This window comes from Hydrocarboniphaga sp. FW305-C-57 (assembly GCF_058783045.1).
The window spans coordinates 1-115,343 of record NZ_JBYSYG010000013.1 but is presented as its reverse complement, the minus strand read 5'-3'; the positions used below and the strand labels follow the sequence as shown (position 1 = coordinate 115,343).

The window sequence follows — 115,343 nt, the reverse complement described above, 5'->3', positions numbered from 1 at the left end:
GGCAGCAGCACGCTGGTGGTCGGCGCGCCGGGCACCGGCAAGTCGTCGCTCGCCGCGTTCTACGCCTGCGCCGCCGCGCAGAACGGCGAGAACGCCGCGCTCTTCATCTTCGACGAGAGCGTCAAGACCTTCATGACCCGAAGCAAGGGAATGGGGCTGGACCTGCAAACCCACGTCACCGCCGGCAGTCTCGTGCTCCAGCAGATCGACCCGGCCGAAATGTCGCCCGGCGAGTTCATCCACCGGCTTCGCCACGAAGTCGAGGCACGTCACGCCAGCGTGATCGTCATCGACAGCCTGAACGGCTATCTGAACGCGATGCCCGGCGAGCGCTTCCTGGTGATCCAGCTGCACGAGCTGCTGACCTATCTCGGCCACGCCGGCGTCGCCACCATCCTGATCGGGGCGCACCAGGGCCTGATCGGCAGCCAGATGAATTCGCCGATCGATGCCAGCTATCTCGCCGACACCGTGGTGCTGATGCGCTACTACGAGATCCGCGGCGAGGTTCGCCAGGCGGTTTCGGTGATGAAGAAACGAAGCGGCGCGCACGAGCGTTCGATCCGCGATTTCCGCCTGGGCGCCGATGGCGTTCACGTCGGTCCGCCGCTGCGCAATTACCGGGGCATTCTGACCGGCGTGCCGGTCGAACAGCCCGCGCAGGACGAGGCGCCCAGGTGAACCGAGGTTCCGGCGCGTGGGACGACGAGCGGCTGCTGCTGCTCGTTCCGACCAGCCGCGACGCGCAGCTCAGCGGCGAGATTCTCGGACGCGCCGGAGTGGCCTGCAGCATCTGCCCCAGCCTCGACGCGCTGCCGGCCGAACTCGATCGCAACGTCGCCTCGCTGCTGATCGCCGAAGAAATCTTCGCCCGCGATCATCGGGGCCTGCTGGCGTCCTGGCTCGCGCGGCAGGAACCCTGGTCCGATCTGCCGATCATCATGCTCGCGCGTCCCGGAGCGGATTCCGAAACCCTCATGCGCGCCGTCGACCAGCTTTCCAACGTCACGGTCATCGATCGTCCGACGCGCATCGCGACGCTCGTGAGCGTGGCGCGCTCGGCCATTCGCGCGCGCAGGCGCCAGTGCCAGCTTCGCGAGCATCTGATCCTGCGCGAACGCACCGAGATCCAGCTCCGCGAAAGCGTCGAGGAAGTGCGGACCTTGCTCGATACCCTGCCGATCGGGGTGATCATGACCTCCGACACCGAGACGCGCGACATCACCGGAAACGCGCGCGCCCATACCCTGCTGCGTGTGCGGACCGGCGAGAAGTTCGACGGTCGCGTGCGCATCTTCGAAGGCGACACCGAAATTCCGCTCGAGAATCATCCGCTGGCGCGCGCGGCGCGCGGAGAGAACGTGGTCGCCGACCACGTCGATCTGCGCATCGACGACACCGTGATCCATGCGATGGTGTGGGCGACGCCGCTGCGCAATCTGCAGGGCGAGCCGCGCGGCGCGCTGGCCGCCATCCTCGACCTGACCGAGCAGCGGCGCGCCGAAATGGCGCTGCGCGAATCGGATCGCCGCAAGGACGAGTTCCTCGCCATCCTGGCGCACGAGCTGCGCAACCCGCTCGCGCCGGTGCGCACCGCGCTCGACATTCTCAAGCGCGAAACCGAGCCGTCGATGCGGCAGAGCCTGCACGAGATCATCGAGCGGCAGGTCGAAACCATGGTGCGCCTGGTTAACGACCTGCTGGACGTTTCGCGCATCGCCCGCGGCACCACCGATCTCGACGAGCAGATCGTCGACCTCCGGCAGATCGTCCTCAGCGCGATCGAGATCAGCCAGCCCCTGATCGTGGCCGGTCGGCACCGGCTGACCACCGACCTGCCGCCGCATCCGGTCCGCATGCGGGCCGACCCGATGCGCCTCGCGCAGGTGTTCGCCAACCTGCTCAACAACGCCGCCAAGTACACGCCGGTCGCGGGCGAGATCGCGATCCGCGTCGATATCCCGGACCAGCAGGCACGCATCGTGATCGAGGACGACGGCATCGGCATCGCCCAGGAGATGCTGACCGAGGTCTTCGACATGTTCAGGCAGATTCGCGAGGGCGGGCAGAAGCCGTCGAGCGGGCTCGGCATCGGCCTGACCCTCGTCAAGCGGCTGGTCGAGCAGCACCAGGGCTCGGTGGTCGCCGAGAGCGACGGCATCGGGCTCGGCAGCCGCTTCATCGTTCGCCTGCCGCTGATGGAGACCGATGCTCCCGCCCAGACGTTTCCGCAGTCGGAGTCGGCGTTCTCACTGCGCGGCCTGCGCGTGCTGGTGGCTGATGACAACGAGGACGCGGCGACGGTGCTGAGCCAGTTGATCCGGATGCTCGGCGGCGTCTGCAGCGTGGTGAACGACGGTGACGAGGTGCTCGATGCGTTACGCGCCGGCAAGCCGGCCGTCGCCATTCTCGACATCGGCATGCCTCATCTGGACGGATACGAGGTCGCGCGGCAGATCCGTGCACTGCCCGAGTTCGACGATGTCGTGCTCGTGGCCCTGACGGGCTGGGGCCAGGAGGAAGACAAGCACCGCTCGCGCGAGGCGGGCTTCGACTTCCACTTGGTCAAGCCGGCCGCCTACGACGAGCTCAAGGCGGTGCTGGCGCCGCGGCTTCCGGAGGCCTAGCGCCCGAACCGTACGAGCCTCTCGCTCCAGCATGAGTCCGAGTCGATGCGTCATCATGGTGGCCTTCCCGAACGATGAGAAGCCTCCGATGCCTCAGGACACCATGGCCCGCGTCCACCTGGATCGCTACCGGACCTTGTTCGAGCTCATGGACACCGGCTTCTGCGTCATCGAGTTCATCGATGGGCCCTACGGGCCGCTGAGCGACTACATCCACATCGAGGCCAATGCGGCCTACGCGCTGCATGCGGGCATTCCGAACGTGGTCGGGCAGAAGGTGCGCGAGATGGTGCCGGCCGAGGCCGCCGGCTGGGTCGAGCTCTACGGCAGCGTGCTCAGGACCGGCCAGTCGATCCGCTTCGAGCGCGAACTCGTGGCCACCGGACGCTATCTGTCGGTGTCGTCGTTCCGTATCGGGCCCGAGAGCCAGCGGCTGGTCGCCGTGCTGTTCCAGGACGTGACCGAGCGCCGGCGTGCCGAGCTGGCGCTCAAGGAGCTCAACGACACGCTCGAGGCGCGCGTCGCTTCGGCGCTCGCCGAGCGCCGGCTGCTCGCCGACATCGTCGAAAGCACCAATGCCTTCATCCAGGTGGTGGACCCGAACTACCGGCTCATCGCGATCAACACCGCGTCCGCGCGCGAGTTCGAGCGTGTGTTCGGCGTCTGGCCGCAGGCCGGCGACAACCTGCTCGAGCTGCTCGCCGGCGAGCCCGAAAGCCAGTCGCTGCTGCGCACCACCTGGTCGCGCGCGCTGGCCGGCGAGGAGTTCGTCGAGGTGCTCGAACTCGGCGCCGAAGGCGGCGAACATCGTCACTACGAGCTGCGCTACAACGTGCTGCGGGATTCGAACGGCGAGCAGATCGGGGCGTATCAGTTCGCCTACGACGTGACCGAGCGCCTGCAGGAGCAGCAACGCCTGCGCATGGCCGAAGAAGCGCTGCGCCAGGCGCAGAAGATGGAAGCGGTCGGCCAGCTCACCGGCGGCATCGCGCACGATTTCAACAATCTGCTGGCCGGCATTTCGGGCGCCTTCGAGATGATCTCGATGCGGCTCTCGCAAGGGCGCACGGGCGACATCGAGAAGTACATCACCGCGGGACAGGGCGCGGCGCGCCGGGCCGCCGCGCTCACGCATCGCCTGCTCGCGTTCTCGCGCAGGCAGACGCTCACGCCCAAGCCGATCGTGATCAACCGGCTGATGTCCGATCTGGTCGAGCTCGTCCGCAGAACCGTCGGCCCATCGATCAAGGTCGAGACGATCGCCGCGGCCGGCCTCTGGCCGACGATGGTCGATGCCAACCAGCTCGAGAACGCCCTGCTGAATCTCTGCATCAACGCGCGCGACGCGATGCCGGACGGCGGCACCATCACGATCGAAACCGCGAACAAGTGGCTCGACCAGCGCACCGCGAGCGAACGCGGGCTCGAGCCCGGCCAGTACGTGACGACCTGCGTGAGCGATACCGGCGTCGGTATCGAGAAATCGATGCTCGATCGCGTGTTCGACCCGTTCTTCACGACCAAGCCGATCGGCGAAGGCACCGGCCTGGGCCTGTCGATGGTCTACGGCTTCGCGCGCCAGTCCAACGGCCACGTTCGCATCTACTCCGAAGTCGGCCAGGGCACGATGGTCTGCATCTACCTGCCGCGCCATCTCGGGCCGGAAGCCGTCAACGAGCCCGATGCCCCTGCGCATGCCGCGCAGACCGGCCAGGGCGAAACCATTCTGGTCATCGACGACGAGCCGTCGATCCGCATGCTGATCGTCGAGGCGCTCGGCGAACTCGGCTATCGCTGCGCCGAAGCCGCCGACGGCCCATCCGGCCTCGAGATCCTGAAGACCAGCCTGCACATCGATCTGCTGATCACCGATGTCGGTCTGCCGGGCGGGCTCAACGGCCGGCAGGTGGCCGAAGCGGCGCGCGAGTTCAAGCCTGGTCTCAAGGTGCTGTTCATCACCGGTTACGCGGAGAACGCGGTGCTCAACCACGGGCACATCGCCTACGGCACCGAGGTCATGACCAAGCCGTTCTCGCTCAACGACCTGAGCGCCCGCATAGAACGCATGTTGAACAGCGGGAGGCCGGGCGGCGAGCGGCGCTGAGCAGGCGCAAGCGGTAGCGCACTACAATCCGGGCTCCTCACGAAATGCATGGATCGATGCCCCCGTTCGTTGTCGCTGCGCTGTATCACTTCGCCGCCGTTCCGGATTTCGCCGCGCTGCGCGAGCCCTTGCACGAAGTCTGCTCGCGAGCCGGCATTCGCGGCAGCCTGCTGCTGGCATCCGAAGGCATCAACGGCACCATCGCCGGCACGCGAGAAGGCATCGATGCGGTGCTGGCGCATCTGCGCGCAGACGCGCGCTTCGCCGCGCTCGAGCACAAGGAATCGCTGGCCGCCGAGCTGCCGTTCGGCCGGCTCAAGATCAAGCTCAAGAACGAGATCGTGACGATGGGCGTGCCGGGCATCGATCCCGCCAGGATCGTCGGCACCTACGTCGAGCCGCAGCAATGGAACGCGCTGCTCGCGAACCCGGACGTGCTCGTCATCGACACGCGCAACGACTACGAGGTGAAGGTCGGCAGCTTCGAGAACGCGGTGTCGCCGCGCACGCAGAGCTTTCGCGAATTCCCGGCTTACGTCGAACGCGAACTGCGCGGACAGGAGCAGCGGCCGATCGCGATGTTCTGCACCGGCGGCATCCGCTGCGAGAAGGCCACCGCATACCTGCGCGAGCAAGGCTTCGAACAGGTCTATCACCTGCGAGGCGGCATCCTCAGATATCTCGAGCAGGTTCCCGAAGCCGACAGCCTCTGGAACGGCGAGTGCTACGTGTTCGACGAACGCGTGGCCGTCGGCCACGGCCTGAAGCCCGGTATCACGCGGCGCTGCGAGGCCTGCGGCGATCCGCTGTCGATCGAGGAGCAGGCCTCGGCGGATTTCGTGCCCGGCGTGCATTGCCCGAACTGCGTCGGCGAGCTGACGCCCGAGCGTCGCGCGATGCTCGAAATGCGCCGCGCCCAGCGTGGCGCGGGCTGAGCGCCGCTCATAAAAAACATGCGCTTTCGATCCCGAGGTCTGCTCGCAGCGCTGTGCGCCCTGATCGCCGCCGGATGCGCGACCGAGCAGCACAGCACCGAGCCGGCGATCAGCCCGACGCAGGCCCGCGCGCTGATCGCGCGCGCCCTGCCGTCGGCGGCGGCGGCGGATCGCGAGGGCTGGACCACCGACATCTACGCCGCTTTCGCCGCGATGGAGCTGCAGCCGAGCGCGCAGAATGTCTGCAGCGTGATCGCGGTGACCGAGCAGGAATCGAGTTTCCAGGCCGATCCGAAGGTCGCCAACCTGCCGGCGATCGCCTGGAAGCAGATCGACGAGCAGGCCGCGCAGCACGGCATTCCGAAAACCGTGGTGCGCACGGCGCTGAAGCTGCAGTCGTCCACCGGCAAGAGCTACGCGGCGCGCATCGACGCGGCACGCACCGAGCGCGACTTGAGCGAAATCTTCGACGAGCTGATCGCGCGCGTTCCGCTCGGCCGGAGCTTCTTCGCCGACCGCAATCCGGTGCGTACGGGCGGACCGATGCAGGTCGCCATCGCCTATGCGCAGTCGCATGCCGAGCAGCGTCCCTATCCGTATGTGATCGATGAGAACGGCGGCGTGCGACGCGAGGTGTTCACGCGCCGCGGCGGCCTCTACTTCGGCATCGCGCACCTGCTCGACTATCCGGCGAACTACGACCGCCCGCTGTATCGCTTCGCCGACTACAACGCCGGCCACTACGCGAGCCGCAATGCGGCGTTCCAGAGCGCGCTGACGCTCGTCTCGGGCATTCCGCTCGATCTCGACGGCGATCTGGTGCTGCCGAATTCGAGCGAGCCCGGCGCCACCGAGCGCGCAGCGCGCGTGCTCGGCAAGCGGCTCGACTTGAGCGACAGCGCAATCCGTCGCGACCTCGAAAAGGGGGACGGCGCAGACTTCGAACGCAGCCGGCTCTACGAGCGCGTGTTCGAGCTCGCGGATCGGCTCGAAGGCAAACCCGCGCCGCGCGCGGTGCTGCCGCAGATCCGGCTCAAGAGCCCCAAGATCACGCGCAAGCTGACCACCGCCTGGTTCGCCGGGCGCGTGCAGGAACGCTACGAACGCTGCCTGGTTCGCGCCGCGGGCCGCTGAGCGCGAGCCCGCGACGTGCGTGCATCGAGCCTTACGACTTCGGCTTGACGAACTTCAGGGTCATGCGATCGGATTCGCCGATCGCCAGGTATTTCCCGCGATCCTGATCGCCGAGCTTGAGCGTCGGCGGCAGCGTCCAGACGCCGTCGGGATAATCCTTGGTGTCCTTGGCGTTGTCGTTGACCTTGGAGCTGGCCACGAACTCGAAGCCCGCGAGCTTGGCGAGCTGCTTGACGTAGGCCTCGCTGACGTAGCCGCTCTTCTTCATCTCCTCGAGCGTTTCGCCGGGCTTGCCGCGATGCTCGACGACGCCGAGCGTTCCGCCCGGCTTGAGTGCGGCGTAGAAGCTCTTGAACGCCGCGAGCTCGGTTTCGCGCGAGATCCAGTTGTGGACGTTGCGGAACGTCACCACCAGATCGGCGCTGCCCGCAGGCGCCACTTCGGTACGCAGCGGCGGCTGGAATTCGGTGATCGTCGGCTTGCCGTAGCGCGACGGATTCGCGCTGAATTTCGCGCTCAGCGCCGCGACCGATTTCTTCGCGCCTTCCGACGAATCCGGCAGCGTCGTCGCCGGACCGGCCGCGTAGTAATGACCGCGCTCGGCCAGGTACGGAGCGAGGATTTCGGTGTACCAGCCGCCGCCGGGCGAAATCTCGACGACGGTCCAGTCCGGCTTGATTCCGAAGAACGTCAGCGTCTCGGCCGGATGCCGATAACGGTCGCGCGCGCGATCGGCCTCGGGACGCTCCTGGCTGGCGATCGCCGCCTTGAGCTTGGGATCGACCGGGCTGGCCTCGCCCTTGGCTTGCGCGGCGGTGGCGGTCAGCAACAGCAGCGCGGCGAGCGGCAGATGCAGTTTTCTTGTTTTCATGAGTTCGATGTCTGCGGGAGAAAATGGATCGGAGGGCTCGGAGCTTAACAGCCGTCTGTTCGATGTCTGCCTGAACATTTCGTTAGCCTCGGTAAACCGAGAAAAAACTAACGAACGATAGCTTGTTATTTATGAAAGAATCACTTTAGAATCCATCCACGCCAACCTAACGAGTGTTAGTTTGAACGAGATCAACACCAATCGCCGCCTGGCTGCCATGACCACGCTGCTGCCGCCCGGCATGACGCCGGAGGGCTCGCGCGGCCTGATCCTGAGCGAGGCGCTGCGGCTGTTCGCGGAACATGGCTACGGCGGCGCGTCGATCCGCGACATTGCCCAGCAGGTCGGCATCAAGGGCGCCTCGGTCTACTCGCACTACCCGTCCAAGGCGCACGTGCTGGCCGAGTTGCTGCGCATCGGCCACGAAGAACATTTCCGCCGCATACGCGCCGCCTTGCTGGCGGCCAGCCCGGAGCCGACGCAGCAGCTGATCGCGGTCATGCGTGCACACGTTCTCGCGCATGCCGAATATCCGATGCTCGCCGTCGTCGCGAGCGCCGAGATGCACGCGCTGCCGGCCGAATTCGCCGCGCCGATACTCGAAGTGCGCCGCAACTCGGAGATGCAGTTGCTCGACGTGATCCGCCGCGGCACCGAACTCGGCGTGTTCGACGTGCCCGACGCCGAACTCGCGCTCGCCGCGATAGCCGCCATGGGCGTGCGCGTGGCGCACTGGTATGCGCCCGACAACAAGAGGACACCGGAGCAGATCGCCGATGTCTTCGCGCAGTTCGCGTGCCGCCTCGTCGGAGTGGCGGTGTAAGCGCAAGGCGCGGGTTCTAGCGGTTCATCACCGGCGGCGACAGACCGCTGGAGTAGCTGTACGTGCGTAACAAACGAGGAGAAGGAAATGCGCTGCCATTCGAGCGCGATGCGGCCGGCTGCCCTGTGCACGGCCATCGCCATGCCCGCCGTCATGCTGTACCCGGCCTCGCCGGCCATCGGACAGACCCAAGCCCCGGATGATGCCTCAGTGAATGCGGGATCATTTCAGACCCTTGCGGTCGGCGAACAGGGCCCGGGTTCGAACGAGGCTCCGCTGGCGCGAGCGCAGGACCGGCCGTTCCAGATCGAGGAAGTGATCGTCACCGCGACCAAGCGTGAGCAGAGCATTCGCGAGATTCCGGCCTCGATCACCGCGTACTCGGGCGAGAAGCTCGAGAGCTCGGGCAAGCTCGCTCTCAACGACTTCATCCAGGAGACGCCGGGCGTCACCGCCGCACAGGCCGCGCCGGGCTATACGCGACTGACCTTCCGCGGCATTTCGACAGATACCAATCCCTACGCGGGCAACGCCCAGCCGGTCGGCATCTTCATCGGCGATACGCCGTTCACCGATCCGTACATCGCCAACATCGTTCCGGACCTGAGCGCCTTCGATCTGGCCGACGTCGAAGTGCTCAAGGGCCCGCAAGGCACGCTGTTCGGCGGCTCCGCATTGTCGGGCGCGGTGCGCTATCAGCTGCAGGAACCGGTGTTGCGCGAATGGCAATTCCGTGGCTTCACGCAGCTCGCGCAGCCCAAGGGCGGCAGCAGCGCATTCACCTACGGCGTCGCGGGCAATGCGCCGATCGGCGATGAGCTCGCGATCCGCCTGAACTACGTGAGCCGCGAATACTCCGGCACCGTCGACGACTTGCGCTACGACAAGAAGAACGTCGATCGCTCCGACGGCGACGGCCTGCGCGCGCAACTGCTCTGGCAGCCCGGCGCCTGGAAGATCAAGCTCACGCATCTGACGCAGGATTTTTCGGGCGACAACCTGCTGCAGGCCGTCGATTCCCCACGCGGCCCACGCGAGACCGATCGCGCGGTGCTCGCGATGCCGTCGAGGAACGAATTCGGTCTCGACAGCCTGGAAGTCAGCTACGACTTCGACAGCGTGCGCGTGGTCTCGCTGACCTCGCACGTCGATCGCGATGCGGTGTTCACGAGCGACGTCACGACCTCGCTGATCGGCACTCCACCGCCTGGCTATCCGCAAACCGCGGCCGTGCTGTCGAAGGTCACCAACAATTCGAAGAGCACCTCGCAGGAATTTCGCCTGCAGTCGACCGGCGGCGGTGATTTCAACTGGCTCGTCGGCGCGTACTTCTTCGACTACGACGGCTACTTCAACATCCTCATCGACACGCCGCTCAACCAGAGCCTGCTCGGCCCCGGCAGCCTGCTCGGCAGCAATCCGCTGCTCAGCGCGCTGTTCGGCGCCCTGGGCGTGCCGAACCTCGGTTCGCTGACATCCCTGCTCGACGGCACCTCGGACGCCAAGTCGCAGGAGCGCGCGCTGTTCGCCGATGTGTCCTACGAGCTGTTCGACGGCCTGACCGTGTCCGCTGGCGGTCGCTTCTACGAAACCGAGGTCAAGGGCGGTTTCGTCGGCTCGGGCCTGCTGATCACCGGCAACCAGAACGACGGTCTCGGCAGCAACACCGTCGCCAAGCTCGACGAGCGCGGCTTCAACCCGAAGCTGTCGGCGACGTATCGCTTCGATCGCGACTTCTCGATTTATGCATCGGCAGCGAAGGGCTTCCGCTTCGGCGGCCTGCAGGCCTTGCCATCGACGCCGACCAACGGCGTGCCGCCAACCTACAAATCCGACACGCTGTGGAATTACGAGATCGGTCTGCGCAGCGACTGGCTCGATCGCACGCTGCGCGCGGACCTGACGGGTTTCTACATTCGCTACAGCAACCCGATCATCACGCAGCAGACGCAAGGCATTCCGATCAACTACAACACCAATGTCTCGGCCGCGATCAGCCGTGGTGTCGAAGCCAGCCTGTTGTGGAACACGCCGATCCGCGGACTCACCGCCTCGCTCTCCGGCGGTTACACCGACGCCCACATCACCGAAAGCTTCACCGCGGCCAATGGCGATGTCGTCGAACCCGGCGCGCGCATGCCCGGTTCGGCGAAGTTCCAATACAGCTCGTCGCTGCAATACCTGCACGCCTGGGATCAGTTCACGCTCGCGCCGAACGTGAGCTACACCTACGTCGGAAAGGGCTACAGCAACATCACGCACGACGTCGAGATCAACGATCTCGGCACGCTCAACGCGGGCCTCGTGCTCGGAGCGGAAAACATTCCGGGCAAGCCCAAGCTCGCCTTCAACATGATCAACCTTCTCGACACCACGCGGCCCGTGGCGGGCTCGTCCGGCACTGCAATCGTCACGCGCCAGCAGCAAACCATTTACCTGCTCAATCCGCCGCGCACGCTGACCGTGCGCCTGGGCCTGGAGTTCTGACATGGCGATCGTCCCAGCCACCGAGTCGATGCGGCGCTACGCACAGGCGCATCCCGATCATCCCGCGCTCACCATCGACGGCGAAACGCTCACGCGCGCCGAACTCGAGAATCGTACGAATCGGCTCGCACGCGCATTCGAGCAACGCGGCGTGCGCGAAGGCAGCTTCGTCACGATCGCGCTGCCCAACACCATCGCCTTCGTCGAAAGCGTGATCGCCGCCTTGAAGCTCGGCGCGACGCCGCAGCCGGTGTCGAGCCGCCTGCCGAAAGCGGAGCTGTCCGCGATCGTCGAACTCGCCTCGCCTGCGCTGATCGTCGGCGCCGAACCTGCGGATTTTCCGGGGCGTGCGGTGATCGAAGCGGGTTTCGTCGCATCATCCGAGCTGTCCGAAGAACCCTTGCCGATCAAGACCGCGAAGCACTGGAAGGCACCGACCTCCGGCGGCAGCACCGGGCGTCCGAAGCTGATCGTCGCCACCGCCGCGGCCGAACTCGACGAGCACGCGCCGCCGTATGCGATGCCGCTGCTGCTGCCGCGCGAAGGCGCGGTGCTGGTTCCGGGCCCGCTGTATCACAACGCACCGTTCACCACCTGCCTGCAAGCGCTGTTCCGCGGCAATCACGTCGTCGTCATGCGCCGCTTCGATCCGCTGCAGACGCTCGTGCTGATCGAACGCCATCGCATCGACGCGGTGCTGTTCGTGCCGACGATGATGTCGCGCATCTACAAGCTCGACGAAGCCGAGCGCGAGGCCCACGACCTGTCGTCCCTGAAGGTCGTCTATCACATGGCCTCGCATTGTCCGGACTGGCTCAAGTCCGCGTGGATCGAATGGCTTGGCGCCGAACGCATCTTCGAACTTTATGGCGGCACCGAGATGCAGGCGCTGACCATCATTCGTGGCGACGAATGGCTGCAGCGTCGCGGCTCGGTCGGTCGCTGCGTCCACGGCCAGATCAGGATCGTCGACGAGAACGGCAAGGAACTCGGCAGCGACGAAATCGGCGAAGTGGTCATGCGCTCGGCGCCCGGTGCGCCGCCGAGCTACTTCTACATCGGCGCCGAGCCCAAGCGCATCTGCGATTGGGACAGCCTCGGCGACATCGGCCGCCTCGATGCCGACGGCTATCTGTACCTCGCCGATCGTCGCACCGACCTGATCCTGCGCGGCGGGGCGAACATCTATCCGGCCGAGGTCGAAGCCGCGATCGACGAGCATCCGGCCGTGCATTCGAGCGCGGTCATCGGCCTGCCCGACGACGATCTCGGCCAGCGCATCCACGCGATCGTGCATGCGCGCGCAGCCCTGAGCGGCGAGGTATTGAAAGCGCATCTCGCCAGCCGGCTCGTGAACTACAAGATTCCAGCCTCGTTCGAATTCTCGAGCGAGCCCTTGCGCGGAGACGACGGCAAGGTTCGCCGCTCCGCATTGCGCGCCGAGCGCATGCCCCGTTGAGCGCTCACCACACAGGATCACAACCGATGTCTCATCCGATCAGGAACAAGGCGACACGACAAACCACGAGCGCCTCGACGATCGAGCGCTCCACCCGCCTGGGCCGCATTCGCGGCATCGATCGCCTGGGCGTCGAAACCTATCGCGGCGTCCGCTACGCCGAGCCGGCGCAGCGCTTTCGCGCCGCCGTGCTCGCGAGCCAGCCCTGGCAGGATGTCTACGACGCCACCACCTGCAAGGCGGTCGCGGTGCAGCCTCCGATCTCGGTCGCAGTCTATGGGCCAGCGCCCGATGCGGCTTACGCGGAAGATTGCCTGCTGCTCAACATCCACACGCCCAAGGCGCCGGCTTCCGAAGCGCGGCCGGTGATCGTGTTCATCCATGGCGGCAGCTTCACCACCGGCAGCGCGCATTGCTACGACGGCACCGCGCTCGCGATCGGCGCTGACGCAGTGGTGGTCTGCATCAATTATCGGCTCGGGCTGTTCGCGGCTTTCGATCTCGACTGGCTCGGCACCGGGCGCGACGGGCAAGGCCAGCTCTGGCTCGGCGATCAGATCACCGCGCTGCGATGGGTGCGCGACAACATCGCGGACTATGGTGGCGACCCGAGCCGCGTGACCGTGATCGGCGAATCCGCGGGCGCCGTTTCGGTCGCCGCGCTGTGCGCCGCTCCGCAGGCCGAAGGGCTCGTGCATCGTGCCGTTGCCTGCAGCACCGGCTACATGGTGCTGGAGCCTTCGCGCGATGTGGTCGCAGCCGTCGCCAAGTCGCGCGGCAAGACGCGTGCGCAGGCGATCGAATACCTGAAAACCGCCACCACCGCCGAGCTCTCGGCCTTGCAGAAACGCAGCAAGATGCTGTCTCCGCTGCCGGTGGCCGGCACCCCTCTGTTGCCCGGCAGCATGGAACAACTCATCGAAGCCCGGGGCCGCAAGGCAGTTCCGCTGATCGCCGGCTACGCGACGCATGAAGGCCTGTCGATGGAGTTGATGCTCAAGGTCGCCAGCGGCTATCCGCAGCCCGTCGTCGCGGTCATCGCCCACATCGTCGCGCGGCTTGTCGCCATGCATGGAGCCAAGAGCAAGGCGAACGTCAAACGCTACCTGCGGCTGCTCAGGAAAGTCTCGGGCGGAATCGGCTTCGGCAGGGCTTTCAGCGATCTGATCTGGACCGACGGCTTTCGCCGCGGAGCCGTCGACTATGCCGAGATGACGACACGCGCCGGCAGCCGGGCCTGGGTCTATGCGATGGACATCCCGATGCGCTTCGCGGGCCGCACCATCCCCTCGAGCCACGGCATCGACGTGGCGCTGACCTTCAACCCCGGCGACGATCCCGAGGCCACCGTGCCGATGTTCGCCGATCACCCGAACGCGAGGCCGCTCGCCCGGCGCTGGGTGGCGATGCTCGGGCACTTCGCGCGTCATGGCGAGCCCGGCGATGCGCTCGGCGAATGGCCCGCGTACGAACCCCTGCGCCGCGCCTCGCTGTGGGTTTCGGGCGACGGCTGCAAGGTCGAGCACGATCTCGAAGCCCGGTATCGGCGCGAAGTGTGGGAGCGCTTGCCGGCGCCGGCGAAGGCGTCCTGACCGACCCCGCGCTCGCGAGAACACCATGAGCACTGCCAACCCCGCTGCGCACGCAAACCTGAGCTTCCCGACCAAGCTCTCGTACGGCTTCGGCTCCATCGCATTCGGCATCAAGGACCACGGCTTCAACACGCTGCTGATGCTGTATTACAACCAGGTGATCGGCCTGCCCGCTTCATGGGTCGGGCTGGCGATCATGCTGGCGATGCTCGTCGACGCGGTGGCCGATCCGCTGATCGGGCATTGGTCGGACGGCGTCAAATCGGCCTGGGGACGGCGGCATCCGTTCATGTACGCCTCGGCGATTCCGGTCGCGGTGGCCTACTTTCTGCTGTGGATGCCGCCAGCGGGCAGCAACGAACTGCTGTTCGCCCACCTGCTGATCGTCTCGATCATCGTCCGCACTGCGATCAGCTGCTACGAAATTCCATCCGCCGCCTTGCTGTCGGAGTTCTCGAGCAGCTACGAAGAGCGCACCAGCCTGTCGACGTTCCGGACGCTGTTCTTCGCGATCGGAACCGTAGTCACGGCGGTGCTGGTGTTCAAGGTCCTGCTGGTGCCGACACTCGAGTATCCGGCCGGACAGCTGAACCCCGCGGGTTACCTGCGCTATGCGAGCGTGGCGGCGGTGGTGATGGCCCTCGCGATCCTGATCTCCACGGCTGGCACGCATCACCGCATTCCGTCCTTGCGTACCCTTTCGATCGAACGCGGCGATGGCGGCAGCCTGCTCTCCGGGCTGCGGGTGCTGGTGACCGATCGGACCTATGTGAGCGTGTTGCTCTGCGTGTTCCTGTTCGCCGTCGCCACCGGCGTGACGACGACACTCGGCGTCTACATTTCGACTTATTTCTGGCGCCTGAGCGCCGACGACATCGGCACGGTGGCGGGCGGAGCCGGCGGCGGACTGTTCCTGGCCTTGATCGTCCTGCACTTCGCGAGACGCTTCAGCAAGAAGCGTGTCGCCGTGAGCTTGTATTCGGTCGCCCTGCTGGCCGGCGCACTGCCGGTCCTGCTCGGCCTGGCGGCCCTGATGCCGCAAAACGCCAAGGCCTTGCTGCCCTTTCTCACCGCGAGCTACCTGCTCATGACCACCGGCGTGCTCGCCGCACTGGTCGTGAGCCAATCCATGGTGGCCGACGTCGCCGATCACATCGAACTCAAAACCGGCCGCCGCATGGAGGGCCTAATGTTCGCGGCCATGATCATGACGAGCAAGGCGGTATCCGGCGTCGGCGTGTTCCTGTCGGGCGCGATCCTGTCGGTGATCGGGTTCCCCGAGAAAGCCGATCCGGCGACCGTCGATCCCTCGGTGGTGGCTCAGCTCGCGCAGATCTACGTCGGCTGCATAGTGGTCTTCGTGATCCTCGCGCTGATCGCGCTGAGCTTTTATCCGATCACGCGCGAGATCCACGAAAAGACCCTGCGTCAGCTGGCGGAAAGAACGAAGGCCACGCCATGAACAGCATCGCGCCGCTACCGGCATCCTTCATCTGGGGCGTTTCCGCGTCGGGCTACCAGAGCGAAGGCGGCAACGTCGATTCAAACTGGGATCGCTACAACGCCGAGACGCCCAAGCAGGATCGTTACGGACTTTCGGTGGACTTTCGCCATCGCTACCGCGAAGACATCGCGCTCGCCAAGCAGCTCGGCGTCGATACCTTTCGCATCGGCATCAACTGGGCCCGCGTCGAGCCTCGACCGGGCGAATTCGACGAAGCCGAGCTCGCCTACTACGACGACGTGCTGCGCACGATGCTGGAGCTCGGCATCCAGCCGCTGATCACGCTCGATCACTTCGTCTACCCTGGCTGGATCGATCGCCAGGGCGGCTGGACGAATCCGAAGACGCCGGACGACTTCATCCGCTACTGCGAACTCATCGTGCGCCGCTATCACCGCCAGGTTCGCCTCTGGCTCACGTTCAACGAAGCCGGCTTCTTCGTCATGATCGAGAAGAAGTATCGCAGGCTCGATCGCCGCGGCGTGCGTGCGATGAGCGATCACCTGATCGCAGCGCATCGCAGCGTCTACGATCTGATTCATGCGCAGCGAGCGGATGCGATGGTGTCTTCGAACGTGGTTTGCTGCGGCGAAGGCCTGATCTCCTGGTTTCTTCAGCGCCACACCGACAGGCTGTTCCTCGACGGCGTGCTCGACAAGCTCGATTGCATCGCCATCGACTACTACTATCGTGGCGTGACTCCGGCTTTGCTCAAGGGCCGCATGTGGGAGTGCGATCCCGCGCCCGACGGGCTTTACCGCGCGCTCAAGCGATACGCGAAAAAATATCCGCAGCTGCCGATCCTGATCGCCGAGAACGGCATGCCGACCTTGAACGCCCAGCCTCGCGCGGACGGCATCACGCGTAGCGAGGCGCTCGAGGACTGCGTCTACTGGACCCAGCGCGCGCATGCCGATGGCGTGGCCGTGATCGGCTACCTGTACTGGAGCCTGACCGATAACTTCGAATGGGGCAGCTACGGCCCGCGCTTCGGCCTCTACACCGTCGATGTGCTCACCGACCCGACGCTCGCGCGTGTGCCGACCGATGCGGTGGAAACTTACCGGAGCATCATCCGCGAGCGCGGCGTGTCCGCATCGCACAAGCCAAGGCGCTAGGGGCCGCCATGTCCGCCCACCTTCCGGCATTGCGCACACACGAGGGGCTGCGCACGCATCTGGCCCGGATCATCGGCTTCTACCATCCACGCTGCATCGATCCGACCGGAGGCTACTTCGGATTCTTCTGTGAGGACGGAACCGTACATGACGACCGGACCCGGCATCTGATCGGCACCACCCGGGCGATCATCAACTACGCCTGCGGCGCCTTGGAATTCGGCCACACCGAATACCTGGCAGCGATACGGCATGGCATCGCGTTTCTACGCAGCGTGCATCGCAGGCCGCACGGCGGCTACGCCTGGATCGTGCGCGACAAGACGGTCGCGGATGCGACGAATCACGGCTACGGCCTAGCTTTCGTCCTGCTCGCCTACGCCAGGGCCCTGCAGGCCGGTGCGAGCGAAGTTCGCAAGCACCTCGACGAAACCTGGGCCCTGCTCGAGCGACGCTTGTGGGAACCGCAGCACGGCCTTTATGCGGACGAAGCGAGCGCGGACTGGACCGTCTCCGACTACCGCGGGCAGAACACCAACATGCATCTGTGCGAGGCGCTCATCGCCGCGTTCGAAGCCACCGGAGATGCCCGGTTCCTGCATCGCGCGGGCCTGCTCGCGGACAACATGGTGAATCGCCAGGCCGCGCAGTGCGGCGGACAGATCTGGGAGCACTATCGCCGTGATTGGACGATCGACTGGGATTACAACCGGAACGATCGCAGCAACATCTTCCGCCCCTGGGGCCTCCAGCCCGGACATCAGGTCGAGTGGGCCAAGCTGCTCGTCCAGCTCGATCGGCACGCGCCGGAACCCTGGCGACTGCAGCGCGCCCGCGAGCTGTTCTCGGTCGCGACCGAATCGGGCTGGGACGCGCGTCACGGCGGCATGATCTACGGCTACGGACCCGACGGCGCGCCCTACGACGGCGACAAATACGGATGGGTGCAGATCGAGACGATGGCCGCCGCCGCGCTGCTCCACGAACGCACCGGCGACGAGCGATACGCCGCATGGCAAGCAAAGCTCGCCGATTATTGCGAGCGCGTCTTCGTCGATGCGCGCACGCAATGCTGGTATCGGCTTCGCAAGCCCGACAACAGTGTCTGGCCCGAGGCGGCGCCGTTTTCGTGCCTGTCCGAATACCACACGTTCAGCGCCTGCCACGACATCCTGCGCTCCATCGAGCGACAGCGGCGCTGCTTCCGGAACCGCATCAGCGCGGCGTCGCCTCAGGCCCCGTCGACGAACATCAGCGTCGGGTCTTCGAGCAGGGCCTTCACACGCTGGATGAAGCTCGCGGCGTCGAAGCCGTCGACGATGCGATGATCGAAGCTCGACGACAGGTTCATGATCGATCGCACCACGATCTGGCCGTCGATCACCACCGGCTTCTGCGCGATCTTGTTGACGCCGATGATCGCCACTTCGGGCGCGTTGATGACCGGCGTGGTGACGATGCCGCCGAGCGCGCCGAGGCTCGTGATCGTCAGCGTCGAGCCGGACAGCTCCGCGCGCGTGGCCTTGCCCGCACGTGCCGCTTCGGCGAGCCGGCGCAGCTCCGAAGCGCGCTGCCACAGCGTCAGGCGCTGCGCATCCTTCATGACCGGCACCACGAGCCCCGCCGGCGTCTGCGTGGCGATGCCCGCATGCAGCGCGCGATAGCGCGAGACCACGCCGGCCTCGTCGTCGTAGGTCGCGTTGATCATCGGGAACTCGGCGATCGCCTTGCTCAGCGCCTGGATCAGCAGCGGCAGCAGCGTGAGCTTCGGACGATCCGGATACTTCGCGTTGAGCCGTGCGCGCATCGCTTCGAGCTCGGTGACGTCCACTTCCTCGACGTAGGCGAAATGCGGAATGCGCTGCTTGGCCCGCTGCATCGCCTCGGCGATCTTGCGGCGCAGGCCGATGACCTTGACCTGTTCGATCGCGTCGTCGCCCTGCACCGCCGGCTGCGCCGAAACGGCGGGCTCGCGCACGACTTCGGCCACGGCCGGCGTCGCTGCGGCGAGCAGGCCGGCGTGGCGATCGAGATCGTCGCGCAGCACGCGGCCCGACGGACCGCTGGCCTTGACCTCGCGCAGATCGATGCCGCGCTCGCGCGCGAGCTTGCGCACCGACGGCGCGGCCGGAACCGGAGTCGAGTCCGCAACCCCATCCGGAACCGACCGGGGCGAAGCCGGCTCGCCAGCGACGGCTCGGGCCGCGACCTCGTTCGCGCTCGAATCGGTAGCGGCGGGTTTCGTCTCGTCGACTTCGATCGCCGAATCGAGCTGTATCGTCACGAGCCGGCCACCGACGGCGATCTTGTCGCCGGCCGCGCCGTGCAGCTCGATGACCTTGCCGGTCACCGGCGACGGAATCTCCACCGCCGCCTTGTCGGTGAGCATGTCGACCAGCGGCTGGTCTTCGCTGATCTGGTCGCCGACTTCGACGCGCCAGGTGGCGATCTCGGATTCGGCGATGCCTTCGCCGATGTCCGGCAGCTTGAATACGTACGCACCCATCAGACCGGCTCCATCAGGTTCTTCAATGCCTGGGCTACGCGCTGCGGCCCCGGAAAATATTCCCACTCGAAGGCATGCGGATACGGCGTGTCCCAGCCCGCGACACGCTCGATCGGCGCTTCGAGATGCCAGAAGCAATGCTCCTGCACGAGCGCCGACAGCTCGGCGCCGAAGCCGCTCGTGCGCGTCGCCTCGTGCACGATCGCGCAGCGGCCGGTGCGCTTGACGGACTCGACGATGGTGTCGATGTCGAGCGGAATCAGCGTGCGCAGGTCGATCACTTCGGCATCGATGCCGCTGGCTTCGACGGCCGCCAGACAGACGTGCACCATGGTGCCGTAGGTGACGATGGTGGCTTCCTTGCCCGCACGCACGACCGCGGCCTTGCCGAGCGGAATCGAGTAGTAGCCATCGGGCACTTCGCTCGCCGCATGCTGGGCCCAGGGCGTCAGCGGCTTGTCGTGATGTCCATCGAACGGGCCGTTGTAGATGCGCTTGGGCTCGAAGAACACCACCGGGTCGTCGTCCTCGATCGCGGCGATCAGCAGGCCCTTGGCGTCGTAGGGATTCGACGGCATGACGGTCTTGATGCCGCAAACGTGCGTGAAGATGCTTTCGGGACTCTGGCTGTGCGTCTGCCCGCCGAAGATGCCGCCGCCGCAAGGCGCGCGCACGGTCAGCGGCGCCCAGTAGTCGCCGCCCGATCGATAGCGCAGGCGCGCGGCTTCGGACACCAGCTGGTCGAAGGCTGGATAGATGTAATCGGCGAACTGGATTTCAGTGACCGGACGCAGGCCATAGGCGCCCATGCCGACCGCGGTGCCGATGATGCCGCCTTCGGCGATCGGCGTATCGAAGACGCGCGTCCTGCCGTACTTCTTCTGCAGGTTCGCGGTCGCGCGGAATACGCCGCCGAAGTAACCCACGTCTTCGCCGAACACCACCACGTTGTCGTCACGGCCGAGCATGACGTCCATCGCCGAGTTGAGCGCCTGGATCATGTTCATCGAGCTCATCTGGGGCTCCTGCGCAGCTGCTCGCGCTGACGTTGCAGATGCACGGGCATCTCCTTGAAGACATCTTCGAAGATCGTTTCGGCGTCGTGGCGGCTGCCGAGCGTGCCCTTGCTTTCAGCCTCGCGCAGTGCACGCTTCACCTCGTCGTCGCAGGCGGTGGCGAGCGCCTCGTGACGCGCCTCGCTCCACTGCCCGGTCTCGATCAGATGCCGCTCGAGGCGCTCGATCGGATCGCCGAGCGGCCAGCAGCTCGCTTCATCCTTGGGGCGATATGCCGAAGGATCGTCGCTGGTCGAATGCGCGGCCGCGCGATACGTATAGAGCTCGATCAGGGTCGGGCCGAGATTGGAGCGTGCGCGCTCGGCGGCCCAGCGCGTCACCGCGTAGACGGCGAGGAAATCGTTGCCGTCGACGCGCAGGCCCGGCATGCCGTAGCCGATCGCGCGCGCAGCAAACGTCGCGCGATCGCCGCCCGCGATGCCCTGGAACGACGAGATCGCCCACTGGTTGTTGACGACGTTGAGCACCACCGGCGCCTGGTACACCGACGAGAACGTCATCGCGTAATGGAAGTCGGCCTCGGCCGTGGTGCCATCGCCGATCCAGCTCGCGGCGATGCGCGTGTCGCCCTTGATCGCCGACGCCATCGCCCAGCCCACGGCCTGCGGAAACTGGGTTCCGAGATTGCCCGAGATCGAGAACATGCCGTTCTCGCGCGACGAATACATGATGGGCATCTGCCGCCCTTTCAGGCGATCGCCCTCGTTGTTGAAGACCTGGCACATCATCTCGACGAGCGAGCAGCCGCGCTTGATGTAGAGACCCTGCTGGCGATAGCTCGGAAAGCACATGTCGCGTCCATCGAGCGCCATCGCAGCGGCAATGGCGATGGCCTCTTCGCCGGTGGACTTGATGTAGAACGAGGTCTTGCCCTGGCGCTGCGTCTTCACCATGCGCTCGTCGTAGGCGCGCGTGAGCATCATGTAGCGCAGGCCTTCGCGCAGTTCATCGGCCGACAGCTGCGGGTTCCAGTCGCTGCCCGCATGGCCCTCGTCGTCGAGCACGCGTATCAGGCCGTTGGCGTAGGCACCGAGTTCCGCGGCGGACGCATCGATCGCCGGACGCCGCAGCGCACCGACTTTCGGAACCTGGATCAAGGCGAAGTCCGGCGCGTCGCCCGGACGCGCCTTGGGCTCCGGAACGTGCAGGCGCAGTGGGGAGCTTCCCATGATCAGGCAGCCTTACGGAGCGCGGATTTGATGGGCAGGCCCAGGCGTTCGCGCGCGAGCGCGTCGGCGATGAGATTGGTCGGAACGCGCGCGCTGGCCGAACGCTCGAACAGCTCCGACAGGCTGTGCTCGATGCCCGCGACGCGATCGTCCACCAGCGCATCGTCGCCGGGCTGCAGATAGCCCAGGCCGGCCGCGATGATGCCGCCCGCGTTGATGACGTAATCCGGTGCGTAGAGGATGCCGGCGTCGAACAGCCGGCGGCCGTCGTCGTCGCTGCGCAGCTGGTTGTTCGCCGCGCCCGCGACGATGGGCACGCACAGGCGCGAAATCGTGTCGGCCGTGAGCACTCCGCCGAGCGCGCACGGAGCGAACACATCGGCCTTCTGGCTCAGGATGCTGTCGACATCGACCGCCACGGCGCCGAAGCGCTCGCAGACGCTCTGGACCACGGCCGCGTTGAGATCGGCCACGATGAGCCTGGCGCCCGCGCGGTGCAGCAGCGAGCACAGATGCCGGCCGACGTTGCCGAGACCCTGCACGGCGACGGTCAGGCCCGTGAGCTCGCGCTTGCCGAGGCGCGCCTTCACGGCCGCGCGTATGCCCAGGAACACGCCGAGCGCAGTCTTCGGAGACGGGTCGCCGCTGACACCGTCACGCGGCAGGCCACCGACGTAGCGCGTGCGTCGCGAGACGCTGACCATGTCCCGCTCGCTGACGCCGACATCCTCTGCCGTCACGTAGCGACCGCCGAGGCGCTCGACCACCTCGCCGAAGGCTTCGAACATCGCTTCGTTCGTCGGCGTGTTCGGCTCGCGCATGATCACCGCCTTGCCGCCACCGAGCGGCAGGCCGGCGATCGCGTTCTTGTAGCTCATACCGCGCGACAGCCGCAGCACGTCGGTCAGCGCGGCGCTGGCGTCGGCGTATTGCCAGACGCGGCAACCGCCCATCGCGGGCCCGAGCGCGGTCGAATGAATGGCGACGAAGCCGCGCAGGCCGCTGCGCTCGTCGTTGAATGCGCTGACGGCTTCGTGGCCGTCGAATCCTTCGTTGTCGAACATCGCCGTCCCCTCCAAAGTGTGGGAACAATGTATTCTCGGATTGGGGGAATGGCGGTCCTATTTTGGGCGCTTATAGCCTCCTTTTCGGTTTTAAGTTCCCATCAAAGGCCAATAATGGAAACACTGGACCAGCCCCTCGACGCCCTGGACCTGCGCATCCTCGAGATCCTGCAAAAGGACGTGACGACCTCGCATGAAGTCATTGCCAAGACGCTGTCGTCGTCGAAGACGGTGATCTGGCGGCGCATCCAGCGCCTGCTCGGCAGCGGCATCATTCGCGAGCGCGTGGCTGTGCTCGATCACCGCAAGCTCGGCTATTCGGTGATGGTGTTCGCGCACGTGAAGATGGCGCGCCACGGCAAGGACGCGCTGCCCGACTTCATCAAGGCGATCAAGACGTTTCCACAGGTACTCGAATGCCACACGCTGATGGGTCAGGTGGACTTTCTGCTCAAGATCGTGGTGCCCTCGCTCGAGGCCTACGAGAACTTCGTCTGGCGCAAGCTCTCGCAGATCGAAGGCGTGCAGGAAGTGCACTCGTCGATCTCGATGAGCCAGGGCGTCAACACCACGCGGCTGCCACTGTCGCCTTCGCTGCTCGCCGAGCCGGCGCGCAAGCCGGTTTCGTGACGGCGTGATTCACGGCCTCGCCATGCGCGCCCGCCCAGCGGGTAGCCGCTGACGTAGACCGGGAACGGTACCGATCGAGCCCGTTCTCAGGGCTTCACCGCGAGCAGGTTGCACGGCGCCTGGTCGAGCAGGGCTTCGGCCGTGGTGCCCATGATCAGGCGGTCGATGAAGTTGTGGCGAACCGAGCCGATCACGATGACGTCGCTATGCCGCTGACGGGCGAAATCGCTGATGACTCGCACCGGCGTGCCACGCAGGAAGTGACGGCGATCGGCCGGAACGCTGTGCGCATCGGCGATCGCGGCGAAGTTCCGCTGGTGCACCGGCAGCAGGATGCGTTCGAGCTCGCCGATGGAACCGACACCGGCGCCGTTCGGATCGATGAGCTGCTGCGGTCCCGAGAAGGCGTGGATCAGGTGCAGCTCCGCATCGCACGGAATCGCCAGCCGCAGCGCCTCCTGGATCACGCGATCGTTGAGATCGCCGGCCTTGTGCTCGTAGCTCGCATCGACGGCGGCGACGATGCGGCGCGGCAGCGCATGGCCCAGCGAGTTCACGAGCATCAGCGGCACCGCGCATTGACGCAGCAGCTGCCAGTCGAGCGGCGTCAGCAGCACGCGCTGCAAGGCGCCTTCGAGATGCACGTCCTTGACGACGAGGTCGGCCTGCTGGTCGGCGGCGACGTCCAGGATGTCGTCCGCGCCCGGGCGCGCCCACACCACCTGGCTCGTGACGACCACACCGCCGGCCTCCTCGATCGTGGCGGCCTCGACACGCAACCAGTGCTCGCGTTCGAGCGTCCACATCCTGCGCGCCTCGGCCGCGGCATCGCGGTCGATCAAGGCGGCACCGGCGATGACGCTGTTGCGGTCGAACAGCACGATGTGCAGCGCGGCGCCGCAGGCACGCGCGAGCCAGACCGCGCGCTCGAAGGCTGGCGTGCGTTTCATCGCCGCATCGGCGATCAGCAGGATCTTGCGGTACTGGCTCATGGCGTGGCTTCCTTTGTCGAGATGCCATCAGCTTGACCGGGCCAGCTCGCGCCGGCCTTGACGCGCGTCAAGGCCGGCCATGCGCCTGAAGCGGAACATGGGCAACGCGAGCAAACATCACGCAAAGGAGCGACGACATGCACACAGCGGAATTGCAGCGGGGCTTGCTGCCGTTCGCCACCGCGGTTCTGCTGCTCGCGGGCGCCTCGACCCTGTACGTCGATGCGAGCCCCGAGGTCGTGGTCCGCTCGACGCAGACCGAGAACCGGCTCGGAAAGCTGATGAGCGCCGCCGACCGCGAGCGCATCGACGAGGCCTTCGAAGGCGGCCCGGGCCGCCATACCGTCCGCTGGAGCAACAGCAGCCGGAACGTCGACTACACGATGATCCTCGCGCCGGTGTTCAAGACCGCCCGCGGCCCCTGCCGGGAGTTCGAGATCGAGGCGAAGGCGGACGGTCAGCGCACACACGCAAGCGGCACCGCCTGCGAGAAGCACGACGGCTGGCGCATCGTCGAGTGATGCATCCCTAGTCGATCGGCCGCACGCGAAAGTTCCTGCCTTTGATCTTGCCCTCGCGCAGCCGCTTGAGCGCGACGGTCGCGAGCTTCTTGTCGATGGCGACGTAGGTGCGCGTATCGAAACTGCTGATCTTGCCGACCGCCTCGGCCGGCAGGCCCGCATCGCCGGTCAGTGCGCCGAGCAGATCGCCGGGCCGCAGCTTGTCGCGTCGACCGCCGTCGATGCAGATCGTCACGCGCGTGGCCGGCACCGGTTTGTCGGTGACCTTGGCGGGCACCGCGAGCTTGCGCGTCTCGATGCGCTTGCCGAGCTTGGCTTCGATGGCGGTGACGCGCGCATGTTCGCGATGCGAGAACAGATGCAGGGCCAGGCCGCTGCGCCCGGCCCGTCCGGTGCGGCCGACGCGATGCACGTGCGCGTCCGGATCGGCCGGCAGCTCGTAGCTGATCACTGCGGCGAGGTTCGGAATGTCGAGCCCGCGCGCCGCGATGTCGGTGGCGACGAGCACGCGCGCGCTGCCGTTGGTGAAGCGCACGAGCACTTCGTCGCGATCGCGCTGATCGATGTCGCCATGCAGCGCGAGCACCGCATAGCCGCGCTTGGCGAGCTGCTGCTCCACCGTCTGCGCATCACCGCGCGTGTGGCAGAACACGAGTGCCGATTCGGGCTGGCGCGAACTCAGCAGCTGCGCGAGCGCATCGACACGGCGCAGTGGATCGACCTCGTAGAACTGCTGCTCGATCTGCGCCGCGCTGGTGGCGTTGTCGACGCTGATGCTGAGCGGATCGCGCTGGATGCGCGCGCTCAGGGCGCGCACCGAATCGTTGTAGGTGGCCGAGAAGAACAGCGTCTGCCGCTGCGGCGGCGTGTGCTTGACGATGGCCTGGCTCGCGGCTTCGAAATCGCCGTCGAGCATGCGATCGGCCTCGTCGAGCACGAGTACGCGCAGGCCGGAAAGATCGAGCGAACCCTGCTCCAGATGTTCGAGCACGCGGCCGGCCATGCCGACGATGATCTGCGGCGCATGCTGCAGCGAGGCAAGCTGCGGGCGCTGCGAGATGCCGCCGTTGAGCTGGCTGAGCTTGACGTTCGGCAGGCAGCGCGCGAGCCGGCGTATCTCCTTGGCGATCTGGTCCGCAAGTTCGCGCGTCGGGCACAGCACCAGCGCCTGCACCTGTTCGAGCGCCGGGTCGATGCGCGACAGCAGGCCGAGGCCATACGCGGCGGTCTTGCCGCTGCCCGTGCGCGCCTGCCCGATCACGTCGCGGCCCTGCAGGATCGACGGCAGGCTCTGCGCCTGGATCGGCGTCATCTGGGTGAAGCTCAGCGACTCGAGCGCCTGCAGCAGCTCGGGCTTGAGCGCGAGGCTGGCAAAAGCCGCGTTCTGCGGGCTGGGCTGTTCGGCGGAGGACTCGGAGGTGGTCACGTGCAAGGAGGGAAGCGACAAGGCCGCGCAGGGTAACCCGCGCGGGCCGGTGTGTCGCATTTCCCGCCGTCCGCAGCGCCCGCGTCTAGTCGAGATCGGCCAGCGGATGCCGCCCGCTCGGCCAGTCCGGCGCTGCGAAGAAATGCTCGATCCAGGCGGGCGTCAGCGCATCGATGCTCGCCGGGGACCAGCTCGGCTTGTTGTCCTTGTCGACGAGCAGCGCCCGCACGCCGTCGACGAAATCGGCTTCGGCGCAGCAGCGCACGGCGACGACGAGTTCGGTTCTGAATACGTCGCCGAGGCTCGCGTTCACCAGCCGGCGCTGCAGCTCCCAGACCAGCACGGCGGTCGTCGGCGAGCCGGCGCGCAGCGTCGTCGCGGCCGCCGCGAGCCAGTGATCGTCGCCGTCGTAGCCGGTCACGCCTTGGTAGAAGCTGCGGAAATCGGCGCTCGCGGCGAGGCGTTCGAGATGATCGCCATGCTTGAGCAGGTTCGATTCGGGCGATAGCGGCTGCGCGGCTGCCGCGAGTGGGCGCAGCAGCTCGTCGAGCTGGCGGTGATTATCCTGGGTGCCATCGTGCCAGCGCGTGCTTTCGAGCTGGCTGAAGAGCGCGTCGCGATCCTGCTCGGCGAGCAGATGCGTCGCCAGGCCCGAGACGATCGCATCATGCGCATTGAGCAGCGCCGCGGTCATGCCAACGAACAATCCCCAGCCGCGCGGCAGCCGGCTCAGGAAGTAACTGCCGCCGACGTCCGGGAACAGGCCGATGCGAATCTCGGGCATCGCGATCTTCGAGCTCGGCGTGACGACGCGATGACTCGCGCCGACCATCAAGCCGAGCCCGCCGCCCATGACCACGCCGCTGCCCCAGACCAGGATCGGCTTGGGATAGCGGTGGATGGCGTGATCGAGCCGATATTCCTCGGTGAAGAATTCAAGCGCCGCGCCGGCACCTGCTTTGGCGTCGGCGACGATGGTCTGCTGCAGGCGGCGCACGTCGCCGCCCGCACAGAACGCCTTGGTCCCTCGCCCGCTCAGCACCACGACGGCGATGCCCGCGTCTGCGGCCCAGGCGTCGAGCTGCGGTTGCAGCAGGCGGATCATCTCGATCGTGAGCGAGTTGAGCGTACGCTCGGAGTTGAGCTCGGCGTAGCCGATGCGATGCCCGCTCGGCGTCGTCTGTTCGCGGAACAGCACGGAAGCTTCCATCGGAACCTCAGGCTTGGGCGGCTGCGCCTGCGGCGCTGGCCACCGTGGAATTCGATTGAGCGCCCATCGCGATCGACTGCGCAGGGGCACGGTGCGCGAGTCTATCTTCTCGGATCATCTGCGCGCCCTTCTCCGCGATCATGATCGTCGGCGCATTGGTGTTGCCCGAGGTGATCGTCGGCATGATCGAGGCATCGACCACGCGCAAGCCTTCGAGGCCGCGCACGCGCAGGCGCTCGTCGACGACGGCCTGCGCGTCGTCGCTGCGGCCCATGCGGCAGGTGCCGACAGGATGGAAGATGGTCGTACCGACGAGGCCGGCCGCGGTGGCGAGCTCCTCGTCGGTCTGGTACGACGGGCCCGGCAGATACTCGACCGGCTTGTACGGCGCGAGCGCCGGCTGCGAAACGATGTGCCGCGTGAGCCTCAAGCTGTCGGCCGCGACCTTGCGATCCTCGTCGGTCGACAGGTAATGCGGCGCGATGCGTGGCGCATCGGCCGCCTCGCGCGAGACGATCTCGACCGAGCCGCGCGAGGTCGGCCGCAGGTTGCAGACGCTCGCCGTGAAGGCCGGAAAGCGATGCAGCGGATCGCCGAACTTGTCGAGCGAGAGCGGCTGCACGTGATATTCGATGTTCGCACTCGGCTGCGCAGGATCGGACCTGGTGAACACGCCGAGCTGGCTCGGCGCCATGCTCAGCGGGCCTCCGCGCCGCCACGCGTACTCCATGCCCATCATCATCTGGCCAAGGTAGCTGTTGGCGATCATGTTGAGCGAGCGGATGCCTTCGATCTTGTAGATCGAGCGCAGCTGCAGATGATCCTGCAGGTTGCGTCCGACGCCCGGTGCATGCAGCGTCGATCCGATGCCGAGCGCCGACAGCTGCTGCGCATCGCCGATGCCCGAGCGTTGCAGGATCGCAGGTGTGCCGATCGAGCCCGAGGCGAGCACGGTTTCGATGCGCGAGCCCGCATGCAGCTTTTCACCGGCCAGCGTGAACTCCACGCCGGCGACCCGCGCTCCCTGCACGCTCACGCGCTCGATCAGCGCGCCGGTCACCACGCGCAGGTTCGGTCGTTTGAGTACCGGGCGCAGAAACGCACGCGAAGCGCTCCAGCGCGTGCCGCGCTTCTGCGTGACTTCGAATTTGCCCGAGCCGGTGTTGTCGCCGGTGTTGAAATCCCGGGTGCGCGGAATGCCGGCCTGCTCGGCCGCCTCGGCGAAGCGATCGAGAATGTCCCAGCGCAGGCGCTGCTCCTCGACGCGCAGCTCGCCCCCGCTGCCGTGGTTCGCATCGCCACCACGCCAGTGATCCTCGCTGCGCTTGAACAGCGGCAGCACACGGTTCCAGGACCACGAGGCATCGCCCGTCAACCGAGCCCATTCGTCGTAGTCGCGCGCCTGGCCACGCATGTAGATCATCGCGTTGATCGACGAGCTGCCGCCGAGCACGCGGCCACGCGCATAGAGGATGTTGCGACCGCCGAGCCCGACCTCATCCTGCGTGCGATAGCACCAGTCCGTGCGCGGATTGCCGATGCAGTACAGATAGCCGACCGGAATGTGGATCCAGATCCAGTTGTCCTTGCCGCCCGCTTCGAGCAGCAACACCGAGACATCCGGGTCTTGAGACAGACGATTGGCGAGCACGCAGCCGGCGCTGCCTCCGCCAGCGATGATGTAGTCGTAGTCGCCGTAGCTTCTCATCTGGCGCTCACCGGCACACAGGCCCCAGGCCAATCGATCGCGCCCCGCCGGCCATGCTGTCGCTTTCTTGTGGTTTCTCGCTCATGTCGCAGGCTTCGCTTGAAAGGCGTTCGCGCATTAGCGCTCATCACGGGGCCTACAACCAATGATTTAAACTCAATCGCGATATGAGCATCTCCAATATCGCTTCGAATCTTGATCGACGCAGAGCCGAACGCCCCACTCAACCGCCATCGCTATGCGATGCACAAGGCATTGCCGCCGAATCCGCAGGGAGGCTGAGTTCTCAAGCCGCCTTTGGACGAGGCGTGGCGCATTGCGACTCAGCCGAGCGGGCCGCTGCGTCCACCACCGCGCCGTCCGCCTCCGCCGAATCCGCCGCGTTCAACGGCTTGGTTGAACTGCGCCTCCCAGCGTTCGAGCTGCTCGGGCGTCAGCGTGTTGACGACGGCTTGCTCGAAGCGCGCCTGGATCAGCAGTGCTTCGGTGACGAGTTCGCCCTTGCGCCGGGCCAGCGGCTCGATGCGCGCCAGATAATCGGGCTGGCCCTTCGACAGCGAGGCGATCTGCCTGCGCAGCTGCTCGTCTTCGGTGGCGAGCCTGCGACGATCGACGTCGTCGCGATCGAAGGCGTTCAGCACGGCCAGGCGCTGCTGCTCGTCGGCCTCGACCTGTCCGAGCGCCCGCATCACCGCCTTCTCGGAATACCGCTGCTGCGGGCCTTCGCGATCGTCGCCTGCGCGCGGACCGCCACGCCCGCCGCAGCCGGTCAGCACGAGCAGCGTGGCGAGCAACAGTGCGTGACAAGTCCGCGTTCGAGCGGCATTTGAGTTCGACATGGGGCTGGTCCTCGGAGCGATGCGCTCAGCTTGCGGCCGGCCTCTGTAAAGTCGCGTCGAGAAACGTAACGGAACGTAGCGCGCTGCCGGTTTTCCGCGCCCGCATGAAGGATTGCGGGACGCCGGCTCAGAACAGCAACTGCTGCCCGCTCGCGGTCTGCGGCACGCTCGTGAGCGGCCAGCGATCGAGCACTTCGTAGCGATACGGGAAGCCGCCGCCACGCGCGAGCACGAAGTCTTCGACGCGCCAGAGCACCGGCGTGCCGAGTTCGGTGGTTTCGAGCACGCGCGGCGCGCGATAGCTCACGGTGATGTGCGGCGTGTGGCCGCCGCCGGCATCCATCTGCTGATCGGCCAGCCTCGCGTTGAGCGTATCGATGAGCTGGATCAGCCCGTCGACTTTCTTGCGACGCGACTGAAACTCCCAATGCAGGTCGACACCCGCGGTTTTCCCGCGGCTGCCGAGGCGCTCGAAGCTCATCAGAAACGGGGCGGCACGCACCGCCGCGCCGGCATCACGCAGGCGCTCGCGATTGGCGGCGATGTCCGCGTAGCGATCGGATACGGACTGATGCCAGTTGGTCGTCGCGAACAGGGCATCGCCCAGCTCGGACATCAGGCCGGTGCGCTCGAACGCGGCCGACAACGCCTCGCGGATCTCGGCTGGCGGCATGATCATGAACAGCAGTCTCGATTCGCTTGCCATCGTCTGGTTTCTCCTGAAAGCGACTCTCCTGAAAGCGACGCCGAAGCGCGCGATCATCGTCGCAGGCGTCGGACGCGGCAAGCGCTCAGACGCGCCAGTTGGCGTTGCGCTGCCAGAACTCGACGCTGCGCCGGTAGGCCTCGCGATCGATCGGTACGCCCGAGCCGCCTTCTTCGACACCGAGCGCATTGCGCATCATCGTGATCGGGGCCATCGGAATCTCTTCGGGCTCGGCGGTGTACAGACAGCCGACGATGCCCCAGTCGCCGGCGATGCGCTCGCCTTCCTTTTCGAGCTGCTCGCGGCTGTAGAGAATCACGACCAGATAATTCGCGACCGGCGCTTCGAGGCCTTCGAACCAGCGCACGAGCACCGGCAGTTCGGACTTGTTGCGCGCTTCGTAGGCCGAGCGCAGCTGGTGCCGGTTGGCGTCGGTGACCGGAATCGTCAGGCAGCGCGTCGAGGTCCAGTTGCGATGCACGTGGAGCTTGCAGAACGGCGCGTAGCCGTCGAGCACTTTGAGCGGCGCATGCGTATTCAGATGCTGCTCGAACTGGGCGGGCGTGATGTCCTGAATGGCGTTGAGCCGGCCGTCGCGCGGGAACAGGCGGGCTTTGGCGAAAGGCGTGAGGACGATGGACATGCTGCGATGAAAGGGCGCTGGCGAAAGGCCCGGAAGCATAGTCGGCCGACCGGCCGGCGTCGAAATTCCGTCGAAATTCCGACCATCTTGAAAAGCGTTTGGCCCGCTCTAGATTGAGTTGCACCGGGATGCCGAAGTCTGGGTTCCGGTGAAAACCAACCTCGCTGATCAAACAGGAGCTTTGAAGATGAATACGCTTTCCCTCGCCCCGCTGTTCCGTTCCTCCATCGGCTTCGACCGTTTCAACGATCTGTTCGAAACGGCCTTGCGCGCCGAGTCCACCACGTATCCGCCCTACAACGTCGAGAAGCACGGCGCCGATGACTATCGCATCGTCGTGGCGGCCGCCGGCCTGCAGGACGGCGACCTCGACATCCAGGTCGAACGCGAAGTGCTGACCATCACGGGCGGCCGTCGCGAGAAGACCGCCGAGTCCGTGCAGTACCTGCATCAGGGCATCGCGCAGCGCGCGTTCAAGCTGAGCTTCCGCCTGGCCGACCACATCGAGGTCACCGGTGCCAAGCTGCAGAACGGCTTGCTGAGCGTCGACCTGGTCCGCCGCATTCCCGATACCGCCAAGCCGCGCCGCATCGCGATCAATGGCGAAGTGTCGGCCGAAGCTTCGGCCCAGGCTCGCCCGAACGTGGTGACCCTGGACAAGGACGCCGCGTAAGTTCGAGCAGGAGCGGTAAAGCAAAGGCGCCGAAAGGCGCCTTTGCTGTTTCTGCCGGACCACGTCGGCCACTCAGCCGCCGCGATCGACCTCGACCGCCGAGATCAGGCCGGCCGGCGTGTAGAACACGCGGACCACGTCGTTCTTGCCCTCGTAGACCGCATAGCTTCCGCCGCCGCGCGAAGGCCGGCCGAGCACGGCTTCGATGCCCGAGCGCGGACCGCCGATCCTGACCTCGTCCTTGACCACGCGATCGGCGCCGCTCAGGCGCATGCGCGTGACGAAGGCGCTTTCGCCGTAATCGAGCACGCGCAGGTCGAGGCCGTCCGAATACGTGAAGCGATAGCCGACCGGGCCGTAGCTCGCCTGCGGCTCGGCGTTGTCTTCCTTCAGGCCGCGCAAGTCGTCCTTGGATTCGGACGCCAGGTTCGGGATGGCGCGGAACTCGGCGAGCGTCTTCGCCGAGACCGAGGCGGACACCGTCGAGAACGCCCACAGGTCGATATCGTCCGCGCTGACGGTCGGCAATGCCTGCGCCTTGGCCTTCTGCGACTCCGCCGCCTGGACGGCGCTGCCGAGTCCCGAGGCCAGCGCCAAGGCCAGTACGACCGCTCCGATACGATGCGACATGCGTTCTCTCCCCAGAGACGGGCCGATCGATCATCGGCCGCTGCGCATTCTGACGTAGGAAATCGCTTGGTCAATCGGCGGCGAGCTCGATGATCCTCGCGCTCGGGGTTCCGCTCTCATCGACGAGCAGTTCGCCGACGCTGATCGGCAGCTTGAAGCGTCGCGGGCCGGCGCTGCCCGGGTTCACGTAGAGCAGGCCGTCGCGGCGCTCGACCAGCGGCCTGTGCGAATGCCCGTAGATCACCAGCTGCGGCCGCGGTTCCAGGGCTTCGAGCCGCAGCTGCGCGATCTCGTGCAGCAGGTGAACCCTCAGGCCGGCGACGCTGAAATCGAGCCGCTCGGGCACGGCCTCGGCCCAGGGCTCGCGATCGTTGTTGCCGCGCACCGCGCTCAGCGGGGCGATGCGCGCGAGCGCCTCGAGGATGGCCGGGTCGCCGATGTCCCCGGTCCCCGGCATGGACGATGCGGTCGCAGCCGGCCAGCACGGCGAGCGCCTGCGGCCTCAGCAGGCCGTGGGTGTCCGAGATCAGTCCGATGCGGGTCATCCGGGCGATGCTAATCGATCCCGGTTTTGCGGGGCCCGGAACGACAAAAGCCGCCCCGAAGGGCGGCTCTTGCGGTATCCACGCGAATGCCGATTGAACGTCCCTGTCCAGTGGCGTCCGCCGCGTCCCTGCGTCGTGCGATGGCTACAGGTGCATCTTCGAACTACCTCGCTTAATCCTCCATGAGCTCAGGCGAAGCCAAGCCTAGCCTCATGGGCTGACCGCTCCGCGCCCGAGCAGCGGCTGGCCCGGCAGTTTGCCGCTGTGCTCGCCCTCGCGGACCACGGTCACGCCGTTGACGATCACGTGGCTGATGCCTTCGGGGTACTGGTGCGGGTTCTCGAAGCTGGCCTTGTCGATGACGCGATCGGGGTCGAACAGCACCAGATCGGCCCACATGCCCGGGCGCAGGATGCCGCGATCCATCAGTCCGAGGCGCTGCGCCGGCAGCGAGGTCATGCGGCGCACCGCGTCCTCGAGGCTCAGCACCTTCTGCTCGCGCACGTAGTGGCCGAGCACGCGCGGGAAGGTGCCGTACCAGCGCGGATGCGGGCGACCGCCGAACTCCGGGCTCGCCGCGGTGCCGTCGGAATCGAAGCTGATGAACGGATCCCGCAGCGCCAGCACCATGTCCTTCTCGGACATGTAGTACATGACGATGCCGACCTTGTTGTTCTGCTCGATCGAGAGGTCCAGCACGAGCTCGTACGGATCCTTGCCCTGCTCGCGGGCGATGTCGCCGAGCGTCTTGCCGACGTATTTCCCGGGCGAGTTGGGAACCGACGAGACGATCACCGCGTCGGCGCCCGAGGCGCCGGTGAGCTCGTTGTAGTACTTGGTGGTCATGTACTTCTTGACTTCGGCCTGCAGCCGCGGGCGCAGCGCCGGATCGGCCAGGCGCTGCAGCATCTTCTCGGTGCCGCCCTCGTGCGCCCAGCGCGGAATCTCCACCGACAGCGGATGCGCAGCCGCGATGTACGGATAGACATCGGCGGCGATGTCGACGCCGCGGGCGCGCGCCTCGTGGATGGTCGCCAGCGCCGGCGCCATCTTGCCGAAGTTCGGTCGGCCCGCCGCCTTGAGATGGAAGATCTCGACCGGGATGCCGGCCTTTTCGCCGATCAGCGCGGCTTCGCGCACCCCGTCTTCGAAGTGTTCGCCCTGGTCGCGCAGGTGCGTCGCGTAAATGCCGCCGTACCGGGCCGCGACCTTCGAAATCTCGATGAGATCGTCGGTGGTCGGCATCGCCAGGCTCAGCTCGCCCTCGGGCGGAAACTGCACCGAGCCGGGCGTCTCGAGCGCCATGACCAGGCCGGCCGCACCCTGCTTCATGCCGTCGGCCATCAGCGACTTCATCTGCTCGAGTTCCTCGGCGGTGGCCCGACGCTGCGCGCCCTCGCCCATCACGTAGCGGCGCAGCTGGCCGGCGCTGATGTACGACATCACGTTGCCCGAGGTGCCGGTGGCTCTCAGGCGATCGAAATAGCCGCTCAGCGTGGTCCAGTCCGGCTTGATGCCGTACTGGCCGTCGTCGTCATCGACATGACGCGGGGCCACCGACACGCCCTCGCCGATCACCTCGGTGGTCACGCCCTGCATGATCTTGCTCATGCCGCGGCCGTCCTTGAGCAGCGACAAGTCCGAATGCGCATGCATGTCGATGAAGCCCGGCGACAGCATCTTGCCCTGGGCGTCGATGACTTCCTTCGCGCTCGCTCCGGCCAGATCGCCCACCGCCGCGATATGCCCGTCGCGCACGCCGACATCGGCGCGGAACCACGGCGCGCCGGTGCCGTCGAGTACCCGGCTGTTGCGGATCAGGATGTCGTAGGGCCGCTCGCCCGCCACGATCTGCGGCGGGGAATTCGCACAGCCGAGCAGCAGGGCCGCAGTCAAGGCAGAGAGGCAGAAGGCCCCGGCGGAACGAACGGGCATGCGCATGCGTGAACTCCTGTGCTCGGCGATCGGAAGGCGGACGGCGGACTCTCGCGGTCCGCGCGGTCGTCTTCGAACTTAGCCAGCGGCAGCCGGCCACGACCAATGAATTGATCGTGCCGCCGCATAACCGCAGGTTATGTGTGCGGCCGGTCACGGCGGCGTTTTTCTATATGATCCGGCGCCCGTTCCTTCGGCTGCCGGCCCGCATGAACACCCTCCCCGCTCCGCTGCTGACCTTGCCCGTGCACGAAGCGCTGCTGAAAGCGCGCGCGGCCGGCGACGGTACGCTCGGCTGCTCGCTCGACCTCGGCCTGAGCCACGTCACGGTCGAAGTCCGCGAAGATGCCTGGCGTCACGACGGCCAGGACTTCCCGTTCATGGCCGTCTGCAAGGAACGCACGGTCTACTGGTGGACCGGCGCCGGCTTCGAGCCGGTGTCGCGCTATTCGGGATCGCTGATCAAGCTCGTTCCGACCGACTGGGGCCCGCCGACTTTCGAGATCGACGGCATCAAGATGCTGCCGACCGCGCAGGTCTCGCCGTACGCGGACGCCGAGCGCAAGGTCGGGCTGATCCAGCCGGCCGGCAAGGCGATCCTCGACACCTGCGGCGGACTCGGCTACTTCGCGGCCTGGTGCCTGCGCTGCGGCGCCCGGCAGGTCACCTCGTTCGAGAAGAACCCGGACGTGATCTGGCTGCGAGGTCTCAATCCGTGGTCGCCGAAACACGCCGGCCCCGATGCGAATCCTGCGTTCTCGCTGACGAACGCCGATGTCTGCGAACGGATCGCCGAACTGCCGAGCGCCTCGTTCGACGCCGCGCTGCACGATCCGCCGCGCTTCGGCATCGCCGGCGAGCTCTATTCGCAGGCCTTCTACGACCAGCTCGCGCGCGTGCTCAGGCCGCGCGGCCGCCTGTTCCATTACACGGGCTCGCCGAACAAGCTCACGAGCGGCCGCGACGTTCCGCGCGAAGTCACGGCGCGCCTGCAGAAGGCCGGCTTCGCGACTCAGCTCGAAGGCGATGGCGTGCTGGCGGTCAAGGCCGGCTCACGCGCAGCGCGTTGATCCACGGGGTATCGCCCGAGCCATGTCGAATCCGGTCGATCCCATTCGACGTTCAGGCAAGCCCCACAAAAATTAGAACCCCATGCCCCAGAACCTGACCTTGCGCCAACGCTGGCTCGCGCTCTACGTGCTCTGCTTCGGCGTGCTCATGATCGTGCTCGACACCACGGTCGTGACCGTCGCCCTGCCCTCGATCCAGGCCAGCCTGGGCTTTTCGGAGACCACGCTGGTCTGGGTGCTCAACGCCTACATGCTGACTTTCGGCGGCTTCCTGCTGCTCGGTGGGCGGCTCGGCGACCTCTACGGCAACCGCCGCTGGTTTCTCGGCGGGCTCGTCGTCTTCACGGTGGCCTCGCTGGCCTGCGGGGTCGCGCAGACGCAGTGGCTGCTGGTGGTCGCGCGGGCCGTGCAAGGCGTCGGCGGGGCCGTGGTCACCGCGGTGGCGCTCGCGCTGATCATGAATCTGTTCACCGACCCGGACGAACGCGCGAAAGCGATGGGCGTCTACGGCTTCATCTGTGCGGCCGGCGGCAGCCTCGGCGAAATCCTGGGCGGCGTGCTGACCGAATTCATGAGCTGGGAATGGGTGTTCCTGATCAACCTGCCGATCGGCATCGCGGTCTACGCGTTCTGCCTCAAGCTGCTGCCCGAAGACGCGCAGCCCGCGCAGCGCCAGCGCCTCGACGTCGCCGGCGCGGTGCTCGTGACCTCGGGCCTGATGGCCGCGGTCTATGCGGTGATCGGCGGCAACGCGGCCGGCTGGGCTTCGACGCAGACGATCACGCTGCTCGCGATCGCGGCCGCGCTGCTGCTGGCCTTCTTCGTCGTCGAGGCGCGCGTGCGCGATCCGCTGATGCCGCTGCAGCTGCTCAAGCTGCGCAACCTCGCCACCGCCAACATCGTCGGCATCCTGTGGTCGGCCGGCATGTTCGCCTGGTTCGTGATCACGGCGCTGTACCTGCAGCGCGTGCTCGGCTACTCGCCGCTGCAGGTCGGGCTGTCGTTCATGCCGGCCGATTTCTTCATGGCGATCTTCTCGCTCGGGCTATCGGCCAAGCTCGTCATTCGCTTCGGCATCCGCACGCCGCTCTGGGTCGGGCTCGCGATCGCGGGCGTCGGGCTGCTGCTGATCTCGCGGGCGCCGATCGATGGAAGCTACGTGGCGCATATCCTGCCCGGCATGCTGCTGCTCGGCATCGGCGGCGGCATGGCCTTCAACCCGCTGCTGCTCGCGGCGATGAGCGATGTCGACGAAAGCCAGTCCGGCCTCGCCTCGGGCATCGCCAACACCGCGTTCATGATGGGCGGCGCGCTGGGCCTGGCGGTGCTCGCGAGCCTGGCCGATGCGGCGACGAGCGACCTGCTCGCCTCCGGCGCCGACGAGCGCGAGGCGCTCAAGTCCGGCTACCAGCTGGCCTTCGTGATCGGCGCGGCGATGACCTTGCTCGGCGCGGCGATCGGCGGCGCGTTCGTGAGGCCCAAGCCGCAGACGCCCGGTGCCGCGATGCCGACCGCTCATTGACACTCGTGCGCGTTCACGGCCGCTCAAGCCGAAAAAACGTTTGCTAGCCTCATGGCCTCATTTCGACTGGAACTGCGATGAAATCGCCGAAACCGAACGTCGACGCCGCGAGCGGCTCGCTGGCCGTGACGCAGGCCTGCGCATCCGAATTCGCAGCACTCGCGCAAGCACTCCTGCGCGAGCCGACGGCCGATGCGCTGCACGACTATCGGATTTCGCTGCGTCGCCTGCGCGTGGCCGTGCGCAACTATTGCGCGGCCTCGTCGCCGGCGCTCAAACCAGGCCTGCTCGATGAGCTCAGGCTGCTTTCGCAGCAAAGCGGCACCGCGCGCAACTGGCACGTGTTCGTCGAGGAGACCCTGGACGGCCTCGCCCGGGAACCGTCTAGCCTGCCGATCACCCGCTTACGCCGGGCGGCGCAGAAACAGGGCGAACAGGCCTTGCAGGCCTGCGTCGATGCGGTCTCGCAACCGGCGTTCAGGCGCGTGATCGAATCACTGCGCGAACTCGGCACCGACGAGGCGCGCGCGATGATCGCCGGCCCCGAAGTTTCGCTGGAGCGACACGCGCTGAAACTGCTGCGCAAGCAGCATCGCCAGGTCCGCAAGCTCTGGCGACAGCGCACGAGTCTGTCGGACGAAGCGCTGCACGAGCTGCGCAAGCGCTTCAAGAAGCTGCGCTACACGGCGGAGTTCTTCGGCCCGCTATTCGACGAAGCCGCGACGGCGCGCTACGTGAAGCAGCTCAAGCTCATTCAATCGCATCTGGGCCATCTGCACGATCAAAGCGTCGACCGGGAGCTCGCGAGCGACCCGGTACTCACGAACACCGATGCGCCGGCCGCAGCGCTCGTCGAAGGCTGGGCCTTGTCGAGCTTGCGCTGCGACCGCGAGCGCCTGGCGACGCTCAGGCTCGGGCATTCCCTGCGGCCCTGGAAGCACTGAGGTCCCGCTTCAGAAACGCTTGCCCTTGTGCAGATAACGCCACTGGCCGGGCTGCAGCCTGGCCATCGCGATCGAGCCGATGCGTATGCGCTTGATCGTCATCGCCTCGAGGCCGACCGAGGCGCACATCGCGGCGATGCGTTCGGCCGACAAGTCCTTGCCGGCGAAGCGCAGGCGGTTCTCGCTCTGCCAGCTGAGCTTGCAGGCCGGCAGCTTCCACTTGCCCGATGATTCGCCGCGATTGAGCCGCTCGAGACCGCCTTCGGCGATCGTTCCGCCGACGTCGACAACGTACTCCTGCTCGAGCCGGCCCGCGTCCTCGGTGAGCTTGCGCTTGACCTGCCAGTCCTGCGTCAGCACGAGCAGGCCGCTGGCCTGGCGCGTCAGCGGCATCGGCACGTCGAGTCGCGTGAAATGCCGGCGCAGCACGCGCATCGGCGGCTCGGTGTGCTCGCTCACGCGGGTGTCGGCGCCCAGCAGGCTCGCGGCCCGCTGCTCGCCGCTGTCGGACTCGATGCCGGCCGGCTTGTGCAGCAGGATCGTCACCGGCTCGGCTTCATCCGGCCTGGCGCCCGGCAGCAGCTCCACCTGCTGGCCTTCGGCGACCATGAACTGCGGCGCGTCGACGACTTCGCCATCCACCGTTACCCAGCCGCCTTCGATGTACAGCTCGGACTCGCGCCGCGAACAGCCCGTGAGGGCGATGACAGCCTTGGACAAACGGATCGGTTCACTCATGGGCGCATTGTCGCGCGTTTCGCGCAAGGCGCTCCGCAGGCATCATTCGCGCATGCTCGCCAGCCTCGACCGCGTCCTGCTCGATCCCGACCGCCGTTCGATCGTCGAAGGCTGGCGCCGCGGCCTGCTCGAACTGCTCTGGTTCGGCATCAAGGAGGCCCGCGCCTGCCTGTTCGCGGTGATCATCTTCGGCGCCGTCGTGCTGGTTCCGAAGGCCGGGCTGTTCGGCCTGGCGCGCTACGACCTGCTGCTCGTGATTGCTTTGGTCACTCAGGCCTGGCTGCTCTGGAGCCGGCTCGAAAGCGTCGACGAGTTCAAGGCGATCATGGTGTTCCATGCGCTAGGCTTCGCGCTCGAGGCCTTCAAGGTGTCGGCGGCGATCGGCTCCTGGCGCTACCCCGACGCGGCCTACAGCAAGCTGCTCGGCGTGCCCTTGTTCTCGGGCTTCATGTACGCCGCGGTCGGCAGCTACATGATCCAGGCCTGGCGCCTGCTCGATCTGCGCATCGAGCGCCACCCGCCGTACTGGATGACCTGGATCGTCTCGATCCTGATCTATCTGAATTTCTTCACGCATCACTACATCGCCGACATCCGCGTTCCGCTGGCGGCGCTCACGCTGGGGCTTTACGCGCGCTGCGACGTGGTGTTCCGGCCGATCGATCGCGACCGTCGCATGCCGCTGGTGCTGGCCTTCGTGCTGATCGGATTCTTTCTGTGGCTCGCCGAAAACTTCGGCACCTTCTTCGGCGTCTGGCAATACCCGAACCAGTTCGGCGCCTGGGCCACGGTGCATCTCGGCAAATGGGGATCGTGGTCGCTGCTCGTGATCATGACCTTCTCGATCGTCGCCCAGCTCAAGCACATCAAGGCGACGATCCAGTTGCACGATTGAAACTCGATCAGGTGGTCGCAGAAACGAAAAGGCCGGCTTGCGCCGGCCGTTTCGCGTGCAGCCTCGAAGCTTGAAGCTTCAGCTCAGGGCTGAGCAGCAGCCGGCGCAGGCGGCGTAGGCGCTTCCGCATTCGGGGCCGGCGCCGGCGCCGGCGGCTGTGATTGGGCCTGCTGCTGCGCCTGCTGAGCCGCAGCCTGCTTCGCCGCCGCGGCTTCGAGCTCCTCCGGCGTCGGCGGCAGCGGCTGCACCGTCAGCGTCGCGCTGTTGATGACGCTCGGGTCGTCGCGCAGCTTTACGTAGAGCTTGCCCGCGGTCGGATGCGGAACCGGCAGGCTCGAGCCCGGATAGCCATGCGACACCTGCACGGGCTTGTCGAACTGCGGGCTGCCCGAGATCGCCTCGATCAGGAACAGGTCGTTGCCGCTGAGCCGGCAGGCACGCGCCACGTCTTCTGGGCACTTGAGCTCGCGCAGGGCCGGCAGGCGAACCAGCGTGGCGAGCGGCTGCCAGTCGCCGGCGACGCCGCCCGCGACCGCGCGGAACTTGAGCGGTCCGAAGGCCGAGAAACCAAACGCCTTGGCCGGATCGAGCGTGATCAGCGCGACCTTGCTGTTTTCCAGGCGAATGCCGCCGTTGCTGATCGACAGGCTCGTGCTGAAGCCCTCGTCCTCGGTCGCCACTTCGATCGCCTGGTCGCGGCCGAAACTGGCCGGCGTCTGCGCGCGCACCGAGAACGTCAGGCGCGCGTCCTGCGGCAGCACGTCCTGATCGGCGAGCTGGATGTTGCTCTCGGTGCTCGACTGCGAGGGCCGCACGCTCTTGCCGATCATCGTCACGCTCGGACGCGGCACGTCGACCGTGGCGTTGACCTTGGAAACGCGGCCGTCCTTGAGCGTGACGCGCGCCGCGATGTCGCGGTCGGGCTTGAGCGCTGCGGACGCCGAGGCGTCCTGCGCGATCATCACGAGCGCATCGTTGCTGCCCTGGGCCGACAGCTCGCCCGGCGTGAACACTACCGGGCCGATCGCCAGGCTCGCGACCTCGTCGAGACGGCTGCCCTTGAGCACGCCCTGCGCATCGCCGGCATGCAGCACGAAGCTGTCGAGACGGCCCGCGCTCGAAAACACCTGGATCGGGATCGTGTGCGGCTGCGAAACACCGTACTGGCCGATCAGCAAGGTCATCGCGCCGGGCTGGGCGTCGGTCAGCGGCAGCTTGACCTCGACTTCACCGGGCTTGACGGCCTTCCACTCGGCCTTGAGCTCCTTGCCGGCCGGATCGCGCAGCATGATGTTGTCGACGCAGCTGACCGCATCGGTGCGCAGGTGGATGGTGTCCGGGCGGCCGACGACGAGCGCGTCCTGATCGCCCTGGGCGAGCGACCAGGCATTGGCCTTGGCGTTGCGCAGCGAGAAGCCCGGCCCCGTATACGGCTCGAAGCCCCAGTAGCCTTGCAGCGACGCGCGCACGGTGTCGCCGAGGTTCACCGACTGCAGCGCCGCGGTGTTGACCACGTAGCCGCCTTCGGCCGCGTCGGCGCGCGCCGGCAGCCGATAGGTCTTGCCGTCCTTGCCGCTCACCGCGAGCACGATGTCGTGCGCGTAGTTGGTCGAGAACGCCAGCGGGGCGCCCTGCACGGGCAGCACGAGGTCGTTGCGGCTCGCACAGTAGATATCGGACGGATTCACCGCGTGCAGCGGCGGCAGCTGCGGCTTTTCGATCGCCGGCAGCGCCACCACCATCACCGACTTCGGATTGCTGAAGGACGGCGGCGTATTGAGCGTGAGTTCGAGCTTGTCGCCCTTGTGCGAAGTCAGCGCCGGGATGTACGAGTACTGCGCGGTGCTGAACGAATCGAAGATGCGCACCATGTCGAGCACCGAGGCGATGTACGGGCTGTAGACGCCGTAGCCGAGCTCGGGCGTCGAACTCGCGGCCATCACGAGATCGGCGGCCGGGCCCGAGGTGAGCGCCTGCGCGAGCGTGGTGCTGTGCACGTCGTTGAGGATCAGCGCCTCCTGCCCTTGGGTCAGGCAGGCGGCCTGCAGCTGCGGAATCTTGTCGAGGCATTTCTCGTCGACCGAGATCGCGAGGCTGCGCGCGAGCAGCGGCGCAGTCTGCTTGAGCACCGCCGGATCGCCCTGGTTGAGCGTGCGAATCGCGTCGAGATAGCGGTTCAGGCGCGAGCGGTCGAGCGTGGCCTGGTTCAGATCCTGCGTCGCGCGCACGAACGAACCGGGCTTGCCCCGCACGGCCGCGATGATGCCCTTGAGATCGCCGTTGGTCTCCGGCGCCAGGAACACCAGCGCCTGCTGGGCGCCCTTGGGCACCGTCACCGTGAGCCCTTCCTTGGCGCACTTGCCCGTCCAGGTCTTGCACGGGAAGAACCAGCTCTCGGGCGGCGGATTGGTCGAGCCGGCCAGGAAGGCGATCACGAGCAGGTAGTTGGCCGACTGCGACTTCGGAAACTCCGGCTTGACCCAGATGCGGTCGCCTTCGGCGAGGTTCGGCACTTCCGAGGCCGGCAGGATGGTCTTGCCACGCGTGACGACCATGTCGAGCGTCGGCCCGACCAGATCGAATGGAGCCGGCCCGGCGGCCTGGGCGGCGCCACTCAGTAGCAGGGCGAAGAAAGAAGGCAGAAACGCTCGTGACAGACTCGCGCGCAGAGACATGGCAATCGCTATTGGGGTCTTCAATTCAGTTTGCGTCAGGCTGGATGAATGCTGGCCGGCGCTTGGACAAAGCACCAGCGCCGAGCGTTCCGACCCGGCGCCTGCGCGTTGATCAGTTGTACCGCCGCTCGATGCCCGCCCAGGTGGTCTGGGCTTCGGCCAGAAATGCGTCGAAGGCCTGGCGTTCGGTATCGAGGCGCAGCTTGTCGAGCGATTTCCCGGAAGCGCCGGCCGCCGCCAGGTCGGTCGCCTGCGCCCCGGCCTGGGCCTGGCCGTAGCTGAAACCGGTGCGCACGTCGATGAACACCGCCGAGGCGGTCGAGCGGATCGCCGCGTCGCCGCCGGATTTGCCGAGCTTGAAGTCCGAAGACGGACCGAAGGTCTTGCCGCCGGCCGCGAACACGGTGTCGACCGTGGTCACGAGCAGCACGTCGATCTGCAACTTGGCCGCGGCCAGGCGCAGGTCGTCGAGCGAATCGAATTTGGATGGCAGCAGGTTCGGATCGAGCGTCTGCACCTTGCCGACCGAAGCCCAGCCACCGATGGCCGCCAGCTGCGGATCGCCGATGAGCTCCTGCGTGGTGACGAGGCTGAAAGCGCCCTTGCCGTAGCTGCCGGTGCTCGCCGATTCGTAGCGCGGAGCCTGCACGCGTACCACGCCGATGCTCGCCGGGAACTTCGGCGACGGCTGGCGCGAGGCCATTTCGTCGTCGACGCGGCTGATGTCGGCGAGCTGCACCGGTCCGCCCGGGGTCGTGTAGCTCGCGCAGCCGGCACAGAACAACAGCGAAATCGCGGATGCAACGGCAAAGGTACGCAACAGATCGGCTCCTGGATCGGCGAGGCCTCGAAGTCTAGCCGCAGCCCGCATTGCGAGGAACTGAAGGCCGAGCCAGCTTCGTACCAGCTTCGTAACGAATCGATGAACGGCGTGCGTGGTCGGACGGAGAGCTCGCCGCGAACAGCCCAGCCCCCGATAATCGTGGGCCCTGTCCAGCACTCACCGCGGCCGCCCAGCCGAACGCCTCTCCCCGAATGCACACGCAACAACCCGTAGACCTGCTCTGGGTATTGGCCTGTGCGGTGCTCGTGGTGCTCATGCAGGCCGGCTTCACCTGCGTCGAATCGGGCCTCGTGCGCGCCAAGAACAGCATCAACGTCGCGTTCAAGAACCTCATCGACTTCTGCATCGCCTCGGTGCTCTACGGATTCGCCGGCTTCGGGCTCATGTTCGGGGCGAGCTGGTACGGGCTCATCGGCACCGAGCCCGAGATGCTGTTCGGCCCCACGAGTACCTGGCTGTCGACGGTGTTCTTCTTCCAGGTGGCGTTCTGCGGCACCGCGACGACCATCGTCTCGGGCGCGGTGGCCGAGCGCATGCGCTTTTCGTCCTATTGCTGGTCGGCCGTGCTGGTCTCGCTGGTCGTCTACCCGGTCGTCGGCCACTGGGTCTGGGGTGGCGCGCTCGACCACACAGTGGCGGGCTGGCTCGCCGAGCTCGGCTTCATCGATTTCGCCGGATCGACCGTCGTGCACTCGGTAGGCGGCTGGGTGTCGCTGGCCTGCCTGCTGATCATCGGGCCGCGCGTCGGCCGCTTCGGCCCGCAGGGGCGCCCGATAGAAGGCTACAACCTGCCGGTGGCGACGCTCGGCATCTTCCTGCTCTGGGTCGGCTGGTTCGGCTTCAACGGCGGCAGCGCGATGGCGCTCACACCCAAGGTGCCGGCCATCATCGTCAACACCGCGCTCGCGGGCGGTGCCGGCGGCCTCTCCGCAACATTGCTGACCTGGAAACTGCTCGGCGTGCCGGCGGTCGATCGCATCATGAATGGGGTGCTCGCCGGGCTCGTGGCGGTCACCGCGGGCTGTCATCTGCTGACGCCGCCGGCCGCGCTGTTCGTCGGTGCTGTCGGCGGCATGGTCTGCGTGGTCGGCACGCTCGGGCTCGAACGCCTGCGGATCGACGACGCCGTCGGCGCGGTGCCCGTGCATCTGTTCGGCGGCATCTGGGGCACGCTCGCGGTGGCGCTCTGCGCGCCCGACGGCAGCTGGGGCGACGGCATTGGCCGCTGGCAGCAGCTCGGCACGCAAGCCATCGGTGTCGTCAGTGTGGGCGTGTTCTCGCTCGGGCTTTCGTACACGGTGCTGCGACTGCTCAATCTCGTGCTGCCGCTGCGCGTGAGCGCGCAGGACGAGCGCATCGGGCTCAACATCGCCGAGCACGGAGCGAGCAGCGCGGTGCTCGATCTGATCGTGCAGATGGACCGCCAGGCCCGGCGTGGCGATTTCTCCACGCGCGTCGATGTCGAGCCCGAAACCGAGGCGGCGCGCATCGCGGTGTTCTACAACGCGGTGCTCGACCAGTTCGCGGTCGAGACCAATCGCCGGCAGCTCGCGATGCAGAAGCTCGCCCAGCTCGCCAACTACGACACCCTCACGGGCCTCGGCAACCGGCGCCTGTTCAACGAATCGCTACAGCGCGTGGTGCGCGCCGCGCGCTCGCCGCGCCAGCTCGGCGCCCTGCTCTACATCGACCTCGACGATTTCAAGCTCATCAACGATCGCTACGGCCACGCCTTCGGCGACGAGCTGCTCAAGTACGCGGCACGGCGCATGTCGGCGCTGGTGCCGATCGAAGGCGCGACCGCCGGCCGCATCGGCGGTGACGAGTTCGCGGTGCTGCTCGATCGCATCGAAGTGGCGGCCGAAGCCTACGAACTCGCCGACGCGCTGATCGCCAGCCTCGGCGAGACCTTCACGATCCAGGGCAAGCCGTTCCGCATCCGCGCCTCGATCGGCATCGCCCTGATCAAGCACGACAGCCCCGACGCCGCCACCGTCATGCGCCAGGCCGACGAGGCGATGTACGTCGCCAAGCTCGCGGGCAAGGGCAGCTGGCGGCTCTACCGCGCAGGCGCCGAGGAATTCGCGCCGAGCGTCTGAGCGGCGCCCGCAGCAAGGCTGCAAAAGCAATCCTGCCGTTGAGCGACCACCGTCACGCACAAGAGGGAAATCCCCGATTCGCTCGCCCGGATGCGCCGTTAAGCTGCGGCATTGCGCGGTCGCCCGCTGACCGCGCCACCGATCAGGATCACGGAGAGAACCCCTCATGCGCCTTGCCCTTCCGTTCGCCTTGAACACGCTGTCCGCCGCCGCGCTCGCCTTCACTGCGGCCTTGGCGCTGAGCGCCTGCAGCAAGACCGCCGAGCCGCCCGCGGCCCAGCCCGGGGCGAGCGCCGCCGTCGCGCCGACGGCCGAGGAGATCAAGGCCGAGACCGATCGCATCAACGAGTGGTTCGGCAAGAAGTACGAGGAGGAGCTGGCCTTCAGCCCGATCTCGCTGACCTTCCTCGGGCGCAAGGAGCAGTACGACAAGTTCGACGACATGTCCGAGGCCGCCGACGACAAGAAGCGCGCCTGGCGCAAGGGCACGCTGGACGAGCTGCAGTCGCAGTTCACCTACGCCAAGCTCAGCGACGAGGCGAAGATGTCGTACGACATCTGGAAGTACCAGAGCGAGCAGCTCGCGGCCGGCGAAGCCTTCCGCCTCAACGGCTACGTCTTCGACCAGATGAACGGCGCGCAGTCGTTCATCCCGACCTTGCTGATCAGCTTCCACAAGGTCGAAAACGAATCCGACATGCTCGCCTACATCGCGCGCCTGGAAGCCGCGCCGGTCGGGCTCGACCAGCTCGTCGAGCGTGCGAAAAAAGCGGCCGCGCAGAAAATCCGTCCGCCCAAGTTCGCGTTCGAGGGCGTGATCGATCAGTCGAAGAAAGTCATCGCGGGCGCGCCGTTCGGCCCCGGCAAGGATTCGGCGATCTGGGCCGACGCCAAGGCCAAGATCGCGGAGCTCGTGAAATCCGGCGCGATCGACAAAAAGCGCGGCGACGAGCTGCAGGCGCTCGCCAAGGCCGCGCTGGTCGACAAGTTCAAGCCCGGCTACGAGCGCCTGATCGCCTGGGAACAGGCCGACATGGTCAACGCGCCCGAGAACGCCAGCGGCGTCGGCACGACGCAGCCCAACGGCAAGGCGTACTACGAGTTCGCGCTGGCCGACAACACCACCACGCACATGACGGCCGAGCAGATCCACGAGCTCGGTCTCAAGGAAGTCGAGCGCATCCGCGGCGAGATGACGGCGCTCAAGGACAAGGTCGGCTTCAAGGGCGATCTCGAGGCCTTCTTCAAGTTCATCGACAGCGACAAGCAGTTCCGCTTCCCGAACACCGACGCCGGCCGCCAGGCCTACATCGACACCGCGACGGCGGTGCTCGACAACATCAAGAAATCGCTGCCCGATTTCTTCGGCGTGCTGCCGAAGGCCGACCTCGTGGTCAAGCGCGTCGAGGCTTTCCGCGAGCAGGACGGCGCGGCCCAGCATTACTTCCCGGGCACGCCGGACGGCTCGCGTCCGGGCGTCTACTACGCGCATCTGTCCGACATGAACGCGATGCCCAAGCCCGAGCTCGAGGTGATCGCGTATCACGAGGGCCTGCCGGGCCATCACATGCAGATCTCGATCGCGCAGGAGCTCACGAGCGTGCCGCTGTTCCGCACCCAGGCCGGCTTCACCGCCTACCAGGAAGGCTGGGGCCTGTACGCCGAATGGCTCGCCAAGCAGATGCCCGGCACCTATCAGGATCCGTATTCGGATTTCGGCCGCCTGAGTTCGGAGATGTGGCGCGCGGTGCGGCTGGTCGTCGACACCGGCCTGCACGCCAAGGGCTGGACCGAGCAGCAGGCCGTCGAATTCTTCGACGCCAACACCTCGGTCCCGCTCACCGCGGTCAAGTCCGAAGTGCGCCGCTACCTGATCATGCCGGGCCAGGCCACCGCCTATAAGGTCGGCATGATCAAGATCCAGGAGCTGCGCAGGAAGGCCGAAACCGAGCTCGGCGACAAGTTCGACATCAAGGGCTTCCACGACACCGTACTCGGCGGCGGCGCGCTGCCGCTGGAACTACTCGAGCGGCGCGTGGATCAGTGGATCGCGAGCAAGAAAGGCTGAAAGAGGCGCCTATCGCAGCTGCCGACGAGGATTTCGACAGGTCTTGACGGCATCGATTTTCCCATTGTTGTCATAGGCCTGCTGCAGTAACCTGCCCCCGCCCGGCGAGGACGGCGGCGCTCCCTGTGGATTGCAGCGGATGGTTTCCGGATTGCCCAGGGCCAGGAACGGCCCGGTAGCGATCACAGCGGGGGCATGCGGCAGATGGTGGCTTGGGACGAGGGTCGGATACTGGCTTTGGCGGACGCTTTCCAGACCGCCGCGCTCGAAGGTCAGGGTTGGTACGAGGCGCTGGAAGGCCTGGCCGAGGCGACCGGATCGCAGACCGGGGAATTGATCGGCCTCGGCTCGGACGCCGCGGTGCCGTTCAACCTCATGACGAACATCGATCCGGGGTTCATGGTCGCCTTCGCCGCCGATGGCGGCGGCGATCCGGACATCAACCCCTTCGTCCGCGCGGGCGTCGCGGCGCCGGTGCTGCAGGTGCTCGCGGATCCCGACTTCATGTCGGCTGAAGACTACCGGCGCAACGCCTGGTATCACGACTTCCTGCTGCCCTGGGACGTTCCGCACATCTGCCTGACCACGCTCGAGCGAAGCGACAGCACCTTGATCGGGCTGGCGGTCGGGCGCTCACGCGCCAATGGCCCGATCAGCAACGAACAGCGCGCCGTCTTCGCCGCGCTCGCGCCGCACGTGCGGGTCGCCGTGCGGACCCAGATGGCGCTCGAGAACCAGGGGGCCAGGCTGCTGAGCCGGGCCTTCGAAGGTCTGTCGATGATCGCCTTCGTCTGCGACGGCCGCGGCCGCGTGCAGGCGATGACGCCCGCAGCCGAAAGCCTCGTCGGCTCGAATGGCCCGCTGCAGCTGCGCCAGGGGCGGCTCGAGGCCGCCGCCAAGGACGACGCCGCGGCGCTGTCCAGGGCGATCGACGCCGCCGCGCTGGGCATCACCCTGCCCGGCTCACCCACCGCCACGACCATCGTGCTGTGCGGCAGGACGACGCCCCGCGCGCTCGTGCTCGAGGTGGTCCGCCTGCCCGCGCTCGCACACGAATTCACGTTCACGCCGCGCGTGCTGGTGGTCGGGCGCACGCAGCAGGCGAACCGGACCCAGCGCATGCAGACGCTCGCGCAAGCCGTGTTCGGGCTGACTTCGGCCGAGGCCGAAGTCGCCGTGCGCATCGCCGCGGGCCAGTCGCCCGAGGAAATCGCGGCCGTGCGCACGGTCGCCGTCGGCACCATCCGCGCCCAGCTCAAGACCGCCATGTCCAAGTGTGGCGTCCGCCGGCAGGCCGAACTCGTGAGCCACCTGGCCCAGCTCTGACGGACCCGGCGGCGGCCGGGTCCGTCACCAGCCTCATCAGAATCCCGGCGCGCGGGTTCCGGTGATCACGCTGTTGCCGGAGCAGCTGCCGTTGGGACCGGAGTAGGTCCAGGTCAGCGTGCCGGACAGATGCGTGCTGTCCGGAATCCGCACGCTGAGCGACTCGGTGGTCGAGCCCTTGTCTTCCGGACCGTCCGGATAGGTCACGCTCAGCGAGCCCGACAGGCCGCCCGCGTCGTCGGCCGAGCCCATGTTCAGATTGATGGTCTGGCCCGCGTAGCTGGCCTGGTAGTGGGTGTCGGTGATCTTCGAGACACCGACGGTTTCGGTCGTGTCGGCTTCCTCGGAGCACAGGCCGCGCGGGTTGCTCGAGGTCAACGAGCGGTCGATCTGCAGCGTCCAGGCGCCATCGAACTTGCGCTTGACGTTGACGGCGACCGTGGCCACGCGCGAATAGCCATTCTCGTTGCGCGCCCGGTATTTGAACTGGTCGGGACCGAAATACTGGCCGGCCGGCGTGAAGACGAAGTCGCCGTCGTTCTCGAGCCGCACGCTGCCATGCGCCGGGCCATTCACGACTTCCAGCGTATCGGCGCCGACCGTGGTCACGGTCGAGCTGGCGGCGACGCCCTGGATGACCTCGATCGCCGCGTCCTCGGCCTCGGGCAGATCGATCGACAAAGTGGCCTCGAAGGGCTTGGGCTCGGCATTGGGGCGCGTCAGCGTGAAGCTGAAGTCGACCTCCTCGCGCTCGGCGTTGGCCGCCGAGAACTCCAGCCGCAGCAGCTCGCCGGCCGCCGATGCGTCGCCGCCGACCGCGACATCGCCCGCGGAGATCGAGCCGATGCCGATGCTGGCGGCCGGCACGTCCTGGGTTTCCTCGGTCAGCAGGCCTTCAAGCACGGCGGACAGCGGCTCCGGAACCAGCGGCAGCTTGGCGATCGTCGAGCTGATGCGGTTGAACAGGCTGCGGACGGTGGCCAGATGGTTCTCGTGGATGCGCAGCAGGCTCTGCGGACGGAAATAGAGCGGCTCGCCGTTTTCGAAGGCCAGCTTCTGCGTGGCCTTGGCCGTCAGCGCCTTGACGCGCATGACGCTTGCGGCGCGCGCATCGTCGTCGGCGGGCGCCGACGCCGGCAGCAGCGTGAAGCTGAACTCCACCCTGCAATTGCCACGGATCGCGCTGAGGCCATTCTGGAGCGCGGAGCCCTGGTCGGCCTGCTTCCAGATGTAGACGAAGCCGCCACCGGCCAGGACCGCGCCGATGATGCGCGAGGCCGGGTCCGGCCCGACGACGACGGCTTCGAGCCCGACTCCAGCCAGCACCACCACGGCGGCCAGCCGGGCCAGCCCCCCGCTGGCTCCGGCGATCGCCGAAACGCAGCCGGAGGCCGAAAACGCCTTGGCCGCGGCCAGACCCGCCGTCGCCGTGGCGACGTCGCCCTGCGCGTAGCCGTTGGCGATCAGCCGCTGCGCGACCGCGCCGAGCACCGCGTCCTCGGTGGTCTCGAGCAGCGACAGCGAATTGGCGACGTCCGCGCGGCGCGCACGCAAGGCCTCGAGTTCGGCTGCGCTCATGCCGGCGCCCTCATCGGCTTCGAGCTGCGCGAGATCGGCGGCCGTGGATTCGAGCGCGGCGCGCACCACCGCACGCGGGTTGGCGACGTTCGTCGGGCTTCCGAGCTCGACGTCGAACTGCCATGGGCGGCCATTGAGCGTGGCCTGCAGCGTGGTGCTGCCGGCGGCGGCATCGGCCGGCACTTCGAACCACAGCAGGCCGGTGCCGGCGTTGTGCAGCGTTACCGCGCGGCTGCCGAGCGTCGCCTCGTAGCTCTCGCTCTCGAGCGGCAATGCATCGGCGAACAGCACCGCGGTCTGGCCCGGCACGAGTCGCTGCTGGCCTTCGGCCAGCGACAGCGAGGCGACCGTCGCGGTGACGGCGATGGTGACGCGCGCGGTGCCGCTGCGACCACCGGCATCGGTGGCCGTCGCGGTGCAGACCACGTTGCCGTTCTCGGTGACGGTCGGGGTCAGCAGCATCGAGCCCTGCAGGGTGCCCCGATCGCAGGACAGGTTCGGCGTCAGCGCGGCGCCCGCCGCATCGACGGCGCTCGCGCTGAGCGCGACGAAGGCGCCGCCTTCGACGGTCTGCGGCGTGGCGGTCAGCGTGACGCTCGGCGCGGCCGGCGCCGGATCGCCCCCGCCCCCTCCGCCGCCGCAGGCCGCGACGGCGATCGCCGCCAGCGCAATGCCGACTCCTACCCGCATGGTTCTGATGAATGACATGAGTCCCCTCCTGTTATCGGATTTGCCAGAAGGGGCGCACGGCACGCTCCACCTTCGTGGCGCAAACCGAGGCAACTTAGCCAGCCGTGAACGGGCGGTCATTGCCCAAATGGGGAATGCGCCGCCAGCCGGATGACTGGTGGAGGAGCGCGACGGCGCGAAAATCCTGCGCGGGCGTCACAGCCGTTACCATAAGCGGCTTATGAACTTTCTCATCTGGCTTGGCGGCTTCATCGGCCTGCTGTCTGGCGGCTGGCGGGGCCTGGTCATCGGCGCCCTGATCGGTCTGGCGCTCGGTCGCCTGCTTCCGCTGCTGCTCGTGCGCTTCGCGGTCGGCAAGATCAATCAGGTGCAGTCGCTGTTCCTCGATTCCACCTTCGCGGTCATGGGCGCCATGTCCAAGGCCGACGGCCGCGTCTCGGCCGAGGAGATTCGCGCCGTGGAAGCGCTGTTCGACCAGCTGCGGCTGTCGGGCGAGGCGCGCGAGGCTGCCAAGGCCTCGTTCAACCGCGGCAAGTCTGCGGGCTTCGATCTCGACGCCGAGGTCGCCCGCTTCGCCGCCGCCGCGCGCGGCCAGCGCGTGCTGCACCAGATGTTCCTGCAGATGCAGATCGCCGCGCTCGCGGCCGACGGCCAGATCCACCCGGCCGAGCACGCGCTGCTGTTGCGCGTCGCGCGTGGCCTGGGCCTGTCCGAAACCGAACTGCAGGCGCTTGAAGCGATGCTGCGCGGCGGGGGCGGCGGCTACGCGGACGGCGGCGCGTCGAGCGCGTCGCAAGCTTCGGCGCTCGACGATGCCTACCGCGTGATCGGCGTCGAGCCGGCCGCCAGCGATGCCGAACTCAAGCGTGCCTACCGCAAGCTCATGAGCGAGAACCACCCGGACAAGCTCGCCGGCAAGGGCCTGCCCGAAAGCATGCGCGCGATGGCCGAGCAGAAGACGCGGGCGATCACCGCGGCCTACGACCGCATCGAGAAAGCGCGCCGGGCCGCAGCGGCTTGAATTCGCCGCCGCATGCAAAAACGCCGCCCCAGCGAATAACTGGGGCGGCGTTTTCGTTGGTGAAGCTTGAAGCCTTCAAACCTTGCGGACCTGGCGGTCGACGCTCCAGGCGCCGGTGCCGTGGACCAGGTAGCCGAGCAGGCCGCCGGCGATCGCGACGTTCTTCCAGAACATGATCGCCTGCACCTGGTCGGCGAAGTCGGCATGGAAGATCAGCGCCGAGACGACACTGAAACCGGCGAGGACGAACGCGGCCCAGCGCGTGTAGGCACCGGTCAGGATCGCCGCGCCGCCGAGCACCTCGACCGCGATCACGAGCGGCAGCAACCCACCCGGAACGCCCATTGCCTCCATGTAGCCCTGGGTGCCGGCGTACTGGCCGATCTTGGACAGGCCCGAGATCAGGAAGATGGCGGCCAGACCCGCGCGACCGGCTACGTCGAGCACGTTGCTGATGTAGGGCTGGCGGATCGGACGGCTCTTGTCGGTACTGGTGTGAGTGGCGGTTGCGGTGGTCATGGTGGTCTCCCTGAAAGTCGGATCGGTGTTACTGCGTGGTGAAAACAATAATTTCGGAACAATCTCTTGATAAGCTGGCCATACCACGACAATCTGTCCCACAGGCAGAACAGTGACGAGCCGACGATGGAAGACCTCAACGATCTCTACTACTTCACCGAAGTAGCCCAGCGCGGCGGATTCTCGGCAGCCGCGCGGGTGCTGCAGATTCCGAAATCGAGGCTGTCGAGACGCATCGCCGAGCTCGAGCAGCGGCTCGGGGCGCGGCTCATGCAGCGCTCGACGCGCCGGCTGCACCTGACCCCGATCGGCGAGGATTTTCTGGCCCGCTGCAAGGCGATGGTCGTCGAGGCCCAGGCCGCGCAGGAGCTCATCGAGCGCGGCGTCGCCGAGCCGCGCGGCCGCCTGCGAATCTCCTGCCCGATCTCGCTGGCCCAGGGCGCGCTCGCCCTCGCGCTGCCGGCCTTCCAGGCGCGGTTTCCGAAAGTGCAGGTCGAACTCGAAGCGACCAACCGGCGCGTCGACGTGATCGCCGAAGGCATCGACATCGCGATCCGGGCGCGCGCCGCGTCGATGCAGTCGGCCGAGCTGGTGTCCAAGCCGCTCGGCGTGTCGCGTCGCTATCTGGTCGCGAGCCGGGCGCTCGTCGAGTCGATCGGCGCCCCGCAGACGCTCGCCGACCTGCGGCGCTACCCGAGCCTCGCGCAGACCTCGGCCGATGGCCGCTATTTCTGGAAGCTCAGCGGACCCGCTACCGGCCCGGGTCCGGGCGCGGAGCCGGTCAGCGTCGAGCACCATCCGCGACTCGTCACGGACGAAATGACAGTGCTGCGCGAAGCCGCGATCGCCGGCGTCGGGCTCGTGCAACTGCCCCAACTGCTTTGCGAGGACGCCCTGGCCGACGGCCGGCTGCTGGTCCTGCTGCCCGATTGGAAGGCCGAGCAGGACCTGATCCACGCGGCCTACTTTTCGCGCCGGCAGAACATTCCGGCGGTACAGGAATTCCTGCGCTTTCTGGGCGAGCAGATCAGCCCGCTGTTGCCGCAGTCCGCTTGAGACCGTGGACCGTCGATCGCGCGAGCGCCCGCCGGTGGTGAGACCGAAAAATCGAGGGCTTGCGCTGCCGATCAGTTGCGGCTCGATACCTCGGTCCGGGCCGTGAGCGGGGCGCAGTAGGACGCATCGTCGGCATTGCCCCAGATGCGGCAGACGGTCTCGCGGGTGGTCGGAGCGGACAGTGCTTGGTCCGGCAAGGCCGCGACCGGGCGTCCGGTGCTCGCACAGGCACTCAGCAATAGCGCCGTGGCGAATGTGGCGGCGAACCTGAGCTGGGAGGCGTGGAATGGAGTGCGGGTCATGACGATCACCTTGATTGCAGTCCGTCGCTGAGGACGGAAACTGGCGATCAAGGTAAACTCAGGACAAAACCGCGATAAGACGCCTACATCACGATAGTCTGTCTCACTGGCAGAACAATCGATCGAGCCCTCCAAACAAAAAGACCCGATGACCGGAAGTCATCGGGTCCGTCACTGCTCGCTGGCTAAGCCTTACTGGATATAGATCGGCCCGCTGAGCGGCGTGCCGAGCGTCGAACCGGTGCTGCTGGTCAGGCCCGGATCGATGCTGACCGTGTATCGGCCCGGCGCCAGGTTCGGGTTCACGAGCACATAGTCGTTGGCGCCCTTCTGCCAGTGGGTCGCCACCTCGGTGCCGTCGGCGGCCTTGACCTTGATGTGCCGCGCCGCGACGTTCGGATCGGCCAGCTCCGAAAGGCGGATCACCAGGCTCGGCTGGTCGGCCGCCTGGCCGACGAACTGCACGCCGAAGCCACTCGTGCTGGCGTTGTTCTTCTGCCACCAGGCATCGAGCGCGTCGACGGCCTGCGGCTTGCGAACCACCGGAGCCTGCGGCTGGGCGACGGCGCCCGACGAAGCGAGCTGCTCACCATTCGTCACCGGCTCGGATTCGGCCTTCTGCATCGGAACCTCGGCCGCGGCGGCCTGCGCGGGCGCGGCCATGGCGATTTCGGGGCCGGTCGCCGGGTTCGCCTGCTGAGCCTTCGAGGCCGGCTCGGCAGCAGAGGCGACCTGCGCGGTGGGCGCCGAGGAGGCAGCCGGCTCCGGAGCCGACGGCGTGACCGTGGCAGTGGACGTCATCGCGCTAGGGGCCGAGTCTGCCGGAGTTGCAGCCGGGTCGATCGCCGAAGCCGGGGCCATCGCGACGGCATTCGGATCGACGCTGGAGGCTGCCGTATCGGCACCCGCGACGCCGGCAGCCTCCACGTTCGGAGCCGCGCCCGGCGCAATCGCCATTTCGCTACCTGGAGCTCCGGCGGGCGCCGCCATCTCGGTCGGCGTCATCATCTGCTCTCGCTCGGCCTTGGCCTGCTGCTGGGCGGCGACTTTCTCGTCTCCGCCATTCAGGGCCACGGCCGCACCGATGCCGAAGATGGCGACGATGCCGCCGAGGATGCCCATCTTCACTTTCGACGACTCCTGACCCATGTCGAGTCCGCCGGACGGGACTGAGCCTGGCACCAAACCGGCGCTCTGCGAGGTCGGGCCGTAGGTTTTCTGACCGAATTCCATGTCCTTCTCCTTCTTGTTTCTGGGCCCCGATCGGGGCAGGACTGCTCGCTCCGATTCCACGGTGGCCCACCTCGCTTGAATCCCTTCTGAATTGGACACACCTGTCCATTAGCGCATAAGCGATTGATTGTCCTTTCAATATTTAGAATGCGGCGGGTTTAGGCTGCCGGCGTGAGCTTGAACAGCTGGGCCGAATCACCGTCCTCGAGCACCCAGATCGCCCCATCCGGGCCCTGCTCGACCTCGCGGATGCGCTCGCCGAAATCGATGCGCTCGGCCTCGCGGGCGCTGTCTCCATCGAACTCGATGCGCACGAGCCCGTGCGACACCAGGCCGCCGATGAAACCGTCGCCGCGCCAGGACGGGAACATCGAACCGCTGTAGATGATGAAGCCGGCCGGGGCGATGACCGGGTTCCAGCTCACTTCGGGCGCATTGAAGTCGGGGCGCGTGTCGTGATCGGGAATGTCGGAGCCGTCGTAGTTGCTGCCGTTGGAGACGATCGGCCAGCCGTAATTGCTACCGCGCTCGATGAGGTTCAGTTCGTCGCCGCCCTGCGGCCCCATCTCGTGCGTCCACAGGCGGCCGTCGGCATCGAAGGCGATGCCGAGCAGGTTGCGGTGACCGTAGCTCCAGACCTGCGCCGCGACCGGACCCTGGTCGGCGAACGGATTGCCGTCCGCCGCCGCGCCATCGTCCTTGAGCCGCAGCACCTTGCCGAGGTTCTGCGCGAGGTCCTGGGCCGGGCTGCCGAGCTGGCGTTCGCCCGAGGTCAGGTACAGATCGCCGTTCGGCGCGAACGCGATGCGGTAGCTGTAATGCCCGGTGCCCCTGACCTTGGGCGCCTGCCGCCAGATCACGCTGAGTTCGCGCAGCGCGGCCCCGCCGTCGGCGGCGAGATCCAGCCTGGCCCGCGCCAGGGCACCCCCGCGCGTACCGCTGTCGCCAGCCTCCGCATAGCTCAGATAGATCAAGCCGTTCTCGGCGAAGCGCGGATGCAGTACGACGTCGCCGAGCCCGCCCTGGCCGCCGTAGGCGACCTCGGGCACGCCCGTCACCGCACGCGAGCTGGTGCCGTCCTGCGTGACCAGGCGCAGGGTTCCGCCGCGCTCGGTCACGAGCAGGCGGCCGTCGGGCAGGAAGCTCATCGCCCAGGGCTCGTCAAAGCGGGCGACCGAGGTCTTGGTCAGGCCGGCCGGTACGGTGCCGGGACCGTCGTCCGCTTCGTCCCCGGACCCGCTTCCCGAACAGGCCGCCAGAGCGGCGAGCAAGGCCATGCCGGCCAGCGCCGTAGAAGTTTTACGCATGCAGTCCTCCAGAGTCGCGGCGAGCGCCGGGATCGGCGCCTGCGAAGGTCGCCGCTACGCTCCGTCGGCCCGCTTGAACGCCCTCTGAATGCCGCGCGCGCTCAGCGCAGCGGCAGCATCGAGCGCTCCTCGCGCACGGCTTCCATGTTGTCCGGCAGGCGACGCGCCTCCTCGACGAGCTGCACGGTGATCGGCGTATAGCCCGGCAGCGGCTCGTTGAGCTCCTCGGCGACGTAGCGGATCACGGCGACGATCTGCTCGTTGGTGAAGCGCGGGCCGAAGCGCGGCATCATGCCGAAGTAGTACTGGTCGCCGACGAGCACGTCGCCCCAGTACGGACCGTAGATGATCGCGTGGGCGACGTAGAGCTGACCTTCGCGCAGCGTCATCCATTCGGAGAGCCCGGTCAGCGGCGGAAAGCCGTTGCTGCCGTCGGTCTTGCCCTTGCCGTCGGGCTGGTGGCACAGCGCGCAGCGATCGAGGTAGATCGTCTGGCCGCGCGTCTCGGTATAGATGACCCGGTTCGGGTTGACGTTGTTGCGGACCTGCCCCTGCGGGGTCTGAGCGAACGCCGCCGTCGGCGACGACGCCAGCAGCAGTCCGGAAAGTGATAGTCCGATGATGAGCCGCGACCGGCGGCTACGGATGCGTGATCGCATCAGTGATCTCCCGTCGGTGGGCGATCACGCCGCAGCAATTATCACGCCATGAGGGGCAGCGTCAGGTCCGCCCGGGCGCCTCACCACATGAGGTCGTCGGGTACCACGAAATCCTTGTACGGATCGTTCTCGTCGACCGGCTTGGCTTCGCTGGCGTCCGGCCGGGCGACGACCGAATGCGGGTCGCGCTCGCGGACGCGCTCGGCGATCGCGGCCGGCACGATGTGATAGCGGCCATCGGCCCGCACGATCGCGATCTCGCCCTTGCCGAAGCGCGCACGCAGCGTCGGGTTGACCGGAATGCGGCGGATCTTCTTGCCGTCGATGAAGTTGTAGTAGTCCTCGCCCTCGGGCATCGGCAGCCGGTTCTGCTCGACCAGCTGCTTGATCTGGGCGCGCATCTCCTTCTGCTTGAGCTTCTCCTGGGCGACGCGGTTGAGCTCCGCATCGCGCGCCGCCTTGGCGGCCTCGGCGGCCTGGTGCGCGGCGATGCGCTGCTGCTCGGCCGCCGCGGCGGCCGGATTCTTGGCCCGTTCGCGGCGCTGCTGGCCCTGGTGCTTGCTGGCCTGCTTGGCCTGCTTTTCGTTGATCAGGCCGGCAGCGAACAGCTGGTCGCGCAGTGACAGACTCATGGCGGACAAGAAAATGACTGGGGAGGCCGTAATCGTCCACGACCATTGGCGCTGCCGCAAGTCCGCCACAGCCCGACACGGCGCTATGCTCGGCCGGGGCTCGTTCCCGCTCGAAACAATTTTTCCAACAACGATTCGCCACGAAGGGGAGAAACACCATGACTGCAATGGTCGCCGTACTGCTGTTCGCCGCTTGGACGCTGCTGCTCGCCATGATCTACGCGTTGCCGCGCGTGCCGCCGGTGCTGCTGTTCAAGAAGCCCGCGGACTCGTGGACCCGCGGCAAGCCGAACGCCGATCCGGCCATTCTCGTGCGCGCCCAGCACGCGCATCTGAACGCGCTCGAAAACCTGCCGGTGTTCGCGGCCATCGTCGCCATGGCCATGCTGATGAACCGCGCCGACGCGGTCGACCCGCTCGCCGCCTACGTGCTCTACGCGCGCATCGGCCAGAGTCTGGTTCACCTGACCGGCACGAGCTTCATCCAGGTGCTGCTGCGCGCCACCTTCTACTTCGTGCAGGTGCTGCTGATGGCCTGGATGATCTGGAAGCTCGTCGGCTGAGCAGATCGCCCGGCGCTCTCATCCCCCTCCCGCCCGGAGAGGGATGAGGGTCTTTCAGTCGATGGGGCGGCTCATCTCGACGCGGTTGCGACCCTTGGCCTTAGCCTCGTAGACCGCCGCGTCGGCCAGCGCGATGAGCCTGTCGGGCTCCACGAGCATGCTGCCGGGGCACCACGCGCCACCGACGCTCACGCTGACCGTGAGCAGCTTGCCGGAGCCCGTCATCGGATTGTGTTCGATCGCGGCGCGCAGGCGCTCGCCGACGAGCTCGACATCGCTCTCGTGGCAATCGGCCAGCACCGCCATGAATTCCTCGCCGCCGTAGCGGCCGACCGCATCGACCGTACGCACGATGCCGAGCATGCGCGCCACGCCCTCGCGCAGCACCGCGTCTCCGGCCAGATGGCCGTAGCCGTCGTTGATCTTCTTGAAGTGATCGAAGTCGATCATCAGCAAGCCCACGCCGACGCCGCCGCGCGCGCCCTTGGCGAGCTCGCGCTTGAGGATCTCCATGATCGCCCCGCGGTTCCAGATGCGCGTGAGCGGATCGACCGAGGCCGCGAGCCGGGCGCGATCGAGTTCGGCGATGAGTTCGTCCTGCGAGCGCGCGGCGAAGGACAGGCGGAATTCGTCCTCGACCATGCGCGCGAGATCGCGCAGCGCGGCCTCGTCGTCGGCATCGAACCCGCGCGGCTTGTTGTCGATCAGGCAGAGCGTGCCGACCTTGTGGCCATTCGGATTGCGCACCGGACAGCCCGCGTAGAAGCGGATGTTCGGGTCGCCCGCGACCAGCGGGTTGTCGCGAAAGCGCTCGTCCGCGTGCGAGTCGGGGACCACGAACAGGCCGTCACCGAGAATCGCGTGGCCGCAGAACGAGACCTCGCGCGAGGTCTCCTGCGCGTCCAGGCCCTGGATCGACTTGAACCACTGGCGGTCGTCATCGATCAGCGAGATCGCCGAAATCGGCACTCCGAATGATCGCCGAGCCAGGCGCGTCACGCGATCGAAACGGTCTTCGATCGGCGTGTCCAGAATCTTCATGTTCACGAGCGAAGCCAGTCGCTCGCGTTCGTTCTTGGGGGTTTCAGGAGCTTGCATGAGAAGAGGCCAGCTGAATGCGGAATCAGTCTACCGAGCGTCGCCGGGCGACCCAAGAGCCTTTTGATGACCAGCGGGCGCTTTTTGTCTGGACAACAGCCAGATTCCGGTCAGAACGAGCGCCGTCCCGGCCATCTGCAGAACGCCGATCGGTTCGCCGAGCAGCCAGAAACCCAGGAACACGGTCGACACCGGCCCGATCATGCCGGCCTGGGCCGCCGTGCCCGGCCCGACGCGGGCGACCGCGCTCATGGTCATGAACACCGGCAGCACCGTGCAGGCGGTGGCGTTGATGAACGACAGCCCCCAGACCGGAGCCGATTGCATGAACAGCGTCGGCCATGGGCGCAGCAGCGCGTACTGGATCAGGCAGGCCACGCAGGACACCGGCATCACCAGCGCGACCAGGCGCATCGGCCCGACCCGGCGCACCACTTCACCCGACAGCAGCAGATACAGCGCGTAACAGAGCGCGCTCGCCATCACCAGGCCGGAACCGAGAATCACCGCCGAGCCGCCGAGGTTCACGTCGTGCCAGAACACCAGCACGATGCCCGCATACGCGAACAGCAGCGACACCCATTGCATGCGGCTGACCTTGCGCTTGAACGCGATCACGCCGAGCAGCAGCACGAAGCTCGGCGTCAGGAACAGGATCAGGCGCTCGAGCCCGGCGCTGATGTATTGCAGGCCCATGAAGTCGAGCATGCTCGACGCCCAGTAGCCGAGCAGCCCGAGCGCGACGATGCGCGCGAAATCGCCCGCGCCGATCTTCGGCCCACTGCGCCAGGTGGCGATCGCCACCGCGATGAAGAACGGCACCGACAGCAGCATGCGCAGGCCGATCACCGTGACGGCGTCGCTGCCGTGCTGATAGAGCAGCTTGGCGACGATGGCTTTGCCCGAGAAGAACACCGCGCCGACGCTCGCGAGCACCAGGCCGCTCAGCTGCGCAGTGGACGGGCGCGGGACGGCGGAAGAAGCATCGTTGGACACGGCAAAGCCAGCAGAAAAAAGCGGGGCGCGATTATAGGCCGTCGCGTTCCATGACCCGGGCTCGGCGCCTCGCCGCAGCGTGCGGGCCTGGCCGGTCCAGCCGGGCTGGCCGATACTGCGCGCCCTTTCAGCAACCCACGCCCACATGGCCCTGCCCGACTTCCTCCAGCGCCTGCGCACGACGCCCGACCAGATCGAATTCGCCGACACCATCGCCGCCATCGAAGGCGCCTACGACTACGCGCCGACCGCGTTCCGCAACGGCGAACTCCACAACGCCGCCGGGCAGAACGCCGGCTCGTGCAAGATCTTCGCGTTCGCCAGGCTGCAAGGACTCTCGGAAGCCGAGACGCTGGCCTGCTTCGGTCGCTACTACCGCGAAGACGTGCTGCAGCATCCCGAGGCGAGCGATCACCAGAACATCCGGAATTTCATGCGCTCGGGCTGGCGCGGCGTGAGCTTCGAGGGCGAGGCGCTCAAGCCTCGCTGAAGGCGACGGATGCGACATGCCCGCCGGGCAGGCATTTTCGGGTAGTTGACGGCACACCGCGAACGCCGACCGGCTGGGCTTGAATTCCCAGCGGGGTCAGACAGTTGCGGCTTGCGATCCAGGTGACCGAATCGGCCAGGACGGATGGCGCTTTCCGACATTCGCGGCGGGGCGGCGGCTTCCTAAACTGCGAGGCTGACACTCACAGCCCGCCATGGACTCGCCATGACCGACCTCTCGATGCACGCCAAACCGGTTCCCTACAAGGCCAAGAACAAGGTCCGCTTCGTCACCGCGGCCTCACTGTTCGACGGTCACGACGCCACCGTCAACATCATGCGGCGCATCCTGCAGAGCACCGGCGCCGAGGTGATTCACCTGGGCCACAACCGCTCGGTCGGCGAGATCGTCAACGCGGCGTTGCAGGAGGACGTGCAAGGCCTCTGCATCACGAGCTACCAGGGCGGCCACAACGAATACTTCCGCTACATGATCGACCTGCTGCGCGCCAATGGCGGCGACAACATCAAGGTCTACGGCGGTGGCGGCGGCGTGATCGTCAACAAGGAGATCAAGGAGCTCATGGAGTACGGCGTCACGCGCCTGTATTCCCCCGAAGACGGCGCGATCATGGGCCTGCAGGGCATGATCAACGACGTCATGCAGGGCTGCGACTACGACCTCACGACGTTCTCGCCGAAGGCCGAGGACGCCGTGACCGCGCTGCGTTCGGGCGATCGCCGCGCGCTCGCGCGCACGATCACCGCGATCGAGAACGGCGCCTATGCCGACGACGTCAAGCAGGCGATCCGCGATGCCGCGGCCGGCATCAAGACGCCTTCGCTCGGCATCACCGGCACCGGCGGCGCCGGCAAGTCCTCGCTGACCGACGAGCTCGTGCTGCGCCTGCGCCTCGACCAGGACGATGCGCTCAAGATCGCGATCATCTCGATCGATCCTTCGCGCAAGCGCACCGGCGGCGCCCTGCTCGGCGATCGCATCCGCATGAACGCGATCGAGCCGTGGACCGAGGGCCAAACCATTGGACGCTCCAACGTCTTCATGCGCTCGCTTGCGACGCGCGACACCGGCAGCGAGTTGTCGGCCGCGCTGCCGGAAGTCATCGCCGCCTGCAAGCTGTCGGGCTTCGATCTCGTCATCGTCGAGACCTCGGGCATCGGCCAGGGCGACGCGGCGATCGTGCCGTTCGTCGATACGAGCCTCTACGTGATGACGCCCGAGTTCGGCGCGGCTTCGCAGCTCGAGAAGATCGACATGCTCGACTTCGCCGATTTCGTCGCGATCAACAAGTTCGACCGCAAGGGCGCGGACGATGCGCTGCGCGACGTGCGCAAGCAGTACCAGCGCAATCGCGAGCGCTTCATGGAAAGCACCGAGAAAATGCCGGTCTACGGCACCATGGCCTCGCGCTTCAACGACGACGGCGTGACGGCGCTGTACCAGGCCATCGCGGTCAGGCTCAAGGACATCGGCCTGAAGCTCGCCGACGGCAAGCTGCCGAAAGTCACGGTGAAATCCTCGTCGGCCGGACGCGCGATCGTGCCGCCGGATCGCGTGCGCTATCTCGCCGAGATCGCCGATTCCGTGCGCGGCTATCACAAGGAGATCGCGCGCCAGTCGCGCGCGGCTCGCGAGCGTCAGTCACTGATCACGGCCAAGGCGCTGTTCGAAGCCAGCGGCGAGAAGGCGACCGGTTTCGACAAGCTCATCGACGCCAAGAACGGCGAGCTGACCACCTGGGCCAAGCAGGCGCTCGAAGCCTGGCCGGCGACCTTCGCACGCTACCAGCAAGACGAAGACGTGGTGAAGATTCGCGACAAGGAAATCCGCACGAGGCAGACCACCGAATCGTTGTCGGGCACCAAGATCCGCAAGGTCGCGCTGCCGCGCTTCGAGGACGAAGGCGAGATCCTGCGCTTCCTGATGCGCGAGAACGTGCCGGGCTATTTCCCGTTCACGGCCGGCACCTTCCCGTTCAAGCGCGAGGGCGAAGACCCGACGCGCATGTTCGCGGGCGAAGGCGACGCCTTCCGCACCAACCGCCGCTTCAAGCATGTGTCGCAGGGCATGCCGGCGCATCGGCTGTCGACGGCTTTCGACTCGGTGACGCTGTACGGACAGGACCCCGATCTGCGTCCGGACATCTACGGCAAGGTCGGCAACTCGGGCGTCTCGATCGCCACGCTCGACGACATGAAGGTGCTCTACGACGGCTTCGATCTGTGTGCGCCGACGACCTCGGTGTCGATGACGATCAACGGCCCGGCGCCGATGCTGCTCGCCATGTTCATGAACACGGCGATCGATCAGCAGGTCGAGACCTTCAAGAGCAAGAGCCAGCGTGAGCCGACTGCGGAAGAGCACGCGCAGATCAAGGCACGCACGCTGTCGACCGTGCGCGGCACCGTGCAGGCCGACATCCTCAAGGAAGACCAGGGCCAGAACACCTGCATCTTCTCGACCGAATTCGCGCTCAAGATGATGGGCGACATCCAGCAGTATTTCGTCGACCACAAGGTCCAGAACTTCTACTCGGTGTCGATCTCGGGTTATCACATCGCCGAAGCCGGCGCGAACCCGATCAGCCAGCTCGCCTTCACCCTCGCGAACGGCTTCACCTATGTGGAAAGCTACCTCGCGCGCGGCATGCACATCGACAGCTTCGCGCCGAACCTGTCGTTCTTCTTCTCCAACGGCATGGACCCGGAATACACGGTGATCGGCCGCGTCGCGCGCCGCATCTGGGCGGTGGCGATGAAGAACAAGTACGGCGGCAACGAGCGCAGCCAGAAGCTCAAGTATCACGTGCAGACTTCGGGCCGTTCGCTGCACGCGCAGGAGATGAACTTCAACGACATCCGCACGACCTTGCAGGCCCTGCTCGCGATCAACGACAACTGCAACTCGCTGCACACGAACGCCTACGACGAGGCGATCACCACGCCGACCGAGGAATCGGTGCGCCGCGCGATGGCGATCCAGCTCATCATCAACCGCGAGTTCGGCCTCGCCAAGAACGAGAACTCGCTGCAGGGCAGCTTCATCATCGACGAGCTGACCGATCTCGTTGAAGAAGCCGTGCTCAAGGAATTCGAGGCGATCGCCTCGCGCGGCGGCGTCCTCGGCGCGATGGAAACCGGCTATCAGCGCGGCAAGATCCAGGAAGAGTCGCTCTACTACGAACACAAGAAGCACGACGGCTCGCTGCCGATCATCGGCGTCAACACCTTCCGCAATCCGAACGGCGACGATGCGCTGCAGGAAATCGAACTCGCGCGCTCGACCGACGACGAGAAGCAGAGCCAGCTCAAGCGCCTGGCCGAATTCCAGTCGCGCAACGCCGATCAGTCGGTCGCGATGCAGCAGCGCCTGCGCGACGTCGCGGTGGCCGGCGGCAACCTGTTCGAAGTGCTGATGGACGCGGTGCGCGTCTGCTCGCTCGGCCAGATCAGCCAGACACTGTTCGAAGTCGGCGGCCGCTATCGCCGCAACATGTAGTCAAGCTGCAGCGCCATCACAACGAGTAACCAAGGGAAAGCAATGAGCAAGACCATCGGCGTCATCGGCGCCGGCATCATGGGCAACGGCATCGCGCAGGTCAGCGCGGCCGCGGGCCTCAACGTGATCATGGTGGACATCAACGACGCGGCGCTCGCACGCGGATACGCGACGATCGGCGCGAGCCTCGACAAGCTCGTCAAGAAGGACAAGCTCAGCGCGGCCGATCGCGAAGCCACGCTCGCCCGCATCAGCAGAACCACCGATTACGGCCAGCTCGCAACGGCCGATCTGGTCATCGAAGCGGCGACCGAAAACCTCGAGATCAAGAAGCGCATCCTCAAGCAGGCCGATGGCGTGCTGAAGGCCGATGCGATCCTGGCGACCAACACCTCGTCGATCTCGATCACCGAGCTCGCGGCCGCCACCACGCGCCCGGATCGTTTCGTCGGCCTGCACTTCTTCAATCCGGTTCCGCTGATGCAGCTCGTCGAGGTCATCAGCGGGCTGGCGACCTCGCCGCAAACCCAGGACAGCATCGCCGAGTTCGCGCGCGCGATCGGCAAGGCGCCGATCGGCGTTCGCAACAGCCCGGGCTTCGCGGTCAATCGCATCCTGTGTCCGATGATCAACGAGGCGATCTTCACGCTGCAGGAAGGCGTGGCGACGGCCGAGGACATCGACACCGGCATGAAGCTCGGCTGCGGCCATCCGATCGGCCCGCTCGCGCTCGCCGACCTCGTCGGTCTCGACACGCTGCTCGCGATCATGGAGGTGTACTGCCGCGATTTCGGCGACACCAAGTACCGCCCCGCTCCGCTGCTGCGCGAGATGGTCGCGGCCGGTCGCTACGGCCGCAAGAGCGGCCAGGGCTTCTACAAGTATTGAGCTGCGCTTCGGCTCTCGCGCTGCCGACTTTCAGGCCGCACGAGAGCCGAACGAATCACATGTCCGTCGTCGAAGCCGGCTGCGCTTCGTCGGCCGGTGCCTCGCCCGGCGCAGGCGCCGCGGTCACGCGCCAGATCGTGTTGCCGACGTCATCGGCCACCAGCAACGCGCCCTTGCCGTCGAGCGCGACGCCCACCGGCCTGCCCTGCGCCTCGCCCTTGGCGTTGACGAAGCCGGCGAGCACGTCGACCGGCATGCCGTTGGGCTTGCCGTTCGCGAACGGAACGAAGATCACCTTGTAGCCGCTGCGCGGCCGCCGGTTCCAAGAGCCGTGCTGGCCGATGAACATGCCTTCGCTGAAAGCCGGCAGCGACGAGCCTTTCACCGCCGCAAGACCCAGCGAAGCCGTATGCGGGCCGAGCGCGTAATCGGGCACCGTCGCGGCTTTCAGGCGCACATTGTCCGGCACCGGAATGCGCGCGTCGGCGTGATCGCCGTAATAGAAGTAAGGCCAGCCGTAGAAGGCGCCGTCCTTCACCGAGGTCATGTAATCGGGCACCAGGTCGCTGCCGATTTCGTCGCGCTCGTTGACGACGGTCCAGAGCTCGCCGCTCGTGGGCTCCCAGGCCAGGCCGTTCGGATTGCGCAGGCCGGTCGCGAAGGCGCGGGATTCGCCGCTCGCGATGTCCACCTCCCAGATTTCGGCGCGGCCTTTCTCGGCGTCCATGCCGTTCTCGCCGACGTTGCTGTTCGAGCCCGTGGTGACGTAGAGCTTGCTGCCGTCCGCACTCGCGATGAGGTTCTTGGTCCAGTGATGATTGCGCGGTCCGGCCGGCAGATCGACGATCTTCCTGCCCGGCTCGGTGATGCTCTTGGCGCCAGCCACGTACGGAAAGCGCAGCACCGCGTCGGTGTTGGCGACGTACAGCGAATCGCCGACCACGGCCATGCCGAACGGCGAGTTGAGGTTTTCGAGATAGACCGAGCGCTGATCGGCGACGCCGTCGCCATCGGAATCGACGAGCAGCGTGATGCGATTGGCGCTCGGCACGCCGGCGCCCGCGCGCTTCATCACCATTTTCTGGATGCGCGCCTTGAGGCCTTTTTCGTCCTCGGGCTTGGGCGGCGCATTGGTCTCGGCCACGAGCACGCCACCGTCGGGCAGCACGCAGAGCCAGCGCGGATGGTCGAGCTGCTGCGCGAACGCCGCCACCGCGGTGCCCTGAGCCGCGATCGGCTTGCCGTCCGCGGGCCAGCCCTTGGCCTTGGCGATTTCGACGACCGGGATCAGCGATTTCTGCGGCTCCGGCAAGGTCGGGGTGGCGCCGTAACCGGCTTCGACCGGCAGCGAGGCGCCGCCGCCGCAAGCGCTCAGGGCTCCCACTGCGACGAGGGCCGGAATCAGACTCAGCGAGGCGAGATGTTTCATCGAAGCTCCCTTGCAGACATCGATCGTCTTTTGGATCGGCGAACTATGACCAGCGCCGGCGAACGAGGAATGAATCGCGTATCGGATCGCCGACCAACCGGCTCAGTGCTCCTCGAGCAGCTGCGTGAAGGCTTCGAGCGCCGGGCTCGGCCAGGCATTGCGCAATTGCACGCGGTACAGCGGCCGCTGGATACGCAGGCCTTTCACCGGCACCACGCTCAGGATGCCGGCCGCGACTTCGGTGCGGATCGACAGCGAGGACAGGAACGCCACGCCGACGCCGGTCGCCACCGTCTGCTTGAGCGCCTCGCTGCTCGCGAGCGTCATCGCCGGGCGGATGTCGAGCTTGCGCGCGCGCAGCACGCCTTCGGTCACCGCGCGCGTGCCCGAGCCTTCCTCGTGCATGAGCAGCGCGTGGTCCGCGAGCGCGGAAACCGGAACCGGAGCGCGCGCCACGAGCGGATGCGTCGGTGCCGCGATCAGCACGAGGTCGTCCTGCGCGAACAGCTTGTAGTCCAGCTCGTTGCCGACCACGCCTTCGGCGAAACCGATGTCGATCTCGCCCGCGACGAGCTGGGCTTCGATGGCCTGCGTGTTCTCGACACGCAGCGAAAGCCCGACATCCGGATGGCGGCGACGGAATTCGGCGAGCAGCGGCGGCAGCAGGTAGGCGCCGATGGTGCGGCTCGCCCCGATCGCGATGCGCCCGCGCGCGAGCTGCTTGAGATCGCCGAGCGCGCGCTCGGCCTCGGCCTCGATCGCGAACAGGCGATTGGCGTAGCCGAGCAGCAGGCGTCCGGCCTCGGTCGCGCGCACGCCGCGCGGCAGCCGATCGAACAGCGTGAGTCCCAAGGTGCCCTCGAATTCGCCGAGCTGCTTGGAGACCGCGGACTGGCTGATGTGCAGGCGCTGGGCTCCTCCGCTGATGCTGCCGCTCAGGGCCACGGCCTGGAATATCGATAGATGATTCAGGTTCATTCAAGCATGAATAAAAGTGATGCTTTGCATGGTTATATTGCATTTTCAATATGGAAGCGAGGCGCCTAGAATCACCGGCGTTTCGATCCACCGCATTCACGACAGCCCGCCGACGGGCGCAACGAAGGACACCCATGACCGAACAGAAAGCCACCAACGTGCACTGGCACGAGGGCGAAGTGACCCGCGCCGACCGCGCCAAGCTGCTGGGCCAGAAAGGCGCCACGATCTGGTTCACCGGCCTGTCGGGCTCGGGCAAGAGCACCGTCGCGGTCGCGCTCGAAAAGGCGCTGTTCGCGCAGGGCCGCCTGTCGTATCGCCTCGACGGCGACAACGTGCGCCTGGGCATCAACAAGAACCTCGGCTTCTCGGCCGAAGACCGCGCCGAGAACATCCGCCGCATCGGCGAGATCGCCAAGCTGTTCGTCGATTCGGGCGTAATCGTGCTGTCGAGCTTCGTCTCGCCGTACAAGGCCGATCGCGACGTGGTGCGCAAGCTGCACGAGGCCGGCGGCATGGATTTCATCGAGGTCTACGTCGACGTGCCGCTCGCCGAAGCCGAGAAGCGCGATCCCAAAGGCCTCTACAAGAAGGCCCGCGCGGGCGAGATCAAGAACTTCACGGGCATCAGCGATCCGTACGAAGCGCCGGAGAACCCCGAACTCGTGCTGCCGAGCCACGAGCTGAGCCTGGAGCAGGAAGTCGAAATCCTGCTCAAGCTGCTCAAAGAGCGCGGCATCCTCTAAAGACGCTCCATGAGGGCCGTCATTCCCGCGCAGGCGGGAGTCCAGCCCCGACCGTTGCGCAGAGCTTCCAGAACTGGATTCCCGCCTGCGCGGGAATGACAAATCAAACGAATCGAGACTCACACATGACGATCAAGCCCCACGGCTCCGACACGCTTAATCCGCTCTACGTCGCCGACAAGTCGCAGCGCGAAGAACTGCTCGCCGAAGCTTCAAGCCTGCCGAGCCTGCTGCTCAATTCCGCCGCCGCCGCCAACGCGGTGATGCTCGGCGCCGGCTACTTCAACCCGCTCACGGGCTACATGAACAAGGCCGACGCGCTGTCGGTCGCCAAGGATCTGAAGACGACCTCGGGCCTGTTCTGGCCGGTGCCGATCCTCAACCTGACCAGCGAAGCCGGCATCAAGCCCGGCAAGCTCGCGCTGCGCGATCCGAACGTCGAGGGCAACCCGATCATCGCGATCCAGGACGTGCAGGCCGTCGAAACCTTCAGCGATGAGGAGCTGCAGTTCATCGCCAAGGAAATCTTCGGCAACCTCGACGCCAAGCATCCGGGCGTGCAGACCTTCCTGAAGCTCGGCAAGACCGTGGTCTCGGGCCCGATCCAGGTGCTGAACTACAGCTACTTCCCGGAAGAATTCCCGGACACCTTCCGCACCGCCGTCGAGATCCGCAAGGAGATCGAAACGCGCGGCTGGAAGAAGGTCGTCGCGTTCCAGACGCGCAACCCGATGCACCGCGCGCACGAGGAGCTTTGCCGCATGGCCGCCGAGCGCCTGCAGGCCGACGGCATCGTGATCCACATGCTGCTCGGCAAGCTCAAGGAAGGCGACATCCCGGCCGACGTGCGCGATGCCTGCATCCGCACGATGGTGGAGCACTACTTCCCGAAGAACTCGGTGATGATCACCGGCTACGGCTTCGACATGCTCTACGCCGGCCCGCGCGAGGCCGTGCTGCACGCAGTGTTCCGCCAGAACATGGGCGCCGATTACCTGATCGTCGGCCGCGACCACGCGGGCGTCGGCGACTTCTACGGCCCCTTCGACGCACAGACCATCTTCGACGAGCGCGTGCCCGCCGATGCGCTGAAGATCCAGATCTTCCGCGCCGACAACACCGCCTTCAGCAAGAAGCTCGGCCGCGTGGTGATGATGCGCGAAGCGCCCGATCACACGCCGGAAGACTTCATCGCGCTGTCGGGCACCAAGGTGCGCCAGATGCTCGGCCAGGGCATCGCCCCACCGCCGGAATTCTCGCGCCCGGAAGTGGCCAAGGTGCTCATGGAGTACTACCAGATTCTCGACGCCAAGAAGGGCTGAGGTCTGTCTCCCTCTCCCGCATGCGGGAGAGGGATTCAAGAGAAAACCGAGAGGAACCCGACATGGCCTACATCGACGTGTTCAACGGCGATGCCGACGGCATTTGCGCGCTGACCCAGCTGCATCTCGCCCATCCGCGTGACGCCAGGCTCGTCACCGGCGTGAAGCGCGACATCGAGCTGCTCGAACAGGTCACGGCCGCGGCCGGCGACACCGTCACGGTGCTCGACGTGTCGCTCGACAAGAACCGCGCCGCACTGCTCAAAGTGCTAGAAGCCGGAGCCGACGTCTTCTACGTCGATCACCACTTCGCCGGCGAAATTCCGCAGAGCCCGCGACTGAAAGCGCACATCAACGAAGCGCCCGACGTCTGCACGAGCCTGCTCGTCAATGGCGAGCTGCAGAACCGCTTCGTGGCCTGGGCCGTGGTCGGCGCCTTCGGCGACAACCTCAAGAAGTCCGCCGAAACCGTCGCCAAGCCGCTGAACCTGACGCCGACGCAACTCGGCCAGCTCGAAGACCTCGGCACCTACCTGAACTACAACGGCTACGGCGAGCGCATCGAAGACCTGCACTTCGCGCCCGACGCGCTGTTCCGGCTCGTCAGCCGCCATGAGTCGCCGTTCGGTTTCATCGCCGATGCGCGCGAACACTTCGAAAAGCTCGCCGACGGCTACAAGACCGACATGGGCAAGGCCGAGTCGACGAAGCCGATCGCCGGCTCCACCGATGACGCCGCCCTGCTCGTGCTGCCCGACGAGCCCTGGGCGCGTCGGGTCAGCGGCGTCTACAGCAACGACCTCGTCAACCTGTTCCCGGATCGCGCCCACGCGGTGCTGACCGAGAAGGCCGGCGGCGGCTACCTGATCAGCGTGCGTGCCCCGCTCAACCGCAAGAAAGGCGCGGACGAGCTCTGCCGCAAATTCCCGACCGGTGGCGGCCGCGCGGCCGCAGCGGGCATCAACCACCTGCCGGACGATCAGCTCGGCGCGTTCACGCAGGCCTTCACGACGCAGTTCGCACGCAGCTGAGGCGGCGCTCCGGCGCCCGCCACGGCGCCGAAACCCGCTACGACGCAACGCTCAGCCGGCACATGGCGACCATGTGTCGGCTGATTCGTTTTCGTCGCCGGAATTCCCATATGAAATGAGCAATTGAATCGCCCACGGACCGGGTGTCGTGAAGAGGCGAAAGCGAAATGGATCGAGACCCGGCGAAGCGGTCGTTCGACGACCTGGTGCTGCGTGAGACACCCGACGCAGTGATCCTCACGCTGCCCGACGGACGCGTGCGCTACTGGGGCAAGGGTGCCGAGGCGATCTTCGGCTACACCGATGGCGAGGCGGTCGGCCAGCTGCTCGAAGATCTCGTCGTCCCGGCTGATCGCAAGGAAGAAGAGCGCAGCATCCACCGGCAGACGCTGGCCAACGGCCTGTGCCAGTACGAATCGCTGCGCCGCCGCAAGGACGGCTCGCTGGTCTACGTCGACATCTCGAGCAAGGCGATCCACGACGCCGAAGGCAATACCGACTACGTGCTGTCGACCAAGAAGGACATCACGCTGCTCAAGCTGCAGCGCGACGCCAAGATGGTCGAGGCGCAGTTTCGCGACCTGCTCGATTCCACGCCTGACGGCATCGTCATGGTCAATCCGACCGGTCGCATCGTGCTCGCCAACAAACAGGCCGAAAGCCTGTTCGGCTACCAGCCCGGCGAGCTGCGCGGGCAGCCGATCGAAGTCCTGTTGCCGCAGCGCTATCGCGGCGCCCATGTCGGCCACCGGTCGAGCTACTTCTCGCAGTCGCGCATCCGCACCATGGGCGCCGGCCTGGAGCTTTATGGCGTGCGCAAGGACGGCGCCGAGTTCCCGGTCGAAATCAGCCTGTCGCCGCTCAAGACCGAGGAAGGCATGCTGGTGATGAGCGCGATCCGCGACATCTCCGACCGCAAGCGGGCCGAGCAGAAATTCCGCGGCCTGCTCGAATCGGCGCCCGATGCGATCGTCATCGTCAACCGCAACGGCGAGATCGTGCTGGTGAATTCGCAGACCGAGCGCCTGTTCGGCTATCCGCGCCAGGAGCTGCTCGGCCAGCGTGTCGACGTGCTGGTTCCGCTGCGCTTCCGTGACGCGCATCCGAGAGCGCGCGGCAACTTCTTCGCGCACCCGGCGCCGCGGGCGATGGGCGCGGGCCTGGAACTGTTCGGGCTGCGCCGCGACGGCACCGAGTTTCCGGTGGAGATCAGCCTGTCGCCGCTCGAAACCGAGGAAGGCGTGCTGGTGTCGAGCGCGATCCGCGACATCTCCGACCGCAAGCGCATCGAGCATGCCTTGCAGGAGCGCAACGTCGAGCTCAACAACGCGATCCTCGCCAAGGACCGCTTCCTCGCCAGCATGTCGCATGAGCTGCGCACCCCGCTCAACGCGGTGATCGGCTTCACCGGCATGCTGCTGATGCGCCTGCCCGGCCCGCTCACCGACGAGCAGGACCAGCAGCTGCGCCTGATCAAGTCGAGCGCCGCGCACCTGCTCTCGCTGATCAACGATCTGCTCGACCTCGCCAAGATCGAGTCGGGCAAGGTGGAGCTGCATCTGGAGCCGGTCGATTGCCGCGCGGTGCTCGACGAAGTGGCCGCCACCCTGCGCCCGCTCGCGGAGGCCAAGGCGCTCGACTTCGAGCTCGAGGCGGCCGAGCCACTGCACATCAGGGCCGATCGCCGGGCGCTATCGCAGATCGTCATCAACCTCGCCAACAACGCAATCAAGTTCACCGAGCATGGACGTGTGGTCGTGAGCCTCGTGCGGCACGGCGGCCAGGTGGAGATCGCCGTGCGTGACAGCGGAATCGGCATCCGGGCCGAGGAAGTGGCTCGCCTGTTCGAACCGTTCGCCCAGCTTGGCGGCGACACCGCGCGTGCACGCGAAGGCAGCGGCCTGGGCCTGCACCTGTCGCAGAAACTCGCCGCGCTGCTCGGCGGCCGCATCGAGTGCCGGAGCACTTACGGCGAAGGCAGCGTCTTCACCCTGTTCCTACCCACTGCCCTTCCGGAAGCCTGAGCCATGGCGCGCATCCTCGTGATCGAAGACAACCCGGCCAGCCTGCACCTGATGCAGTACGTGCTGAAAGCCTTTCAGCACCAGCCGCTCACCGCGACCAATGGGGCGAGCGGCATCGAGATCGCCCAGCGCGAACGGCCAAACCTGATTCTCTGCGACATCAACATGCCCGGAACCAGCGGCTACGAAGTGCTGGCCCAGCTCAAGAACAACCCGGGCACCGCCGATCTGCCGGTCGTCGCGGTGACGGCGCTGGCCATGGTCGGCGATCGTGATCGCATCCTCAAAGCGGGCTTCGACGGCTACCTCGCCAAGCCCGTCGACCCCGAGGCCTTCGTCAAGGACGTCGAGGTGTTTCTGCGCAAGGCGGCCTGAGCGGCCGAATCGTTCGCCCCTGGGCTAGATCACCAGGAGATTCGCTGCAGCTGCGGGCCCGGTCCAGGAGCCGCGTTCGGAAACGGCTGCGCATTGGGGGCCGCGAACGGCGCCTTGTTCGCGCCGAGCATCGGCACGGCCACATCGCCGAGCCCCATGCGCATCGCGGTCTGCAACTCCGGCGACAGGCTCGCCAGATCGGCCCTGCGGTAAGGACGGCGCGAGCAGCCCAGATCGTAGGTCGAGCGCAGCTGCCCGATCGCCAGCACCTCGCGACGGAACTGGTCCGCCTGCGCGTTGAATGCCAGGCGCTCCTGCTCGTACTGCTGCGCCACCTCGTACGGCAGGCGGCTGCCCGCCTGCACAGCGGCCGTGCGCTGGTTGATCACGTTGCGCTGAGCACCGAGCACACCGTTGATCTGCAGCAAGCGCGTCGATTCGCGGCGCAGCGTCACCGCCTGCATCGCGCAGCTCTGCAACTGCTCGAGGCTCATGCGCGGACCGAGCGCGTCGTTCGAGCAATCGACTCGCTTGCCCGGCTGGCCCGGCGAGCAGAGCGGCAAGGACGTTTGGGCAACGCCGGGAAACGGCGCAGCCAGGCCTCCGCGTGCGGCTGGCGGAGGCAGCGGAGCCGGTGCGGGCGGCGGAATCTGCGAGTAGAGCGGCGGGGGCGGCACCGGCGCCTGTTCGGTCGCCGGTCTGGCTGCGCAGGCCGACAAAGCCAGAGCCGCGAGGCAGGCGGACACGGAAGACCAACAGGCGCGTGGCAGCTGCATGGCGAACGTCATTCGAAGCGAAGAAGGCCGAAGCATAGGCGCAGCGCGGGCGCGCCGTCATCTGCAGGCGATGGAAGCGCAGCAAACAAAAAAACCCTTCGCAACTGGCGATTGCGAAGGGTTTGGATATTGGCTGGGGGACTAGGACTCGAACCTAGATAACGGGAATCAGAATCCCGGGTCCTACCATTAGACGATCCCCCAGCAGGGACCAGCAGAGCGCGCGATTCTACAGTCCTCGTGCGCTCTTCCCAAGCTCTTTCTGCAACAGCAGAAAGAGCTTGGCGAGTACCGCGATTAACGCTTGGAGTACTGCGGAGCGCGGCGGGCCTTGTGCAGACCGACCTTCTTACGCTCGACTTCACGCGCGTCGCGGGTAACCAGACCGGCGTCACGCAGCGTCTTGCGCAGCGATTCGTCGTACTGGATCAGGGCGCGCGTGATTCCGTGACGGATCGCGCCGGCCTGGCCCGAGGGGCCGCCACCGGAGACCGTCACGTAGATGTCGAAGCGGGTCAGCGCGTCGACGAGCTCGAGCGGCTGACGAACCAGCATGCGGCTGGTTTCGCGGCCGAAATAATCCTCGACCGACTTGCTGTTGATGCTGATCGCGCCCGTGCCGGGCTTGAGGAAGACACGAGCCGCTGCGGTCTTGCGGCGGCCGGTTCCGTAATTCTGGGTCGTTGCCATGTTCGTAAGACCGATTAGATGTTGAGGGTCTGCGGCTGCTGCGCGGTGTGCGGGTGCTCGGCACCGGCGTACACCTTGAGCTTGCGGAAGTTCGCGTAGCCCAGCGGGCCCTTGGGCAGCATGCCCTTGACGGCCTTCTCGAGCACGCGCTCGGGATGCTTGGCGAGCAGGTCCGACAGCGCCGTCTTCTTGATGCCGCCCGGGTGCTCGGTGTGGCGCCAGTAGATCTTGCCGTTCTGGCCGTCGAGCTTGTTGCCGGTGACGTGGATCTTGGCAGCGTTGATCACGACGATGTAATCGCCGGTGTCGACGTGCGGGGTGAATTCGGGCTTGTGCTTGCCGCGCAGGCGACGCGCGATTTCGGAGGCCAGTCGGCCCAGCGTCTTGCCGTCGGCATCCACGACATACCAGTCGCGCTTGACGGTTTCGCCCTTCGCCATGAAGGTCTTCATCGTTCAATCTCAGTTAGCCCACGATACGTGGGTCGTTATAGTTCAGTTTCCCGGTGATGCCCGACGGCGGCAGCACCATGACAGCGGGAAACCTCGAAGGGCGCGAATTTTAGGGGAGCGCCCTGGCAAAAAGCAAGATTTCTTTCACTTCCCATGTCTTTGATCAGCGTTGTGAGCGAAGGCAGGTCGCGCGAGGGCGGAGCGCAGGAAGCGGAGCGTGCATGTAGGACGTGAGCATTCCGAGCACCGCCCTCGTGCGAGATGCCGAGCGCAGCAGCTGATCAACCGCCGAAGTTGATCTTGGCTTCCAGATTGCTCCGGGAATCGGCGTTATCCAGGGCTTCGTCGAGCTCGACGAGTCCTTGTTTGTACAGCCGGTAGAGCGACTGGTCGAAAGTCTGCATGCCCGGGCTGCTGCTCTGCTCCATCGCCGCGCGGACTTCGTCGATGCGCCGCGAGACGATCAGATCCTGGATCAGCGGCGTATTGATGAGCACTTCGACGGCCGCGCAGCGGCGGCCGTCGCGACGGCGGACGAGGCGCTGCGAAACGATCGCGCGCAGTGTCAGCGACAGGTCGAGATAGAGCTGGTCACGCCGGTCCTGCGGATACAGGTTGACGATGCGCTGCAGCGCCTGCGAGGCGTTGTTGGCGTGCAGCGAGGACAGCGCCAGATGCCCCGTGTTGGCGAGCTGCACGCAGGAATCCATGGTCTCGCGCGTGCGCACCTCGCCGATCAGGATCACGTCGGGCGCTTCGCGCATCGCGCCGACCAGCGCGCGCTCGTAGCTCAGCGTGTCCTGGCCGACTTCGCGCTGGTTGACGATCGATCGCAGGTTCGGGTGCACGAACTCGATCGGGTCTTCGATCGTGAGGATATGACCGCTGGATTCCTCGTTGCGGTGATTGAGCAGGGCCGCGAGCGTGGTGCTCTTGCCCGAGCCCGCGGCGCCGACCACGAGCACGAGCCCGCGCTTGTGCATGGCCAGCGACTTGAGCACCTCGGGCAGGTTCAGATCGTCGAGCCTCGGCACCGTGGCCCTGACGTGCCGAAGCACGAAGGCGACCTGGTTGCGCTGGAAAAACAGGTTCAAGCGGAAGCGCCCGAACTCGCCGGCTTCGAGCGCGCAGTCGAGTTCGCGCTCGGCTGTGAAGCGCGCGAGTTGCTCGGGCGTCAGCAGCTCGGCGGAAATATCCGCGAGCATCGCGCCCGTCATCACCGTGCGGCCGACGGCGTGCATCTCGCCTTCGATCTTGAGCATCGGCGGCGCACCCGGCGTGAAGAACAGATCCGAGCCGTTGCGCTCGAAGGCCAGCTTCAGGTACGGCAGCAGGCTTTGCATGCGGTCGATGATCCCTGCTAGCGCAGCTTCTGGCCGGAGTCTTCGGTCTTCATCTGCAGGCTCAGCACGCCCTCGTCCTCCTGCAGGTTCTGCCGCGCCCGCTTCGATTCGAGTTTCACGCGCAGGCGCAGCTCGTTCTGCGAATCGGCGTTGCGCAGCGCCTCTTCGATGTTGATGACGCCGTCCTCGAACAGGCGATACAGGAACTGATCGAAGGTCACCATGCCCTGCTCGTTCGAGCGCGCCATGACTTCCTTGATCGCGTGCACCTCGCCCTTGAAGATCAGGTCGGAGATCAGCGGTGAGTTGATCAGGATCTCCATCGCCGCCGCGCGTCCGCCGCCGGCCTTGCGCACGAGGCGCTGGCTGATGATCGAGCGCAGGTTCAGCGACAGGTCCATCAGCAGCTGTTCACGCTTCTCCTCTGGAAAGAAGTTGATGATGCGATCGAGCGCCTGATTCGCGCTGTTGGCGTGCAAGGTCGACAGCACCAGATGACCGGTCTCGGCGAAGTTGATCGCGTACTCCATGGTCTCGCGCGTGCGGATCTCGCCGATCAGGATCACGTCGGGGGCCTGGCGCAAGGTGTTCTTGAGCGCCATTTCCCAGCTCTGCGTATCCACGCCGACTTCGCGCTGCGTAATCATGCAGCCGTCGTGCGGATGCACGTATTCGACCGGGTCTTCGATCGTGATGATGTGGCCTTTCGAATTCGCGTTGCGATAGCCGAGCATCGCGGCGAGCGAGGTGCTCTTGCCCGAGCCCGTCGCGCCGACCATCAGCACGAGCCCGCGCTTGGCCATGACGATGTCCTTGAGCTGGTTCGGCAGCTGCAGGTCGTCGAAAGTCGGAATCGTGGTGTTGATCGTGCGCAGCACGCCGCCGACGCGGCCTTGCTGCACGAAGGCATTGACGCGGAAACGCCCGATCGCCGGCGGGGCGATCGCGAAATTGCACTCGTTGGTCGCTTCGAATTCCTTGAGCTGGCGATCGTTCATGATCGCGCGCATGAGCGCCGCGGAATCCTCGGCCGTCAGCGGCTTGTCCATCACCGGCGTGAGCTGGCCATCGAGCTTGATCGCGGGCGGAAAGCCGGCGCTGATGAACAGATCCGAGCCGTTGCGCTGCTTCATGAGCATGAGCAGCTGCTGGACCAGCTTGATCGCGTTATCGCGTTCCATTAAGCGAGCTCCAGCGGCTTGTTCGCCTTGCGCTTGGCCTCGTTCGCATCGACGAGCCCGCGCTTGACGAGGTCTCGCAGGCATTGCTCGAGCGTCTGCATGCCGTCGCGCTGGCCGGTCTGGATCGACGAATACATCTGCGCGATCTTGTTCTCGCGGATCAGGTTCCGGATCGCCGGCGTGGCGATCATGATCTCGTGCGCGGCGATGCGGCCGCCGCCCTTCTTCTTCATGAGCGTCTGCGAGATCACCGCGCGCAGGCCTTCGGAGAGCATCGCGCGCGTCATTTCCTTTTCGGCGGCCGGGAACACGTCGACGATGCGATCGATGGTCTTGGCCGCCGACGACGTGTGCAGCGTTCCGAGCACCAGATGGCCGGTTTCGGCGGCCGTCAGCGCCAGGCGTATCGTTTCGAGATCACGCATTTCGCCGACGAGGATCACGTCGGGGTCTTCACGCAGCGCCGAGCGCAGCGCTTCGGAAAATCCGAGCGTGTCGCGGTGCACTTCGCGCTGGTTGATCAGGCACTTCTTCGACTGGTGCACGAATTCGATCGGGTCTTCGATCGTCAGGATGTGGCCATGCTCGGTTTCGTTCTTGTGATCGACCATCGCGGCGAGCGTGGTCGATTTGCCCGAGCCGGTCGGCCCGGTGACGAGAATCAGCCCGCGCGGCGTGTCGGCCAAGTCCTTGAAGATCGCCGGCGCCTTGAGATCGTCGAGCGTGAGAATCTTCGACGGAATGGTGCGGAACACCGCACCCGATCCACGCGCCTGGTTGAAGGCATTCACGCGAAAGCGCGCGAGCCCGGGGATCTCGAAGGAAAAATCGGTTTCCAGGAACTCGTCGTAAGCCTTGCGCTGCTTGTCGTTCATGATGTCGTAGACCATGTCATGAACTTGCTTGTGATCGAGCGGCGGCAGGTCGATGCGGCGCACGTCGCCATCGACGCGGATCATGGGTTCGACGCCGGCCGACAGATGCAAGTCGGACGCGCCCTGGCGAACTCCGAAGGTCAGCAGTTGCGCGATATCCATGCTGGTTTTTGGGCGTCGTCGTGGTGGCGATAAGCGTTGCGAGGACACTATCGGCAATAATCCGCCCCCGCAACCAAAGCCGCCTCCGCTGCCGATGTCCGATCCGACCGCCCATCCGAATGATGCAGCGACCGCCCCCGCGAGCGAGCGCCTGACCGCGGTGCTCGGGCGTATCGACGCCGCGCGCGAGTCCTGTGGACGCGCTCCGGGCTCGGTGCGCCTGATCGCGGTGTCGAAGACGTTTTCCGTCCGGGCGATGAGCGAGCTGCTCGCGGCCGGCCAGCGCGATTTCGGCGAAAGCTACCTGCAGGAAGCGCTGCCGAAGATCGCGGCCCTGCGCGAGCGCGGCGCCTGCTGGCATTTCATCGGCCCGATCCAGTCGAACAAAACGCGCGAGATCGCGGCACAGTTCGATTGGGTGCACGGCATCGAGCGGCTCAAGATCGCGCAGCGATTGTCCGATCAGCGCCCGGCCGAGCTGGCGCCACTGCAGGTCTGCGTGCAGGTCAATATCTCGGGCGAGGCGAGCAAGTCGGGCTGCGAACCAGCCGAGGCCACCGGGCTTTGCCGCGCCATCGCCGCCCTGCCCCGGCTGGTATTGCGCGGCCTCATGGCAATACCGGCGCCGGCCTCCGGGAAGTTCGACGCGCGTGCACCCTATGCGCGCCTGCACGAGCTGTTCGACGCGATAAAATCCGCGCTGCCGGCCGAAGCCGCGGCGAAGTTCGACACGATTTCGGCCGGCATGTCCGACGATCTCGAAGCCGCGATCGCCGAAGGCAGCACGCTCGTGCGCGTCGGCACCGCGCTGTTCGGCGAGCGCGACTACTCATAACTCACACCCCACCCAAGGAATTTCGATGAGCCAGGATCTGGCCAAGCGCAAGGCCGCCGAAGCGGCGCTCAAGTATGTCGTCCAGGGCGAAATGCTCGGCGTCGGCACCGGCTCGACGGTCAATCACTTCATCGACCTGCTCGCCGAGCGTCATTACGACATCCAGGCTGCGGTGTCCTCGTCCGAGGCGAGCACGCAGCGCCTGCTCAAGCACGGCTTCAAGGTCATCGAGCTCAACAGCGCGGGCCCGCTGTCGGTCTACGTCGACGGTGCCGACGAATCGAACTACCAGCTGCAGCTCATCAAGGGCGGCGGCGCAGCGCTCACGCGCGAGAAGATCATCGCCGGCGCGAGCAAGACCTTCGTCTGCATCGCCGACGAATCCAAGCTCGTGAAGACGCTCGGCAAGTTCCCGTTGCCGGTCGAAGTGATTCCGATGGCGCGCAGCTTCGTGGCGCGCGAACTCGTCAAGCTCGGCGGCCGTCCGGTGCTGCGCGAGAACGTCGTCACCGACAACGGCAATCCGATCATCGACGTGCACGATCTCGAAATCGCCCAGCCGCTCGCGCTCGAAACCGCGATCAACGCGATTCCGGGCGTGGTGACGGTGGGACTATTCGCGCATCGTCCGGCCGACCGCCTGATTCTCGGCTCGCCTAACGGCGTGCGCGAGGTGCTGGCGGGCTGAAGCCCGATCGGCCGGGAACGCGCCGGCACCAAGCCACCCTGTGACGGGCAAAAAAATGGCGGCCATCAGGCCGCCATTTTTTGTCGCCAACGAGCCGAGTATCTCAGCGCGGACCGCGAAAGCCGCCGCGATTACCGCCCGGACGCGAATTGCCGACGTCGGCGCGGTTTCCATCCGCCTCGCCACGCGGGCGGCCCTGGCCGCCGCCATTGCCGTGCGGACGACCCTGTCCCCCGCCATTGCCACGGTGCTGTCCGCCACCGCCGTTTCCACGATGACCGCCGCCGTTGCCGCGACCGCGGAACGGGCGATGCGCGTGATCCCACTCGGGGGCACGGTTCACGTTGATGCTCGGGCCGCGCTCGATGCCGTCGTCCTGCACCACCGGCTCCGGAAGGCGGGTATTGCCGATGTTGTCGTCGTCGCCGAGCACGCGCGGGGCGCTGTTGTGCTGATGTTGCGGGCGGCCACCGGGGCGGCCGTTCGGGTTCGGACGGTTGTTCGCATGCTGGCCGCCGTGGCGGCGTTCGCCGTTGCGACCGTCGCCCGGACGCTGACCAGCGCCATTGCCACCACCGTTCGCCCGGCGCGGATCCTGGCCGTTGCGCTGCTGGCCCTGGCCACCGCCACGACGCTGGCCGTGACGCGGCTGCATCGGCGGACGCGGGGCCTCCTCGGGTTCCGGATTCAGGCTCTTGCTGCCGAGTTCGAAGCCTTCGACCATGAAGCCCGGCAGCTCCTTCCTGAGCAGCTTGCGGATGGCCTTGAGCTCGTCCATCTCGTCGGCCGAAACCAGCGAGATCGCCTCGCCGCCCGCACCCGCGCGGCCGGTACGGCCGATGCGGTGCACGTAGTCTTCGGGCACGTTGGGCAGTTCGAAATTGACCACGTGCGGCAGCTGCTCGATGTCGAGGCCGCGCGCCGCGATGTCGGTGGCGACCAGCGTGCGGATCGTTCCGGCCTTGAACTCGGCGAGCGCCTTGGTGCGCGCGTTCTGGCTCTTGTTGCCGTGCAGCGCGGCCGAGCTGATGCTCCACTTCTGCAGCTTCTCGACGAGGCGATTCGCCCCGTGCTTGGTACGCGTGAAGATCAGCGTCTGCTGCCAGTTGCCGCTCGAGATCAGGTAAGACAGCAGTTCGCTCTTGCGGCCCTTGTCGACGTAGACCACGCGCTGCTCGACCGTATCGGCCGCGGCGTTGCGCGGAGCGATGTCGATGGTCGCGGGGTTGTTGAGGAAGCCGTGCGCGAGCTTGCGGATGTCGTCCGAGAACGTCGCCGAGAACATCAGGTTCTGGCGCTGCTTCGGCAGCGTCGCGATCACGCGCTTGATGTCATGGATGAAGCCCATATCGAGCATGCGGTCGGCCTCGTCGAGGATCAGCATCTCGATCGCGGAAAGATCGATCGTGCGCTGGCCGACGTGGTCGAGCAGGCGGCCCGGCGTGGCAACGAGGATGTCGACGCCGTGGCGCAGCACGTCGATCTGCGGGTTGATGCTCACGCCGCCGAAGATCACGGTGGTCTTGAGCGGCAGATGGCCACCGTAGGTGCGCACGCTCTGCGCGACCTGCGCGGCGAGTTCGCGCGTCGGCGTCAGCACGAGCGCAAGCGGCTTCTTCGGTGCACCCGTGACGCCCTGGGCGCGGCGCTGGATGAGTCGGTGCAGCAAGGGCAGCGTGAAGGCCGCGGTCTTGCCGGTGCCGGTCTGCGCGGCGGCGAGCAGATCGCCCCCTTGCAGAATGACTGGAATGGCTTGCGCCTGGATCGGCGTCGGCTGGGTATAACCTTCGGCAGCAACAGCGCGCAGCAGGCCTTCGTCGAGGCCCAGATCGGTGAACAGCATGTAGTGTGTAACTCCTGAACGCGCCTGGGCCACGACGGATGCGTGGGCGAACCGGTTCAGGCCGCAGTGAGTGGAGATCGAGGAAACCGCGAATGGTGCGGACCGCGAGCGTCTGCGTGATGGATGAGCGGGCCGTGGTTTGAGGCTTTCGCTCGTGACGCCAACCGGTGGGCGCCTTACGCAAACGTGGCGGAGTATAGACAGATGTCGGGCCGCTGACAAAATCGCCCGACGAACGCCGATCCGACCCGGCGCGACCGGCATCGGTATGATGCCTTTCTCGCCTCACCCACCGAATCCCCCGAAACCGATCCAAGGAGTGCCGGATGAAGTCCTACTTCGCCACGCTGTCGCTGCTGACGCTGCTCGCCACGCCCGTGCTGGCGGCCGAGAAGACCGACAAGTTCGCCGACTACAAGAACATGGCCAAGCAGCAGGCCGGCAACTACGCGGCCGAGAAGCTCAACCTGCCGACCGCGTCGCCGGCCGGCGCCAAGGCCTACATCATCTCGCCGAAGAACGGCGACACCGTCACCAGCCCGGTCACCGTCGTGTTCGGCCTGTCCGGCATGGGCGTCGCCCCGGCCGGCATCAAGGACGTCGCCAACGTGGGCCACCATCACCTGCTGATCGACGCGCCGACGGTCGATTTCACCGTCCCGCTGCCGATGACCGACCAGATCAAGCACTTCGGCGCTGGCCAGACCGAAACCCAGCTCGCGCTCAAGCCCGGCACGCACAAGCTGCAACTCGTGCTCGGCGACTGGAAGCACCAGCCGTTCAACCCGAGCGTGCAGTCGGACGTGATCACGATCACCGTCAAGTAAGACGCGACTCGAGCAGTTCCAACGGCGCCGGCACTCCGGCGCCGTTTTGCTTTCCGCGATTCCTGCACGGCTCTTGCTGGCGATTCCCGGCATGAGCCTGATGACCTCCGACGACATCGAAGCCCAAGCCCGCGGCCTGCTCGCGCGCGATCACGTCGGCCAGGCGGTGAGGTTGGCGCTGGATCATGGGCTCGACGATCTGGCCGCCGAACTGCTCGCCAACGGCTGGGTCGGCATGGTCTGCGGCGCAGCCGAGTTCGAGGGCTTCTTCCAGGCGATCGAGCGCATCGGCAGCCAGCGCTACCGGCATTGGCCGCAGCTCGAAGCCGCGAGCATCTACGCGCTGACCATGCAGCTGCACCTGCGCATCGCCGCGCTGCGGCTCGACGAACTCGAGCAGCGTGTTCCGGCCCTGCTGCGCGAAAACCGCAGCTTTCTCGTCGAGCATCAGCGCTCACCGTTCGACCGGCCCGATGCGCGCGACGGCATGTACAGCTGGATCGCCATGATGCGCGTGGCGCAGGCCGCGTTCGGCGGTCGCTCCGAACAAGCCTTGCAGCTCGCAGCCGATTGGCGAACGCGCTTTGTGCGGGCGCCCGACAACGAGTTCGCCACCGTCGTCGTCAACGAAGCGCTCGCGCTGTCCATGCTCGACCGCACGCGCGAAGCCGAACGCGAAGCGCTCGCGGCCTTGCGCATCTTCCGTCGCGTGCGATTCGAACACGGCATGGTCTCGGCCGCCGTCTGCGCCGGCTGCATGAAGGCCTTGAGCGGCCGGGTGAACGACGCCGCCGCCCTGCTCGATGCCACATTCGACGAAGCTGCCCCGCGACTGGCGCAGGCCCCGGAGACGCGAGCCTCGCTCGATGTGGCGCGCAACTTCACGGCTTTCGAACGTGGCGACATCGAGTCCGCACTGGCAAATGCGATGGACCGCATCGAAGGCCGGCGTCCTTCGCCGCGCCTGCCGGTGATGTTGCTGATCGATCGCTTCGTCGCCGCGCGCTCGCTGATGGCGCTTGGGCGAGCGCGCCAGGCAGCGGCCTTGCTTGCCCGCTCCGATCTCGAACGACCCGCAGGCGATTGGCGTTTCTGGGAGCAGCTGCTCGCGCTCGAACGCGTGCGCGTCGCCGCCGTCAGCGGAGACTACAGCGGCATCGACGGGCCGCCGGAGGTGCTGGCATTGCTCAAGCTGCTCACTTTGGCGCAGCGCAATCCGTCGGCGATCGCGCTCGCGGCTCTTCGCAAAATGGTGCGTGAAGCCGAAGACCGCCAACAGGAAAGCCAGCTGTTCATGGCGCTGCTCATGAAGGCACGCGTCGAACAGCACACCGGCAATTCGCTACAGGCCCGGCGCAGCGTCACCCGGCTGATCACCGCGCCCATGCTGCGAGAGCGCCTGGGCTCGCTGGCCTCGCTCGCGCCCGCCTTGCAGCCGATGTTCGGCGACGCCTTGCGCAGCTTGCTCGAAGAATCCGGCAACCGCGACGAGCGACTGCTGCGATTGGCCCGGCTCACCGGAGTTGCGGTCGAAGCGGCCGCCGAAGCTGGGGCGCCGGCCGAACCGCTGTCGCCGCGCGAAGAGCAGATCGGCGCTGCCCTGCTCGAAGGCCTGTCGAACCGTCAAATTGCCCAGCGCATCCACCTGAGCGAACAAACCGTGCGCTGGCATTTGTGGAAACTGTTTCAGAAGCTCGGCGTCAGCAATCGGCTGGGTGCCGCGCAGCTGCTGTCGAACAGGCGAGCGATTTGAGCTGCTGGATCGATGCATGGTGGCTACGGCGTGTCGCACGCCCCACCCGCGACTCATGACGTGGCAAGCACCAGCGCAAACCGCAGCCACATGAGCGTGAGCACGACGTTGCTCGCAGCGAACGCGATCAGGCGCAGCGGCACATGGTTGATGCTCAAATGCACCGCACTGTGCAGCACGCGTAGCCCGACGTAGATCCAGGCCATCGTCACCGCCGCCTCATCGACCTGATCGCGAAGGTAGCTGACCAGGCAGAACACGTAGAACAGCAGCGGCAGTTCCAGCAGGTTCATGTAGTTGCGATTGGGCAGGCGCACACGGTCCGGCACGCGCTCCGATTCCCCGAGCTTGAAGTCGTCGAACCACACTTCGCCGCGAAGGCCGGAGCGCAAGCGATGGAACGGAATCAGCAGCAGCACGCCCAATGTCAGCGCGACGAGCGCCAGCATCGGCCAGAAAATCGCATCGCGTTCCATCCACTCCTCCCCAGGTCTCAGAAATCGAGATTCAACCGTAGACCGTAAGTACGCGGCGGAGCCAGCGTGATCGCGGTTCCGAAATCGGCGGTGATGCCGGCGTAGCTGTAGGTCTCGTCGTCGAGATTGATGCCGAACGCGGTGATACCGAGCCCCCAGGGCCGGTAGCGATACCCGACGCGCGCGTTGAGCAGCGAGTAAGCCTTCTGCTGCCCGCTCTCGAAATTCTGAGAGGTGTAATAGAAGCCGCCGTTGTAATAGGCATCCGCGCCGATCTCGATCTCGCCGTTGCTGCCCACTTCGATATTCTGCACCAAGCCCAGATTGCCGCTCAGTCGCGGCGAGCGCGGAACTTCGTTACCGCTCAGATCGAAGGCGTTTCGACGAAACAAACCCGTGGTCGGATCGTAGCCGCTGGCCTGGCGATAGTCGGTGTAGATGGCATCGACGAAGCAGGTACTCAGCTTGAGCGAGAACCCCGGATTGAGCCGAGGCATCGGCAGCGCCTGCAATTCGAGCTCGGCTCCGCGCGAGCGCGCATGTCCGGCGTTTTCGAGCATGATCGAGCCGCTGCCGAAGATGGCGATGAACGACGTCTGCGGATCTTCGATCTCGCTCCAGAACAGCGCCGCGTTGAAGCGCAGGCTGCGATCGAGCAACAGAGACTTGAGCCCGATCTCATAGCTCTGCACGCGCTCCGGCTGCACGTATTCGGGCGGCACGAACAGATTGCCGAGATTGTACGTACCGCTCTTGACGCCCTTGCCGTAGGACACGAACAGCAGGCTGTCCACGCCGGTCTTCCATTGCAGCGACAGCTTCTGCGAGCTGCTGTCCTGCCAGACTTCGGGCGCGTTGAAGTTCAGCGGCGTGAGTTCGGTGTGACCGGGCAATGGCGAAAACACCGAGGTTTTCTGCTTGATCAGGAATCGGCTTTCGTCCTGGTAGCGCAGGCCCAAAGTCATCGAGAAGCGATCGTCGAAGTGCCAGGTGCCTTGTCCGTAGGCCGAGTAGCTATTGGTTTCGAGCACGCTGTAAGCCGCGGCCTCCAGGCCCAAAGCCAAGGGCGACAGCACGTCCTGCAAGCCCGGCATCTGGTTGATGATCGGCAACGGAATACCGCTGCCGAAGAACTCGGCATCCACCGGATCGAAACCGGCTTGCGCATGCAGGTAGTAAAGGCCGGCGATCCAGTCGAGCTGGTCGGACCACGCGCTTGCGTCGTTCGATGCGAATTGCAGCTCCGCCGTGGCCTGTCGCGTCGGCGAGTTGCCCGAGTTGAACGAGATGATGTCCTTGCGCGAGTAGTCGTAATCGATGAGCCCATCGACGGTGACGAGCTTCTGATACGCGGTGATCAGGCGCACATCGGCGAGCGGCGCCTGCCAGCGCAGGTCGGCACTGATCGAGCTGTGATTCACCGCCGCCTCGATCGGCTCGTTGCGATGCAGCTCGTAATCGGTCCGGCCCGGGCGAATGCCGAGCAGCGTCGCGAGCAAGCTGGGGTCGCGCAGTTCCGCAATCGTACTGCTGGTGCCCGACATCATCGTGCGAAAGCCGGCGACGATGAGGTCGAGATCGTCACGCGGAGTCCAGCGCAGCTTGATGCGTCCGGCGCGAATCCGATCGCCCGGAACGCCCCCCGGAGGCGGCAGCTCCAGCAAGCCCAGCGGCTCGCCGGCCATGCGGAAATACGAGTCCTGCTCGACCCACTGCAAGGCCGCGCCAATGAAAAAATCATCGCCGATCGGCGTCGCCGCATAGGCTTGCAGCAGCGTGCCGTTGAAGTTGCGCCGCTCGGCCATCATCGACAGCTCGCGCTCCACACCGGGCGTTTTGAACACCACGTTGATCGCGCCGGCCGTGGAATTGCGCCCGAACAAGGTCCCTTGCGGCCCTTTGAGCACTTCGATGCGCTCGACGCCGCCGAGCGTGGTCAGCAAGCCGAGCTGGGCCGGCACGTAAACGCCGTCGACATAGGTGGCGACGCTCGGATCGGCCGAGAGCACGAACGAATCGGTGCCGACCCCGCGCATGAAAATATTGCTCGCCCCCATGATGTCGGTGAACTGCAGCCCCGGCGTGATGCGCCCGAGGTCATTGGTGCTCACCACGCCGGCGGATTGCAGCTGCTCCGCACTGAAACTGGTGACCGACACCGGCACGTCCTGCAGCGGTTCCTCGCGCCGCTGCGCGGTCACCACCACTTCTTCGAGCACGGCTGCATTGGATGGCTCGGTGCGACTCGGTGGCGCCTGCTCGGCGGGCAGGCTCACTGCGATCGTCTCCAGCGGCTCGTCCTGCGCCGCGGCCACGAAGGTCGCGGGCAGACCCGCAATCACCAGCCCGATCGATATCCCGCACCCAACCCCAAACCAGCCGAATCTGCGCACGACTTCATCCCTGAAAGCATCCGCCACACTCTAGGGACTCCGGTCCGCCGTCCGCGCCCAACAAATGTTTGAACGGCACGCCGCCGTATTGAGCGCCGATGCCGCTCGAGCGGCGCATGCTCATCGATTTTCCGCAGCAGCATATGCGGGCAGGCCAGCAACCCTCAATTTCACCCGGGAGTTATTGACAGAATATTTTCACCCGGGCAATATCCGCCCACTAAATTTACCCGGATCAAAATAATGGCCCCTGTTCCCACCTATACGAGTTTCGACAGCCATCGCCGGATCGCGAGCGGCTCGCTGCAGGCCAACGCGCTCGCGGTGAAGCAGGCGATCGAGTCGAATACCGCCGCCTCGGTGCTGACTTTCGACGACCGGACCGGCCAAACGGTCGAAGTCGATACGCGCGGCTCCGACCAGCAGGTCGCGGCCCGCTTCGCGACTCGCGAGCCCGCAACCGAAGCGCGGGGCCGTGGGCGCCCCAGGCTCGGCGTCATCGCCCGCGAAGTGACCTTGCTGCCGCGTCATTGGGATTGGCTCGCGACCCAGCCCGGCGGCGCATCGGTGGCGCTGCGCAAACTCGTCGAAGCCGCGCGCCGGGCCAATGGCGACAAGGATCGGCAGCGCCAGGCGCAGGAGCGCGCCTATCACTTCATGCTCGCGCTGGCCGGCGATTTGCCGGGCTATGAGGAAGCCACGCGCGCCCTGTTCGCGAACGATGCGCAGCGCTTCGGCGAACTCATCGCCGCTTGGCCCGACGATGTGCGCGAGCACGCGACCAAGCTCGCCTTCGGTGGACTCGGCGCCGACGAGGCGTCGGCCGCGTAGTGCGGATCAAGCGCCCGGAACCGCGGCTCCGGGCGTCAGGAATTCGATCACCAGCCGGGCGAATTCCTCTGGCTTTTCCTGATGCATGAAATGCCCGGCCTCGACGCGCTGCAGATCGAGCCCGGCGGTGAACAGGTGATCCTGATTGGCGAACATCTCGGCGCCGATGCAGCCGTCGCGCGAGCCGTAGATGACGAGCGTCGGCACGCCGACCGGCGCCGTCGCGAGGCGCCACAGATCGGCGTCGATGACGAGCCTTCCGAGCGCGCGGTAATACGCGAGCGCCGCGGACAGCCGGCGCGGCTCGCGAAACGCGCTCTTGAGCGCGATCCACCAGTCCTGCTGCGCGAACATCCAGCCTGGAGACCAGCGCGAAATGCGTCGCTCGAGGTCGGCGAAGTCGTTGCGCATGAGCTTGCGCTCGGCGTTCGGCCACTGGAAGGCGAGCATGTACGAGGAGCGCGACAGCTGGGCGAAGCTCGGCCGCAGCAGGAAGCGGCGCAGATGCGGAACCGCCGCCGTCACCAGGCGATCGATGCGATCCGGCCGCAGGTTCGCCGCCGCGTAGCCGGCGACCGCGCCCCAGTCGTGTCCGACCACGCTCGCGCGATCGGCCCCGAGATGGTCGATCAGCGCGATCACGTCCTGCGCGAGCATGCCGATGCTGTAGTCGCCGTCCGGCGCGAAGCCGCTCGGCGCATAGCCGCGCAGATACGGCGCCACCGCCCGATAGCCCGCTTCGGCGAGCGCGCGCAGCAGCGGCACGAAGCTTTCGGCGCGATCCGGAAAACCATGCAGGCAGAGCACCAGCGGGCCTTCGCCGAGTTCGAGAAACGCGAACTCCAGGCCATTGGCGACGATGGTGCGCTGCTGCGGCGTGGGTTTGCTCATGCGGTCCCTGGGTTCAGTCTGTCGAGCATCCGTTTGCGGCATTGTAGGCGTATAAGCCAGAACGACCTCGAACACGCCCTCATGATCACGCGTTCCGACCTCGAAGCCCTCGATCGCGCCGACCCGCTCGCCTCGTTCCGCGAGCGCTTCGCGCTGCCGCAGCAGCAGCTCTACCTCGTCGGCAATTCGCTCGGCGCGATGCCCAAGTCCAGCGCCGAGCGCATGCGCCGCGTGGTTGACCAGGAATGGTCGCAAGACCTCGTGCGCAGCTGGAACCAGCACGGCTGGGTCGATCTGCCGCAGCGCGTCGGCGACAAGATCGGCCGGCTGATCGGCGCGGCGCCCGGCGAAACCGTGGCCTGCGATTCCACTTCGGTGAACCTGTTCAAGGCGCTCGCAATGGCCGTGAAGCTGCGCCCGGGCCGGCGCCTGATCGTTTCGGATGCGGACAACTTCCCGACCGACCTGTACATGGCGCAAGGGCTGTCGAGCTGGCTAGGCGACGGCACGCAGCTGCGCGCGGTCACGCTCGACGAGCTCGATTCGACCCTGAGCGAGGACGTCGCCGTGGTTTCGCTGAGCCACGTCAACTATCGCAGCGGCGAGCTGTTCGACATGGCCGCGATCACGCGCAAGGTCCACGACTGCGGCGCGCTGATGCTCTGGGATCTCGCGCATTCGGCCGGCGCCCTGCCGGTCGAACTCTCGGCCTGCGCGGCCGATTTCGCGGTCGGCTGTGGCTACAAATATTTCAACGGCGGGCCCGGCGCGCCGGCCTGGATCTACGTCGCCGAACGCCTGCAGCCGCAGGTGCGATCGCCGCTGACCGGCTGGTTCGGGCACGAGCGCCCGTTCGCGTTCGAAGGCCGCTACGCGCCGGCGGCCGGCATCGCGAGCCTGCTCGTCGGCACGCCGCCGATCCTGTCGATGAGCGCGCTCGACACCTCGATCGATCTGATGCTCGAGGCACCGCTGACGCAGATCCGCGACAAATCGCTGCGCCTGAGCGCAGCCTTCATCGAGCTCGTCGACCAGCACTGCGCCGGCCACGGGCTCGAACTGATCACGCCGCGCGAGCCCGAACGCCGCGGCAGCCAGGTCTGCCTGCGGCACGCGCAGGCCTGGCCGATCATGCAGGCGTTGATCGCACGCGGCGTGATCGGCGACGTGCGCGCGCCGGACATCCTGCGCTTCGGCTTCACGCCGCTGTATCTGCGATACACCGATGTCTGGGACGCCGTCACCGCGCTCGCCGAGGTGCTGCGCTCGGGCGAATGGCAGCGCGAGGAGTTCCAGCTGCGAGCCAAAGTCACGTGAAGAGACTGCCCGTTCTGCTGTTCGCATCGATCTGCGCAGCCTGCGTCCAGCATCCGGCCACGCCGTCGAAAACCGCATCCGAGGCACCCATGCTGAGCTGGTCCGAACTCGCCGCCCGCCCGTTGCCGCCGGCCGGCGAACGCATCGCCTATGGGCCCGGCGCCTCGCAGTTCGGCGAACTTCGCTTGCCGCAGAGCGCGAAAGGCCCCGCGCCGGTCATCGTGCTGATTCACGGCGGCTGCTGGCTCGCCGATTTCGATTACGCCTACATGAGCCATCTCGCGGCCGCGCTGAGCGCCGAAGGCTACGCGACCTGGACGATCGAATATCGCCGGCTCGGCGAGGACGGCGGCGGCTGGCCGAACACCTTCACCGACGTCGGCGCCGCGATCGACCATCTGCGCGAGCTCGCGACGACGCGGCCGCTCGACCTGGGCCGTGTCGTCACGCTCGGCCACTCGGCCGGCGGCCAGCTCGCGCTGTGGGCCGCGAGCCGGCCGCGGCTCGGGCTCGGCAGCCCACTGCACGCGGAGCAGGCACTGCCGATCCGCGGCGTGATCGGCCTCGCCGCGATCACCGATCTGGCGCGGTACCGCGACGGCCCGGCCGACAGCTGCCACAGCTCGGTCGATCCGCTCATGGGCGGATCGCCGGATGCCGTGCCGAAACGCTACTCGCAGGTCTCGCCGATCGAGCTGCTGCCGCTGCAGGCCGAACAGTGGCTCATCCAGGGCGAGCGCGATCCCATCGTCGATTCCGCTTCGGTCGAGCGCTATGTCCAAGCGGCCAAGGCGGCCGGCGACCGAGCCCGGCTGACCCGCATCGACGGCGGCCACTTCGATCCCGTCGCCCCGGAAGGGCCCGCGTGGCAGGCGATCAGGCAGGCCTTGCAGCGCATGGAGCACATGCGCTGAAGCGAGGCTTGCGCGCGCACGTAGGGTGACCGCTCCGGCGTTCGTCAGAAGCTAGGAACCCGACGCGAAGGACGTGAGATGGCCAACAGCCAGGGCCTCGTCGAAGCGCTGCCGCTGACCGCCGCCCCGACGCTGCAGGCGCCCCGACAGAACTGGATCCTCGATCCGGTCCAGGACATGGCCGCGATCATCCTGGCGCCGCTGCTCGTGCTGGCGCTCGCGCTGCTCGCATTCGCAACGCTCGGCGCCGTGGCGGCCACCGCCCTGATCATCACCACGCACATCGTCATGACGGTCGCGCACCATCTACCGACCTTCATCCGCATCTACGGCGATCTCGAATTGTTCCGCCGTCATCGCGCAACCTTCATCATCGCGCCGCTGCTGCCGTTCTCGCTGTCGATGGCGGCCGGTGTCTGGCTCATCACGCACGATCTGCCGATCGAAAACCTGCTGTACGTGTTCCTGCTCGCGGTGATCTGGGACCCGTGGCACTTCCTGATGCAGCACTACGGCTTCATGCGCATCTACGACCGGCACAACGCGGCCCCTCGCAGGATCGCGGCGCGCATGGACCTGCTGCTCTGCGCGAGCTGGTTCGTCGCCATCATGGCCGCCGCCGGCGAATGGCTCGCAGGCCTGCTCGAAGACCTGTACCAGAGCGCCGGCCTGCCGCTGCTGCTCGCGTTTTCGCCGCGGGTCATCGCGCTGCTGCAGGAAATCAGCCTGTTCGTCGCGCTCGCGGCGACCGCGGCCTATGCGGTGTATCTGCTCTGGTGCCGGCGCAACCACTACTTCATCAGCCGCAGCAAGCTTGCGCTGTTCGCGAGCAGCTTCGGCGTGATGCTGCTGACGTACACGCCGAACGCGCTGATCGAATCGCTCGCTCCGGGCTGGAGCTTCAAGGCCGGCTTCGCGGCCGTGGGCATCGTGCACATGACTCAGTACCTCGCGATCGTCTGGCGCTACAACCGCGGCCTCGCCGCGCAAACTCAGCGTGCGCGCGAAGGCTGGTTCCGGCGTCTGCATGCGCGCGGCGGCTGGATCGTCGGTGTCGCCTACGTCGCGCTGTGCCTGGCTTACGGCGAGCTGCTGACGACGAGCTGGGACAGCCGCTGGCTCATGGCCCTGCTGATTTCGCTGGGCCTGACCTCGACGCTCATGCACTACTACTTCGACGGCTTCATCTGGAAACTGCGCCAGCCGGACAATCGCGGACCGCTGGACCTGCCGGCGCTCGCCAGTGCGCAGCCGGTCCCCCAACACAAGAGCGCCGCCGCCTCGCGCGTCGCGCTGCGGCAGCTCGCGTACTTCGGCCTTCCGCTCACTGTGCTCAGCGTCGGCGCCGGGTCGGTCTGGCAGGGCACGCAGGGCGACTACCTCCAGCATCTGCTGCAAGCGCAGAAATTTTCGCAGGCCGGTGACGCCAGCGAGGCCGCGAGCGAGGCGCAGTCCGCGTTCGCGCTGATGAACCAGCAGCTGCCGATCGAACGGCGCATGGTCGAGCTGCGCCCGAGCGCCGATCGCGAAGCCAAGCTCGCCTTGCTGATCTACAACCAGTCGCGGCTCGAACACCTGGTGTTGCCTTCGCTCGCGCATCGGAAACCCGAAGCCTCGGCCGTCGCCGAACATCGCGAACGCACGCGCGAAGCCGCGAGCTGGCTGCGCAAAGCGATCGACAGCGGGCAACCGCTCGCCCATGCGGGCCGGCCGCAGATGAATGCCGAAGGCGCGCAACGCCTGCTCGCCGCCTGGCTGCGTGAAATCGAACCGGAGCGCAGCGTGCCGCACTGACGCGCGCCGACACGCTCACTCACCACCGAACCGATCACGACGCCGCTCCCACGGTGCCGGCGGAACGCTTCTGCCTGCGAATCGCTCGCTCTTACACACACGCTTCTTACACACACGCGCTTCAACGAGTCCTTGCCCGCCATGATCCGAAACCTGCTGTTGAGTCTGGCCCTGCTGAGTTGCGTGCTGGCGGCGGCGCCCGCCGTGGCGCAGAGCGCTGCGAGCCCCTTGCCGAAAGTGCGTTTGTTCACCACCGGCGGAACCATCCAGAGTCGCGGCGCGCATCGCCAGAAGCTCATGGAATACAGCGACGGCAAGGTCACGCCCGAGCAGCTCGTCAGCGATCTGCCCGAGCTCAAGGAAGTGGCGCAGCTCGAATACATGGAGATTTCCAACGTCGGCTCGCCGAGCGTGAACACCGAGATCCAGCTCAAGCTCGCCAAGGAGATCAACGCCTGGCTCGCCAAGCCCGAATCGGCCGGCGCCGTCGTCACGCACGGCACCGCGACGCTAGAGGAGACCGCCTACTTCCTGAACCTCGTCGTCAAGTCCGACAAGCCCGTGGTGCTGGTCGGGGCGATGCGGCCGTTCACCGCGGTCAGCCGCGACGGCCCGTTCAATCTCTACAACGCCGTGCGCGTGGCCGGTTCGCCGAAGGCACGCGGCATGGGCGTGATGATCCTGCTCAACGACGAGATCAACGCGGCCCGCGACACCACCAAGGGCAACACCTATCGCATGGACACTTTCGTCGCGCGCGATCTCGGCCCGCTCGGCTATGCGGACTCCGACCAGATCGTGTTCTACCGCAAGCCCACGTACCGGCACACGAGCAGATCCGAATTCGACGTCTCCAAGCTCAGCAGCTTGCCGCGCGTCGACATCACCTACGGCTATCAGGAAGACGATGGCGCGGCGATCGATGCCTTCGTCGCCGCGGGCGCCAAGGGCCTCGTGCTGACCGGCGGAGACAAGGATGCGATCAAGCGCGCCCAGGACAAGGGCGTGGTGATCGTCAGCAGCGATCGCAAGGGTTCTGGCCGCGTCGTCGAAAGCGAAAAGGCGGCTGCCGAGAAGCGCGTGACCTCCGACAACCTGCTGCCGATGAAGGCTCGCATCCTGCTGCGCCTGGCACTGACCAAGACCAGCGATCCGAAGGAAATCCAGCGCATGTTCAACCAGTACTGATCGGGACGAGCACAGATCATGACTCGCAATCTTTCACTCGTCGCCGCACTGAGCCTCGCTGGCGCGCTGCTCTGCTCCGCCGCATTCGCGCAGGAAATCCCGCGCCACGCGCCACCGCCGGCGATGCCGGCGGATGTCTCCAAGCTGCCGACCATCGTGCTGATGTCCTACGGCGGCACCATCGCGAGCCGTGGCACGCCGCGCCTCAACGTCACCAACTACGGCGGCAAGGACAACAAGCGCGTCGATCCGCAGGATTGGCTCAATGACCTGCCCGAGCTGCGCGGCGTCGCCAACATCGTGATCGACGACGAGCGTCCGGCCGAAGACGCCAAGGAACCCGCGAGCTACGAGGACCAGGCGCGCATCGCCAAGCGCATGAACGAGCTCGTGCGCGATCCGAAGATCAAGGGCATCGTGCTCACGCACGGCACCAACTCGATGGCCGAGACCGCCTACTACCTGAACCTCGTGGTCAAGACCGACAAGCCGATCGTGCTGGTCGGATCGCAGCGTCCGTGGACGGGCCTGTCGGGCGATGGCCCACGCAATCTCTACGATGCCGTGCGTGTCGCCGCGTCCAAAGAAGCCTGGGGCAAGGGTGTGCTGCATGCGATGAACCAGCTCATCAACACCGCGCGCGACGTCGACAAGACCAGCGCGTATCGCACCAACACCTTCGTCGGCGTCGACGTCGGCGCACTCGGCTACGCCGATCCGGATCGCATCGTGTTCTATCGCGAGCCGGTGCGCCGCCACACTGATGGCTCGGAATTCGCCGGCAAGGCTTATCCGAGTCTGCCGGTCGTCGAAGTGGCCTACGCGTATCGCGAAGCGCCGGGCTATCTGATCGATGCGATGGTCGCCAACGGCGCCAAGGGCATCATCGTCGAAGGCACCGGTGCCGGCAGCCCGACCTCGAGCGAGAACGATGCGATCAAGCGCGCGCAGGAAAAAGGCGTGATCGTGGTCGCCACCGCGCGCACGCATGGCGGCCGCGTGCAGGATACGCCGCGCCGTCGCGAAGCCAAGATCATTCCGGGCGACAACCTCAAGCCCGAGAAGGCTCGCATCCTGCTGCAACTCGCGCTGACCAAGACCAGCGACCTCAACGAAATCACGAGAATCTTCAATGAATACTGATCGCCTCGCGAGCACGATGCGTCGTGCGCCCGCAATGCTGCCCGTCGCGCTGTGCCTGCTGCTCGTCTGCGAATCGAGCGGCGCCGCCATGCCGGCCTACGAGCATCACGTCAAGCTGACGCCCGAGAATTCGGTGATCGGCAACTACCCGGCCGACAAGAGACCCATCCTAACGGTCAAGTCGGGCGCCACCGTGCGCATCGACGGCGGCGGCGGAAACCGCTGGGGAGACGAAGAGCCGATGAGCTGGATCGCCAAGCAGGGCATCAAGCTCACGGCCGAAGAAACCGTCGCGATCCGCGAGATCGAGCGCGTGGTCAAGGAAACGCCGCGCCAGGCCGGCATCCAGAGCGGCCATCTGATCGTCGGCCCGATCGCGATCGAGGGCGCGATGCCCGGCGATACGCTCGAAGTGCGCATCAAATCGGTGGTACCGCGCATTCCGTATGGCACCGTCGGCGGACGGCCCGGACGCGGCGGCATTCCGGACGACGTCAAGGAGCCTTTCAGCTTCGTCGTCGGCTTCGACGCCAAGCGCACGATCGGCCAGTTCTCGCCCGACATCGCGGTTCCGCTCGCTCCGTTCCAGGGCGTCATGGGCACCTTGCCCGCGGCCTCGGAAGGCCCCAATCGCCGCAGCGGCCCGCCGGGCCTGTTCGGCGGCAATCTCGACTGCAAGGAACTCGTCGACGGCACCACGCTGTTCCTGCCGGTGTTTCATCCGGGCGCGCTGTTCTACACGGGCGATTCGCACGCCGCACAGGGCGACGGCGAGATCACCGTCAACGCGATCGAGACCGCCAACACCTCGGTGCTGCAGTTCATCCTGCACAAAAACACCGGGCTCAAGGTGCCGCGTGCGGAGACACCGACGCACTACATCACCTTCGGCCTCGATCCCGATCTCGACAACGCGATGATGATGGCGATCCGCGAGACCAATACCTTCCTCGCCGAAACCAAGCAGCTGCCGTTCGAGCGCGCGTTCGCGCTCGGCAGCATCGGCATCGATTTTCGCGTGACGCAAGTGGTCGACGACACCAAGGGCATCCACGCGATGATTCCGAAAAACTTGTTCCTCAAGGACAAGACCCAGTTTTGGGCGCCTGCGCCCAAAGGGCGCTGAACTTCCTGCAGCGTCAGTGGAATCTCTGCTCGGGCTTCACGAGTGCCTGAGCGGAGGATCCCAGCCCCTGCCGCCGGCCGGCTCCTTCCACTCTCCTGTGAAACGGCCGGCGGCCTTTTTTTCCGCATTCCAGACCAAACCGAACAACGCTGCTCATGACGAACGGCGTGGGGTTTCGCATGCCCCGCGCGTCTGACTCATAGCCAGCAGAACACCCAAACGACGGAGCCTGCCGACGATGTTCAAGCCCCATACGACGCCCTCGCTTTCACGTCGGCGATTTCTCGGCAACAGCGCCGTGGCCGCAGGCGGTGCGCTCGCCTTCGCCCACTTTTCGCCTGCACTCGCCGCGCTCGCGCCCGGCGACGTCCTCGCGCTGTCGGCCACCGCCGTTGCCGCCAAGCTGCGCAAGGGCGAAATCAGCGCCACCGACCTCGTCAAGCGCTGCTATGCGCGCATCGACGAAGTGAATCCGACGCTCAACGCGGTGGTCTTCACCTGCCGCGAACGTGCGTTCGCCGAAGCCGCGGAGCTCGACCGCATGCTCGCATCGGGCAAGACCAAGGGCCCGCTGCACGGTGTGCCGTTCACGATCAAGGATTCATTCGATACCGCCGGCGTGGTCTCCACCGGCGGCACGCTCGGCCGCAAGCAGTACGTGCCCGGCGCCGATGCGACCGTGGTCGCGCGCCTGCGCGAAGCCGGCGGCATTCTGCTCGGCAAGAGCAACACGCCCGAGTTCACGCTCGGCGGCGGTGCGCGCGGCACCTACAACCTCGTCTACGGACAGACCTACAACGCCTACGGCCAGCGGTATTCACCGGCCGGTTCCTCGGGTGGCGCGGGTGCGATCGTCGCGGCCGGCGGCGCGTACTTCGACATCGGCTCGGACTACGGCGGCAGCATCCGCGGGCCTTCGAACTTCAACGGCATCGCCGGCATCAAGCCCACTTACGGACGCGTGCCGCGCACCGGCCACATCGTCGGCTACGGCGGGGCCTACGACAATTTCCAGGAAACCGGGCCGATGGCGCGCTACGTCGAAGACCTCGCGCTGCTGCTGCCGATCGTCGCCGGGCCCGACGGCTCCGATGCCGCGATGGCGCCGGTTCCGCTCGGCGATCCCGGAAAGGTCGAGATCAGAAAGCTGCGCGTCGCCTATTACCTGAGCGATGGCGTCACCGAGCCGAGCGCCGAGATCAAGGCGATGGTCACGCAGTGCGTCGGCTACTTCCAGAGCGCGGGCTGCAAGATCACGCAGGACATGCCGCCGAAGATGAAGGAACTCTCCGACGCGCGCCGGCGCTTCAGCGGCGCCAGCGGTGGAGACAACATGCGCCGGCTGCTCCGCAAACACGGCAGCCTCGAAGCCTCGCCGGGCCTACGGCTCGATGGCGACGAGATCGGCAGCGCCGAGTTCACCGCGGCCTGCGAGGCGATGGACGCGATCAAGAGCGAGCAGCTGGCCTGGTTCGAGCAGTACGACCTCATCGTCTGCCCGAGCAGCGCGACGGCGCCCAAGCCCGTGCCGCCCGAATTCACGCGCCCACCAAACGGACCGAATCCCGGCGGCGGCTACAACAGCCAGTACAACACCACGGGCTGGCCCGCGGGCGTCGTTCGCGCGACGACCTCGAAGGACGAGGCCGGCTTGCCGCTCGGCATTCAAGTGGTCGCGCAGCCCTGGCGCGACGACATCGTGATCGCCGCGCTCGCGATGATCGAAAAACAGACCGGCGGCTATCGCGCTCCGGCGCTCTGAGCCCTTCCCTCTTTCTGCCGCAAACGCACGAGCAATCCGATGAACGATGGAACGCCGCAGCACCCACAGAACTTCGTCTCCCAGCATCTGGTTCCGAATCCGCAGAACCGCGAAAGCCTGAGCCGACGCACGCTGCTCGGGCTCGCCGCCGCGGCGAACGCGGCAGTGCATGCACCCGCGCAGTCCGCCGACACGAGCGACGAGATCATCTATATGTCGGCGACCCGGCTCGCCGGCCTGATCCGCGCGAAGAAAGTCTCGGCCAGCGAAGCGGTCGAGGCCTACATCGCGCGCCAGCTCGCGGTGAACGACCTCATGAACGCGGTCGTCATGAACTGCTATGCGCGCGCACGCGCCGAAGCCAAGGCACTCGACGCCGCGGCCGCCCGCGGTGACTGGAAAGGCGCGCTGCACGGCGTGCCGATGACGCTCAAGGATTCGATCGACACCGAAGGCGTGATCTCCACGGGCGCGACCTACGGCCGCCAGCAATACGTGCCGAAGAAGGACGCGACCGTCGCCGGGCGCGTGCGCAAGGCCGGCGCGATCCTGCTCGGCAAGACCAACACGCCGGAATTCACGCTCGGTGGTCTGGCGGGCATCAGCACCTCGAGCAACCTGCTCTACGGCTCCTCGCACAATCCCTACGATCTGACGCGCTCGACCTCGGGCTCCTCGGGCGGCGCCGGCGCGATCGTCGCGGCCGGTGGTTCTGCCTTCGACATCGGCTCGGATTGGGGCGGCAGCATTCGCGGGCCCGCGCACAACAACGGCATCGCCGGCATCAAGCCGACCAGCGTGCGCGTGCCGCGTACCGGCCACATCGTCGATTACGGCGGCATCTTCGACCTGTGGCAGCAGCTCGGGCCGATGGCGCGACGCGTCGAAGACCTCACGCTGATCACGCCGATCATCTCGGGCCCGGATTTTCGTGACGCGAGCTGCGCACCGGTGCCGTGGGCCGATCCGGCCAAGGTCGAGCTCAAGAAACTCAAGGTCGCGTTCTGCGCCGACAACGGCGGCATCGGCCGCTGGGCCACCGACGACGACACCAAGAACCTCGTGCGCCAGGTCGCCAAGTGGCTCGAAGGCGCGACGCAATCGGTCAGCGAAGATGCGCCGCTCGCGCAATTCGAAACGCTGCGCGATACGCGCAACACGCTCACCAGCGGCGACGGCTGGGCCTTCTACAAGCGGCTCGCGGACAAGTGGGGCACGGTGAACTTCTCGCCTTCGCGCAAGGAGGCGATCGCCAATGCCAAACCGATCAGCAGCGCGGCGATGGTCGAGGCCTGGGAGCAGCACGACGAGGCCAAGTCGCGCATGCTCGGCTGGATGAAGCAGTACGACGTCTTCATCTGCCCGACTTCGAACAAGGTGGCGCAACCGATCGACGCCGAAGGCCCGACCTGGCCTGCGGGCAAGGACGCGGGCTGGCCGTACACGGGCGTGTTCAATTCGAGCGGCTGGCCGTCGGTGGTCGTGCGTTGCGGATCGTCGGCCGACGGCAAGCTGCCGATCGGCCTGCAGGTGGTCGCCGCGCCGTGGCGCGAGGACATCTGCCTGGCCGTCGCGAGCTATCTCGAAAGCCGCAGCGGCGGCTGGAAGAAGCCGCCGATCTGAGTCCGCCGCCATGACCGCCACGCTCTGGAATCGCCGTGAAGTGCTCGGTGCCGGCGTCACCGCCGCGACTTCGCTCGCGCTCGGACGCGCGATTGCGTCGGACGCGAAGCCGTCCTCACCTGCCGGCTCGCTGATCGAGCGATCCGCCAGCGAAATCGCGGTGATGATCCGCGAGCGCAAGGTCACGGCGCGCGAAGTCGTCGACGCCTGCTATGCGCGCATCGATGCGGTGAATCCGCGCATCAACGCGGTCGTCGCACAGTGCCGCGCGCGCGCCTACGCCGAAGCCGAACAGGCCGATGCGCTGCTCGCGCAGGGCAGGCTGCTCGGCCCGCTGCACGGCGTGCCGTTCACGGCCAAGGATTCGTTCGACACCGCGGGCGTGGTTTCCACGGGCGGTACGCTCGGCCGCCGCGATTTCGTGCCCGGACGCGATGCCACCGCGATCGCACGCGTGCGCGCGGCCGGCGCGATCCTGCTCGGCAAAACCAACACACCCGAATTCACGCTCGGCGGCGGCGCGCGCGAAACCTACAACCTGCTGCACGGCCAAAGCTACAACCCTTACGGCGAAGGCTATCTGTGTTCGGGATCGTCGGGCGGCGCCGGTGCGATCGTCGCGGCCGCGGGAGCGTACTTCGACATCGGCTCGGACTATGGCGGCAGCATTCGCGGCCCCGCGTTCGCCAACGGCATCGCCGGCATCAAGCCCACTTACGGACGCGTGCCACGCACCGGGCATATCGTCGGCTATGGCGGGCCTTTCGATAACTTCCAGGAGATCGGCCCGCTCGCCCGACGCGTCTCCGACCTGTCGCTGATCCTGCCGATCATCATGGGCCCGGACGATTCCGACGCCGCGATGGCGCCGGTCCCGCTCGGCGATCCAGCGCAAGTGGACCTGAGCAAGCTGCGCATCGCCTGGTACATCGACAACGGCAGCATCCGCGTGAGCCGCGAAGTGCAGGCGATGATCGAGCGCTGCGTCGGCTACTTCACGAGACTCGGCTGCAAGGCCAGGCAGGACCGGCCGCCGCGCTTCAAGGAGCTCGCCGACGCGCGCACCGCGTTCTCGGGCGCCGACGGCCGCGAATTCATGCGCCGCCTCATGCGCAAGCACGGCACTACGCAGCCTTCACCGGGCTTGAACATCAAGGGCAGCGAACTGCCGAGCAGCGAGCTCACGCGCCTGTGCGAACAGATGGACGCGATCAAGAGCGAGCAACTCGCCTGGTTCGAGCAATACGACCTGATCCTGTGCCCGGTGACCTGGCGCGCGCCGCAGAAAGTGCCGAGCGAATACCTGATGCCGCCCGAATGGGGCGCGGGTTACGGCGGCATGACCAGCGAATACAACACCACGGGCTGGCCGGCGGGCGTCGTGCGCGCGGGGACTTCGAAGGACTCGCCGGGGCTGCCGCTCGGCATCCATGTCGTCGCGCAGCCATGGCGGGATGATGTCGTGCTCGCTGCGCTCGCGCATGTCGAGCGGCAGACGGGCGGATGGCGGATGCCGGGGGCATAAGCCCGAAAGATGATCATGCAGCACATGGGAACCTTGTCGCACGTGCATCCGGACGACATCTCTAAAAAATATTCCTGTTGCCGAGAAAACCTGTCGCTCACGGGCCGCTGGAATTGGGATGGGGGCCGGAAAACTCCACCACGAAACGCGCCCCGCGGGCCGCATTCGCGTCGAGCGACAGGCGTCCGCCTTGCCGTTCCATGATGCACTTCGCGATTGCGAGGCCCAAGCCTGCGCCGGGCCCCGAGGCATTGGGACCGCGGCGGAACCGCTCGAACAGGGACGTAGCGGCATGCGCAGCAATTCCGGGCCCATCGTCGGCGATGATCACGGCCGTGGAATCAGCGGACAGCGTGATCGATGCACCGGCGGGAGTGTACTGAATGGCGTTCTCGATCAAGTTGCGAAAGACCAGGCGCGTCAATGTTGCATTTCCATGCGCAGGCACGGATGCCTCCGGCCTCGCGGCGGTCACGTAATGCTCTGATTCGAGCGCAACAGGCGCCAGCTCCCGAGCGACTTCCAGCGCAACGGCGTAAGCGTCGAACGCGGCGAACTGGAACTCTTCCTGCGAGTCGAGACGCGCAAGACAGAGCAGTTGCTCGACGAGCCGCGCGAGCTGTTCGATTTCGAACGCAACATCGCCCAACTCCTGGGCCGAAAAGCGAGACTCGAGCCGTGCTCGCAACGTCGCAAGCGGGGTACGCAGCTCATGCGCGGCGTTGGCGGTAAATTCCCGCTGCACGCGATAGTCTGCTTCGAGCCGATCGAGCGAGGCGTTGACTGCCTGAACCAGCGGAACGAGCTCCCGAGGAAGGTTCTGGGCATGCAAGCGCTCGTCCAGATGATGCAGAGACAGCATCGAGGCCTGATGCGAGACCGCACGCAAGGAGCGCAGCGATGACAGCACCGTCACGACCACGACGCTGACCACGGCGATCAGCAACAGGGCAATCGGCCAGTACAGCTCATCCAACGCGCCGAGCATGAGCTGGGCGAGCAGACTCTCTGTGTCTTTGAGATTCCGCACCACACGTACCCAGTATCGACCGCGAGCATCATGGAGTTCGAGCGCGGCAGCCATGATGCTGTTGCCCGATAACGCATCCGTTTCCCGCTGCATGACGATCTGTTCACCATCTTGAGCGACCGGCAATGGCAGATAAGGCGCAGAGAAGCCGCCCGACTCCAGCACGGTGCCATCTGCGCTCAGCAGTTGATAGCCGTTCAATGTATCCGGCTGGGCGTAGAACTCTTGCAGAGACCGTGGCAACTCGAAATGAGGTGAATCCGTCCCCGACACGATCGACGCGCGCAGGCCCTGCACCTGGACGGCAATGCTCTGGCCTTCCAAACCCCACAGTCCGTCGCGAAACTCGAAGTACAACAGCAGATAGCTGCCGGCCAGCGCCAGCACGACTACGATCGTAAGTCGAACGACGAGTACCCGAAGTAGTGACGGGGCGCGCATCGAGCCGCGATCAGGAGGCAAGATAGCCCAGACCGCGCAGAGTCCGGAGCGACACATCGGCGCCCGCGGCAGCGAGCTTCTTTCGCAACCTGTGCACTTGTGTCTCCACCGAATTCGCGCTCCGGTCCTGCTCGAAATCGTACAGGCATTCGCCGAGCCGATCTTTCGAGATGACACGTCCCTGATTGCGCAGCAGCGTTTCGAGCACGATCAGCTCCGAGCGTGTGAGATCGAGCGCCGTCTCGGCGACGGTGGCGATGCGTGCGGACGTATCGAGCTTCACGTTACCGAGCGTCAGCATGCGACCCAATGCCGCGCCCGGACGACGCAACAGCGCGCGCAGCCGAGCGATGAGCTCCTGCATCGCGAAGGGCTTGATGAGATAGTCATCCGCGCCGCAATCCAGGCCGCGAACGCGATCCTCGATCGTACCCAGGGCGGTGAGGATCAGCACGGGTGTCATGCTGCCTCGGTCACGCATGTCCTTCAGCGCGCTGAGGCCGGTGCCGTCCGGGAGCATGAGATCGAGCACGGCGGCATCGTAGTCGGCCGCTCGCCAGGCGCTCAGTCCCTCGGACGCCGAGGCCGCCGTATCGACTGCGAATCCTTGCGCACGCAGACTCTCCGCGACAGCCTGACAGAGACGCTGGTTATCTTCGATGATGAGCAATCTCAATGGGAGGTCTCGGTGCGGGGCTCATTATCCGCCGGGCGTCCAGGAGTATTCGAACCTGAGCCCGATGGTGGGAAGCGGCTCGTCGAGCCCTTCGATGACGTTGACACCGCGACGTTCGTCCCATTCATAACCATTGGCGTTCTCGCGCCCGTAAACGTTCAGGATGTCCAGATAAGCAACCAGACTCAGCGGGCCGAAGCGGCGTTGGTAGTCCGCGCGCAGACTCAGCGAATGATAGACGGGCAGACGCTCGGCGTTGGTGCGCGTCAGCTCCTTCGAATAGCGCACGGGGCCCGCGTCCCCCAACACGTCGCTGTGCACGACGAACGCATCGGTGGGCCGGCCCGACGCATATTTCCATTTCGCCGAGAATGTCCATCGATCGCTCGGCTGCCAGGCGCCGACGATGCCGAACGCATGCGGCCGATCCCAATCCGACGCATATTCCCCTTCGCCGAGCTTGTCATCGCGGCGAGCGCGCGAGTATGAGTAGGTCGCCGAAGCGCTCCAGCCTCGACTCATGCGCTTGGCAAGCATCAGATCCACGCCCGTCGCGGAACCCTCACCGATGTTGGTTGCGGTGTTCGTGGTTCGATCGTCGAACACGATCAGATCGTCGAGCTGCTGATAATACCCTTCGGCCGAAAAACGCAGGTCCTCGCTCAGGTGACGGGAATAGCCCAGCACCCACTGCGCGGAGCGCTCGCTTTTCAGATCGAGGTTGGACGGATCGGCTGCGATATCGAGATAACGCGGTGTTTGATAATACACGCCACCGCCGGTCCACATTCGGGTGATCGCATCGGGTTTCCAGCTCAATAGCAGGCGCGGGGCGACGACGGAATTTCCGGAAAACCCATCGCGCTCGTAGCGTACTCCGGGTGTCCATGTGAAATCGCCGAGGGTCCAGGCGTAGTCGGCATAGGCGGCAATCTGCGTCTCCGCCGCGCTCAAGCTTGAGTTGTATTCCTCGGGCGTCAGCACGATGTACTGTTGTGCCGGGTCGGCGCGAAAGTCGGACTGTTCGTACACATACCGTGTCCAGTCGCCTTCGAGCCGACGGTCGAAGTCGAGATCCACGCGTGCGAACCGCGCACCGGCGGAGAAGATTCCATCCGGGCCGAGCAAGGTCCTGAAATCGCTGCGCCAGCCGATCTCTGTTTCACGTTCGTCGATGTGCAGAATGTTCTCGCGGACCGGCGTCGTCGCAGGGGTCGGGTCGGGACCCGCGAGATCCGGATATGCCTCGCCTTCCGTGCTTGTCGTATCGCTGTTGCGGTAATAGAACGTATTACGCAACTGTGCGACCTCACCGGGAGACCAACGCCACGTCACGCCGAGCAATGTGCTGTCCTGCTTCGAGTCCTCGAGCCCTAGGTCCTCGAAGTTTTCGGATTCGAGCGCATTCTCGACCGTTCGCTTGGAATCCTCGCCTGCGTGAATCGCCAGCAGCTCGATACGATGATCGTCATTCAGATCGGTGACGGACTTCGCGATGAAATCAGTCAGGCGCTGCGTACCGATGTCCTTCTCACCGATCGCGTCGAACAATCTGCTGAAATCGAACCGGCGCGCCGACAGCAGCAAGCTGGTGTTGTCGACCACGTAGATCGGCCCGTCGTAGTCCGTTTCCACTCCGATAATGTCGACTCGTGCGCCAACCGTAGAGCTCACGGGGTTGCCGTCCGCGATCTCCAGCTCCAGCAAGGAACCATTCCTTCCGCCCTCGGCCGCGCGCCAGCCGCCCGGAGAAAACTTGGCGCTGCCGATGATGTTCGGTTCGAAGATCGAATATCGTCCGCCGCCATCGACGCCTTCCTGCTCGCCGAGCGACTCATCGAAGTGCGCGACCTTATCGAACGGAATGCCATCGATCAGGATCAGGTTGTCGCGTGGCCCATTGCCGCGCACGGTGAAGCTTGAGAACTCACCCGTCGCGACGACGCCCGGCAGAACGTCCAGCGCGCGGACTACGTCGCCTGCGCTGCCAGGATTGCGTCGTATCTCTTCGCGCTCCAACAGCACGGTGTTCTGCGTCGCCCGCGGATCTCCTGCGGGAGCGCGCGCCGAGACGACCACTTCGGCGATCATCTCATCGCTGCCGCGCACCAGCGCGAATTCGACGGCAGCCACTCTGCGAAGCACGACCCTTACATCCGCCTGCACAGCTCTCGCGTAACCCGACTCTTCCACCTCGACCGAATACACGCCTTCAGGCACTCGATTGAACGAAAACTCTCCGGCGGTATCGGCTTCAACCGTGCTGTAAACCCGCTGATTACGCATTAAGTGCACGGTAGCTGCCGGCACCGGCCGTTCGGTCACCGAATCCACTATGCGTCCACGAACGGTGCCCGCTGCCTCCTGTTGCGCCTGGGCATGCGCCGGAAGCGAGATAGGTGCCACGAGTAGGAGCGTGGTAAGCGGCAACAATCTATGCAGCATGGTGGGTTCCTTGGACGGTCGATCGTCATCGGAATCCAAACTAGCAATCGATTCTGTCGCGAAACTTGCAAGCGGTGCGGTCTAACAAAAAAGATGTGCCTGGTAACCGAGTCATGCTGACCGGCGACGGATCCTTTCACTCCTACTGGGTGAGTGCCGCAGAGCAGTCACTGGCTGCGGCTGGAACTCGCACAAAGTAGTCACTCGACATATCCGAACGACCAGCTGTGCTGCCGTTCAATCCACTGCCCCAAACCCCGGCGGCGCAAACCGGTGATGCGTCGCCGACTCGTAGGCAGTGCCGATTTTGATCAGCACCGGCTCGGCGCCCTGACCCGCGAAGAACGTGATCGAGATCGGCATCGGGTGCGGCAGTCTCGAGCGCGGCGTGCCGGGCTTGAGTACCGAGACGTAGTCGCTCGCATCGTCGTTGAGCGCGAACTGCGGCTCGACGACCACTTCGGTGGCGCCGGCCGGAACCGCGATGCGCGGCACCTGGAAGAATGGCGTGATGCCGTCGAGGCTGATCGCGCCGACGTTGGGGCCGAGGATCTTCGGCGTCGGCACCGTGTTCTCGGGATGCACGAAGGCGTCGATGCGGTTCTCGCGCATGACGCGCTCGAGCGCGAGGCGCGCGATGTAGCTGCGCGCGAGCCGGTCGCTCTTGCCGTCGGCGAAGTGGCCCTTGAAGTTCACCCAGTTCTCGGCGCCCGCGCGTGACTCGTCTTCGCGGAACTTGGCATTCGCGGTCCACGCGGCCCAGTCCCTGATGCGCGCGTCGCCGCGCTCGGCCAGATAGCGGTCGACGTCGAACGCCAGGTCGGCGCATAGCGCGGAATGGCAGGGCTCGGCACCAAAGTTCGCGAAGTTGACGATGTTCACCGCCTTGGTCAGCGGCGCCTCGCGGCGGCTCAGCTTGAGCAGGTAATCGTAGGAGGTGACATCCCAGCCCGGAACCGCGAACACGAGCGCGCCCTTGGCGTCGCGGCGCGAGAAAATCTCGGGCATGAGCCGCGGCAGGATTTCAGACAGGGCGTCCGAGAAACCGTAGCGCAGGTTTTCGATTTCGGCATCGTCGGGATAATCCGGCGTCACCGTCTCGACGAGTTCCGCGCCGAGCCGATCGCGCAGCACGGTCTTGATCTCGCGATCGATCTGCTCGGAAATCGCCTCGTGATTCGCGGTCTTCTTGACCATGTGCTCGCGCAGGATCGCGATGCGCAAGCCCTTCAGCGGCTTGGCTTCGCGCTCGAGCCGCGCATCGTCGATCACCGATTTCGCATACGGCTGCTCGGGCGTCAGCGCCTTCGGCAAGGCGGTGAACGGATCGCGTGTGTCGTAATAGCCCTGCGCATCATCCCTGGCCGCATCGAGCACGAGCACCGCATCGGCCAGCGTGCGCGCGTGAATGCCCGCGCGATCGTTGAACCACTGATAGCCGATGCCGCCGTTGTCGGGCAGCAGGCCCTTGGTCGTCAGCAGCGTGGTGACGCCGTTGCGCGAGGCCGGGCCCTGGCAGGACATGCCGGATTGCTCGCAGATGCCCACCGTCACGAGATTCGCACCAACCGCCGCGCCCGATCCGCCCGACGATCCGCGCGTGACGCGCTCGGTGTCGTAAGGGTTGCAGGACTGCCCGCCCCAGGAACCGAAGGCCTGGCCGCCGCTCACCATGTTGGTCTTGGGCTTGGCCGTGCCGCCCGGGTCGCCCGGCCCGCCGTTGAACTCATGCGCTTGCGACTTGGCGTAGATGATCGCGCCTTTCGCTCGCAGCCTCGCGATGATCGTCGAGTCGAACGGCGGCGCATCCATCGCGAAGTTCACGTCGTTGTTCGCGGTGCTGCGCATGTCACGCGTGTCGTAGACGTCCTTGGCCGCAGTGGTGATGCAGTACATCGGCAGCTTGGCAAGATCGGGCTTGCTGCCGTATTGCGCATCGAGCTCGGCCGCGCGTTCGAGCGCGTCGGGCTGCTTGCGGAATTCCTCGCAGGCCGCGGGCGCGCCGGCCGGCAGCGGACCGGTCGACGGATGCGCATCGAACTTGCCCTTGCAGGTCACCGATCGTTCGCCACGGATGTTGATGGTCTCGAGCGCGTTGACCTGCCCGGCATCCGGAATGCCGACGCGCAGGCCCATCTGCGCCATCACGCCCGGATCGGACACTGTCGCCTCCATGCGACCGTAATCGAGCGGCAGGCCCTTGTACTGGTCGAGATCGGGCAGCACGGTCGAGGCCTTCACCGTGTGCGTCGGAAACTTGAGCGCGGCCCCGGCGCGCACCATGCCCGTCGCGGCGGGCACGTCCGCGCCATCGGCGGTGACGAGCGCGGTGCAGACGCCGTTGTAGGCGCGTGCGCGATCGATGTAGGCCTGCACGACCTGCTGGCACGTTGTTTCGCCGGACTGGATCGCGGCGTGGATGCTCGCGATGCTCGCTTCTTCGACGTGGAATTTCTTCGGCGCATCCGCGCTTTTCGGAGGCTCCACCGGCATCGCAGGCGCCGGAGCCTTCGGTTCACCACAACCTGCGACGCAGACGGCCAGCAGCATGGCAACGCTGCTCCGGCACGACGATCTATGAAGTCTGCTCAAGGCGCTCTCCTTGCTGTCGATGATTGGAGAAACAAGACCAGGGAAACGGGAAAGCACGTTTCTGCCACGATGCGAAGCCGGTTCCGGCTCTGCCGCTACAAATGCGAATACAGCGTCACTCGCTTGTCCCCTCTCCCATGTGGGAGAGGGTGGTCCGAAGGACCGGGAGAGGGGCTGGTCGAAAATGGCGCTCACTTTCCAACCGGCCCTCTCTCCCCGCCTTCGGCGGGACTCTCTCCCGCAAGCGGGAGAGAGGAACAACTGCACTGCACTTACGGCTCACCCGCGAGCGGGCCGAAGTCCTTCGGCGGCTTGCGATGATGCGTCGCCGCCTCGTAAGCCGAACCGACCTTGAGCAGCAGCGCTTCCTCACCGGGAGCGGCCCAGAATGCGATGTTGTACGGCAGCGGATTCGCGAGTGCGGTCGGCTGGGTACCGGCCACGGTGTCGTAGCGCGTTCCATCGGCGCTCAGCGCATATTTCGGCTCGATCATGCTCGTCGCGAAACCGGCCGGCACGAACACTTCGGGAATGCCGAGGCGCGCACCGTAGCCGAAGCCCGAGCGCAGATCGCGATTCGGCTCGTTCGCTCCGCCGATCTTCGCGGGCAAGGTCGACAGCGGCGGATTCACGAGCACGTCGATGTCGTTCTGCCGCATGAGCTTGATCATCGCCATGCGCATCGCATCGCGTCGCTTCATCGTGTACGTGGTGTCGTAGGTCTTCGGGTCGATCGCCTTGTTCTCCCAGTTCTTCGCCGAGGCGCGCTTGGCGTCGGTAAAGTATTTGGCGTTGGCGTTGAGCGTGGCCCAGTCGTAGACCGTGGCGTCACCACGTGCGTTGAGATACTTCTCCATGTCGAACGCAAAGGTATAACCGGTAACGCTGTCCGGGCCTTCCGGCGGATTGCCCATGATGCGGCGCAGATTGAGGTTCGCGGGCCACGGCGCCTTGTGGTTCGCGGCGGCGACGAGGTACTTGCGGCTCGTCACGTCCCAGCCCGGCACGCTGAATTCGGGCTTGCCGTCGGCGCTCTTCCACGACAGAACCTCCGGCATGTGGAACGGAATGACTTCAGCCATCGCCTCCTGGAAACCGAACTTCACATTCGGAATCGTCGGATCGTCCTTGAACTGCGGATCGGTGGTCTCGACGAGTTCGGCGCCGAGATCCTTGAGCACCTTGAGCTGGCCATTGACGCCATCGATGATCGCCGCGTCGCTCGGCGCGATCTTCACGAACAGCTCGCGCACGACGCCGATGCGCAGGCCCGCGAGCGGCTTGCTCGCGCCGGCCGGCGTGATCGCCGAGACGTACGAGGCTTTCGAGCTCAGCACCGGCGGCAGCGCGGTATACGGATCGCGCTCGTCGAAGTATTCGCCGGTCTTGCGATCACGGAAGGCATCGAACACCGTCGCCGCATCCTTGACCGACTTGCACAGGATGCCCGGGCGATCCTGGTACGGATTGGCGCCGATCGCGCCGCCGTACGAGATCATGCCCTTGGTCGGCACGAAGTTGACGACGCCGTTGTGCGTGCCCGGATTGCGGCAGGAACCACCGGTGGTTTCGCAGATCGAGCAAACCACCAGGTTCGCCGCGACCGAGGTGCCCGATCCACCCGAGGAGCCGCCGGTTTCGCGCTCGGTATCGTAGGGATTGCAGGTCGCCCCGCCCCAGGTTTCGCGCGCCCCGCCGGTGCCGAAGCTGGGCTTGTCGACCTTGGTGTCGCCGCCCGGGTCGCCGCTGCCGCCGTTGTATTCGGAGTTCACCGCGTGCGCGTAGACGATCGCGCCCGAATCACGCAGGCGCGAAACCATGGTGCCATCGCGCGGCGCGAAGTCGGTGGCGTACTTCACGTCGCCACCGCCCGTGGAGCGCATGTCCTTGGCGTCGTAGACGGCCTTGAACGACATCGGCACGCAATAGAGCGGCATCTTCTGCGTATCGGGATTGCGTCCGTACTGCTTGTCGAGCGCGGCGGCGATTTCGATCGCATCGGGCTGCTTGCGAAAGGCCTCGCAAGCCTTGGGGCATTGCGCAGGCAGCTTGCCGCTCGCGGCGTCGCATTCGGCCTTGCAGCTCACCGAGCGCTCGCCGCGCAGGTTGATCGTGTCGAGTCCGTTGATCTGCCTGGCGCCCGCGATGCCGGCGACCATGCCGTACTGCTGCTTCACGGAAGGATCGGACATCGTCGCTTCCATGCGTCCGTAGTCCGGCGTCTTGCCCTTGTAGCGGTCGAAGTCCGGCAGCAGCGTGCGAATGCCGACGGTCTCGGTCGGAAACCTGATCGGCGAACCCGCGCGCTGCGTGCCGAGCGCCGCGTCGACCGCCGCGCCATCGGCCGTGACGAGCTTGGTGCAGACGCCGTTGTAGGCCTTGGCCCGCGCGAGATAGGCCTCGACGACTTGCTGGCAGGTGGTTTCGCCCGAGCGGATGCCGGCGTGGATTTTCTCGATCGAGGTTTCCTCGAGCTTGAAGGCCTGGGCCGCGCCGCTGTGCGCTGCACAGGCCATCGTCACGAGCAGCAACAAGTTCCGCCGCCAGCCGGACCGCGTGCGCAATGAAACTGTAGGCATCCCGCTTCCTCCCGATGAACACCGCTGTTTTTCCGCATCCAACGAGTCGGACGATCGCGAATCGCAGTCCCCTACCCGCCGATCGTTTCGCGGCTCGGCGCAGGCGTGCCGATGGATGGCGTCGCGAAGCGCGGTGGTAGGGGGAGCCGCAAGCCGGTCGTCTGAATCATCGGAACGCGCCTGCGTGGCGTCGATTTCCGGCATCAGCATTCGACGGCAACGAGCAAGGGAGAGGGATCGATGAGCGCAATGAACGACAGGCGCGCGACGCGGTTGGGGCGCAGCACGCGACGTCAGTTCCTGATCCAGTCCGGCGCGGCGGCAGTGGCGGCGAGCAGCTTCGCGGCGACGATGCGCGCCGAAGCCCAGGCCGCCAAGGCGAGCATTCCGGACGACGTTCTCTACACCTCGGCGACGCGCCTGGCGGCGATGATCACGAGCAAGCAGATTTCGTCGGTGGAACTCACCAAGGCCTATCTGGCACGCATCGAAGCGGTTAATCCGAAGTTGAATGCCGTGGTCACGCTGTGCGCCGAGCGCGCACTGCAGGAGGCCGCCGAAGCCGATGCGATGCTCGCCGCGGGCAAGAGCATGGGTGCGCTGCACGGCGTTCCGTGCACGATCAAGGATTCGCTCGAGACGCAGGGCGTGCGCAGCACCGGCGGCACCACGGGCCGCACCGAATACATCGGGACGCGCGACGCCACCGTGGTCGCGCGCGTGCGCCAGGCCGGCGCCATCGTCATGGGCAAGACCAACACGCCGGAGCTCACGCTGTCCGGCATGACCACGAACCTGATCTTCGGCAAGACCCACAACCCGTACAAGATCGGCTATCAGCCCGGTGGCTCGACCGGCGGCGGCGCGTCGATCATCGCGGCCGGCGGGTCACCGTTCGACATCGGCACCGACTTCGGCGGATCGATCCGCGGGCCCGCGCATTTCTGCGGCATCACCGGTCTCAAGCCGACCACGGGCCGCGTGCCGCGCACCGGACACATCGTCGATTACGGCGGCTATTTCGATGCCTTCCAGGTCGTCGGCCCGCTCGCGCGCTGGAGCGAGGATCTCGAGCTGATCACCTCGATCATCGCCGGCCCCGATTATCTCGACGCCGCGATCCTGCCGGCGCCGTGGACGCCGGCGTCTGCGGTCGACCTCAAGAAAATCAAGATCGCGTACTACGTCGAGAACGGCAGCGCCAGGCAATGCACGCCCGAGACGCGCGCCGCGGTGATGAAGGTGGTCGGCCTGTTCAAGGATCTCGGCGTCAGCGTGGTCGAGGATTGCCCGAAGGATCTCATCAAGGAATCGCACGAACTGCGCAACGCGCTGTCGACGGCCGACGGACGCGAATGGGTCAAGCGCATGCTCGCCAAGTACGGCACGATGACCGCGTCGCCGGTGATCAGCCTCGTCGACACGCCGCGTGCGCCGACACCCGAGTTCACGCGACTGGCCGAAGCCTTCGACGCCAATCGCTCGAAGTTCGCGCAATGGTTCGCGTCCTACGATCTGATCATCGCCCCGGTGAATCCGACGCCGGCCGAACCCTGGCCCGAGCAGCCCAAGGCGCTCACGCCTCCGCCCGGCAACTACGGCTACACGCCCACCTATAACAACACCGGCTGGCCCGGTTCGGTCGTGCGCGCCGGCACCTCGCCCGAAGGCCTGCCGATCGGCGTGCAGATGATCGCCAAGCCTTTGCGCGAAGACGTCGCACTCGCGGCGGCGGCCTTCGTCGAAGCCGGCACCGGCGGTTATCAGAAGCCCACGATCTGAGCTGCGTTCACCACGAAGCATACTTCTCAAGAGCAGCGAGCCATGAACGATTTTGATCGCGATGAAGCGTCTGCGGAGCACCTGCAGGCCGATGTGGAATCCGCAGCGCAGGACAGCCCGGCGAGCGGCACGGCGCGTTCGCGTCGCGCGCTGCTGTTCGGCGCCACGGCGGCCAGCGCCGCCCTCGCCGCCTGCGGCAAGTCCGCCGAGCCGACCTCCACCGTCAGCGCCGGCGTCGCGGCGAAGACGAGTTCGACACCCGTCGACAGCGACATCGTGTTCGCCTCGGCGACGACGATGGCGCAGATGATTCGCGACAAGAAAATCTCCGCGCGGGAGTTGCTGAGCGCCTGCTACGCGCGCATCGACGCGGTGAATCCCAAGTTGAATGCGGTCGTGCAGTTCTGCCGCGATCGTGCGTACAAGGAAGCCGACGCGGCCGACGCGGCGCTCGCCAAGGGCCAGCTCAGCGGACCGCTGCACGGCGTGCCGATGACGATCAAGGATTCCTGGGACACCGCCGAGGTGATCTCCACGGGCGGCACGCAGGGCCGCGCCTTCTTCGTCCCCGAGAAGGATGCGACCATCGTCGCGCGCCTGCGCGCAGCCGGCGCGATCCTGATGGGCAAGACCAACACGCCGGAATTCACGCTCGGCGGCGTCACCGGCATGGGCACCACCGTCAACATCATCTACGGCATGTCGCGCAATCCCTACGACCAGACGCGTTCGACGTCGGGCTCCACCGGCGGCGGCGGCGCGATCATCGCGGCGGGCGGCTCGCCGTTCGACATCGGCACCGACTTCGGCGGCTCGATACGCGGACCTGCGCACGCCAACGGCATCGCCGGCATCAAGCCGACCACGGGCCGCGTTCCGCGCACCGGACACATCGTCGACTACGGCGGCGTGTTCGATTCGTACCAGCAAGGCGGGCCGATGGCGCGGCGCGTCGAAGATCTGCTGCTGTTGATGCCGATCCTCGCGGGCCCCGACAACAAGGACGCGATCATCATGCCGATGCCCTGGGCCGATCCGGGCAAGGTGTCGCTCAAGGGCCTGCGCGTGGCTTGGTATACCGACATGGGCAAGGACGACAAGGGCGAGGCGGCGAAGCCGACGCCCGAAGTCATCGAAGTCGTCACGCGCTGCGCCAAGCACTTCGAACAGCTCGGCTGCAGCGTCACCGAGTCGCGCCCGCCGGACATGATGGCGATCGCGGATATTTCGACCAAGCTGCGCGAAGGCGACGGCAATGCCTGGCAGAAGCGCCTGACCGAGAAGTACCACACCACGGTGCCGGGCCCGAATCGCCGCTTCGACTATCCGCTGATCGGCACGGCCGAGTTCACCGATCTGCTCGAGCAGCGCGATGCCTGGCGCGCGAAGATGATCGCCTGGGTCAAGGACTACGACCTGATCGTCTGCCCGCCGTCGACCGGCCCTGCGCCGGTGATCGGCTCGCGCGAAGGCGAAGGCAAGCGTGGCACCGGCTTCACGAGCACCTACAACATTGCGGGCTGGCCGAGCGGCGTGGTACGCGCGGGCACTTCGCCCGAGAAGATGCCGCTCGGCGTGATGCTGACCGCGCAGCCCTGGCGCGAGGACATCGTCCTCGCCGCGATGTCCGAAATCGAGCGCGAGTACGGCGGCTGGCAGAAGCCGACCATCTGATCGAAAACGCTCAAACGCTTCAGGTCGACCGCAGTCCGGAACAAAGGCCGGCTGCGGTTCTTTTTTTGCCGAGGACAGTACTGTCCGGGGAAAGTGGTCTGTCCTGTTTTCAAGTCATTGATTGAATTGTTCTGATGGCTGTTTCGGGGCTG

92 protein-coding genes, 1 tRNA gene and 1 pseudogene (1 of these 94 running past the window's edge) are annotated in these 115,343 nt (G+C 66.3%); 49 read left to right on the top strand and 45 right to left on the bottom strand.

Features of this window, described 5'->3' with window-relative positions; genetic code table 11:
• The 5 genes from AC3WUM_RS21330 to AC3WUM_RS21310 all read left to right on the top strand — a co-directional run.
• Window positions 1-681, top strand: partial view of an ATPase domain-containing protein gene (locus tag AC3WUM_RS21330; RefSeq protein ID WP_492412896.1) — the end only. The gene continues 822 nt to the left of window position 1, outside the view; the window shows 681 of its 1,503 coding nt (coding positions 823-1,503); its start codon lies beyond the left edge, outside the window; it ends in the stop codon at window positions 679-681.
• Window positions 678-2,627: a hybrid sensor histidine kinase/response regulator gene (locus AC3WUM_RS21325; RefSeq protein ID WP_492412894.1), complete on the top strand. Its 1,950-nt coding sequence runs from the start codon at window positions 678-680 to the stop codon at window positions 2,625-2,627. Before AC3WUM_RS21330 ends, AC3WUM_RS21325 begins: the two co-directional genes overlap by 4 nt.
• Before the next feature lie 88 nt (window positions 2,628-2,715).
• Window positions 2,716-4,731, top strand: a complete 2,016-nt coding sequence (locus AC3WUM_RS21320) for a PAS domain-containing protein (RefSeq protein ID WP_492412892.1) — start codon at window positions 2,716-2,718, stop codon at window positions 4,729-4,731.
• A 56-nt stretch (window positions 4,732-4,787) separates the two neighbouring features.
• Window positions 4,788-5,666 (top strand): oxygen-dependent tRNA uridine(34) hydroxylase TrhO, encoded by an 879-nt coding sequence (gene trhO, locus AC3WUM_RS21315; RefSeq protein WP_492412890.1) that lies wholly within the window; start codon window positions 4,788-4,790, stop codon window positions 5,664-5,666.
• An 18-nt stretch (window positions 5,667-5,684) separates the two neighbouring features.
• Window positions 5,685-6,800 carry a DUF1615 domain-containing protein gene (locus AC3WUM_RS21310; protein WP_492412889.1) on the top strand — a complete coding sequence of 372 codons (1,116 nt, stop codon included), beginning with the start codon at window positions 5,685-5,687 and terminating at the stop codon, window positions 6,798-6,800.
• A 31-nt stretch (window positions 6,801-6,831) separates the two neighbouring features.
• Here AC3WUM_RS21310 and AC3WUM_RS21305 read toward each other — a convergent pair whose 3' ends face one another.
• Window positions 6,832-7,671, bottom strand: a complete 840-nt coding sequence (locus tag AC3WUM_RS21305; RefSeq protein ID WP_492412888.1) for a class I SAM-dependent methyltransferase — start codon at window positions 7,669-7,671, stop codon at window positions 6,832-6,834.
• 181 nt (window positions 7,672-7,852) lie between these two features.
• Between AC3WUM_RS21305 and AC3WUM_RS21300 the strand changes: the two genes are divergently transcribed.
• From AC3WUM_RS21300 to AC3WUM_RS21270, 7 genes are all read left to right on the top strand, one after another.
• A complete protein-coding gene (locus tag AC3WUM_RS21300) occupies window positions 7,853-8,494 on the top strand; it encodes a TetR/AcrR family transcriptional regulator (RefSeq protein WP_492412886.1) in 642 nt (213 codons plus the stop codon).
• 87 nt (window positions 8,495-8,581) lie between these two features.
• Window positions 8,582-10,981 (top strand): TonB-dependent receptor, encoded by a 2,400-nt coding sequence (locus AC3WUM_RS21295; RefSeq protein WP_492412884.1) that lies wholly within the window; start codon window positions 8,582-8,584, stop codon window positions 10,979-10,981.
• 1 nt (window position 10,982) lies between these two features.
• Window positions 10,983-12,440: an AMP-binding protein gene (locus AC3WUM_RS21290; RefSeq protein ID WP_492412882.1), complete on the top strand. Its 1,458-nt coding sequence runs from the start codon at window positions 10,983-10,985 to the stop codon at window positions 12,438-12,440.
• A gap of 26 nt (window positions 12,441-12,466) precedes the next feature.
• The gene (locus AC3WUM_RS21285; protein ID WP_492412881.1) at window positions 12,467-14,032 is read left to right on the top strand and encodes a carboxylesterase family protein; all 1,566 of its coding nucleotides are present in this window, start codon (window positions 12,467-12,469) and stop codon (window positions 14,030-14,032) included.
• Window positions 14,033-14,057: 25 nt separating this feature from the next.
• On the top strand, window positions 14,058-15,494 hold the full coding sequence (locus AC3WUM_RS21280; protein ID WP_492412880.1) for an MFS transporter: 1,437 nt from the start codon (window positions 14,058-14,060) through the stop codon (window positions 15,492-15,494).
• Window positions 15,491-16,654: a glycoside hydrolase family 1 protein gene (locus AC3WUM_RS21275; protein ID WP_492412878.1), complete on the top strand. Its 1,164-nt coding sequence runs from the start codon at window positions 15,491-15,493 to the stop codon at window positions 16,652-16,654. The genes AC3WUM_RS21280 and AC3WUM_RS21275 overlap by 4 nt, the downstream gene beginning before the upstream one ends.
• A gap of 8 nt (window positions 16,655-16,662) precedes the next feature.
• Window positions 16,663-17,982, top strand: a complete 1,320-nt coding sequence (locus AC3WUM_RS21270) for an AGE family epimerase/isomerase (protein WP_492412876.1) — start codon at window positions 16,663-16,665, stop codon at window positions 17,980-17,982.
• Here AC3WUM_RS21270 and AC3WUM_RS21265 read toward each other — a convergent pair.
• The 4 genes from AC3WUM_RS21265 to AC3WUM_RS21250 are packed head-to-tail and all read right to left on the bottom strand — an operon-like array spanning window position 17,886 to window position 22,469.
• Window positions 17,886-19,160: a dihydrolipoamide acetyltransferase family protein gene (locus AC3WUM_RS21265; RefSeq protein WP_492412875.1), complete on the bottom strand. Its 1,275-nt coding sequence runs from the start codon at window positions 19,158-19,160 to the stop codon at window positions 17,886-17,888. The two genes, AC3WUM_RS21270 and AC3WUM_RS21265, sit on opposite strands and share 97 nt — an antisense overlap.
• On the bottom strand, window positions 19,160-20,176 hold the full coding sequence (locus AC3WUM_RS21260) for an alpha-ketoacid dehydrogenase subunit beta (RefSeq protein ID WP_492412873.1): 1,017 nt from the start codon (window positions 20,174-20,176) through the stop codon (window positions 19,160-19,162). The genes AC3WUM_RS21265 and AC3WUM_RS21260 overlap by 1 nt, the downstream gene beginning before the upstream one ends.
• On the bottom strand, window positions 20,173-21,405 hold the full coding sequence (locus AC3WUM_RS21255) for a 3-methyl-2-oxobutanoate dehydrogenase (2-methylpropanoyl-transferring) subunit alpha (RefSeq protein ID WP_492412872.1): 1,233 nt from the start codon (window positions 21,403-21,405) through the stop codon (window positions 20,173-20,175). The genes AC3WUM_RS21260 and AC3WUM_RS21255 overlap by 4 nt, the downstream gene beginning before the upstream one ends.
• Window positions 21,406-21,407: 2 nt before the next feature.
• Window positions 21,408-22,469, bottom strand: coding sequence for a Glu/Leu/Phe/Val family dehydrogenase (locus tag AC3WUM_RS21250; RefSeq protein WP_492412870.1), 1,062 nt, complete (start codon window positions 22,467-22,469; stop codon window positions 21,408-21,410).
• 114 nt (window positions 22,470-22,583) lie between these two features.
• On the opposite strand from AC3WUM_RS21250, the gene AC3WUM_RS21245 reads away from it, so the two are divergent.
• A complete protein-coding gene (locus AC3WUM_RS21245; RefSeq protein ID WP_341917926.1) occupies window positions 22,584-23,099 on the top strand; it encodes an Lrp/AsnC family transcriptional regulator in 516 nt (171 codons plus the stop codon).
• An 86-nt stretch (window positions 23,100-23,185) separates the two neighbouring features.
• On the opposite strand, the gene AC3WUM_RS21240 is transcribed toward AC3WUM_RS21245, so the two are convergent.
• Window positions 23,186-24,091 carry a universal stress protein gene (locus tag AC3WUM_RS21240; protein WP_492412868.1) on the bottom strand — a complete coding sequence of 302 codons (906 nt, stop codon included), beginning with the start codon at window positions 24,089-24,091 and terminating at the stop codon, window positions 23,186-23,188.
• 137 nt (window positions 24,092-24,228) lie between these two features.
• On the opposite strand from AC3WUM_RS21240, the gene AC3WUM_RS21235 reads away from it, so the two are divergent.
• Window positions 24,229-24,612, top strand: a complete 384-nt coding sequence (locus AC3WUM_RS21235; protein WP_492412867.1) for a hypothetical protein — start codon at window positions 24,229-24,231, stop codon at window positions 24,610-24,612.
• A 7-nt stretch (window positions 24,613-24,619) separates the two neighbouring features.
• Here the strand turns inward: AC3WUM_RS21235 and dbpA are convergent, their stop codons facing one another.
• The 6 genes from dbpA to AC3WUM_RS21205 all read right to left on the bottom strand — a co-directional run bounded on the left by dbpA (window position 24,620) and on the right by AC3WUM_RS21205 (window position 31,144).
• The gene (gene dbpA, locus AC3WUM_RS21230) at window positions 24,620-26,038 is read right to left on the bottom strand and encodes an ATP-dependent RNA helicase DbpA (protein WP_492412922.1); all 1,419 of its coding nucleotides are present in this window, start codon (window positions 26,036-26,038) and stop codon (window positions 24,620-24,622) included.
• A gap of 85 nt (window positions 26,039-26,123) precedes the next feature.
• The gene (locus tag AC3WUM_RS21225) at window positions 26,124-27,248 is read right to left on the bottom strand and encodes an enoyl-CoA hydratase/isomerase family protein (protein WP_492412865.1); all 1,125 of its coding nucleotides are present in this window, start codon (window positions 27,246-27,248) and stop codon (window positions 26,124-26,126) included.
• Window positions 27,249-27,255: 7 nt separating this feature from the next.
• Window positions 27,256-28,956 (bottom strand): GMC family oxidoreductase, encoded by a 1,701-nt coding sequence (locus AC3WUM_RS21220; RefSeq protein ID WP_492412864.1) that lies wholly within the window; start codon window positions 28,954-28,956, stop codon window positions 27,256-27,258.
• A 323-nt stretch (window positions 28,957-29,279) separates the two neighbouring features.
• Window positions 29,280-29,795: a hypothetical protein gene (locus tag AC3WUM_RS21215; protein WP_492412862.1), complete on the bottom strand. Its 516-nt coding sequence runs from the start codon at window positions 29,793-29,795 to the stop codon at window positions 29,280-29,282.
• Window positions 29,796-29,922: 127 nt separating this feature from the next.
• Window positions 29,923-30,501, bottom strand: a complete 579-nt coding sequence (locus AC3WUM_RS21210) for a 2'-5' RNA ligase family protein (protein ID WP_492412861.1) — start codon at window positions 30,499-30,501, stop codon at window positions 29,923-29,925.
• An 85-nt stretch (window positions 30,502-30,586) separates the two neighbouring features.
• Entirely contained in the window at window positions 30,587-31,144 is a 558-nt protein-coding gene (locus tag AC3WUM_RS21205; RefSeq protein WP_492412860.1) for a DUF3228 family protein, read from the bottom strand.
• Window positions 31,145-31,331: 187 nt separating this feature from the next.
• Between AC3WUM_RS21205 and AC3WUM_RS21200 the strand changes: the two genes are divergently transcribed.
• Window positions 31,332-31,817: an Hsp20 family protein gene (locus tag AC3WUM_RS21200; protein ID WP_492412858.1), complete on the top strand. Its 486-nt coding sequence runs from the start codon at window positions 31,332-31,334 to the stop codon at window positions 31,815-31,817.
• 72 nt (window positions 31,818-31,889) lie between these two features.
• Here AC3WUM_RS21200 and AC3WUM_RS21195 read toward each other — a convergent pair whose 3' ends face one another.
• The 3 genes and pseudogenes from AC3WUM_RS21195 to AC3WUM_RS21185 form a co-directional block, all read right to left on the bottom strand.
• The gene (locus tag AC3WUM_RS21195; RefSeq protein WP_492412856.1) at window positions 31,890-32,447 is read right to left on the bottom strand and encodes a hypothetical protein; all 558 of its coding nucleotides are present in this window, start codon (window positions 32,445-32,447) and stop codon (window positions 31,890-31,892) included.
• Window positions 32,448-32,517: 70 nt separating this feature from the next.
• Window positions 32,518-32,992 (bottom strand): annotated as a pseudogene (locus AC3WUM_RS21190) (metallophosphoesterase family protein).
• Between the two features lie 210 nt (window positions 32,993-33,202).
• Window positions 33,203-34,933 carry an N-acyl-D-amino-acid deacylase family protein gene (locus tag AC3WUM_RS21185; RefSeq protein ID WP_492412855.1) on the bottom strand — a complete coding sequence of 577 codons (1,731 nt, stop codon included), beginning with the start codon at window positions 34,931-34,933 and terminating at the stop codon, window positions 33,203-33,205.
• A gap of 203 nt (window positions 34,934-35,136) precedes the next feature.
• Here AC3WUM_RS21185 and AC3WUM_RS21180 point away from each other — a divergent pair, with 203 nt between their 5' ends.
• The 3 genes from AC3WUM_RS21180 to AC3WUM_RS21170 all read left to right on the top strand — a co-directional run bounded on the left by AC3WUM_RS21180 (window position 35,137) and on the right by AC3WUM_RS21170 (window position 38,463).
• Entirely contained in the window at window positions 35,137-35,997 is an 861-nt protein-coding gene (locus AC3WUM_RS21180; RefSeq protein ID WP_492412854.1) for a class I SAM-dependent methyltransferase, read from the top strand.
• An 82-nt stretch (window positions 35,998-36,079) separates the two neighbouring features.
• The gene (locus tag AC3WUM_RS21175; RefSeq protein WP_492412853.1) at window positions 36,080-37,519 is read left to right on the top strand and encodes a DHA2 family efflux MFS transporter permease subunit; all 1,440 of its coding nucleotides are present in this window, start codon (window positions 36,080-36,082) and stop codon (window positions 37,517-37,519) included.
• A 77-nt stretch (window positions 37,520-37,596) separates the two neighbouring features.
• Window positions 37,597-38,463 (top strand): CHAD domain-containing protein, encoded by an 867-nt coding sequence (locus AC3WUM_RS21170; protein ID WP_492412852.1) that lies wholly within the window; start codon window positions 37,597-37,599, stop codon window positions 38,461-38,463.
• Between the two features lie 9 nt (window positions 38,464-38,472).
• Here AC3WUM_RS21170 and AC3WUM_RS21165 read toward each other — a convergent pair whose 3' ends face one another.
• Complete coding sequence (locus tag AC3WUM_RS21165) at window positions 38,473-39,201, bottom strand: RNA pseudouridine synthase (protein WP_492412851.1); 729 nt, start codon at window positions 39,199-39,201, stop codon at window positions 38,473-38,475.
• Here AC3WUM_RS21165 and AC3WUM_RS21160 point away from each other — a divergent pair.
• Complete coding sequence (locus tag AC3WUM_RS21160) at window positions 39,200-40,096, top strand: DUF817 domain-containing protein (protein ID WP_492412849.1); 897 nt, start codon at window positions 39,200-39,202, stop codon at window positions 40,094-40,096. The two genes, AC3WUM_RS21165 and AC3WUM_RS21160, sit on opposite strands and share 2 nt — an antisense overlap.
• Window positions 40,097-40,179: 83 nt before the next feature.
• On the opposite strand, the gene AC3WUM_RS21155 is transcribed toward AC3WUM_RS21160, so the two are convergent.
• On the bottom strand, window positions 40,180-42,771 hold the full coding sequence (locus AC3WUM_RS21155; RefSeq protein ID WP_492412848.1) for a hypothetical protein: 2,592 nt from the start codon (window positions 42,769-42,771) through the stop codon (window positions 40,180-40,182).
• 112 nt (window positions 42,772-42,883) lie between these two features.
• Complete coding sequence (locus AC3WUM_RS21150) at window positions 42,884-43,591, bottom strand: hypothetical protein (protein WP_492412847.1); 708 nt, start codon at window positions 43,589-43,591, stop codon at window positions 42,884-42,886.
• A gap of 215 nt (window positions 43,592-43,806) precedes the next feature.
• Between AC3WUM_RS21150 and AC3WUM_RS21145 the strand changes: the two genes are divergently transcribed.
• From AC3WUM_RS21145 to AC3WUM_RS21135, 3 genes are all read left to right on the top strand, one after another.
• Entirely contained in the window at window positions 43,807-45,714 is a 1,908-nt protein-coding gene (locus tag AC3WUM_RS21145; RefSeq protein WP_492412845.1) for an ammonium transporter, read from the top strand.
• A gap of 166 nt (window positions 45,715-45,880) precedes the next feature.
• Window positions 45,881-47,782 carry a DUF885 domain-containing protein gene (locus AC3WUM_RS21140; protein WP_492412844.1) on the top strand — a complete coding sequence of 634 codons (1,902 nt, stop codon included), beginning with the start codon at window positions 45,881-45,883 and terminating at the stop codon, window positions 47,780-47,782.
• A 237-nt stretch (window positions 47,783-48,019) separates the two neighbouring features.
• Window positions 48,020-49,108, top strand: a complete 1,089-nt coding sequence (locus tag AC3WUM_RS21135; protein ID WP_492412843.1) for a helix-turn-helix transcriptional regulator — start codon at window positions 48,020-48,022, stop codon at window positions 49,106-49,108.
• Between the two features lie 36 nt (window positions 49,109-49,144).
• Here the strand turns inward: AC3WUM_RS21135 and AC3WUM_RS21130 are convergent, their stop codons facing one another.
• Window positions 49,145-51,394: an Ig-like domain-containing protein gene (locus AC3WUM_RS21130; protein WP_492412842.1), complete on the bottom strand. Its 2,250-nt coding sequence runs from the start codon at window positions 51,392-51,394 to the stop codon at window positions 49,145-49,147.
• 202 nt (window positions 51,395-51,596) lie between these two features.
• Between AC3WUM_RS21130 and djlA the strand changes: the two genes are divergently transcribed.
• Window positions 51,597-52,397, top strand: coding sequence for a co-chaperone DjlA (gene djlA, locus AC3WUM_RS21125; RefSeq protein ID WP_492412840.1), 801 nt, complete (start codon window positions 51,597-51,599; stop codon window positions 52,395-52,397).
• Window positions 52,398-52,472: 75 nt separating this feature from the next.
• Here the strand turns inward: djlA and AC3WUM_RS21120 are convergent, their stop codons facing one another.
• Window positions 52,473-52,916, bottom strand: coding sequence for a DoxX family protein (locus AC3WUM_RS21120; protein WP_492412839.1), 444 nt, complete (start codon window positions 52,914-52,916; stop codon window positions 52,473-52,475).
• A gap of 126 nt (window positions 52,917-53,042) precedes the next feature.
• Here AC3WUM_RS21120 and AC3WUM_RS21115 point away from each other — a divergent pair, with 126 nt between their 5' ends.
• The gene (locus AC3WUM_RS21115) at window positions 53,043-53,972 is read left to right on the top strand and encodes a LysR substrate-binding domain-containing protein (protein ID WP_492412838.1); all 930 of its coding nucleotides are present in this window, start codon (window positions 53,043-53,045) and stop codon (window positions 53,970-53,972) included.
• Between the two features lie 71 nt (window positions 53,973-54,043).
• Here AC3WUM_RS21115 and AC3WUM_RS21110 read toward each other — a convergent pair whose 3' ends face one another.
• From AC3WUM_RS21110 to AC3WUM_RS21090, 5 genes are all read right to left on the bottom strand, one after another.
• Window positions 54,044-54,274: a hypothetical protein gene (locus tag AC3WUM_RS21110; RefSeq protein WP_492412836.1), complete on the bottom strand. Its 231-nt coding sequence runs from the start codon at window positions 54,272-54,274 to the stop codon at window positions 54,044-54,046.
• Window positions 54,275-54,466: 192 nt separating this feature from the next.
• Window positions 54,467-55,507: a hypothetical protein gene (locus tag AC3WUM_RS21105; protein WP_492412835.1), complete on the bottom strand. Its 1,041-nt coding sequence runs from the start codon at window positions 55,505-55,507 to the stop codon at window positions 54,467-54,469.
• Window positions 55,508-55,665: 158 nt separating this feature from the next.
• Entirely contained in the window at window positions 55,666-56,814 is a 1,149-nt protein-coding gene (locus AC3WUM_RS21100) for a PQQ-dependent sugar dehydrogenase (protein WP_492412833.1), read from the bottom strand.
• 101 nt (window positions 56,815-56,915) lie between these two features.
• Window positions 56,916-57,473: a c-type cytochrome gene (locus AC3WUM_RS21095; RefSeq protein WP_492412831.1), complete on the bottom strand. Its 558-nt coding sequence runs from the start codon at window positions 57,471-57,473 to the stop codon at window positions 56,916-56,918.
• An 80-nt stretch (window positions 57,474-57,553) separates the two neighbouring features.
• Window positions 57,554-58,105 carry a DUF2058 domain-containing protein gene (locus AC3WUM_RS21090; protein ID WP_492412830.1) on the bottom strand — a complete coding sequence of 184 codons (552 nt, stop codon included), beginning with the start codon at window positions 58,103-58,105 and terminating at the stop codon, window positions 57,554-57,556.
• Between the two features lie 158 nt (window positions 58,106-58,263).
• On the opposite strand from AC3WUM_RS21090, the gene AC3WUM_RS21085 reads away from it, so the two are divergent.
• Entirely contained in the window at window positions 58,264-58,668 is a 405-nt protein-coding gene (locus tag AC3WUM_RS21085; protein ID WP_492412828.1) for an MAPEG family protein, read from the top strand.
• Between the two features lie 54 nt (window positions 58,669-58,722).
• On the opposite strand, the gene AC3WUM_RS21080 is transcribed toward AC3WUM_RS21085, so the two are convergent.
• On the bottom strand, window positions 58,723-59,766 hold the full coding sequence (locus AC3WUM_RS21080) for a sensor domain-containing diguanylate cyclase (RefSeq protein ID WP_492412826.1): 1,044 nt from the start codon (window positions 59,764-59,766) through the stop codon (window positions 58,723-58,725).
• Window positions 59,767-59,796: 30 nt separating this feature from the next.
• Window positions 59,797-60,762, bottom strand: a complete 966-nt coding sequence (locus tag AC3WUM_RS21075) for a DMT family transporter (protein WP_492412825.1) — start codon at window positions 60,760-60,762, stop codon at window positions 59,797-59,799.
• A 145-nt stretch (window positions 60,763-60,907) separates the two neighbouring features.
• On the opposite strand from AC3WUM_RS21075, the gene AC3WUM_RS21070 reads away from it, so the two are divergent.
• From AC3WUM_RS21070 to AC3WUM_RS21060, 3 genes are all read left to right on the top strand, one after another.
• Window positions 60,908-61,252, top strand: a complete 345-nt coding sequence (locus tag AC3WUM_RS21070) for a HopJ type III effector protein (protein WP_492412823.1) — start codon at window positions 60,908-60,910, stop codon at window positions 61,250-61,252.
• Between the two features lie 225 nt (window positions 61,253-61,477).
• Window positions 61,478-64,771 (top strand): fused isobutyryl-CoA mutase/GTPase IcmF, encoded by a 3,294-nt coding sequence (icmF, locus tag AC3WUM_RS21065; protein WP_492412822.1) that lies wholly within the window; start codon window positions 61,478-61,480, stop codon window positions 64,769-64,771.
• 42 nt (window positions 64,772-64,813) lie between these two features.
• On the top strand, window positions 64,814-65,659 hold the full coding sequence (locus AC3WUM_RS21060) for a 3-hydroxybutyryl-CoA dehydrogenase (RefSeq protein ID WP_492412821.1): 846 nt from the start codon (window positions 64,814-64,816) through the stop codon (window positions 65,657-65,659).
• 55 nt (window positions 65,660-65,714) lie between these two features.
• On the opposite strand, the gene AC3WUM_RS21055 is transcribed toward AC3WUM_RS21060, so the two are convergent.
• Window positions 65,715-67,088 (bottom strand): PQQ-dependent sugar dehydrogenase, encoded by a 1,374-nt coding sequence (locus tag AC3WUM_RS21055; protein WP_492412819.1) that lies wholly within the window; start codon window positions 67,086-67,088, stop codon window positions 65,715-65,717.
• Window positions 67,089-67,190: 102 nt separating this feature from the next.
• Window positions 67,191-68,066 (bottom strand): LysR family transcriptional regulator, encoded by an 876-nt coding sequence (locus tag AC3WUM_RS21050; protein WP_492412818.1) that lies wholly within the window; start codon window positions 68,064-68,066, stop codon window positions 67,191-67,193.
• Window positions 68,067-68,200: 134 nt separating this feature from the next.
• On the opposite strand from AC3WUM_RS21050, the gene cysC reads away from it, so the two are divergent.
• From cysC to AC3WUM_RS21025, 5 genes are all read left to right on the top strand, one after another.
• Window positions 68,201-68,812: an adenylyl-sulfate kinase gene (gene cysC, locus AC3WUM_RS21045; RefSeq protein ID WP_341918583.1), complete on the top strand. Its 612-nt coding sequence runs from the start codon at window positions 68,201-68,203 to the stop codon at window positions 68,810-68,812.
• Between the two features lie 125 nt (window positions 68,813-68,937).
• The gene (gene sat / locus AC3WUM_RS21040) at window positions 68,938-70,134 is read left to right on the top strand and encodes a sulfate adenylyltransferase (RefSeq protein WP_492412817.1); all 1,197 of its coding nucleotides are present in this window, start codon (window positions 68,938-68,940) and stop codon (window positions 70,132-70,134) included.
• A 62-nt stretch (window positions 70,135-70,196) separates the two neighbouring features.
• On the top strand, window positions 70,197-71,165 hold the full coding sequence (locus AC3WUM_RS21035; RefSeq protein ID WP_492412816.1) for a DHH family phosphoesterase: 969 nt from the start codon (window positions 70,197-70,199) through the stop codon (window positions 71,163-71,165).
• A gap of 167 nt (window positions 71,166-71,332) precedes the next feature.
• Window positions 71,333-73,189 (top strand): PAS domain S-box protein, encoded by a 1,857-nt coding sequence (locus AC3WUM_RS21030; RefSeq protein ID WP_492412815.1) that lies wholly within the window; start codon window positions 71,333-71,335, stop codon window positions 73,187-73,189.
• 3 nt (window positions 73,190-73,192) lie between these two features.
• On the top strand, window positions 73,193-73,564 hold the full coding sequence (locus tag AC3WUM_RS21025; RefSeq protein WP_492412813.1) for a response regulator: 372 nt from the start codon (window positions 73,193-73,195) through the stop codon (window positions 73,562-73,564).
• Window positions 73,565-73,593: 29 nt separating this feature from the next.
• Here AC3WUM_RS21025 and AC3WUM_RS21020 read toward each other — a convergent pair whose 3' ends face one another.
• The 7 genes from AC3WUM_RS21020 to AC3WUM_RS20990 form a co-directional block, all read right to left on the bottom strand.
• Complete coding sequence (locus AC3WUM_RS21020; RefSeq protein ID WP_492412811.1) at window positions 73,594-74,340, bottom strand: hypothetical protein; 747 nt, start codon at window positions 74,338-74,340, stop codon at window positions 73,594-73,596.
• Between the two features lie 130 nt (window positions 74,341-74,470).
• A tRNA-Gln gene (locus AC3WUM_RS21015) sits at window positions 74,471-74,544 on the bottom strand.
• Between the two features lie 93 nt (window positions 74,545-74,637).
• A complete protein-coding gene (gene rpsI, locus AC3WUM_RS21010; protein WP_492412809.1) occupies window positions 74,638-75,030 on the bottom strand; it encodes a 30S ribosomal protein S9 in 393 nt (130 codons plus the stop codon).
• A gap of 14 nt (window positions 75,031-75,044) precedes the next feature.
• Window positions 75,045-75,482: a 50S ribosomal protein L13 gene (gene rplM, locus AC3WUM_RS21005; protein ID WP_492412807.1), complete on the bottom strand. Its 438-nt coding sequence runs from the start codon at window positions 75,480-75,482 to the stop codon at window positions 75,045-75,047.
• A gap of 281 nt (window positions 75,483-75,763) precedes the next feature.
• On the bottom strand, window positions 75,764-76,825 hold the full coding sequence (locus AC3WUM_RS21000) for a PilT/PilU family type 4a pilus ATPase (protein WP_492412806.1): 1,062 nt from the start codon (window positions 76,823-76,825) through the stop codon (window positions 75,764-75,766).
• A gap of 17 nt (window positions 76,826-76,842) precedes the next feature.
• Complete coding sequence (locus tag AC3WUM_RS20995) at window positions 76,843-78,006, bottom strand: PilT/PilU family type 4a pilus ATPase (RefSeq protein WP_492412805.1); 1,164 nt, start codon at window positions 78,004-78,006, stop codon at window positions 76,843-76,845.
• Entirely contained in the window at window positions 78,006-79,043 is a 1,038-nt protein-coding gene (locus tag AC3WUM_RS20990) for a type IV pilus twitching motility protein PilT (RefSeq protein ID WP_492412804.1), read from the bottom strand. The genes AC3WUM_RS20995 and AC3WUM_RS20990 overlap by 1 nt, the downstream gene beginning before the upstream one ends.
• A 94-nt stretch (window positions 79,044-79,137) precedes the next feature.
• Between AC3WUM_RS20990 and AC3WUM_RS20985 the strand changes: the two genes are divergently transcribed.
• Together AC3WUM_RS20985 and rpiA are read left to right on the top strand one after the other, a co-directional pair.
• Window positions 79,138-79,878 carry a YggS family pyridoxal phosphate-dependent enzyme gene (locus AC3WUM_RS20985; protein ID WP_492412802.1) on the top strand — a complete coding sequence of 247 codons (741 nt, stop codon included), beginning with the start codon at window positions 79,138-79,140 and terminating at the stop codon, window positions 79,876-79,878.
• 25 nt (window positions 79,879-79,903) lie between these two features.
• Window positions 79,904-80,566 carry a ribose-5-phosphate isomerase RpiA gene (rpiA, locus tag AC3WUM_RS20980; RefSeq protein ID WP_492412801.1) on the top strand — a complete coding sequence of 221 codons (663 nt, stop codon included), beginning with the start codon at window positions 79,904-79,906 and terminating at the stop codon, window positions 80,564-80,566.
• Window positions 80,567-80,669: 103 nt separating this feature from the next.
• Here the strand turns inward: rpiA and AC3WUM_RS20975 are convergent, their stop codons facing one another.
• The gene (locus tag AC3WUM_RS20975; protein ID WP_492412800.1) at window positions 80,670-82,409 is read right to left on the bottom strand and encodes a DEAD/DEAH box helicase; all 1,740 of its coding nucleotides are present in this window, start codon (window positions 82,407-82,409) and stop codon (window positions 80,670-80,672) included.
• Window positions 82,410-82,831: 422 nt separating this feature from the next.
• Between AC3WUM_RS20975 and AC3WUM_RS20970 the strand changes: the two genes are divergently transcribed.
• Both AC3WUM_RS20970 and AC3WUM_RS20965 read left to right on the top strand, forming a co-directional pair.
• A complete protein-coding gene (locus AC3WUM_RS20970) occupies window positions 82,832-83,236 on the top strand; it encodes a DUF4399 domain-containing protein (RefSeq protein WP_492412921.1) in 405 nt (134 codons plus the stop codon).
• Window positions 83,237-83,327: 91 nt separating this feature from the next.
• Window positions 83,328-84,989 carry a helix-turn-helix transcriptional regulator gene (locus AC3WUM_RS20965; protein ID WP_492412798.1) on the top strand — a complete coding sequence of 554 codons (1,662 nt, stop codon included), beginning with the start codon at window positions 83,328-83,330 and terminating at the stop codon, window positions 84,987-84,989.
• Window positions 84,990-85,042: 53 nt separating this feature from the next.
• On the opposite strand, the gene AC3WUM_RS20960 is transcribed toward AC3WUM_RS20965, so the two are convergent.
• Both AC3WUM_RS20960 and AC3WUM_RS20955 read right to left on the bottom strand, forming a co-directional pair.
• A complete protein-coding gene (locus tag AC3WUM_RS20960) occupies window positions 85,043-85,465 on the bottom strand; it encodes an MAPEG family protein (RefSeq protein WP_492412797.1) in 423 nt (140 codons plus the stop codon).
• A gap of 17 nt (window positions 85,466-85,482) precedes the next feature.
• Window positions 85,483-87,807 (bottom strand): TonB-dependent receptor, encoded by a 2,325-nt coding sequence (locus tag AC3WUM_RS20955; protein WP_492412796.1) that lies wholly within the window; start codon window positions 87,805-87,807, stop codon window positions 85,483-85,485.
• A 294-nt stretch (window positions 87,808-88,101) separates the two neighbouring features.
• Between AC3WUM_RS20955 and AC3WUM_RS20950 the strand changes: the two genes are divergently transcribed.
• Window positions 88,102-88,689, top strand: coding sequence for a DUF2239 family protein (locus tag AC3WUM_RS20950; RefSeq protein WP_492412795.1), 588 nt, complete (start codon window positions 88,102-88,104; stop codon window positions 88,687-88,689).
• Window positions 88,690-88,695: 6 nt separating this feature from the next.
• Here the strand turns inward: AC3WUM_RS20950 and AC3WUM_RS20945 are convergent, their stop codons facing one another.
• On the bottom strand, window positions 88,696-89,580 hold the full coding sequence (locus AC3WUM_RS20945) for an alpha/beta fold hydrolase (RefSeq protein WP_492412794.1): 885 nt from the start codon (window positions 89,578-89,580) through the stop codon (window positions 88,696-88,698).
• An 81-nt stretch (window positions 89,581-89,661) separates the two neighbouring features.
• Here AC3WUM_RS20945 and kynU point away from each other — a divergent pair, with 81 nt between their 5' ends.
• The 9 genes from kynU to AC3WUM_RS20900 all read left to right on the top strand — a co-directional run bounded on the left by kynU (window position 89,662) and on the right by AC3WUM_RS20900 (window position 101,972).
• Window positions 89,662-90,897, top strand: coding sequence for a kynureninase (gene kynU, locus AC3WUM_RS20940; protein WP_492412792.1), 1,236 nt, complete (start codon window positions 89,662-89,664; stop codon window positions 90,895-90,897).
• A complete protein-coding gene (locus AC3WUM_RS20935; RefSeq protein ID WP_492412790.1) occupies window positions 90,894-91,811 on the top strand; it encodes an alpha/beta hydrolase family protein in 918 nt (305 codons plus the stop codon). Before kynU ends, AC3WUM_RS20935 begins: the two co-directional genes overlap by 4 nt.
• A 78-nt stretch (window positions 91,812-91,889) precedes the next feature.
• Window positions 91,890-93,605 carry a hypothetical protein gene (locus AC3WUM_RS20930; protein WP_492412789.1) on the top strand — a complete coding sequence of 572 codons (1,716 nt, stop codon included), beginning with the start codon at window positions 91,890-91,892 and terminating at the stop codon, window positions 93,603-93,605.
• 141 nt (window positions 93,606-93,746) lie between these two features.
• Window positions 93,747-94,793 (top strand): asparaginase, encoded by a 1,047-nt coding sequence (locus tag AC3WUM_RS20925; protein ID WP_492412788.1) that lies wholly within the window; start codon window positions 93,747-93,749, stop codon window positions 94,791-94,793.
• Between the two features lie 18 nt (window positions 94,794-94,811).
• Window positions 94,812-95,936 (top strand): asparaginase, encoded by a 1,125-nt coding sequence (locus AC3WUM_RS20920; RefSeq protein ID WP_492412786.1) that lies wholly within the window; start codon window positions 94,812-94,814, stop codon window positions 95,934-95,936.
• A complete protein-coding gene (locus tag AC3WUM_RS20915) occupies window positions 95,926-97,062 on the top strand; it encodes an acetamidase/formamidase family protein (protein WP_492412784.1) in 1,137 nt (378 codons plus the stop codon). Before AC3WUM_RS20920 ends, AC3WUM_RS20915 begins: the two co-directional genes overlap by 11 nt.
• A gap of 238 nt (window positions 97,063-97,300) precedes the next feature.
• The gene (locus tag AC3WUM_RS20910) at window positions 97,301-98,824 is read left to right on the top strand and encodes an amidase (protein WP_492412783.1); all 1,524 of its coding nucleotides are present in this window, start codon (window positions 97,301-97,303) and stop codon (window positions 98,822-98,824) included.
• A 39-nt stretch (window positions 98,825-98,863) separates the two neighbouring features.
• Window positions 98,864-100,447 carry an amidase gene (locus AC3WUM_RS20905; protein ID WP_492412781.1) on the top strand — a complete coding sequence of 528 codons (1,584 nt, stop codon included), beginning with the start codon at window positions 98,864-98,866 and terminating at the stop codon, window positions 100,445-100,447.
• A 10-nt stretch (window positions 100,448-100,457) separates the two neighbouring features.
• Complete coding sequence (locus AC3WUM_RS20900) at window positions 100,458-101,972, top strand: amidase (protein WP_492412780.1); 1,515 nt, start codon at window positions 100,458-100,460, stop codon at window positions 101,970-101,972.
• Window positions 101,973-102,069: 97 nt separating this feature from the next.
• Here the strand turns inward: AC3WUM_RS20900 and AC3WUM_RS20895 are convergent, their stop codons facing one another.
• From AC3WUM_RS20895 to AC3WUM_RS20875, 5 genes are all read right to left on the bottom strand, one after another.
• On the bottom strand, window positions 102,070-103,389 hold the full coding sequence (locus tag AC3WUM_RS20895; protein ID WP_492412778.1) for a sensor histidine kinase: 1,320 nt from the start codon (window positions 103,387-103,389) through the stop codon (window positions 102,070-102,072).
• A gap of 64 nt (window positions 103,390-103,453) precedes the next feature.
• A complete protein-coding gene (locus AC3WUM_RS20890) occupies window positions 103,454-104,113 on the bottom strand; it encodes a response regulator transcription factor (protein WP_492412777.1) in 660 nt (219 codons plus the stop codon).
• 30 nt (window positions 104,114-104,143) lie between these two features.
• Window positions 104,144-106,564 (bottom strand): TonB-dependent receptor, encoded by a 2,421-nt coding sequence (locus AC3WUM_RS20885; protein ID WP_492412775.1) that lies wholly within the window; start codon window positions 106,562-106,564, stop codon window positions 104,144-104,146.
• Window positions 106,565-106,801: 237 nt separating this feature from the next.
• On the bottom strand, window positions 106,802-109,114 hold the full coding sequence (locus AC3WUM_RS20880) for an amidase family protein (RefSeq protein WP_492412773.1): 2,313 nt from the start codon (window positions 109,112-109,114) through the stop codon (window positions 106,802-106,804).
• A gap of 314 nt (window positions 109,115-109,428) precedes the next feature.
• Complete coding sequence (locus AC3WUM_RS20875) at window positions 109,429-111,735, bottom strand: amidase family protein (RefSeq protein ID WP_492412772.1); 2,307 nt, start codon at window positions 111,733-111,735, stop codon at window positions 109,429-109,431.
• A 240-nt stretch (window positions 111,736-111,975) separates the two neighbouring features.
• On the opposite strand from AC3WUM_RS20875, the gene AC3WUM_RS20870 reads away from it, so the two are divergent.
• On the top strand, window positions 111,976-113,517 hold the full coding sequence (locus AC3WUM_RS20870; protein WP_492412770.1) for an amidase: 1,542 nt from the start codon (window positions 111,976-111,978) through the stop codon (window positions 113,515-113,517).
• A gap of 42 nt (window positions 113,518-113,559) precedes the next feature.
• The gene (locus tag AC3WUM_RS20865) at window positions 113,560-115,191 is read left to right on the top strand and encodes an amidase (protein WP_492412768.1); all 1,632 of its coding nucleotides are present in this window, start codon (window positions 113,560-113,562) and stop codon (window positions 115,189-115,191) included.
• Window positions 115,192-115,343 lie beyond the last annotated feature (152 nt).

Bases quoted from the DNA above. Each gene is read 5' to 3' on its own strand.
- AC3WUM_RS21250 (WP_492412870.1), bottom strand. From the start codon at position 22,469: ATGTTCGACAACGAAGGATTCGACGGCCACGAAGCCGTCAGCGCATTC.
- AC3WUM_RS21260 (WP_492412873.1), bottom strand. From the start codon at position 20,176: ATGAGCTCGATGAACATGATCCAGGCGCTCAACTCGGCGATGGACGTC.
- AC3WUM_RS20900 (WP_492412780.1), top strand. From the start codon at position 100,458: ATGACCGCCACGCTCTGGAATCGCCGTGAAGTGCTCGGTGCCGGCGTC.
- AC3WUM_RS21090 (WP_492412830.1), bottom strand. From the start codon at position 58,105: ATGAGTCTGTCACTGCGCGACCAGCTGTTCGCTGCCGGCCTGATCAAC.
- AC3WUM_RS21280 (WP_492412880.1), top strand. From the start codon at position 14,058: ATGAGCACTGCCAACCCCGCTGCGCACGCAAACCTGAGCTTCCCGACC.
- AC3WUM_RS21160 (WP_492412849.1), top strand. From the start codon at position 39,200: ATGGGCGCATTGTCGCGCGTTTCGCGCAAGGCGCTCCGCAGGCATCAT.
- AC3WUM_RS21055 (WP_492412819.1), bottom strand. From the start codon at position 67,088: ATGAAACATCTCGCCTCGCTGAGTCTGATTCCGGCCCTCGTCGCAGTG.
- AC3WUM_RS20925 (WP_492412788.1), top strand. From the start codon at position 93,747: ATGATCCGAAACCTGCTGTTGAGTCTGGCCCTGCTGAGTTGCGTGCTG.
- AC3WUM_RS21310 (WP_492412889.1), top strand. From the start codon at position 5,685: ATGCGCTTTCGATCCCGAGGTCTGCTCGCAGCGCTGTGCGCCCTGATC.
- AC3WUM_RS21265 (WP_492412875.1), bottom strand. From the start codon at position 19,160: ATGGGTGCGTACGTATTCAAGCTGCCGGACATCGGCGAAGGCATCGCC.
- AC3WUM_RS21095 (WP_492412831.1), bottom strand. From the start codon at position 57,473: ATGCGATCACGCATCCGTAGCCGCCGGTCGCGGCTCATCATCGGACTA.
- AC3WUM_RS20975 (WP_492412800.1), bottom strand. From the start codon at position 82,409: ATGCTGTTCACCGATCTGGGCCTCGACGAAGGCCTGCTGCGCGCTGTT.
- AC3WUM_RS20910 (WP_492412783.1), top strand. From the start codon at position 97,301: ATGTTCAAGCCCCATACGACGCCCTCGCTTTCACGTCGGCGATTTCTC.
- AC3WUM_RS21245 (WP_341917926.1), top strand. From the start codon at position 22,584: ATGGAAACACTGGACCAGCCCCTCGACGCCCTGGACCTGCGCATCCTC.
- AC3WUM_RS21220 (WP_492412864.1), bottom strand. From the start codon at position 28,956: ATGAGAAGCTACGGCGACTACGACTACATCATCGCTGGCGGAGGCAGC.
- AC3WUM_RS21115 (WP_492412838.1), top strand. From the start codon at position 53,043: ATGGAAGACCTCAACGATCTCTACTACTTCACCGAAGTAGCCCAGCGC.
- AC3WUM_RS21120 (WP_492412839.1), bottom strand. From the start codon at position 52,916: ATGACCACCGCAACCGCCACTCACACCAGTACCGACAAGAGCCGTCCG.
- AC3WUM_RS21060 (WP_492412821.1), top strand. From the start codon at position 64,814: ATGAGCAAGACCATCGGCGTCATCGGCGCCGGCATCATGGGCAACGGC.
- AC3WUM_RS21085 (WP_492412828.1), top strand. From the start codon at position 58,264: ATGACTGCAATGGTCGCCGTACTGCTGTTCGCCGCTTGGACGCTGCTG.
- AC3WUM_RS21210 (WP_492412861.1), bottom strand. From the start codon at position 30,501: ATGGCAAGCGAATCGAGACTGCTGTTCATGATCATGCCGCCAGCCGAG.
- djlA (WP_492412840.1), top strand. From the start codon at position 51,597: ATGAACTTTCTCATCTGGCTTGGCGGCTTCATCGGCCTGCTGTCTGGC.
- AC3WUM_RS21295 (WP_492412884.1), top strand. From the start codon at position 8,582: ATGCGCTGCCATTCGAGCGCGATGCGGCCGGCTGCCCTGTGCACGGCC.
- AC3WUM_RS21000 (WP_492412806.1), bottom strand. From the start codon at position 76,825: ATGCAAAGCCTGCTGCCGTACCTGAAGCTGGCCTTCGAGCGCAACGGC.
- AC3WUM_RS20875 (WP_492412772.1), bottom strand. From the start codon at position 111,735: ATGCCTACAGTTTCATTGCGCACGCGGTCCGGCTGGCGGCGGAACTTG.
- AC3WUM_RS21275 (WP_492412878.1), top strand. From the start codon at position 15,491: ATGAACAGCATCGCGCCGCTACCGGCATCCTTCATCTGGGGCGTTTCC.
- AC3WUM_RS21285 (WP_492412881.1), top strand. From the start codon at position 12,467: ATGTCTCATCCGATCAGGAACAAGGCGACACGACAAACCACGAGCGCC.
- AC3WUM_RS20960 (WP_492412797.1), bottom strand. From the start codon at position 85,465: ATGGAACGCGATGCGATTTTCTGGCCGATGCTGGCGCTCGTCGCGCTG.
- AC3WUM_RS21020 (WP_492412811.1), bottom strand. From the start codon at position 74,340: ATGCAGCTGCCACGCGCCTGTTGGTCTTCCGTGTCCGCCTGCCTCGCG.
- AC3WUM_RS21235 (WP_492412867.1), top strand. From the start codon at position 24,229: ATGCACACAGCGGAATTGCAGCGGGGCTTGCTGCCGTTCGCCACCGCG.
- AC3WUM_RS20930 (WP_492412789.1), top strand. From the start codon at position 91,890: ATGGCCAACAGCCAGGGCCTCGTCGAAGCGCTGCCGCTGACCGCCGCC.
- AC3WUM_RS21305 (WP_492412888.1), bottom strand. From the start codon at position 7,671: ATGAAAACAAGAAAACTGCATCTGCCGCTCGCCGCGCTGCTGTTGCTG.
- AC3WUM_RS20970 (WP_492412921.1), top strand. From the start codon at position 82,832: ATGGCCAAGCAGCAGGCCGGCAACTACGCGGCCGAGAAGCTCAACCTG.
- AC3WUM_RS20880 (WP_492412773.1), bottom strand. From the start codon at position 109,114: ATGCTGCTGGCCGTCTGCGTCGCAGGTTGTGGTGAACCGAAGGCTCCG.
- AC3WUM_RS21205 (WP_492412860.1), bottom strand. From the start codon at position 31,144: ATGTCCATCGTCCTCACGCCTTTCGCCAAAGCCCGCCTGTTCCCGCGC.
- AC3WUM_RS21130 (WP_492412842.1), bottom strand. From the start codon at position 51,394: ATGTCATTCATCAGAACCATGCGGGTAGGAGTCGGCATTGCGCTGGCG.
- AC3WUM_RS21195 (WP_492412856.1), bottom strand. From the start codon at position 32,447: ATGTCGCATCGTATCGGAGCGGTCGTACTGGCCTTGGCGCTGGCCTCG.
- AC3WUM_RS20945 (WP_492412794.1), bottom strand. From the start codon at position 89,580: ATGAGCAAACCCACGCCGCAGCAGCGCACCATCGTCGCCAATGGCCTG.
- AC3WUM_RS21025 (WP_492412813.1), top strand. From the start codon at position 73,193: ATGGCGCGCATCCTCGTGATCGAAGACAACCCGGCCAGCCTGCACCTG.
- AC3WUM_RS21030 (WP_492412815.1), top strand. From the start codon at position 71,333: ATGGATCGAGACCCGGCGAAGCGGTCGTTCGACGACCTGGTGCTGCGT.
- AC3WUM_RS21105 (WP_492412835.1), bottom strand. From the start codon at position 55,507: ATGGAATTCGGTCAGAAAACCTACGGCCCGACCTCGCAGAGCGCCGGT.
- AC3WUM_RS20885 (WP_492412775.1), bottom strand. From the start codon at position 106,564: ATGCTGCATAGATTGTTGCCGCTTACCACGCTCCTACTCGTGGCACCT.
- AC3WUM_RS20965 (WP_492412798.1), top strand. From the start codon at position 83,328: ATGAGCCTGATGACCTCCGACGACATCGAAGCCCAAGCCCGCGGCCTG.
- AC3WUM_RS21100 (WP_492412833.1), bottom strand. From the start codon at position 56,814: ATGCGTAAAACTTCTACGGCGCTGGCCGGCATGGCCTTGCTCGCCGCT.
- AC3WUM_RS21070 (WP_492412823.1), top strand. From the start codon at position 60,908: ATGGCCCTGCCCGACTTCCTCCAGCGCCTGCGCACGACGCCCGACCAG.
- AC3WUM_RS21140 (WP_492412844.1), top strand. From the start codon at position 45,881: ATGCGCCTTGCCCTTCCGTTCGCCTTGAACACGCTGTCCGCCGCCGCG.
- kynU (WP_492412792.1), top strand. From the start codon at position 89,662: ATGATCACGCGTTCCGACCTCGAAGCCCTCGATCGCGCCGACCCGCTC.
- AC3WUM_RS21080 (WP_492412826.1), bottom strand. From the start codon at position 59,766: ATGCAAGCTCCTGAAACCCCCAAGAACGAACGCGAGCGACTGGCTTCG.
- AC3WUM_RS20985 (WP_492412802.1), top strand. From the start codon at position 79,138: ATGTCCGATCCGACCGCCCATCCGAATGATGCAGCGACCGCCCCCGCG.
- cysC (WP_341918583.1), top strand. From the start codon at position 68,201: ATGACCGAACAGAAAGCCACCAACGTGCACTGGCACGAGGGCGAAGTG.
- AC3WUM_RS21185 (WP_492412855.1), bottom strand. From the start codon at position 34,933: ATGCGCATGCCCGTTCGTTCCGCCGGGGCCTTCTGCCTCTCTGCCTTG.
- AC3WUM_RS21170 (WP_492412852.1), top strand. From the start codon at position 37,597: ATGAAATCGCCGAAACCGAACGTCGACGCCGCGAGCGGCTCGCTGGCC.
- AC3WUM_RS20990 (WP_492412804.1), bottom strand. From the start codon at position 79,043: ATGGATATCGCGCAACTGCTGACCTTCGGAGTTCGCCAGGGCGCGTCC.
- AC3WUM_RS21240 (WP_492412868.1), bottom strand. From the start codon at position 24,091: ATGAGCCAGTACCGCAAGATCCTGCTGATCGCCGATGCGGCGATGAAA.
- AC3WUM_RS21255 (WP_492412872.1), bottom strand. From the start codon at position 21,405: ATGGGAAGCTCCCCACTGCGCCTGCACGTTCCGGAGCCCAAGGCGCGT.
- AC3WUM_RS21200 (WP_492412858.1), top strand. From the start codon at position 31,332: ATGAATACGCTTTCCCTCGCCCCGCTGTTCCGTTCCTCCATCGGCTTC.
- AC3WUM_RS21215 (WP_492412862.1), bottom strand. From the start codon at position 29,795: ATGTCGAACTCAAATGCCGCTCGAACGCGGACTTGTCACGCACTGTTG.
- rpiA (WP_492412801.1), top strand. From the start codon at position 79,904: ATGAGCCAGGATCTGGCCAAGCGCAAGGCCGCCGAAGCGGCGCTCAAG.
- rplM (WP_492412807.1), bottom strand. From the start codon at position 75,482: ATGAAGACCTTCATGGCGAAGGGCGAAACCGTCAAGCGCGACTGGTAT.
- AC3WUM_RS21110 (WP_492412836.1), bottom strand. From the start codon at position 54,274: ATGACCCGCACTCCATTCCACGCCTCCCAGCTCAGGTTCGCCGCCACA.
- AC3WUM_RS21270 (WP_492412876.1), top strand. From the start codon at position 16,663: ATGTCCGCCCACCTTCCGGCATTGCGCACACACGAGGGGCTGCGCACG.
- AC3WUM_RS21145 (WP_492412845.1), top strand. From the start codon at position 43,807: ATGCACACGCAACAACCCGTAGACCTGCTCTGGGTATTGGCCTGTGCG.
- icmF (WP_492412822.1), top strand. From the start codon at position 61,478: ATGACCGACCTCTCGATGCACGCCAAACCGGTTCCCTACAAGGCCAAG.
- AC3WUM_RS20915 (WP_492412784.1), top strand. From the start codon at position 95,926: ATGAATACTGATCGCCTCGCGAGCACGATGCGTCGTGCGCCCGCAATG.
- AC3WUM_RS20950 (WP_492412795.1), top strand. From the start codon at position 88,102: ATGGCCCCTGTTCCCACCTATACGAGTTTCGACAGCCATCGCCGGATC.
- AC3WUM_RS20920 (WP_492412786.1), top strand. From the start codon at position 94,812: ATGACTCGCAATCTTTCACTCGTCGCCGCACTGAGCCTCGCTGGCGCG.
- AC3WUM_RS20995 (WP_492412805.1), bottom strand. From the start codon at position 78,006: ATGGAACGCGATAACGCGATCAAGCTGGTCCAGCAGCTGCTCATGCTC.
- AC3WUM_RS21290 (WP_492412882.1), top strand. From the start codon at position 10,983: ATGGCGATCGTCCCAGCCACCGAGTCGATGCGGCGCTACGCACAGGCG.
- AC3WUM_RS20865 (WP_492412768.1), top strand. From the start codon at position 113,560: ATGAACGATTTTGATCGCGATGAAGCGTCTGCGGAGCACCTGCAGGCC.
- AC3WUM_RS21180 (WP_492412854.1), top strand. From the start codon at position 35,137: ATGAACACCCTCCCCGCTCCGCTGCTGACCTTGCCCGTGCACGAAGCG.
- rpsI (WP_492412809.1), bottom strand. From the start codon at position 75,030: ATGGCAACGACCCAGAATTACGGAACCGGCCGCCGCAAGACCGCAGCG.
- AC3WUM_RS21165 (WP_492412851.1), bottom strand. From the start codon at position 39,201: ATGAGTGAACCGATCCGTTTGTCCAAGGCTGTCATCGCCCTCACGGGC.
- AC3WUM_RS20905 (WP_492412781.1), top strand. From the start codon at position 98,864: ATGAACGATGGAACGCCGCAGCACCCACAGAACTTCGTCTCCCAGCAT.
- trhO (WP_492412890.1), top strand. From the start codon at position 4,788: ATGCCCCCGTTCGTTGTCGCTGCGCTGTATCACTTCGCCGCCGTTCCG.
- AC3WUM_RS21320 (WP_492412892.1), top strand. From the start codon at position 2,716: ATGCCTCAGGACACCATGGCCCGCGTCCACCTGGATCGCTACCGGACC.
- sat (WP_492412817.1), top strand. From the start codon at position 68,938: ATGACGATCAAGCCCCACGGCTCCGACACGCTTAATCCGCTCTACGTC.
- AC3WUM_RS21225 (WP_492412865.1), bottom strand. From the start codon at position 27,248: ATGGAAGCTTCCGTGCTGTTCCGCGAACAGACGACGCCGAGCGGGCAT.
- AC3WUM_RS21155 (WP_492412848.1), bottom strand. From the start codon at position 42,771: ATGTCTCTGCGCGCGAGTCTGTCACGAGCGTTTCTGCCTTCTTTCTTC.
- AC3WUM_RS21035 (WP_492412816.1), top strand. From the start codon at position 70,197: ATGGCCTACATCGACGTGTTCAACGGCGATGCCGACGGCATTTGCGCG.
- AC3WUM_RS20870 (WP_492412770.1), top strand. From the start codon at position 111,976: ATGAGCGCAATGAACGACAGGCGCGCGACGCGGTTGGGGCGCAGCACG.
- AC3WUM_RS21050 (WP_492412818.1), bottom strand. From the start codon at position 68,066: ATGAACCTGAATCATCTATCGATATTCCAGGCCGTGGCCCTGAGCGGC.
- AC3WUM_RS21175 (WP_492412853.1), top strand. From the start codon at position 36,080: ATGCCCCAGAACCTGACCTTGCGCCAACGCTGGCTCGCGCTCTACGTG.